The 114,203-nt window shown below is 59.6% G+C and carries 116 protein-coding genes and 1 pseudogene (2 of these 117 only partly in view); 26 read left to right on the forward strand and 91 right to left on the reverse strand.

Annotation, left to right across the window (positions count from 1 at the left end):
• Together AADH44_RS10610 and AADH44_RS10615 are read left to right on the forward strand one after the other, a co-directional pair.
• Positions 1–365: the final stretch of an FAD:protein FMN transferase gene (locus AADH44_RS10610; protein ID WP_341954989.1), read on the forward strand. It extends 481 nt beyond the left edge of the window; only the last 365 of its 846 coding nucleotides appear in the window; its start codon lies off the left edge, out of view; the stop codon is at positions 363–365.
• The gene (locus tag AADH44_RS10615) at positions 362–1,870 is read left to right on the forward strand and encodes an oxidoreductase (protein WP_341952775.1); all 1,509 of its coding nucleotides are present in this window, start codon (positions 362–364) and stop codon (positions 1,868–1,870) included. Before AADH44_RS10610 ends, AADH44_RS10615 begins: the two co-directional genes overlap by 4 nt.
• 3 nt (positions 1,871–1,873) lie before the next feature.
• Here AADH44_RS10615 and AADH44_RS10620 read toward each other — a convergent pair whose 3' ends face one another.
• The gene (locus tag AADH44_RS10620; protein WP_341952776.1) at positions 1,874–3,712 is read right to left on the reverse strand and encodes a heavy metal translocating P-type ATPase; all 1,839 of its coding nucleotides are present in this window, start codon (positions 3,710–3,712) and stop codon (positions 1,874–1,876) included.
• Positions 3,713–3,835: 123 nt separating this feature from the next.
• Here AADH44_RS10620 and AADH44_RS10625 point away from each other — a divergent pair, with 123 nt between their 5' ends.
• The 3 genes from AADH44_RS10625 (at position 3,836) to AADH44_RS10635 (ending at position 5,182) form a co-directional block, all read left to right on the forward strand.
• Positions 3,836–4,303, forward strand: a complete 468-nt coding sequence (locus AADH44_RS10625; protein ID WP_341952777.1) for a hypothetical protein — start codon at positions 3,836–3,838, stop codon at positions 4,301–4,303.
• Positions 4,296–4,610 (forward strand): transcriptional regulator, encoded by a 315-nt coding sequence (locus tag AADH44_RS10630; RefSeq protein WP_341952778.1) that lies wholly within the window; start codon positions 4,296–4,298, stop codon positions 4,608–4,610. The genes AADH44_RS10625 and AADH44_RS10630 overlap by 8 nt, the downstream gene beginning before the upstream one ends.
• Before the next feature lie 77 nt (positions 4,611–4,687).
• The gene (locus AADH44_RS10635; RefSeq protein ID WP_341954990.1) at positions 4,688–5,182 is read left to right on the forward strand and encodes a DUF805 domain-containing protein; all 495 of its coding nucleotides are present in this window, start codon (positions 4,688–4,690) and stop codon (positions 5,180–5,182) included.
• A 32-nt stretch (positions 5,183–5,214) separates the two neighbouring features.
• On the opposite strand, the gene AADH44_RS10640 is transcribed toward AADH44_RS10635, so the two are convergent.
• From AADH44_RS10640 to AADH44_RS10655, 4 genes are all read right to left on the reverse strand, one after another.
• The gene (locus AADH44_RS10640) at positions 5,215–5,865 is read right to left on the reverse strand and encodes a GNAT family N-acetyltransferase (RefSeq protein WP_341952779.1); all 651 of its coding nucleotides are present in this window, start codon (positions 5,863–5,865) and stop codon (positions 5,215–5,217) included.
• A 45-nt stretch (positions 5,866–5,910) separates the two neighbouring features.
• On the reverse strand, positions 5,911–7,395 hold the full coding sequence (locus AADH44_RS10645) for an ATP-binding protein (RefSeq protein ID WP_341952780.1): 1,485 nt from the start codon (positions 7,393–7,395) through the stop codon (positions 5,911–5,913).
• Between the two features lie 48 nt (positions 7,396–7,443).
• A complete protein-coding gene (locus AADH44_RS10650) occupies positions 7,444–8,295 on the reverse strand; it encodes an SDR family oxidoreductase (protein WP_341952781.1) in 852 nt (283 codons plus the stop codon).
• Between the two features lie 62 nt (positions 8,296–8,357).
• A complete protein-coding gene (locus tag AADH44_RS10655) occupies positions 8,358–9,572 on the reverse strand; it encodes an NADP-dependent isocitrate dehydrogenase (protein WP_341952782.1) in 1,215 nt (404 codons plus the stop codon).
• A gap of 105 nt (positions 9,573–9,677) precedes the next feature.
• On the opposite strand from AADH44_RS10655, the gene AADH44_RS10660 reads away from it, so the two are divergent.
• Together AADH44_RS10660 and AADH44_RS10665 are read left to right on the forward strand one after the other, a co-directional pair.
• A complete protein-coding gene (locus tag AADH44_RS10660; protein WP_341952783.1) occupies positions 9,678–10,130 on the forward strand; it encodes a GNAT family N-acetyltransferase in 453 nt (150 codons plus the stop codon).
• A gap of 48 nt (positions 10,131–10,178) precedes the next feature.
• Complete coding sequence (locus tag AADH44_RS10665) at positions 10,179–10,511, forward strand: MGMT family protein (protein WP_341952784.1); 333 nt, start codon at positions 10,179–10,181, stop codon at positions 10,509–10,511.
• Here the strand turns inward: AADH44_RS10665 and AADH44_RS10670 are convergent.
• Together AADH44_RS10670 and AADH44_RS10675 are read right to left on the reverse strand one after the other, a co-directional pair.
• Positions 10,508–12,313: an ABC transporter ATP-binding protein gene (locus tag AADH44_RS10670; RefSeq protein WP_341952785.1), complete on the reverse strand. Its 1,806-nt coding sequence runs from the start codon at positions 12,311–12,313 to the stop codon at positions 10,508–10,510. The two genes, AADH44_RS10665 and AADH44_RS10670, sit on opposite strands and share 4 nt — an antisense overlap.
• Positions 12,310–14,016 carry an ABC transporter ATP-binding protein gene (locus AADH44_RS10675; protein ID WP_341954992.1) on the reverse strand — a complete coding sequence of 569 codons (1,707 nt, stop codon included), beginning with the start codon at positions 14,014–14,016 and terminating at the stop codon, positions 12,310–12,312. Before AADH44_RS10675 ends, AADH44_RS10670 begins: the two co-directional genes overlap by 4 nt.
• Before the next feature lie 83 nt (positions 14,017–14,099).
• Between AADH44_RS10675 and AADH44_RS10680 the strand changes: the two genes are divergently transcribed.
• Positions 14,100–14,228, forward strand: coding sequence for a hypothetical protein (locus AADH44_RS10680; RefSeq protein WP_341952786.1), 129 nt, complete (start codon positions 14,100–14,102; stop codon positions 14,226–14,228).
• Positions 14,229–14,289: 61 nt separating this feature from the next.
• Here the strand turns inward: AADH44_RS10680 and ddaH are convergent, their stop codons facing one another.
• From ddaH to sucC, 7 genes are all read right to left on the reverse strand, one after another.
• Positions 14,290–15,489, reverse strand: a complete 1,200-nt coding sequence (gene ddaH, locus AADH44_RS10685) for a dimethylargininase (RefSeq protein WP_341952787.1) — start codon at positions 15,487–15,489, stop codon at positions 14,290–14,292.
• Positions 15,490–15,540: 51 nt separating this feature from the next.
• Positions 15,541–17,142, reverse strand: a complete 1,602-nt coding sequence (gene purH / locus AADH44_RS10690; protein WP_341952788.1) for a bifunctional phosphoribosylaminoimidazolecarboxamide formyltransferase/IMP cyclohydrolase — start codon at positions 17,140–17,142, stop codon at positions 15,541–15,543.
• A gap of 5 nt (positions 17,143–17,147) precedes the next feature.
• Positions 17,148–17,732: a phosphoribosylglycinamide formyltransferase gene (gene purN, locus AADH44_RS10695; protein ID WP_341952789.1), complete on the reverse strand. Its 585-nt coding sequence runs from the start codon at positions 17,730–17,732 to the stop codon at positions 17,148–17,150.
• A 9-nt stretch (positions 17,733–17,741) separates the two neighbouring features.
• Positions 17,742–18,956, reverse strand: a complete 1,215-nt coding sequence (locus AADH44_RS10700; protein WP_341952790.1) for a DUF6350 family protein — start codon at positions 18,954–18,956, stop codon at positions 17,742–17,744.
• A 98-nt stretch (positions 18,957–19,054) separates the two neighbouring features.
• On the reverse strand, positions 19,055–22,651 hold the full coding sequence (locus AADH44_RS10705; RefSeq protein WP_341952791.1) for a S8 family serine peptidase: 3,597 nt from the start codon (positions 22,649–22,651) through the stop codon (positions 19,055–19,057).
• A gap of 254 nt (positions 22,652–22,905) precedes the next feature.
• A complete protein-coding gene (sucD, locus tag AADH44_RS10710; protein ID WP_341952792.1) occupies positions 22,906–23,808 on the reverse strand; it encodes a succinate--CoA ligase subunit alpha in 903 nt (300 codons plus the stop codon).
• A 10-nt stretch (positions 23,809–23,818) separates the two neighbouring features.
• On the reverse strand, positions 23,819–24,988 hold the full coding sequence (sucC, locus tag AADH44_RS10715; RefSeq protein ID WP_341952793.1) for an ADP-forming succinate--CoA ligase subunit beta: 1,170 nt from the start codon (positions 24,986–24,988) through the stop codon (positions 23,819–23,821).
• A gap of 190 nt (positions 24,989–25,178) precedes the next feature.
• Between sucC and AADH44_RS10720 the strand changes: the two genes are divergently transcribed.
• Positions 25,179–25,958: an oxygenase MpaB family protein gene (locus tag AADH44_RS10720; RefSeq protein WP_341952794.1), complete on the forward strand. Its 780-nt coding sequence runs from the start codon at positions 25,179–25,181 to the stop codon at positions 25,956–25,958.
• On the opposite strand, the gene AADH44_RS10725 is transcribed toward AADH44_RS10720, so the two are convergent.
• From AADH44_RS10725 to AADH44_RS10735, 3 genes are read right to left on the reverse strand one after another with little or no spacing between them, the layout of a single operon-like run.
• A complete protein-coding gene (locus tag AADH44_RS10725) occupies positions 25,955–27,433 on the reverse strand; it encodes an RNB domain-containing ribonuclease (RefSeq protein WP_341952795.1) in 1,479 nt (492 codons plus the stop codon). The genes AADH44_RS10720 and AADH44_RS10725 overlap by 4 nt on opposite strands.
• Complete coding sequence (locus tag AADH44_RS10730) at positions 27,420–29,822, reverse strand: UvrD-helicase domain-containing protein (RefSeq protein WP_341952796.1); 2,403 nt, start codon at positions 29,820–29,822, stop codon at positions 27,420–27,422. The genes AADH44_RS10725 and AADH44_RS10730 overlap by 14 nt, the downstream gene beginning before the upstream one ends.
• A gap of 12 nt (positions 29,823–29,834) precedes the next feature.
• The gene (locus AADH44_RS10735; protein ID WP_341952797.1) at positions 29,835–30,836 is read right to left on the reverse strand and encodes a glycerophosphodiester phosphodiesterase family protein; all 1,002 of its coding nucleotides are present in this window, start codon (positions 30,834–30,836) and stop codon (positions 29,835–29,837) included.
• Positions 30,837–30,881: 45 nt separating this feature from the next.
• On the opposite strand from AADH44_RS10735, the gene AADH44_RS10740 reads away from it, so the two are divergent.
• From AADH44_RS10740 to AADH44_RS10750, 3 genes are read left to right on the forward strand one after another with little or no spacing between them, the layout of a single operon-like run.
• Complete coding sequence (locus AADH44_RS10740; RefSeq protein ID WP_341952798.1) at positions 30,882–31,202, forward strand: DUF4190 domain-containing protein; 321 nt, start codon at positions 30,882–30,884, stop codon at positions 31,200–31,202.
• Positions 31,192–31,731, forward strand: a complete 540-nt coding sequence (locus AADH44_RS10745) for a hypothetical protein (RefSeq protein WP_341952799.1) — start codon at positions 31,192–31,194, stop codon at positions 31,729–31,731. The genes AADH44_RS10740 and AADH44_RS10745 overlap by 11 nt, the downstream gene beginning before the upstream one ends.
• A gap of 48 nt (positions 31,732–31,779) precedes the next feature.
• A complete protein-coding gene (locus AADH44_RS10750; RefSeq protein ID WP_341952800.1) occupies positions 31,780–32,589 on the forward strand; it encodes a Bax inhibitor-1/YccA family protein in 810 nt (269 codons plus the stop codon).
• A 78-nt stretch (positions 32,590–32,667) separates the two neighbouring features.
• Here the strand turns inward: AADH44_RS10750 and guaA are convergent, their stop codons facing one another.
• From guaA to AADH44_RS10775, 5 genes are all read right to left on the reverse strand, one after another.
• Positions 32,668–34,275, reverse strand: a complete 1,608-nt coding sequence (guaA, locus tag AADH44_RS10755; RefSeq protein ID WP_341952801.1) for a glutamine-hydrolyzing GMP synthase — start codon at positions 34,273–34,275, stop codon at positions 32,668–32,670.
• Positions 34,272–34,730, reverse strand: a complete 459-nt coding sequence (locus AADH44_RS10760; RefSeq protein WP_341952802.1) for a DUF3817 domain-containing protein — start codon at positions 34,728–34,730, stop codon at positions 34,272–34,274. The genes guaA and AADH44_RS10760 overlap by 4 nt, the downstream gene beginning before the upstream one ends.
• 4 nt (positions 34,731–34,734) lie before the next feature.
• A complete protein-coding gene (locus AADH44_RS10765; protein ID WP_341952803.1) occupies positions 34,735–35,535 on the reverse strand; it encodes an SURF1 family cytochrome oxidase biogenesis protein in 801 nt (266 codons plus the stop codon).
• Positions 35,532–37,259, reverse strand: coding sequence for a glycerol-3-phosphate dehydrogenase/oxidase (locus AADH44_RS10770; RefSeq protein ID WP_341952804.1), 1,728 nt, complete (start codon positions 37,257–37,259; stop codon positions 35,532–35,534). The genes AADH44_RS10765 and AADH44_RS10770 overlap by 4 nt, the downstream gene beginning before the upstream one ends.
• 72 nt (positions 37,260–37,331) lie before the next feature.
• Positions 37,332–38,453: a GuaB3 family IMP dehydrogenase-related protein gene (locus tag AADH44_RS10775; RefSeq protein WP_341952805.1), complete on the reverse strand. Its 1,122-nt coding sequence runs from the start codon at positions 38,451–38,453 to the stop codon at positions 37,332–37,334.
• 125 nt (positions 38,454–38,578) lie between these two features.
• On the opposite strand from AADH44_RS10775, the gene AADH44_RS10780 reads away from it, so the two are divergent.
• Genes AADH44_RS10780 through AADH44_RS10790 form a run of 3 tightly spaced genes read left to right on the forward strand, consistent with a single transcriptional unit; the run spans position 38,579 to position 40,975 of the window.
• The gene (locus AADH44_RS10780) at positions 38,579–39,241 is read left to right on the forward strand and encodes a TetR family transcriptional regulator (RefSeq protein WP_341952806.1); all 663 of its coding nucleotides are present in this window, start codon (positions 38,579–38,581) and stop codon (positions 39,239–39,241) included.
• A 17-nt stretch (positions 39,242–39,258) separates the two neighbouring features.
• Positions 39,259–40,179 carry an ABC transporter ATP-binding protein gene (locus AADH44_RS10785; protein ID WP_341952807.1) on the forward strand — a complete coding sequence of 307 codons (921 nt, stop codon included), beginning with the start codon at positions 39,259–39,261 and terminating at the stop codon, positions 40,177–40,179.
• On the forward strand, positions 40,169–40,975 hold the full coding sequence (locus AADH44_RS10790) for an ABC transporter permease subunit (RefSeq protein ID WP_341952808.1): 807 nt from the start codon (positions 40,169–40,171) through the stop codon (positions 40,973–40,975). The genes AADH44_RS10785 and AADH44_RS10790 overlap by 11 nt, the downstream gene beginning before the upstream one ends.
• On the opposite strand, the gene guaB is transcribed toward AADH44_RS10790, so the two are convergent.
• Positions 40,972–42,474 (reverse strand): IMP dehydrogenase, encoded by a 1,503-nt coding sequence (guaB, locus tag AADH44_RS10795; RefSeq protein ID WP_341952809.1) that lies wholly within the window; start codon positions 42,472–42,474, stop codon positions 40,972–40,974. The genes AADH44_RS10790 and guaB overlap by 4 nt on opposite strands.
• 279 nt (positions 42,475–42,753) lie before the next feature.
• Between guaB and AADH44_RS10800 the strand changes: the two genes are divergently transcribed.
• Genes AADH44_RS10800 through AADH44_RS10815 form a run of 4 tightly spaced genes read left to right on the forward strand, consistent with a single transcriptional unit; the run spans position 42,754 to position 46,722 of the window.
• A complete protein-coding gene (locus tag AADH44_RS10800; RefSeq protein WP_341952810.1) occupies positions 42,754–44,034 on the forward strand; it encodes a branched-chain amino acid ABC transporter permease in 1,281 nt (426 codons plus the stop codon).
• Between the two features lie 9 nt (positions 44,035–44,043).
• On the forward strand, positions 44,044–45,024 hold the full coding sequence (locus AADH44_RS10805) for a branched-chain amino acid ABC transporter permease (protein WP_341952811.1): 981 nt from the start codon (positions 44,044–44,046) through the stop codon (positions 45,022–45,024).
• 58 nt (positions 45,025–45,082) lie between these two features.
• Complete coding sequence (locus AADH44_RS10810; RefSeq protein WP_341954994.1) at positions 45,083–45,988, forward strand: ABC transporter ATP-binding protein; 906 nt, start codon at positions 45,083–45,085, stop codon at positions 45,986–45,988.
• Positions 45,985–46,722 (forward strand): ABC transporter ATP-binding protein, encoded by a 738-nt coding sequence (locus AADH44_RS10815; RefSeq protein ID WP_341952812.1) that lies wholly within the window; start codon positions 45,985–45,987, stop codon positions 46,720–46,722. The genes AADH44_RS10810 and AADH44_RS10815 overlap by 4 nt, the downstream gene beginning before the upstream one ends.
• 382 nt (positions 46,723–47,104) lie before the next feature.
• On the opposite strand, the gene AADH44_RS10820 is transcribed toward AADH44_RS10815, so the two are convergent.
• From AADH44_RS10820 to groES, 5 genes are all read right to left on the reverse strand, one after another.
• Complete coding sequence (locus tag AADH44_RS10820) at positions 47,105–48,382, reverse strand: ABC transporter substrate-binding protein (RefSeq protein ID WP_341952813.1); 1,278 nt, start codon at positions 48,380–48,382, stop codon at positions 47,105–47,107.
• A gap of 171 nt (positions 48,383–48,553) precedes the next feature.
• On the reverse strand, positions 48,554–49,810 hold the full coding sequence (locus AADH44_RS10825; RefSeq protein WP_341952814.1) for an ABC transporter substrate-binding protein: 1,257 nt from the start codon (positions 49,808–49,810) through the stop codon (positions 48,554–48,556).
• 130 nt (positions 49,811–49,940) lie between these two features.
• The gene (locus AADH44_RS10830) at positions 49,941–51,227 is read right to left on the reverse strand and encodes an ABC transporter substrate-binding protein (protein ID WP_341952815.1); all 1,287 of its coding nucleotides are present in this window, start codon (positions 51,225–51,227) and stop codon (positions 49,941–49,943) included.
• A 56-nt stretch (positions 51,228–51,283) separates the two neighbouring features.
• Positions 51,284–52,228: an EamA family transporter RarD gene (rarD, locus tag AADH44_RS10835; RefSeq protein WP_341952816.1), complete on the reverse strand. Its 945-nt coding sequence runs from the start codon at positions 52,226–52,228 to the stop codon at positions 51,284–51,286.
• 124 nt (positions 52,229–52,352) lie between these two features.
• Positions 52,353–52,649, reverse strand: coding sequence for a co-chaperone GroES (gene groES / locus AADH44_RS10840; RefSeq protein ID WP_021809375.1), 297 nt, complete (start codon positions 52,647–52,649; stop codon positions 52,353–52,355).
• 124 nt (positions 52,650–52,773) lie between these two features.
• Between groES and AADH44_RS10845 the strand changes: the two genes are divergently transcribed.
• Positions 52,774–53,961 (forward strand): SAM-dependent methyltransferase, encoded by a 1,188-nt coding sequence (locus tag AADH44_RS10845; RefSeq protein WP_341952818.1) that lies wholly within the window; start codon positions 52,774–52,776, stop codon positions 53,959–53,961.
• A 15-nt stretch (positions 53,962–53,976) separates the two neighbouring features.
• On the opposite strand, the gene AADH44_RS10850 is transcribed toward AADH44_RS10845, so the two are convergent.
• From AADH44_RS10850 to glmS, 9 genes are all read right to left on the reverse strand, one after another.
• A complete protein-coding gene (locus tag AADH44_RS10850) occupies positions 53,977–54,654 on the reverse strand; it encodes a hypothetical protein (RefSeq protein ID WP_341952819.1) in 678 nt (225 codons plus the stop codon).
• 100 nt (positions 54,655–54,754) lie between these two features.
• Entirely contained in the window at positions 54,755–55,048 is a 294-nt protein-coding gene (locus AADH44_RS10855; protein WP_341952820.1) for a DUF4190 domain-containing protein, read from the reverse strand.
• Positions 55,049–55,148: 100 nt separating this feature from the next.
• Positions 55,149–56,258 (reverse strand): tRNA (adenosine(37)-N6)-threonylcarbamoyltransferase complex transferase subunit TsaD, encoded by a 1,110-nt coding sequence (gene tsaD, locus AADH44_RS10860; RefSeq protein ID WP_341952821.1) that lies wholly within the window; start codon positions 56,256–56,258, stop codon positions 55,149–55,151.
• Positions 56,255–56,746 carry a ribosomal protein S18-alanine N-acetyltransferase gene (gene rimI / locus AADH44_RS10865; protein WP_341952822.1) on the reverse strand — a complete coding sequence of 164 codons (492 nt, stop codon included), beginning with the start codon at positions 56,744–56,746 and terminating at the stop codon, positions 56,255–56,257. Before rimI ends, tsaD begins: the two co-directional genes overlap by 4 nt.
• A complete protein-coding gene (gene tsaB / locus AADH44_RS10870; protein WP_341952823.1) occupies positions 56,743–57,363 on the reverse strand; it encodes a tRNA (adenosine(37)-N6)-threonylcarbamoyltransferase complex dimerization subunit type 1 TsaB in 621 nt (206 codons plus the stop codon). The genes rimI and tsaB overlap by 4 nt, the downstream gene beginning before the upstream one ends.
• Positions 57,347–57,922, reverse strand: coding sequence for a tRNA (adenosine(37)-N6)-threonylcarbamoyltransferase complex ATPase subunit type 1 TsaE (locus AADH44_RS10875; protein WP_341952824.1), 576 nt, complete (start codon positions 57,920–57,922; stop codon positions 57,347–57,349). The genes tsaB and AADH44_RS10875 overlap by 17 nt, the downstream gene beginning before the upstream one ends.
• Positions 57,919–59,055, reverse strand: a complete 1,137-nt coding sequence (alr, locus tag AADH44_RS10880; RefSeq protein WP_341952825.1) for an alanine racemase — start codon at positions 59,053–59,055, stop codon at positions 57,919–57,921. The genes AADH44_RS10875 and alr overlap by 4 nt, the downstream gene beginning before the upstream one ends.
• Positions 59,048–59,422, reverse strand: a complete 375-nt coding sequence (locus tag AADH44_RS10885) for a holo-ACP synthase (RefSeq protein WP_341952826.1) — start codon at positions 59,420–59,422, stop codon at positions 59,048–59,050. The genes alr and AADH44_RS10885 overlap by 8 nt, the downstream gene beginning before the upstream one ends.
• A gap of 8 nt (positions 59,423–59,430) precedes the next feature.
• The gene (gene glmS / locus AADH44_RS10890) at positions 59,431–61,281 is read right to left on the reverse strand and encodes a glutamine--fructose-6-phosphate transaminase (isomerizing) (protein ID WP_341952827.1); all 1,851 of its coding nucleotides are present in this window, start codon (positions 61,279–61,281) and stop codon (positions 59,431–59,433) included.
• A gap of 55 nt (positions 61,282–61,336) precedes the next feature.
• Here glmS and coaA point away from each other — a divergent pair, with 55 nt between their 5' ends.
• On the forward strand, positions 61,337–62,284 hold the full coding sequence (gene coaA, locus AADH44_RS10895; RefSeq protein WP_341952828.1) for a type I pantothenate kinase: 948 nt from the start codon (positions 61,337–61,339) through the stop codon (positions 62,282–62,284).
• A 108-nt stretch (positions 62,285–62,392) separates the two neighbouring features.
• Here the strand turns inward: coaA and glmM are convergent, their stop codons facing one another.
• The 10 genes from glmM to infA all read right to left on the reverse strand — a co-directional run bounded on the left by glmM (position 62,393) and on the right by infA (position 69,125).
• Positions 62,393–63,754, reverse strand: a complete 1,362-nt coding sequence (gene glmM, locus AADH44_RS10900; RefSeq protein ID WP_341952829.1) for a phosphoglucosamine mutase — start codon at positions 63,752–63,754, stop codon at positions 62,393–62,395.
• 26 nt (positions 63,755–63,780) lie between these two features.
• Positions 63,781–64,269: a 30S ribosomal protein S9 gene (rpsI, locus tag AADH44_RS10905; RefSeq protein WP_341952830.1), complete on the reverse strand. Its 489-nt coding sequence runs from the start codon at positions 64,267–64,269 to the stop codon at positions 63,781–63,783.
• Positions 64,270–64,310: 41 nt separating this feature from the next.
• Positions 64,311–64,757 carry a 50S ribosomal protein L13 gene (gene rplM, locus AADH44_RS10910; protein ID WP_341952831.1) on the reverse strand — a complete coding sequence of 149 codons (447 nt, stop codon included), beginning with the start codon at positions 64,755–64,757 and terminating at the stop codon, positions 64,311–64,313.
• A 195-nt stretch (positions 64,758–64,952) separates the two neighbouring features.
• Positions 64,953–65,900: a tRNA pseudouridine synthase A gene (locus AADH44_RS10915; RefSeq protein ID WP_341952832.1), complete on the reverse strand. Its 948-nt coding sequence runs from the start codon at positions 65,898–65,900 to the stop codon at positions 64,953–64,955.
• A gap of 73 nt (positions 65,901–65,973) precedes the next feature.
• Positions 65,974–66,516 (reverse strand): 50S ribosomal protein L17, encoded by a 543-nt coding sequence (gene rplQ, locus AADH44_RS10920; protein WP_341952834.1) that lies wholly within the window; start codon positions 66,514–66,516, stop codon positions 65,974–65,976.
• A 38-nt stretch (positions 66,517–66,554) separates the two neighbouring features.
• Complete coding sequence (locus AADH44_RS10925; protein ID WP_009773099.1) at positions 66,555–67,550, reverse strand: DNA-directed RNA polymerase subunit alpha; 996 nt, start codon at positions 67,548–67,550, stop codon at positions 66,555–66,557.
• Positions 67,551–67,715: 165 nt separating this feature from the next.
• Positions 67,716–68,114, reverse strand: coding sequence for a 30S ribosomal protein S11 (rpsK, locus tag AADH44_RS10930; protein WP_100388216.1), 399 nt, complete (start codon positions 68,112–68,114; stop codon positions 67,716–67,718).
• A gap of 51 nt (positions 68,115–68,165) precedes the next feature.
• Positions 68,166–68,540, reverse strand: coding sequence for a 30S ribosomal protein S13 (gene rpsM / locus AADH44_RS10935; protein WP_341952839.1), 375 nt, complete (start codon positions 68,538–68,540; stop codon positions 68,166–68,168).
• A gap of 170 nt (positions 68,541–68,710) precedes the next feature.
• Positions 68,711–68,827 carry a 50S ribosomal protein L36 gene (gene rpmJ / locus AADH44_RS10940; protein WP_010203794.1) on the reverse strand — a complete coding sequence of 39 codons (117 nt, stop codon included), beginning with the start codon at positions 68,825–68,827 and terminating at the stop codon, positions 68,711–68,713.
• A gap of 76 nt (positions 68,828–68,903) precedes the next feature.
• A complete protein-coding gene (gene infA, locus AADH44_RS10945; protein WP_009773103.1) occupies positions 68,904–69,125 on the reverse strand; it encodes a translation initiation factor IF-1 in 222 nt (73 codons plus the stop codon).
• A gap of 362 nt (positions 69,126–69,487) precedes the next feature.
• Between infA and AADH44_RS10950 the strand changes: the two genes are divergently transcribed.
• Positions 69,488–70,120, forward strand: coding sequence for a PTS sugar transporter subunit IIA (locus AADH44_RS10950; RefSeq protein WP_341952844.1), 633 nt, complete (start codon positions 69,488–69,490; stop codon positions 70,118–70,120).
• On the opposite strand, the gene AADH44_RS10955 is transcribed toward AADH44_RS10950, so the two are convergent.
• The 26 genes and pseudogenes from AADH44_RS10955 to hutH form a co-directional block, all read right to left on the reverse strand.
• The gene (locus AADH44_RS10955) at positions 70,117–70,716 is read right to left on the reverse strand and encodes an adenylate kinase (protein ID WP_341952846.1); all 600 of its coding nucleotides are present in this window, start codon (positions 70,714–70,716) and stop codon (positions 70,117–70,119) included. The genes AADH44_RS10950 and AADH44_RS10955 overlap by 4 nt on opposite strands.
• Positions 70,713–72,035 (reverse strand): preprotein translocase subunit SecY, encoded by a 1,323-nt coding sequence (gene secY, locus AADH44_RS10960; protein ID WP_341952848.1) that lies wholly within the window; start codon positions 72,033–72,035, stop codon positions 70,713–70,715. The genes AADH44_RS10955 and secY overlap by 4 nt, the downstream gene beginning before the upstream one ends.
• Positions 72,036–72,161: 126 nt before the next feature.
• The gene (gene rplO, locus AADH44_RS10965) at positions 72,162–72,890 is read right to left on the reverse strand and encodes a 50S ribosomal protein L15 (protein ID WP_341952850.1); all 729 of its coding nucleotides are present in this window, start codon (positions 72,888–72,890) and stop codon (positions 72,162–72,164) included.
• Complete coding sequence (gene rpmD / locus AADH44_RS10970; protein WP_009773114.1) at positions 72,890–73,075, reverse strand: 50S ribosomal protein L30; 186 nt, start codon at positions 73,073–73,075, stop codon at positions 72,890–72,892. The genes rplO and rpmD overlap by 1 nt, the downstream gene beginning before the upstream one ends.
• A complete protein-coding gene (gene rpsE, locus AADH44_RS10975; protein ID WP_341952852.1) occupies positions 73,075–73,800 on the reverse strand; it encodes a 30S ribosomal protein S5 in 726 nt (241 codons plus the stop codon). Before rpsE ends, rpmD begins: the two co-directional genes overlap by 1 nt.
• Positions 73,797–74,168, reverse strand: coding sequence for a 50S ribosomal protein L18 (gene rplR / locus AADH44_RS10980; protein ID WP_341952855.1), 372 nt, complete (start codon positions 74,166–74,168; stop codon positions 73,797–73,799). The genes rpsE and rplR overlap by 4 nt, the downstream gene beginning before the upstream one ends.
• A gap of 2 nt (positions 74,169–74,170) precedes the next feature.
• Positions 74,171–74,707 carry a 50S ribosomal protein L6 gene (gene rplF, locus AADH44_RS10985; RefSeq protein ID WP_341952857.1) on the reverse strand — a complete coding sequence of 179 codons (537 nt, stop codon included), beginning with the start codon at positions 74,705–74,707 and terminating at the stop codon, positions 74,171–74,173.
• Positions 74,708–74,713: 6 nt separating this feature from the next.
• Positions 74,714–75,112: a 30S ribosomal protein S8 gene (rpsH, locus tag AADH44_RS10990; protein ID WP_341952858.1), complete on the reverse strand. Its 399-nt coding sequence runs from the start codon at positions 75,110–75,112 to the stop codon at positions 74,714–74,716.
• Positions 75,113–75,186: 74 nt separating this feature from the next.
• Positions 75,187–75,777: a 50S ribosomal protein L5 gene (gene rplE, locus AADH44_RS10995; protein ID WP_341952860.1), complete on the reverse strand. Its 591-nt coding sequence runs from the start codon at positions 75,775–75,777 to the stop codon at positions 75,187–75,189.
• 89 nt (positions 75,778–75,866) lie between these two features.
• A pseudogene (gene rplX / locus AADH44_RS11000) lies at positions 75,867–76,208 on the reverse strand (50S ribosomal protein L24); the annotation flags it as partial.
• Positions 76,209–76,210: 2 nt separating this feature from the next.
• On the reverse strand, positions 76,211–76,582 hold the full coding sequence (gene rplN, locus AADH44_RS11005) for a 50S ribosomal protein L14 (RefSeq protein ID WP_341952862.1): 372 nt from the start codon (positions 76,580–76,582) through the stop codon (positions 76,211–76,213).
• Positions 76,582–76,878 carry a 30S ribosomal protein S17 gene (gene rpsQ, locus AADH44_RS11010; RefSeq protein WP_009773122.1) on the reverse strand — a complete coding sequence of 99 codons (297 nt, stop codon included), beginning with the start codon at positions 76,876–76,878 and terminating at the stop codon, positions 76,582–76,584. The genes rplN and rpsQ overlap by 1 nt, the downstream gene beginning before the upstream one ends.
• A 2-nt stretch (positions 76,879–76,880) precedes the next feature.
• Positions 76,881–77,213 (reverse strand): 50S ribosomal protein L29, encoded by a 333-nt coding sequence (gene rpmC / locus AADH44_RS11015; RefSeq protein ID WP_341952865.1) that lies wholly within the window; start codon positions 77,211–77,213, stop codon positions 76,881–76,883.
• A complete protein-coding gene (gene rplP, locus AADH44_RS11020; protein ID WP_021809344.1) occupies positions 77,213–77,632 on the reverse strand; it encodes a 50S ribosomal protein L16 in 420 nt (139 codons plus the stop codon). Before rplP ends, rpmC begins: the two co-directional genes overlap by 1 nt.
• A 2-nt stretch (positions 77,633–77,634) precedes the next feature.
• Positions 77,635–78,477 carry a 30S ribosomal protein S3 gene (rpsC, locus tag AADH44_RS11025; RefSeq protein ID WP_341952866.1) on the reverse strand — a complete coding sequence of 281 codons (843 nt, stop codon included), beginning with the start codon at positions 78,475–78,477 and terminating at the stop codon, positions 77,635–77,637.
• Positions 78,477–78,869, reverse strand: a complete 393-nt coding sequence (gene rplV / locus AADH44_RS11030) for a 50S ribosomal protein L22 (protein ID WP_010203830.1) — start codon at positions 78,867–78,869, stop codon at positions 78,477–78,479. The genes rpsC and rplV overlap by 1 nt, the downstream gene beginning before the upstream one ends.
• A 24-nt stretch (positions 78,870–78,893) precedes the next feature.
• Positions 78,894–79,175, reverse strand: coding sequence for a 30S ribosomal protein S19 (gene rpsS, locus AADH44_RS11035; RefSeq protein ID WP_009773127.1), 282 nt, complete (start codon positions 79,173–79,175; stop codon positions 78,894–78,896).
• Positions 79,176–79,190: 15 nt separating this feature from the next.
• Positions 79,191–80,030: a 50S ribosomal protein L2 gene (gene rplB / locus AADH44_RS11040; RefSeq protein ID WP_341952869.1), complete on the reverse strand. Its 840-nt coding sequence runs from the start codon at positions 80,028–80,030 to the stop codon at positions 79,191–79,193.
• Between the two features lie 17 nt (positions 80,031–80,047).
• Complete coding sequence (gene rplW, locus AADH44_RS11045) at positions 80,048–80,347, reverse strand: 50S ribosomal protein L23 (protein ID WP_010203832.1); 300 nt, start codon at positions 80,345–80,347, stop codon at positions 80,048–80,050.
• On the reverse strand, positions 80,344–81,003 hold the full coding sequence (gene rplD / locus AADH44_RS11050) for a 50S ribosomal protein L4 (protein WP_341952872.1): 660 nt from the start codon (positions 81,001–81,003) through the stop codon (positions 80,344–80,346). The genes rplW and rplD overlap by 4 nt, the downstream gene beginning before the upstream one ends.
• A 5-nt stretch (positions 81,004–81,008) precedes the next feature.
• Complete coding sequence (rplC, locus tag AADH44_RS11055) at positions 81,009–81,659, reverse strand: 50S ribosomal protein L3 (RefSeq protein WP_341952874.1); 651 nt, start codon at positions 81,657–81,659, stop codon at positions 81,009–81,011.
• A 40-nt stretch (positions 81,660–81,699) separates the two neighbouring features.
• The gene (gene rpsJ / locus AADH44_RS11060) at positions 81,700–82,008 is read right to left on the reverse strand and encodes a 30S ribosomal protein S10 (protein WP_104242452.1); all 309 of its coding nucleotides are present in this window, start codon (positions 82,006–82,008) and stop codon (positions 81,700–81,702) included.
• A gap of 466 nt (positions 82,009–82,474) precedes the next feature.
• Complete coding sequence (hutI, locus tag AADH44_RS11065) at positions 82,475–83,644, reverse strand: imidazolonepropionase (protein WP_341952879.1); 1,170 nt, start codon at positions 83,642–83,644, stop codon at positions 82,475–82,477.
• 41 nt (positions 83,645–83,685) lie between these two features.
• Entirely contained in the window at positions 83,686–84,543 is an 858-nt protein-coding gene (locus tag AADH44_RS11070; protein WP_341952881.1) for an arginase family protein, read from the reverse strand.
• Positions 84,530–86,179: a urocanate hydratase gene (hutU, locus tag AADH44_RS11075; RefSeq protein ID WP_341952882.1), complete on the reverse strand. Its 1,650-nt coding sequence runs from the start codon at positions 86,177–86,179 to the stop codon at positions 84,530–84,532. Before hutU ends, AADH44_RS11070 begins: the two co-directional genes overlap by 14 nt.
• A gap of 25 nt (positions 86,180–86,204) precedes the next feature.
• Positions 86,205–87,749 carry a histidine ammonia-lyase gene (hutH, locus tag AADH44_RS11080; RefSeq protein WP_341952884.1) on the reverse strand — a complete coding sequence of 515 codons (1,545 nt, stop codon included), beginning with the start codon at positions 87,747–87,749 and terminating at the stop codon, positions 86,205–86,207.
• A gap of 79 nt (positions 87,750–87,828) precedes the next feature.
• Between hutH and AADH44_RS11085 the strand changes: the two genes are divergently transcribed.
• Positions 87,829–88,596: an IclR family transcriptional regulator gene (locus AADH44_RS11085; protein WP_341952886.1), complete on the forward strand. Its 768-nt coding sequence runs from the start codon at positions 87,829–87,831 to the stop codon at positions 88,594–88,596.
• Positions 88,597–88,715: 119 nt separating this feature from the next.
• Here the strand turns inward: AADH44_RS11085 and tuf are convergent, their stop codons facing one another.
• The 17 genes from tuf to AADH44_RS11170 all read right to left on the reverse strand — a co-directional run bounded on the left by tuf (position 88,716) and on the right by AADH44_RS11170 (position 107,857).
• Complete coding sequence (tuf, locus tag AADH44_RS11090; protein WP_341952887.1) at positions 88,716–89,909, reverse strand: elongation factor Tu; 1,194 nt, start codon at positions 89,907–89,909, stop codon at positions 88,716–88,718.
• A 109-nt stretch (positions 89,910–90,018) separates the two neighbouring features.
• Positions 90,019–92,133 (reverse strand): elongation factor G, encoded by a 2,115-nt coding sequence (gene fusA, locus AADH44_RS11095; protein WP_341952888.1) that lies wholly within the window; start codon positions 92,131–92,133, stop codon positions 90,019–90,021.
• A gap of 89 nt (positions 92,134–92,222) precedes the next feature.
• Positions 92,223–92,693 carry a 30S ribosomal protein S7 gene (gene rpsG / locus AADH44_RS11100; protein WP_010203848.1) on the reverse strand — a complete coding sequence of 157 codons (471 nt, stop codon included), beginning with the start codon at positions 92,691–92,693 and terminating at the stop codon, positions 92,223–92,225.
• Positions 92,693–93,067: a 30S ribosomal protein S12 gene (rpsL, locus tag AADH44_RS11105; protein ID WP_341952891.1), complete on the reverse strand. Its 375-nt coding sequence runs from the start codon at positions 93,065–93,067 to the stop codon at positions 92,693–92,695. The genes rpsG and rpsL overlap by 1 nt, the downstream gene beginning before the upstream one ends.
• A 307-nt stretch (positions 93,068–93,374) precedes the next feature.
• A complete protein-coding gene (locus tag AADH44_RS11110; RefSeq protein ID WP_341952892.1) occupies positions 93,375–94,229 on the reverse strand; it encodes a hypothetical protein in 855 nt (284 codons plus the stop codon).
• Positions 94,230–94,344: 115 nt separating this feature from the next.
• Positions 94,345–95,043, reverse strand: a complete 699-nt coding sequence (locus tag AADH44_RS11115; RefSeq protein ID WP_341952893.1) for a hypothetical protein — start codon at positions 95,041–95,043, stop codon at positions 94,345–94,347.
• A gap of 11 nt (positions 95,044–95,054) precedes the next feature.
• Positions 95,055–95,843 (reverse strand): fimbrial assembly protein, encoded by a 789-nt coding sequence (locus AADH44_RS11120; RefSeq protein WP_341952894.1) that lies wholly within the window; start codon positions 95,841–95,843, stop codon positions 95,055–95,057.
• The gene (pilM, locus tag AADH44_RS11125; protein WP_341952895.1) at positions 95,840–96,865 is read right to left on the reverse strand and encodes a type IV pilus assembly protein PilM; all 1,026 of its coding nucleotides are present in this window, start codon (positions 96,863–96,865) and stop codon (positions 95,840–95,842) included. Before pilM ends, AADH44_RS11120 begins: the two co-directional genes overlap by 4 nt.
• 33 nt (positions 96,866–96,898) lie before the next feature.
• On the reverse strand, positions 96,899–97,702 hold the full coding sequence (locus AADH44_RS11130; protein WP_341952896.1) for a prepilin peptidase: 804 nt from the start codon (positions 97,700–97,702) through the stop codon (positions 96,899–96,901).
• Positions 97,699–99,438: a hypothetical protein gene (locus tag AADH44_RS11135; RefSeq protein ID WP_341952897.1), complete on the reverse strand. Its 1,740-nt coding sequence runs from the start codon at positions 99,436–99,438 to the stop codon at positions 97,699–97,701. Before AADH44_RS11135 ends, AADH44_RS11130 begins: the two co-directional genes overlap by 4 nt.
• The gene (locus tag AADH44_RS11140; RefSeq protein ID WP_341952898.1) at positions 99,435–100,142 is read right to left on the reverse strand and encodes a prepilin-type N-terminal cleavage/methylation domain-containing protein; all 708 of its coding nucleotides are present in this window, start codon (positions 100,140–100,142) and stop codon (positions 99,435–99,437) included. Before AADH44_RS11140 ends, AADH44_RS11135 begins: the two co-directional genes overlap by 4 nt.
• Positions 100,142–101,527 carry a prepilin-type N-terminal cleavage/methylation domain-containing protein gene (locus AADH44_RS11145; protein WP_341952899.1) on the reverse strand — a complete coding sequence of 462 codons (1,386 nt, stop codon included), beginning with the start codon at positions 101,525–101,527 and terminating at the stop codon, positions 100,142–100,144. Before AADH44_RS11145 ends, AADH44_RS11140 begins: the two co-directional genes overlap by 1 nt.
• 139 nt (positions 101,528–101,666) lie before the next feature.
• Positions 101,667–102,071 (reverse strand): prepilin-type N-terminal cleavage/methylation domain-containing protein, encoded by a 405-nt coding sequence (locus tag AADH44_RS11150; RefSeq protein WP_341952900.1) that lies wholly within the window; start codon positions 102,069–102,071, stop codon positions 101,667–101,669.
• 303 nt (positions 102,072–102,374) lie between these two features.
• A complete protein-coding gene (locus tag AADH44_RS11155) occupies positions 102,375–103,616 on the reverse strand; it encodes a type II secretion system F family protein (protein WP_341952901.1) in 1,242 nt (413 codons plus the stop codon).
• Positions 103,616–105,625 (reverse strand): type IV pilus twitching motility protein PilT, encoded by a 2,010-nt coding sequence (locus tag AADH44_RS11160; protein ID WP_341952902.1) that lies wholly within the window; start codon positions 105,623–105,625, stop codon positions 103,616–103,618. Before AADH44_RS11160 ends, AADH44_RS11155 begins: the two co-directional genes overlap by 1 nt.
• 19 nt (positions 105,626–105,644) lie before the next feature.
• Positions 105,645–107,318, reverse strand: coding sequence for an ATPase, T2SS/T4P/T4SS family (locus AADH44_RS11165; protein WP_341952903.1), 1,674 nt, complete (start codon positions 107,316–107,318; stop codon positions 105,645–105,647).
• 92 nt (positions 107,319–107,410) lie between these two features.
• On the reverse strand, positions 107,411–107,857 hold the full coding sequence (locus AADH44_RS11170; protein WP_341952904.1) for a hypothetical protein: 447 nt from the start codon (positions 107,855–107,857) through the stop codon (positions 107,411–107,413).
• A gap of 182 nt (positions 107,858–108,039) precedes the next feature.
• Between AADH44_RS11170 and AADH44_RS11175 the strand changes: the two genes are divergently transcribed.
• Genes AADH44_RS11175 through AADH44_RS11185 form a run of 3 tightly spaced genes read left to right on the forward strand, consistent with a single transcriptional unit; the run spans position 108,040 to position 110,920 of the window.
• Positions 108,040–108,702 carry a response regulator transcription factor gene (locus AADH44_RS11175; RefSeq protein ID WP_341952905.1) on the forward strand — a complete coding sequence of 221 codons (663 nt, stop codon included), beginning with the start codon at positions 108,040–108,042 and terminating at the stop codon, positions 108,700–108,702.
• A gap of 59 nt (positions 108,703–108,761) precedes the next feature.
• Positions 108,762–109,898 (forward strand): ATP-binding protein, encoded by a 1,137-nt coding sequence (locus tag AADH44_RS11180; RefSeq protein WP_341952906.1) that lies wholly within the window; start codon positions 108,762–108,764, stop codon positions 109,896–109,898.
• On the forward strand, positions 109,895–110,920 hold the full coding sequence (locus AADH44_RS11185) for a hypothetical protein (RefSeq protein ID WP_341952907.1): 1,026 nt from the start codon (positions 109,895–109,897) through the stop codon (positions 110,918–110,920). The genes AADH44_RS11180 and AADH44_RS11185 overlap by 4 nt, the downstream gene beginning before the upstream one ends.
• Before the next feature lie 123 nt (positions 110,921–111,043).
• Here the strand turns inward: AADH44_RS11185 and AADH44_RS11190 are convergent, their stop codons facing one another.
• Positions 111,044–114,203 carry the 3' portion of a DNA-directed RNA polymerase subunit beta' gene (locus AADH44_RS11190; RefSeq protein WP_341952908.1) on the reverse strand. It continues 722 nt past the right edge of the window, so the window shows 3,160 of its 3,882 coding nt (coding positions 723–3,882); its start codon lies off the right edge, out of view; the stop codon is at positions 111,044–111,046.

Genomic DNA, 114,203 nt, shown 5'->3' on the forward strand with positions numbered 1-114,203 from the left:
ATCGCAGCAAAACGCCACTGCGGGTCGCGCTGGAACATCCACTCGATGTCAGCACAGCCATCGGGGTTGTGACTGTGCAGAACCAAGCAATTTGTGCGTCTGCGCCCAACCGACGGGCCTGGGCCGGTCTTCATCACATCCTTGACGCTCACACCGGCCTCCCGACCGATCGCATCATCGCCACCTGGGCAGTCGCCGCAACCGCGTTGGAGGCAGATGGGCTTGCCACCGCACTGTTCTTCGCCAAACCGGCAGAACTGGCCGCGGAGTTTGAGTTTCACTACGTCCGCATGTTTTCCAGCGGGCGAGTAGAGTACTCGCCAGACCTCAATGGGGAGCTGTTCACACAAGGAGCAGGCGTATGAAGCGCTGGCTAGACCGCACACTCGGCTCAATCGTGATGTACAAACTCGTGCTGATGTCGCTCATGCTAATCGCGATTATCGCTATCGTGCTCGCGTTCTTCGAGCTCATATCTCCCGACCCGCTCGCTCTGCTCGCAAGCCTTCCCGTTGCTCTCGCCTTCAGCTTTGTCACGAGCTGGCTTGGCGCCCGAATCGTGCGGCAGCGCGCCCACCTTGAGTCATCACTCATCACTGGACTGTTGGTGTTCTTCATCATGGCCCCCAGCCTCGAAATCATGGGGTTGCTGGGCATCGCGCTTGCCTCGACCATTGCCGGGGCATCCAAGTTTCTGATCGCATTCCGTGGACGCCATATTTTCAACCCGGCAGCGATCGGCGCCTACGTTTTCATCTTTGTGCCTCTAGGTTTCCCGACCTGGTGGGTGGGCACACCACTGCTGCAGCCGTTCATCGTCGTTGCCGCGTTTCTGATTCTGTATCGCACTCAACGCCTCGATCTGGGCGTGGTATTCGTCGTCGTCGCAGCCAGCATCCGTATCGCCCTCACAATCGCAGGAGGTGGGTCCCTCACCGACGCGCTCAGCTTCACCTTCGCATCCTCGCAACTCATCTTCTTCGTCGGCTTCATGCTCAGTGAACCCCTCACTCAGCCTCCGCGCCGCTGGCAACGACTCAGCATAGCGGTGGTGGTGGCGCTGCTCTTTGCCATCCCGTTCTCCATCGGCCCCCTCTACAGCGACCCGCTGCTCGCCCTGCTCATCGGCAACCTGATAGCCTTCTTCTTCACACAACGCCGAACGATTCGGATGACGCGGGTCGAAACAACCGAGATCACGCCCGGAATCTGGGAAGTTACCTTTGCCCCGCACCGCCCCATCACGTTCCGTGCGGGCCAATACATTGAGTTGTCACTGCCGCACGCGTCTGCCGATTTCCGTGGGGTTCGTCGCTACTTCACCATCTCCTCGGCACCGGATGCCGGGGCCACCCTCTCGGTGACGATTTCGGTCTCAGAAAAGTCGAGCAGCTTCAAGACGGCGCTGTTGGCACTCCCCCGTGGGTCCCAGGTCACCGCGACCGGAATTTGGGGAGACTTCGTTTTGCCGCGCGATACCGCAGAACCGCTTCTTCTTGTGGCCGGAGGAATCGGTATCACCCCATTCGCGAGTCAGCTTGCGCACGCCCACTGCCAAGCAGAGGGTCGGGATGTTGTCGTGGTTTATGCGAGCTCAAGCAGCGAACCGCTGCCGTTCAGTGACGTGCTCAGCGACGCCAGCGCACGCGTAATTGTGTTCGGGCCGCAGCCCGCCGAGGCATTGCCGGCCGGGTGGGAACTCGGTGGCGAGGGCCGGATGAGCGGCGACGCACTCTCCACGCTTGTGCCCGATCTGGCCAGCCGACGCGTCTACCTTTCGGGACCGCCAGCACTCGTCAACGATCTCAAGTCGGCTCTGCGCACTAACGGGGCTCGGCGCATCCATACTGACTACTTCTTGGGGTACTAGGCCCTAACGAGCCCGGCTGCCCAACTTCAGGGCGCGCAGCGAGTTGAGGATCGTCACAAGATCTACTACTTCTTGTAAACCGGCGCCCACAATTGCGGGGAGCGCTCCCGTCATCGCCACTAGCATGAGTGCAACGCTGATCCCGATCCCCATCCAGATGCTTTGGAGCGCGATGAATACGGTGCGCTTGCTGACAGACACCGCATCGACCACACGGTAGAGATCGTCCACAAGAATCACAATGTCGGCAGATTCGCTGGCCGCCGTTGAGCCTTTCGCTCCCATCGCGATTCCCACATTGGCGGCGGCAAGCACGGGTGCATCATTGACTCCATCTCCCACCATGACAACGGGCCCCGGGGTGATCGAATGCACGATCCGCACTTTGTCTTCCGGGAGGCATTCGGCATGAACTTCACTGAGGTTTAAGTCTTCGGCCACTTTCTGGGCCGTCTGCTCGATATCTCCGGTCACCATTAGGGTCTTCTGGACGCCCAACGCCCGCAGATCGCGCAGCATCTTGGGCGCTTCCTCACGCACAGCATCGCGCAGAATGATTGCGCCAGCGAACTGGTCACCGACGGCCACATACACGGCCGCTTCACCGCTCGACAACTCGAGCCGGACGAGATCGGACGCCTGTTGTGCGACGAACGCAGGCTTGCCTACGGTGACAACTTCGGAACCGATTCGTGCCTGAACTCCGTGAGTAGCAACTTCGCGAGCGTCGGCAACGGTGGGCAATGTGTAGCCGCGGTTTTGGGCTTCCGCAACGAGTGAGGCTGCGAGCACGTGTGAGGAGTATTGTTCTGCCGCAGCGACCAGTGTGAGTAAGGCTTCTTCGCTTCGTTCTCCTTCTGGCCGGATGGCGACCACTTCGGGGGTTCCGCTCGTCAGGGTGCCAGTCTTATCAAAGACGACAGTTTTCGCCCGTGCCAACACTTCAAGCGTGCCCGCGTTTTTGATGACCACCCCGTGCGCGGATGCGCTCGACATTCCGGCCATGAATGCGACCGGCGCGGCAATCAACAGCGGGCACGGGGTGGCAACGACCAATACTTCGGCGAACCGTGTGGGGTCTCCCGAGAGCCACCATGCAATCCCCGCCAACGCGACGGAAACGAACGTGAATGGTGCAGCGTAGCGGTCCGCGAGCCGCACCAGGGCGGGCTTGCTGGCGGCTGCTTCGCTGACCAATTGCACGATCCGCTGATATTGGCTTTCGGATGCGAGTGCTGCGGCCGTCACGGTGACCGCTTCCGGCCCGTTGACGGAACCGCTCAGCAGAAGATCGCCGGCCACCTTGTCAACCGGCATACTTTCGCCGGTGAGGGATGATTCATCTACCACGGTCGCCACAGAAACAAGCACCGCATCCACGGGAACAATTTCAGAGGGGCGCACGACGAGACGCTCGCCCACCGTCACGTCGGTAACTGGAACGTCGACGAGTTCGCCGCTGTCGTCAAAAATATGGGCAATCTGGGGAACGCGGCTCAACAGTGCTTTCAGTTCACGCTGCGCTCGGCCGGCGGCGAAGTCCTCGAGAGCCTCACCCCCGGTAAGCATCAGCACGATGACGATGCTCGCCCAGAATTCGCCGACGAGCACCGTCGCAATGATTGCGGTGACGGCAAGAACGTCGAGACCAAACTCTTTGCGGAACAGGCGTCGAATCATCGAGACTGCTTCGCGCGCTGCAACCACCAGGGAATACCCCGACAGCAACCACGGCACGACAGCGGATGCCGAAGTCCAGTTCAGTGCGAGGCCAACCACCCCAACAACCACCGTTAGCGCCACGAGCGGATACCGGCGCACAGCGGCCACGAGAGTTGTCATGCTCTTGTTGTACTCGCAATCGCAGCATCCGGCCAGCAAGTTCAGGCTGCCCTTACTATCGCAAGGATCAGCAGTGAATAAAGTTACTTGCCGTTACGGAAAGAAACCTATAGTCTTTCCGCTGTGGAAAGTAACTTTGATTCCCTGTCCCGCAGCGAAGCCATCAATAAACTGGGCGAGCTGACAGCCGACCGCAATCGGCTAGCGGACAGCATCCGCGTTCCTTGGCCTCTCCTGGCTGGCTTCGGAGCGGTTGCTGCCTGGTGGGTCGGCGCGGCTGCCACAACCTCGCCGGGTGAGAACTTTGAACCGCCCGCGACCAGCGGGTTAGCTTTTGCCATCCTTTTCGTGATCGCCTACCTGATCCAAAGAGAAACCGGCATCCGATTCAAACGGATGGGATCGCGCGCGGTGCTGGCTATGGTCGGGATCCTCTTCGGTTGCTTCACGCTATTCAGCGTTTCTCTCGGGTTGGTATCTTTGGGGATGCAGTGGGCGGTCTCTTTCACCAGCGTTGTCGCGTTCACCCTAACCACGTGGCTAACCGCAGTCGCGTACCGCTCTGCAGCAGAAACCCTCCGGCGTGGATAAGGTGCGCTTCGACGACGTCATCCATGCACCGCTGCGCCTGCGCATCAGCGGGCTGCTCCGCCCCGTCGACAAACTCGATTTCGCGGTTCTCAGGAATGCACTGGACGTCTCAGATGCCACACTCTCGAAGCATCTGAAAACCCTAATCGGGGCGGGATACGTCGTCTCAGACAAGGCATCGACGTCGGATCGTGGCGATGCTCGACGCGTCATGTGGTTGTCGCTGTCGCCCGCCGGAAGATACGCCTTCGATGCGCACGTTCGAGCGCTTCAGGAGATAGCCGGCGCAGTCACAACGGATATCTAACGCTCCGCCAATTAAGCCGCCGCCGTTCGCGGCAACCCCTTACGAAACGATATCCGCTCACCTATGCTGAGACGGTGATGACCATCCACGCTGCGCCCGTTACGTCGCCCCTTCCGGGTGTGTCGTTACGCGTCTCAATGCGACGGTTCTTCGACCGGGCGTTCAGCCTGCGTGGTCGCGCCAGCATCAGCGAATACTGGTGGTGGATGCTCGTGAATGTGCTTGCGCTCACCATCACGCAGCTCGTCATTCCCGCCATCATCTTGGGCCGCAACTTTCAGGCGACCATCACGGTTAGCCCCTTTGGCTCCTGGGCCCTCGCTCCCATTGAACTCTTCACTTGGAACAGCCAAGGAGCGGTCGACTCACCGGCCGTCGCGGTACTCTCGATCATTGGCGGCGGGTGGGTGTTGGCTACCGCAATCCCCGGTTTCACTGTCGCGGTGCGTCGCCTTCACGATTCAAACCTCTCCGGCTGGTGGGTGCTACTGGCTCTTACCCCGCCGGGTCCAATCATTCTGTTCTTCCTCGCGGCGCGCCGCCCGCGTATCGAGGGTGTCCGCTTCGATTAGCGATTGTTGCGCTCAGAAATAGCGGAGCGCAACTACACTCCTGAGCCCGCCGGATCTCGCCACATGGTGTTTACTGCTGGCCGACCCGGGGCAACCGGGATGCTGGCGTGCACGCGGAATCCCGCCGATTCGTACCGGTGGTCATTGGCCCCATTGCTCGACTCTAGATAGGTTCCGATTCCTTGAGCATCGGCCTCTTCCACAAGGTGGGCTAGCAACGCCATCCCAATTCCGTGACCGCGTGCCCGATTTCGAGTGCCCAGCATAGAAACATACAGGTGCGGAGTGTCGACGGGGCGAGCATGCTCGAATCGTTCAAAAAGTCCGTTGACCGCATCGGCGTGATCTCCGAGAAGATCACCAAGAATGCTCGGGAATCGTTCCGCATCCGCATCCGACATTTCGTTGATTCCGGGCCCAAAAGCGGTGACGACAGCACCGAAACCGGCGGTAAGCCAGACGGCGTCATTGGCGATGGCATGAGCGACGGTCATCCGGAAGATGACAGCGTGCTGGGCCGCGCGCGCCTCCGGGTCAGGAAAGGCCCAACTCCAGACCGGGTCCTCATCGAACGCCTCGACAAGGGTGCCCACCACATCCGGCAAATCTGCCGGGGTGGCTAGCCGCGTTGACCGCGCGGCGTCGACTCGCACCGGATCCGCGCCACCACTCATCGCCGTCATGTGTACAGCATACGATGGCGTTCCCGACGGCCTGACAGCGCAGATTTAGAGCCGCGATCCCGGAGTGTCACCCTCCGAATCCACCTCAAGGTCGTCGAGCTCCTCCAAGAACGCACTGTTCTCAAACTCGCCCGAGATCATGCGCGCGCTGAGCGTCTCACTCTCGTCCAGTAGAGCGGTCAGCGCATCCTCGAGGTCGCTGTCAATAGGCTCGCGCTCGTCGATAACAGCACGCAAGACTGCGCGACGCACGAGCTCACGCGCAAAAGAGCCCGTGACGCCCTCCGCCCGATCAGCAGCGGCCGTCACCGCCTGCGCACTGAACGGAGTTCCCGACGCAAAGTGCGCGAAAAGCCGTCGCCGTTCCTCGACGCCGGGGCGCGGAAGCTCAATCGCAAGGTCGACCCTGCCGGGCCGCTGCACGAGGGCCTCCTCAAGTACCGCTACGCGGTTAGTGGTCAGGATGAACGCGATGTCAGCATCGCCATCGAGCCCCTCCAAAGCGTCAAGCACCGCAAACAATAGTGGCTGAGACCCGTCATGTATGTCGCGATCCTCCGCAACGAGATCAACATCCTCGAGAACCACAATGCTCGGCTGAAGCGATCGCGCCAAACGTGCAGCCTCCGTGATGAACCGGATCGATTGCCCGGTCAGCACTATCGAGGTCACCCCGTGCGCTTCACTCAGCAGGTGGCTGACGGTCAGTGTCTTGCCCGTTCCGGGAGGCCCGTAGAGCAGCACCCCGCGTTTGAGGTGCGCGCCCAACTCGCGCAGTCGATCGGCGTGCTCACGCACCCCAAGAACGTGTTCGCGCACCCGGGCTAAGGTTCCCTCGGGCAGCACAATGGCATTCGCCGGAACGCTCGGACGTGGCAAGAACTTAGCGCTGGCCACACCATAATCCGCGTCGGCCACGGTGTACGCCAGCACCTGCCCACGAAGCACGCTATGGGCATCCATTTCGACGCGCAGTCGGTCGATGAACGCGGATGCCGCCGTGGGTTTCTCAGTGAGCACCTCAATACGACCAAGGTTCTGCCCGTTGACCGGGTCGGCGGCACGCTGCAGAACGGCAAACCGAACACCGTCAACGGTGATGAGTCGCAGCCCAAACGCCACGGCTGAGATTTGCCGCCCATAGGCAACATCGACCGCTTGGTAATCGACCGGACCCACATCAAAACGGATGTGCGAGCTCGTGATGATGTCAACGAAGTTCTCAAAATTCTTCTGCCGGCCGCCACCCACGCCCAACAGTCGGCTTGAGTCAGCGAGCGCCTCGAGCGCGGCGTCGAGGTCAGCGAGTCGGTGACTGGCGATAGACTCTTCGACCGCCGACAGCGTACTCGCGTCGACGTGGAGGTGTTCGCTCACGAGGAGCCCGAGCGGTGTCTGAACCGCACCGTCGTCACCGGCAAGGTTCACCATCCGGTCAACGAAACGGCGAAACAACCGTGCGAAATCGCGGTCATCAGCCGTCGCGTTGCCTGTCAAGTCGTCAGCCGACGGTGAAGTGTCAGAGTTCATGAGACTCATGATAGCTACGCTCGCATGCTGTCTGGTGATTCTCCCCCTCTAGGGGTGACGGACCCCGGCGCCCGCCAGAACAGCCACATACCCTTCTCGGTAGCTGGGGTAAGTGAACTCAAATCCTGATTCTCTCAGCCGAGTATTGCGGCAACGCTTGCCCTGACCTCTGCTGCCACCATCGGCATCTGCTGCAACCGGGGGCACCGGTCGGTCAAGGCTGCGCGCCAGAAACTCGACAATCTCGCGCTGGTCGGTCGGGCAGTCATCCACACCGATGTAGACGGTCGCTGGCTCAGCATTCATGGTGGTCAGGTGCACGATCGCTGCCGCCGCATCATCACGATGGATCAGATTAGTGAAGCGTGGTTCAGGCGACATCGTCTCAACCCCTTCGCGGACGCGGTCCACCTGTCGAGTGCGACCGGGGCCGTAGATTCCACCCAGACGCAGAATCGTCGCGGCGGGGATCAACTCAAGCAACAGATCTTCTGCTTCTCGCAACACGATCGCGGTGGGCGAGATGGGTTCAGCGGCGGTCGACTCATCGACCCAGCTGCCGTCAGTGACGCCGTACACGGCCGTGGATGATACGTATACGACACGCGGTGGCACAGCGCAGTCGCGATGGATGGCCGTTGCGAGGGTGCGCACACTGTCAACGTACGCCCTCCGATACCCATCGACGCTGCGTTCATCCGGACTCATCGCAATCATCACGATGCTGGTATCCACTGGAAGCGTGGGCACCCCGCCCGAGAGGTCAACCGACTGGCCTTCGATCTCGGACGGCAGCTTCTCTGTTGACCGTCGCAACCCAATCACGCGGTGCCCTCGCGCCGCGAAACGCAGCCCAGTTTCGGTACCCAGATCACCACAGCCGGCAATTACAACGGTCATTTCAGTCTCCTCGGATCACGCTGCACATCTCCCCCTCGGCCGAATCGAGGGGCGATACTCGCTTAGGCCAGACGCGCCGCGAGGTTCTTGTCGAGGGTGTCGAGGAACTCTTCGGTGGTTTCCCACTTCTGATCCGGCCCGACGAGCAGCGCCAGGTCCTTCGTCATATGGCCCGCTTCAACACTCGTGATGACAACATCTTCGAGGGTTGAAGCAAAGTCGATGAGTTCCTGGTTGCTGTCGAGCACGCCACGGTGGGCCAGTCCACGGGTCCACGCGTAGATCGAGGCGATCGGGTTTGTGGAGGTGGGCTTACCCTGCTGGTGCTGGCGGTAGTGACGCGTCACGGTGCCGTGAGCTGCCTCCGCTTCGACGACCTTTCCATCTGGTGTTGCCAGTACGGAGGTCATGAGGCCGAGTGAACCGAAGCCCTGAGCGACGGTGTCGGACTGCACATCGCCGTCATAGTTTTTGCAGGCCCAGACGTAGCCGCCCTCCCACTTCATGGCGGATGCGACCATGTCGTCAATGAGGCGGTGCTCATAGGTGAGCCCAGCAGCGTCGAACTTGTCTTTGAACTCGGCCTGGAAGATCTCTTCGAAAATGTCCTTAAAGCGTCCGTCGTAGGCCTTGAGGATCGTGTTCTTCGTCGAGAGGTACACGGGATAGTTGCGGGTGAGGCCATAGTTGAGGCTGGCGCGAGCGAAGTCGACGATTGAGTCATCGAGGTTGTACTGCACCTGGGCGATGCCGTCGCCGGGGGCGTCGTACACCTCAAACTTCATCGGCTCTGAACCATCTTCGGGTGCAAACTCTACTGTCAGCTTTCCCTTGCCCTTGAACCGGAAGTCGGTGGCACGGTACTGGTCACCGAAAGCGTGACGGCCGATGATGATCGGCTTATTCCAGCCCGGCACCAACCGCGGAATGTTGGAGATGATGATGGGCTCGCGGAAAATAACACCACCAAGAATGTTGCGGATCGTGCCGTTGGGACTGCGCCACATTTTCTTGAGACCGAACTCTTCAACGCGGGCCTCATCGGGCGTGATCGTTGCACACTTCACTCCAACACCGTGCTTTTGGATGGCGTGGGCTGCGTCGATGGTGATCTGGTCGTCGGTTGCGTCGCGGCTTTCGATGCCGAGGTCGTAGTACTCGAGGTTGACGTCGACGTAGGGGTGAATCAGGGTTTCCTTGATCCGGTGCCAAATAATGCGCGTCATTTCGTCGCCGTCGAGTTCGACGACGGTGCCTTCTACCTTGATCTTGGACAAGCTTTGCTCCTTAGTTAGTGGCCTCTACCAGCTTACTCTTTTTCTTAACTATCTCGACATCGAGATACCTTGGCGCATCTGTCTACCGCGGGTTAGCCTGTATTCATGGCTGAGCTACGACTTGAAGAATTATCGGCAAACACCATTGTTGCCGCGAACAACCTCTCGCTGCGGCGCGGCCAAGAGCAGTTCGTTACGCCACCGTCTTATGCGATCGCCGACGCGTTCATCGACCCTCTAACGTCGTGGCCACGTGTCGTACTCGACGGCGACAAGGTTGTTGGTTTCATCCGCGGCAATTTTGATCCCAACGCTTCGCAAGAAGAATTCCGCAGCTGCATCTGGCGTGTGAGCGTCTCCGGTGACGCTCAGGGTGAGGGCGTTGGCCGCTTTGCTGTGAAGGCTCTCGCCGAAGAGGCCCGCAGTCGCGGCTTCGACCGAATTACCGCGATCTGGGAAGAGGGCGACGACGGCCCCGGAAAATTCTTCCTGAGAGTCGGTTTCACGGTTGTTGGGGAGACCCAGTACGGCGAGAAGCTCGGCGAATACACCCTCTAGGCCTCTCGCTACGCCATCGCAACCTCGACCGTTCATGCTCAGCGACACGTGAGTGCAAGCACCACCTTCGTGAACGCAGCTAACGACGACTTCGTCAGCCGCGTGCTTGCCGTGGTCGAAGCGATTCCGCCCGGTCACGTGATGACCTACGGCGATGTCGCCGCAACCATCGGCTTACGCGCAGCACGAGCCGTCGGGACTGTCATGGCCCGCTACGGCTCAGACGTGACGTGGTGGCGCGTGATTCGCTCGGGCGGGCATCCACCCATCGCTCACGAAGACCGCGCCCTCAAACACTACGAAACAGAATCAACACCCCTGAAATGGATGCCCGACGGCAGCTATCGCGTGAACCTCCGTCTCGCGCGCTTTCGCCCCTAGACGAGCGAGTCGCGCCAGGCTGCGTGCAATTGCGCGAACTTTCCCGTGCCCGAGATGAGCTCCTGCGGGGTGCCGTCTTCGATCACGCGCCCATGTTCCATAACGAGAACGCGGTCAGCAATCGCGACCGTCGACAAGCGGTGCGCGATGATGATGGCGGTGCGATCGGAGAGCAGCGTTTGAAGGCCAGCCTGCACAAGACGTTCACTCGGAATATCGAGCGAAGCGGTTGCCTCATCCAGAATCAGCACCACGGGATCAGCAATGAATGCCCGCGCAAACGACAGCAGTTGCCGCTGTCCAGCACTCACTCGCCCACCGCGCTTGTTCACATCGGTGTCGTAGCCGTTGGGCAACGCTTCGATGAACTCGTGCGCCCCGACCGCTTTCGCGGCCTTGATGATCTCCTCGCGAGTCGCATCCGGCTTTCCGAGCGCGATGTTGTCTGCCACGTTGCCCGAAAAGAGATAGGCCTCCTGAGTGACCATGACAATCGCACGGCGTAGATCCTTGGGATGCAGCTTGCGCAGGTCGACGCCGTCAAGCGAGACCGTGCCCTGGCTGGGATCGTAGAACCGCGAAATGAGCTTGGCAAGCGTTGACTTTCCGGCACCCGTCGTGCCGACCATCGCCACCGTTTGCCCGGCAGGCAACTCAAGGTCGAACTTCGGCAGAATCACTTTGTCGGAGTTGTAGGCAAACTCAACGCCGTCGAACTTCACGGTTCCGCTAGCCTTGCGCAGGTCGATCGGAGTCGTGGGGTCGGCAACACTCGGCCGCTCTTCCAGCACGCCAGAAATCTTCTCAAGCGCAGCAGCAGCCGACTGGTACGAGTTATAAAACATCGCCATCTCTTGCGCGGGCGCGAAGAACTGTCGCGCATAGAGCAGTGCCCCCAAGAGTGCGCCAATCGCGAGCTCGCCAGTAGAGACGCGCAGGCCACCCACGAGCAAAATCATTGCCAAAGCAACGTTTCCGATGAGAACGAGGCCAGGGTCAAAGATTCCGAACAGCCGGATGACGCGTGCGTTGGCATCCCGATAGTTCTCAACCAGCCCACCAAAGTGTTCGCGGTTGCGCTCCTCTTTGCGGAACGCCTTCACCGCACGAATACCGGTCATGGTCTCCACAAATTGCACGATCAGCTTGGCCGAGGCCGTGCGCGTTTCGCGGAAGTGCAGTTGCGAACGCAGTTGGAACCAGCGGGTCAGGAATGCCAGCGGAACAAGCGAGCAGAACAGCACAAGACCGCTCACCCAGTCGAGGGAGAACATCGCGATGGCGATAAACACCATGTAAAGCGCGCCCTGAACGAGCTGGTTGATGCCCGAGTCGAGCAGTTCACGGATGGCATCGAGGTCGCTGGTTTGACGCGCGATGATGCGCCCTGAGGTGTAGCTCTCGTGGAACTCGAGGCTCAACCGTTGAGTGTGCAAGAACACACGCTTGCGCAGGTCAAAGAGAATTGCTTGACTCACGCGCGCGCTCAGCACGGTATACCAGGCGATCATCGTTGCGCCGGCAATACCGGTGAGCAGGTAGGCGGCAACAGTGAGGATCAACGGCAGGCCATCACCATCCACAAGAGCCGGAAGTGCCCGGTCGATGCCAAACGCAATCAGGGCGGGACCCGCGACCTGCGCTGCGGTACTGACGACTACGACGACCATCGTGAGAATCACACGGGCGCGTAGCGGCGCGATAAGCGATCCGAGCAAGCGCAGCGAGCGCTGCCGAATCTGGCGGCTCTCATCCTTCGTGTAGTCGCTGCGTTCCTCGCCAGAGGTTCCCATTACGCTCATGAGCTGACCCCCTGTTCTTCCTCTTCGAGACTGGATATGACGTAGCGATAGTGGCTGCTGCTTGCGAGCAGATCGGAATGCGGTCCGACCGCGGTGACCTTGCCATCTTCGAGAAGAGCAACCCGGTCAGCAAGCATCACGGTCGAGGGACGGTGAGCCACGATGAGTCCCGTGGTTGAGCTCAGAATTTTGCGTAGTGCTGCTTCAACGAGTGCTTCGGTATCAACGTCGAGCGCCGACAGAGGGTCATCGAGCACCAGCACCGCGGGCTGTGCAGCCACAGCCCGAGCTAGCGCCAAACGTTGGCGCTGACCACCGGAAAGGCTTAATCCTTCTTCCCCAACGAGAGTGTCGAGGCCTGCGGGTAGGTCGTACACAAAGTCGGCCTGGGCGATACTGAGCGCTTCACGCAGTTCATCTTCTGTCGAATCGGGGCGACCCATGAGTACGTTTTCGCGCACACTCGACGAGAACAGCGTCGCATCCTCGAATGCCATCGCTAAATGTCGCCGAAGCTCTAGCAGAGTGAGATCCCGGATGTCGACTCCGTCGACGCTGATCGACCCCTCGGTGACGTCGTAGAGGCGAGTCGTCAGCGCAGTGAGCGTCGATTTTCCTGAACCTGTCAGCCCGACCAGTGCCATCGTCTCCCCCGGCTCAATGCGCAGGTTGACGCCATTGATGAGGTCGGGAACATTCGCCGGAGAATCGGGGTAGCGGAAGTGCACGTTGGTGAACTCAAGGCGACCCTCGCTCTCCGTGATCGTCTTCGGGTTCTCTGGGTCAGTAATGGGGTTCTCGGAATCCATCACTTCAAAGAAACGGTCGGCCGCAGTGCGGGTGTCGAAGGTCATCGACAACAAGAAGCCGATCGATTCAACTGGGAAACGCAGCACCGTTGCTGTCGCGAAGAACGCCACCAGATCTCCAGCAGAAATGTTGCCTTCAACGACAAGCCAGACTCCACCAAGCAGACCGAGCGCAAACGTGACATCGGGCACCAACAGCAGCCACAGCCAGATTCCAGCAACGGCTTGAGCTTTCTCGATCTCTGTTCCCCGGAGGCCCTCTGCCCGTACCGAGAATCCGGCGAGCGCGTGCTTTCCCCGACCAAACGCCTTCAAAACGCGGATGCCGTGAACGGCTTCTTCAACCGCGGTTGCGAGGTCACCGGTCTGGTCTTGACTTCGGCGGGCCACGACCGAGTACTTCTTTTCGAATACGTAGCCGTAGATCCACAGCGGAATGGAGCTGAGGATGAAAATGATCCCGAGAACCCAGGAGATGTTCACGAGGAATATGAGTCCAATGACGATCGTGAGCACGTTGACGACGAGCAACACGAGACCGAATGACAACCACCGGCGAATCAGGTTCAGATCACTGACAGCACGCGAGAGTAGTTGGCCACTCGGCCACCGGTCGTGGAAACTGACCGGCAGGTGCTGCAGGGTCATGTACAGGGTGTTGCGCATTCGGGCTTCAACGTGAGTTCCGGGGGTGAGCACAAAGTAGCGTCGCAACGCGATCATGATCGCCTCGACAATTCCCAGCCCCAACACGATGAAGAAGGCCGGCCAGATCTGGCTCGAGTCACCCGACTGCAGAGGTCCATCAACGAGGGAACGCAGCACCTGGGGAATCAAGAGCGCCACAATACCCGCCGCAAGCGCCGCAGTCATGCCCAGGTAAATATGCGGCATCGCCGGCTTTACGTAGGGGTAAAGACGGCGGATCGCCGCAAAAGTACCGACCGCTTTGGTGCTCTCAGGCTTGACAGACTGTTGTGACAACGTGGTTCCTTGACGAGAAGGGATCACCGCGAACGGGGATCGTGATTATTGCGGGTCGCTTCTTTCGCGGCCGTGAACTGCTGCAGCTCGTCGAGAGCGACGTCGGGCAGCCAGCCTTTTAGGATATGCCTGCTGTTACGCAATCACAATCGATATTCCTAAATTTTTTGACAGAGTCTCAACTCAGCGAATGCGCACCGAAAGGCACGTGACGCAGCCTTCCATCTTCTCAAACTCAGACACGTCAACCGTGACAACGCGATACCCGAGGTTTTCGATGAGTGCCGCAGTCTTCGGTGCAGACGATGACATGAGCACAGCATCATCCGACAACACCACGACAGCGGCGCCTTCGGCTTCGGGCACGGCCAAGAATCGGTCGTAAAGGTCAACGTTGTCGACTAGCTCGGCGAAACCAATAACAGTTCCGTCGGGCAGCGCGGTCACGCCACTTTTAAGATGCAAAACCTTCTCGACGGGAACCGCGATCAGTGAATAACCAAGCGGAGAAACGATGGCACGCAGTTGACGGATACCCTCAGCATTCGTGCGCCCGCCACGGCCGACGTACACGGTAGAACCAACCTTGAGCACATCACCGCCGTCGAGCGTGCCTGGCTGAGTGATTTCGTGAAGTTCAAGCCCGAGAGATGACACGCTCGCGCGAACAGCCTCGACTTCAGCCCTGCGGCTCTCGGCGCCGGGGCTCGTCAGCACGGCAACGTCACCAAAAATGACTACGGTGTCTTCGATGAACACCGAATCAGCAAGCTCGTCGGCTGCAGCAACCTCGATGGTCTCAAAACCGTTATCACGCAGTGCTGCGACGTAGCCGTCCCACTGCGCGTCGGCGAGGCCAGCATCCACGGCAACACGGTCAAGGTGAGTGAGCTCACCCTCACCCAAACGAGACGACGGTGGGCGAACTAGGGCGACTAGTCGCGTGGGCTGGACCGCACCAGCGACGACCGCATTCCACACTCGGCGACCCACAGTGATCGCTGCAATGGTGGTAACGACAACAAAGATCAGGTTGGTACCCAGAAGTGTCGCGAGGATGAACGTAAACGCTTCAGCATTTAGTTCAGCGCCCGTCGCAACAATTCCCAACGCTGTGCCCGCCACGGCCGAAACAACGCCGAGCACAAGGCCGACAACCGTTGCCGTGAACCAGTAGCGGTGAATCTCCAACGCAGCCACAAGCGAATACAGCACGAAAAGCACTGCGGCCATCGGCAAGAAGTACTCAGCAATCGCCGGCAGATTCTCTGCTGCTGCGCCATTTGCCGTAAAGAACGCCAAACCTGTTGCCAGATAGACGGTTCCTGCGACGGCAATTCCAGAACTAAACGCTGCGGCTAAACGCCGACCCACACTAATCATGGTCCCTAACTTATCGGTCAAAATATATACGTTTGCTCTACGCCCGAGGGCTTAGTGGAAGAAGTGACGCTCACCCGTGAAATACATCGTGACTCCCGCTTCAATAGCCGCAGCGATCACTTCTTCGTCGCGAATGGATCCCCCCGGCTGAACGACCGCGCGAACACCAGCATCGAGCAACAACTGCAAGCCATCGGCGAACGGGAAGAAGGCGTCACTCGCCGCAACCGAGCCGGCCGCACGGTCACCAGCACGCGAAATCGCCAACTGGCAGGAGTCGACCCGATTGACCTGCCCCATACCAACACCGACGGATGCTCCGCCGTGAGCCAGCAAAATAGCATTCGACTTCACCGCGCGCACTGCTCGCCACGCAAACTCGAGGTCCGCAAGAGTCTCAGCATCTGCGGCGTCGCCCGCCGCTAGCGTCCAGGTGGAAGCCGGCGCAAAGTGATTATCGAGCTGCTGTACGAGCATGCCGCCCGAAATCTGGCGAAGCTCACTACCCTCACGCGCATAACCGTCTGGCAACTGCAGCAGACGCAAATTCTTCTTGGCCTGCAAAATCTCGAGCGCTTCTGGCTCAAAGCCGGGGGCAACAACAACCTCGGTAAAGATTGGCGAAATGGACTCAGCGGCAGCCTTAGTGATGATGCCGTTGGCAGCAATCACTCCGCCATACGCCGAGATCGGGTCGCACGCGTGCGCCGCACCATGAGCTTCGGCGATCGTGGCCGCGGTGGCGATTCCGCACGGATTAGCGTGCTTGATGACCGCAACGGCGGGAGTCTCATGGTCGTAGGCGGCGCGCAGGGCGGCATCGGCATCCACGTAGTTGTTGTAAGACATCTCTTTGCCACCGAGCTGGGTGGCTTGAGCGATCCCGGCCGAGCCGGCTACTCCGTAGAGCCCTGCCTGCTGGTGCGAGTTTTCGCCATAGCGCAACACCGCGAGCTGGTCAGCCGCGACGTCAATGTGCGGGGGGGAGGCGGGGGCGGATGCCGCGGCATCCGAATCGCCCAGAAGGGCCCCGGTCATGAACCACTGCGAAACGGCGGTGTCGTAGGCGGCGGTATGGGCGAACGCCTGCGATGCCAGGGCATAACGCTGTGCGAACGTCGTTCCGTCTCCGGTAGCCGCAACGATGATGTCTGCATAACTCTCTGGGCTGGTGACGATCGCAACATTGGCATGGTTTTTGGCTGACGCGCGAACCATCGCCGGACCACCAATGTCGATCTGCTCAACGATGTCGGCGGGGGCAGCACCCGAGGCAACGGTCTCAACAAAGGGGTACAGGTTTACGACAACAAGGTCGAAGGCTTCGATACCGAGCTCGGCCAACTGCGTTTCATGCGACTCAAGGCGAAGGTCGGCCAGGATTCCCGCGTGCACCGCAGGGTGCAGAGTTTTAACGCGACCGTCAAGGGACTCGGGGAAGCCAGTGACACTCGACACCTCGGTAACGTCGTAACCTGCAGCCGCAATCGTCTTTGCGGTCGAACCGGTCGAAACTAGCTCGACTCCGGCTGCGACGAGCGCGCCAGCAAGTTCGAGGAGCCCTGACTTGTCGCTTACCGAAATGAGGGCTCGCGAGATAGGCACAATATCGCGTTCGCGAAAGTCAGCAGGGTTATGGCTTGGGCCGCTCATAAAGTTCAGAGTTCCTTTAGATTGATGCGATTGGTGGCGATGTCTTCGATCGTTTGCACAAGCAGCCGACGCTCGACCGGCTTGATGCGTGCGTGCAAATGTTCTTCGGTATCTCCGGGTTTGATCGCTACGCGCTCCTGCACGATGATCGGCCCGCTATCGACACCATTGTCGACCTTGATAACGCTCGCACCTGTCTCGGCTACGCCAGCGGCGAGAGCATCCCGCACCGCGTGCGCACCGGGAAACTCTGGAAGGTACGCCGGATGCGTGTTGATGATGTTCGGCGACAGCGCTTCGACCACGCGCGGCGGCAGCAACTTCATGAAACCGCTCAGCACCACAAGGTCGGCATTCCACACGTGAATCTGCTCAAGCAGTTCATCGCCCCACTCCTCACGACTAGCGAAGTTAGACATAGCAACCGAAAACGTGGGGATGCCGTAATGCTCGGCATGATCAAGCCCGTCAGCAACGCGGTCGGCACCGACCGCGAGAACGCGCGCAGGGAAGTCGGCGCTCTCTGCCGCTTCGAGTAGGGCGGCGAGGTTAGACCCGCCCCCTGAAATCAAGACAACGAGTGTGAGCACCCACCCAGCCTAGCGCTGCATGAACCCGTCATCTGCCCGCTCAGGGCGTGCTGAGGTCAACAGACCGAGGCCGGCAGCGACACTGAACTCAACGAAAGCCCACAGGGTGACCACCCAGGGCTGCGGACCAACATCATTGAGCCGACCAGGGCCCGCAGACCCTGCCGATGCCCACACGAGCAAGCCGATAATGGTTGCCGCCGTCAGGCCGATCCCCACAGCCACAATCGCGAGTTCGCGGCGACGCAACTCGCCCGCAATTCGCGGCCCCAATACTGCCGCAACCAAGAATCCGACAAGCACAGGGGCAAGCAATCCGGCAAAGCCAAATGCAAAGTCGCCCGTGGGCAGAGCACCAAGCACGGGGATCGCCGGAATTGGCCCCAGCGACGTAGCCAACGGTGACACTGTCGAACCAGTGCCGATGGCGAAGCCGGGCCCCACCAGCCACGACGCAGCCCACACAATAATGTTCGGCAAGAGCGCAATTTGGCCGAGCGTTACCGCGATTCCCCCCAGCACTTCGGTATGCAATGCCTCATAGAGCCTGATAATTTCGGCATACGAAGTGATTATCGCCAGCATTGTGGCAATTGAGGCGACCGTCAACAACCCGGCAGCCGCGATTGCGCCGCCCCGCAGCGACGTGGCAACAATTGTGCGCACCTGAGCCGGCCATCCAAGAACCCAACGACGCACCGGCCCAACAGCTCGACTCCTCGTGTTCACCACCTGGCTGCCAATGAGGAGGCCGACCGCAAAAACGACTGTCGGCAACAGCGTGCCCTGCCAGAGTGAGGGATGCGCGACCGGATGCAACGCCGAAAGAGTGACCACCAGCGACGCAGCCCCGAAAGTGGCCAGTGACGCGAACGTGCCCAGCAGCGCGTGCGACGTCTCCGCAACACGGCGGCCCGCCCGAACACCCAACAGCACCGTCAGCAATGCAAAGCCAAGCAGTGCCATGGTGATCGTCACCGGGGTGCTCGCCGCAGCAAATCCCAACGACTTCGAAACAGTCGGATCCAGAACCACCGTGATATCGACGCCATGGCCGACCAACCAAATGTCGACAGCCGCACGCCAGAACACAGTCCAATCGATCGCAAGACCGTAGTGGATGCCCCACAAGAGCGTGAGCGGAACCAGCGGTATTGCGATACCGATAGCGACCACCAAGAGAGCCTCAAAGGCGGCGAAGAGGAGGGTGAGCTGGCGATTCATGTCGATCGTGAGCGTACCCTCACTTTCCCGACAAAGTGCAGCGGCTGGCCGCCTGTGGGGGCGACCAGCCGCTGCTCTAGTTGTTCAGCGCGTTTCGCCTAGAAGACGATCCACACCCAATCGGTACGACTGGTTGACCCCGTCACGTTGTCTCCGGCTGGGGTGAACTCCGCACCGACTCGATGCACACCGCGGTCGAGTTTCGGCAGCTTCACCGTCACCTTTCCGTTGTCTGACTCTTCGAGTGTGATGGTGTCGACCGTTGTGCCATCGACAGTGATCATGACGGTTCCGGTAGCAGCCGCATCCGCACTTGTGGCAACGCGGACTGTCGCGTTGATGGTGTTCCACGAGAATGCGATGTGCTTGCTCACCGAGACGCTCACGCTTGAGCTGTACTTCACCATCACCGATTCTGAGGTGGCTGTGCCGTCCGGCAGGTTGCGCTTGCTTGCGGTGACCACAACTGTGATCGCCTTTCCCTCATCGCCCTGGGCAACCTTGTACTTCTTCTTGTCGGCACCCGGAATAGCGGTGCCGTCGGCCTGCCACTGGTAGCTGAATTTCAGCCCGTCGATATCCCACTCCCCCGGGTTGGCGGTGAGCTTCTTGCCAACGATCGGTTTGCCGCTGATCGACGGCAGCACGGTGTTTACCGGAGTTCCCGGCAGAACATCTTCTTGAGTAATTACCTCAAGCGCGGTGACGGCACCGGTGTCGCCATAGCTGATGAGGCCAAGGTAACTCGTGAAGGGTGCGAGACCCGCCCACGATGCGGTGTACGTCACTGCTTCGCCCTGCACGCCCGACAGCACCGCGGGGCTCAGCCCAATGGGCTCACCACCCGGCACAACCGCGTAGGTGCGGAGATCGAACGCTGTCGAAGGATTAGCAGCATAGACCGAGGCGATAACGAGGTAGTCACCGGGGGTCGGATCAGCAAGGTTCACTCGCTCATCGGCGTCGCCCGTGGCTGACTGCCAGCCTGCGATCGGCGTTCCAGCGTCATCGAGCAGGTACACGATCAGGTCGAGGTCGGCGGTGTCATCAATCGAGTCGAGATCGAAGCGCGCATAGGTTGTGCCCTCCGGCACGGTCATTGCGTACTCGAATTCGTCACCGCTGGCTCCTGAACCAGAGTGCTCCGTTTCGGTTCCCGTGGGGTCTTCGTGGAAGATTCCCGCGCTGAGCCCGGTCGTCGCGAGGGGGATGTCGCCGCTACCGCCCGGAGTCACCGTCACGTCAACAGCACCATAGGTTCCGGTGCCGCTGGCAGAGTCCGGAGCAACGATGGTTACGGGTCGCACCGCGATGGGGCTGTGCGCGACTGTGTCTCCGCTGGTCCAGACGAGCGTTCCGGTGGTGAACTGGTCGAGCGGAGCATCCGTTCGACTGAAGGTCACCTCGAAGCTTTGCGTCTCCCCCGCAGCGCCAAACGTGAGCGTTGAGGGCGACACCGTCGCGTTGATTCCGGGGATCGAGATTGATGCTTCGAAGGTTCCCGCCTGAGTGGAGGTAACCGTGCGAGTGATCGTCTCTGGGGCGGTCAACGAACCGATACCGATGGAAGCCAAGTTGAGATTGCTGGGATCGATTGCGACGACTGCGGGGTCGAGCACGTCGTAGCCTGCGCCCTCAATGTAGGACAGCCAATCGCCGATGCCGTTCAGGTAGAGCAGTCCAGGTTCGAAGAACTTGGTCGGATCAATGTGGCCAGCGCCCTGAGTGAACGGATCGGTTACGGGGTTGCCGTCACCATCTACCGTGTCGTAGGCGGTGGTCATGAACGCGGATTTGATTTCGGCTGGTGTCGCGTTGGGGCGTTCGCCAAGGTAGAGCGCGGCGAGTCCAGCAACGTGGGGCGATGACATCGAGGTTCCTGACAGCAGCTGGAAGGTCGGTTCTGCTCCTTCAGCGTTGGCGCCGGCGGCGAGGATTCCCACGCCGGGTGCCGATACGTCTGGCTTGATGATGTCGCTGCCGTCAGCTTCAACCGGGCCGCGCGACGAGAAGCCGGCAACCTGCGGTGTCGGCGGTTGGTAGTCGGTCTCGTTACCCGTCGTGAACGTTGCCGTTGCACCCTCAGTTGCCGCATACGCGAGCACTTGGTCGTGGTAGCGGGCATCCAAGTGCACGGTAGGAATCACGTGGGTGTCGAGGTCTGTCGAGCTCGGCGTGACGTTCACGAGAACAACACCAATACCGCCAGCGCGAGCAACCTCAGCCGACTTGTCGACGCGAGCAACTACGCCGCGCTCACAGACCACGATCTTGCCTTCGACGAGAGCGGGATCGAGAGTATCTGCCAAGCACAGGTTGGGGTCAACCGCAGCGGTGAGCGCGACATCCGCGGCGTTCACGAGCGCGCCAGTCAGCGGCTCAGCAGCAGGGTCGAGGTCAACGGTGATGGAGGCACCAGCGAATGCTTGACCGTTGCCGAGGGTGACGGTGGCTTCATAGTTGGGGATGGTGCTTGCAGCAACAGTGGTGATCCACGGTGCTGCGTTGTCGAGCGTTGTTGCACCGGGGCCGTCGTTACCGGCCGAAGCAGCAACGAAAATGCCGGCAGCTGCAGCACCCAAGAATGCCTGATCGGTCGGTGAGACGGTGCTGCTGGCAGCTCCTCCACCGATCGAGTAGTTGATCACGTCAACGCCATCAGCAACAGCCTGGTCGATTGCGGCCAGAAGGTCAGTGGATGCACAGCCGTCGTCCGTGGTATCGACAGGGTCGGGTCCGCTCCAGCAGACCTTGTAGGCGGCAATCTTGGCGGCGGGGGCAATACCGGAGAAGTATCCGAGGGGGTTTCCGCCAACGGTGGCGTCGACCTCGAGGTTTCCGGCTGCCGTGCTCGCGGTGTGCGAACCGTGTCCGTCGCCATCTCGCGGGGAAACATATTCACCAACGCTAGCGTCGCCAAGGTTTCCGGCACCGAAGCCGTCAACGAAGTAGCGAGCGCTAATGACCTTTGTGGTGCAGTCGTCGGCGGCGAATTGCTCGCCCACAACACACGCTCCGCTAAAGGTTTGCCCGTCCGCTTTCTGGAACATGATCGAGTCACCGTCACGGTAAGGCGCAGCGCCCGGCGCAGTGCCGAGTGGGTTACCAGAGAAGGCGGGGTTCTCGGGAGCGAAGCCGGTGTCGAGCACACCGACAACGATGCCTTCGCCGGCGGTTTCTGCACCACCAATGGATGCCCACAGTCCGTCGGCCCCTTCGAGGCCGAGGAACTCTGTTGACCGCTGTGCTGCTGTGATCTTCTTCAGCTCATCGGGCACGATCGACGCAACCAACTTGTTTGCAGAAAGCTCTACCGCCTGCGCAGCCGTGAGGTCTGCGGCGAAGCCGTTGGTGGCCAACGTGTAGGAGTACTCGATGTCAGCGCCGACGGATGCCGCGGCATCCTCTTGCTTCTCGGTTAAGTACTCGGTGTAGTCCTGCACTACTTGGCGGCGAGGGTTGAGTTGCTCCCCGTCGGGTGGCGTCGTGGCGTCAAAGCCGCGAACTCCTCCGTCGTAGGTTGCTGCAGCCTGATCCACCATGGTGACGATGTAACGCCCAGGGGTGAATTCAGTTTGGCCGCCGCCACCAATGGATGCTGGTGCAGCTGTTGCGCCGAGTGCGGCGCCGGTAACCAGAGAGGTTGCAACGAGCGTTGTCGCCGCCACAACCGAGATAAATCTTCGAATGCTCACGAATGTTCCTATTCTTCGTTGAATGGGACCTGCTAATGGAAATCGGTACTGCTGATCGGCGGTCGGGCACTCACCACGTGCAAATATATGCGCTGTCTACCCCCCTACGGGGGTCTCTCAAATGCCATCGTTACCGAAACGTGACACATTGTCCGCTCTTTGGGGGACGTCGTTAAACGACACAAGCGCCACGCGTCTCAATGACGGGCGGCGCTTGTGTTTAGCGAGCTGAACGAGCCAGCAGCGTGTGATTGTTACAGCGTTGCGAGAATTTCGCGCATGAGCTTGGCTGCTTCAGACGGTGTCTTGCCGACCTTCACACCGGCAGCTTCAAGTGCTTCCTTCTTGGCTTGAGCGGTTCCGGCAGAACCGGAAACGATCGCGCCGGCGTGACCCATGGTCTTACCCTCGGGAGCCGTAAAGCCAGCAACATATCCCACCACGGGCTTCGTGACGTGAGCCTTGATGTAGTCAGCGGCACGCTCTTCAGCGTCTCCACCGATTTCACCGATCATGACAATTGCCTTGGTCTCGGGGTCAGCCTCGAACGCTTCAAGTGCGTCGATGTGGGTGGTGCCGATGATGGGGTCGCCACCGATGCCAATTGCGGTCGAGAATCCGAGATCCCGCAGTTCGTACATCATTTGGTACGTGAGCGTTCCCGACTTGGAGACGAGACCGATCGGACCCTTGCCGGTGATGTTCGCGGGTGTGATGCCGACGAGTGCTTCACCGGGCGTGATGATTCCGGGACAGTTCGGACCAATGATGCGAGTCTTGTTGCCCTTGTCCTGAGCGTAAGCCCAGAACTCGGCAGAGTCGCCGACGGGAACACCCTCGGTGATGATGACCAGCAGCGGCATCTCAGCGTCAATAGCTTCGATAACGGCATCCTTGGTGAACGCTGGCGGCACGAAAGCAATCGAAACATCCGCCCCCGTCTTTTCCATTGCTTCAGCAACAGTGCCGAACACGGGCAGCTCAACTTCGCCGCCGTCTTTGTCGCGGTGCAGCACGGTCGTGCCAGCTTTGCGCGCGTTGACGCCGCCGACGACCTGGGTGCCAGCAGCGAGCATGAGCGCGGTGTGCTTGGTGCCCTCACCGCCGGTGATGCCCTGAACGATGACCTTTGAGTCCTTGTTGAGGAAAATTGACATGCTCGATTCCTTACTTCGCGGCGTTGGCGAGTTCGGCAGCCTTGGCGGCGCCCTCGTCCATAGAGGCGGCTAGCGTCACGAGGGGGTGGTTCGCTTCTGCGAGAATCGCGCGACCCTCCTCGACCTTGTTGCCGTCGAGACGAACAACGAGGGGCTTGTTGGCGGCGCTGCCGAGTTCTGCGAGCGCACCCACAATTCCCTTAGCGACAGCGTCACACGCGGTGATTCCGCCGAAGACATTCACGAACACGCTCTTGACCTGGGGGTCATTGAGAATGACGTCGAGACCGGCAGCCATGATCTCTGCGGATGCTCCGCCACCGATGTCGAGGAAGTTGGCGGGCTTCACGTTGCCGTGATCCTCACCAGCATAGGCAACAACATCCAGCGTTGACATGACGAGGCCGGCACCGTTACCGATGACACCAACCTCACCGTCGAGTTTGACGTAGTTGAGGCCATTGGCCTTAGCCTTCGCCTCGAGCGGGTTAGCCGCAGCCGCATCTTCGAGCGCCGCGTGCTTCGGGTGACGGAAGTCAGCGTTCTCATCGAGCGATACCTTGCCGTCGAGGGCCAGAATCTGTCCGTCTTCGGTGAGCACGAGAGGGTTGACCTCAACGAGGGTTGCATCTTCGCCCTTGTACACCTCATAGAGCTTCACGAAGACAGGAGCAACCTTGTCAACGAGCTCTGCCGGGAACTTAGCAGCCTTTGCGATCTCGGTGGCCTTCGCGAGATCGATACCCGTCATCGGGTTGATCTCAATCTTGGCGAGAGCTTCGGGGCGCTCAACAGCAAGCACCTCAATCTCGACTCCACCTTCAACACTGCACAGCGAAAGGTAGGAGCGGTTGGCTCGGTCGAGCAGTACAGAGAAGTAGAACTCCTGCGCGATGCGAGCACCGGCAGCAACCATTACTCGCTTGACCGTGTGGCCATTGATGTCGAGGCCGAGGATCTGCTCGGCAGCAGCGAACGCGTCGTCAGCGTTGTGAACAACCTTGACACCACCTGCTTTGCCACGACCGCCGGTCTTAACTTGAGCCTTAACCACAACGGTTCCACCGATTTTCTCGGCCGCTGCTTTGGCTTCTTCTGGTGTGTCGGCAATCAGGCCGGCAAGTACTGGTACGCCATAGGACTCAAATACGTCCCTGGCCTGGTACTCAAATAGATCCACGCTGCTCATTCCAATCCGCGCGTAATGGTGAGTGGGGAAGGCGGCGAAACGGTACCAAATTGGTCGGCCCCTAGAGACGCACGCCAATGGAAAAGCTTACCGTGCCTAACGTTGAGTGTTTTCCGATAGGGGGGCTGCAGGCGACGAAAGATCGGCGAATCTTGCCTCTGGGCACTCCTAAACTGGGGCTGTGACCGATGCCAGCCCCCTCAGAATCGCGGATGTCTCTGCCGACGTCGCTCTGTTGGCTGGCGGTGGTGCGGCCATCCTGCTGCAGATCGCGCACCCGGCGGTTGGGCAGGCAGTGGCCGAGCACAGTGACTTCGCGCGGCGCCCCTTGGATCGTCTCAACGGCACCCTCACCTACTTGTATGTGACGGTGTATGGCACAACCGAAGAGGCGGCAGAGGTCGCGCGGCGGGTGGGGGCCGCGCATCGGCCGGTGCGGTCCGACAGTTATGACGCGCACGATCCGCAGTTGCAGTTGTGGGTTGCCGCAACCCTCTATGACACCGCCATTCGGGTGCGCGAGCTCGTCTTCGGACCGCTGCGCGAGGTCGACGCCGAGATGTTGCTCTCCGATTACGCAGTGATCGCGACAGCGCTGGGCGTTCCCCGCGCGTTGTGGCCAGCGGATCGGGCGGCGTTTGGCCGCTACTGGAACGAGAGCGTGGCGGGGTTGAGCGTCACTGGCGCGAGCCGACGGGTTGCCCATCAGCTGCTGCATCCGACCGGCGGGCCTTGGTGGTTACTGCCACTGATGCCACTCGTGCGCCTGCTGACTGCGGGGTTGCTCAGCGAAGATCTGCGCAACGCCTACGGGCTCCCCCATCACCAAAAACGCTTCGACCGGATCATGCGGGTCACGCGTGCGATCTACCCGCGACTGCCACGGTGGGTGCGGTTCGCCGCACAGCGCCGGTATCTCACGGCGTTTCGCAAACCGCGCAGACACCTCGCGAATAACTAAACGAGAACGAACTCCACGGTTCCGGTAGCAATCTCGGCGGTCACGAGTCGCGCACGCACGGTCGAGCCGGCCGTGACCGTGCCGCTAATGCGGGCGGTGATTACCGGATCAGCGATCTGGATGATGCCCCCATCGCCACGCACCGAAACGACCGTTGCGTCGAACTCGTCTCCCACTCGCCCGCTCAACAGTGCGGCCTCAATCGCATTGACCGAGGCACTCTCCAGCCGCGACGCGAGTGAGCTGGTGCGTGCCATTATTTTCGGCAACTCTGGGAGTCCCTTGCGTACCCACTTGGGCACCTTGCGGTCCGCAACGATTGCTTCGCAAGCAACGAGCACGAAACGATCGACGAGGCGACGCAGCGGTGCGGTGGCGTGGGCGTAGGGCGCCGCCACCGCAGCCTGAATGACGTCTTCGGGATGCTCGCCATCGAAGACGGTGTACCCGGCTCCTCGAAACAGTGTCGTGGCGGCGTGAATCGCGGCGAGAGCACGGGGGTCACTGTGGTCGAGGGCACGCAGATACTCGCCATAGTTCTGGTTCTCGGGCCACGGGCATCCAAGACTCGCAACTTGGCGACGGAACTGGGCAAGCGTCTCGGGGTTGGGTGCAGGCATCGTGCGCAGAATGCCCACATTGCCCTCAAGCATGATGCGCGCCGCCTCCATGCCCGTCATGAGCGACACGTGCGCGTTGTACTGCTCAACCGGCAGCGGGCTACGGCGCTCGAGCACGTAGGTGCCGTCGACGAGAACCACTTCGTCGTCGGGGCGATTGAGGCTCGCCCCTCCCCGCTGGCGCTCCAACTCGGCACGCAGGCGACCGAATTCGGGCAACAGAGACAGCGACTCATCCGCCAACTCGTTATCGAGTAAATCTTGCACCTCGGCATAGTTGTACTGGCGGCGGTTGCGCACCTGGGCACGCACGAGAGTTGTCGCGGTGACCGCACCCGTGGCATCCAAGTCGAAAGTCCACACGAAGGCTGGTCGCGTAACTCCCGCCAGCAACGATGCAGCATCTTCACTGATCACTGTGGGGTGCAGCGGAACCCGACTATCGGGCGCATAAAGCGTCTGCCCGCGTTTGCGAGCCTCAGCATCAACAGCCGAGCCTGGCCACACAAAGGCGGGAACTTCGGCAATCGCGTACATCACCCGCAGGGTCTCCCCAGTGCGCTCCAAATAGAGCGCCTGATCGAGGTCAATTGCGCCATCAGGATCGATAGTCGAGAACGGGATATGGGTGAGATCATGCTCGGGCGGCTCGAACGCCGCTACAGCAGCTTCAGCGGCTTCCTCAACTTCCGGGCTGAACTCGGTGGGCAACTTGAGATCTAGGCGAACCTGAACGAGCGCAGCAGCGAGCGCATCACCGGTGTCGAGCGGTCGAACACGCGGAACGACGAGCCGCACTTCCTCCAACGAGTAAGAGTCCGACCAGTCGTGACTTTCAGAGTCAAAGTTTCTCAATAGGAGCAATCTTGATGAGCAGACGCTTCCGTCCGGCGGTATCAAATTGAACATCGGCGATGCTCTTGGGCCCGTTGCCGGTCACCTGATTTACCGAGCCATCACCAAAGTCAGTGTGACGGATGCGGTCGCCCGCCGCCAGAGTGAGATCTCCGTTGTCGCGAACCGTGGCTGTGATCGCATTAGCCCACTCAGTTTTGGCACGCGGAGGAGCAGGAGGCAGTCCGCCGGCCGCAGCTTCGCGCAAGGAACCAGCCCACGAACCGCCTCCTGCGCTGCCTCGACGAGCGTTGAGAGCGCGAGACTGCGTTCCGCCCCGCGAGTTCGCCATCCCCGGCGACTGCTTCCACTCAATAAGCTCAACCGGAATCTCTTGCAGATAGCGGCTCGGCATCGCCACATTCACCTCGCCGAACTGTGCGCGAGTCATCGCCAAAGAGAGGAAAAGGCGTTTTCGCGCACGCGTGATGCCCACATAAAACAGTCGGCGTTCTTCAGCCGGGCCACCGGGTTCATTCGCTGACATGCGGTGCGGAAGCAAATCTTCTTCGACACCGGTCACAAACACCGAATCGTATTCGAGACCCTTCGCCGTGTGCAGCGTCATAAGCGACACGGTACCGCTCGAGTCATCCAGATCGTCGGCGGCCGCCACAAGCGAAACCTCGGTGAGGAAGTCGAGCAGGGTGCCATCGGGGTTGTTCTTGCCAAACTCCTTAGTCACCGCAACAAGCTCATCCACGTTTTCGGCACGAGCTTCATCCTGCGGATCCTGGGAGGCACGGAGCGCACGCACATAGCCCGACCGCTCCAACAGTTCACTCAGAATGTCGGCGGGCTTGGCGGTCTCCACCTTCGACATCACCTCATCAAGCAACCGAGCAAGATCAACAATCGCCTTCGTGACCTTGGGGCCGAGACCCAGTTCGGTGGCGTTACGCATCGCGTCGCGCAGGGTCATGCCACGGGCATCCGCCCACGCCTGCAGCGCAGACTCTGTCGCCGGCCCGATACCGCGCTTAGGGGTGTTCATGATGCGACGCAGCGCCAGCGGATCCGCCGGGTTCGCCACCGCAATCAGATACCCGAACGCATCCTTGATTTCGGCACGCTCATAAAACTTTGTGCCGCCCAACACCCGATAAGGGAGGGCTGCCCGAATGAAAATCTCTTCAAGCGCACGCGTCTGCGAGTTCGTGCGATAGAAGACCGCAACGTCTTTATAGGCGACGCCGCCGTCGTGAAGTTTCTGAATCTCATCCGCCACAAACTGCGCTTCATCATGGCCCGAATAGCCGGTGAAGCCGACGATCTTGTCACCGGCACCAATCGTCGTGAACAGCTTTTTGTCTTTGCGATCAAAGTTGTTCGAGATCACCGCGTTCGCGGCATCCAGAATCGTCTGCGTTGAGCGGTAGTTCTGCTCAAGCAGAATCACCGTCGAACGGGGAAAGTCTCGCTCGAATTCAACAATATTGCGGATGTCGGCTCCGCGGAACGCATAAATGGACTGGTCGCTGTCACCAACAACAGTCAGCGACGCGGCTTCTGCCTCGGCACTGCTGCCCTGCACGAGCATGCCCTGCGACGAGGCGAACTGCTCGGGAGCCGGTGGTCTCGTCAGCTCACGAATAAGTGAATACTGAGCGTGGTTGGTGTCCTGGTATTCGTCAACCAGGATGTGCTTGAACCGACGCTGGTAGGTGGCCGCGATCTGCGGGAACGCTCGGAACAAGTACACCGTTTGGCCGATGAGGTCATCAAAGTCGAACGCGTTGGCATCGCTGAGTCCGCGCGTGTAGCGACGAAAGACTTCAAGAAATTTCTTCTCCGCCGGATCGCTGAGGTTGGCATCCCGCGCAAAACCGTCTACGTCGGTTAGCTCATTCTTGAGCTGGGAAATGCGGTTTGCTGCCTTGCTGACGGTCAACCCATACATGTCAGCGTCGAGCTCTTTGAGGATGCGCTTCAGCAGCGCTTTGCTGTCTGCCGAGTCATAGATGGTGAAGTTTTTGGAGAAGCCGAACGCTTCTGCTTCTCGACGAAGAATTCGCACGCACGCGGAGTGGAACGTGGAGATCCACATGCCTTGGGCAGTTTCGCCCACAATCGCCCCCACACGTTCGCGCATCTCGGCTGCCGCTTTATTAGTGAAAGTGATGGCCAGAATCTGGCTCGGCCAGGCCTCCCGTGAACGCAGCAGGCCGGCGATACGACGAGTCAGTACACTTGTCTTGCCCGAACCTGCACCGGCCACAATCAGCAGCGAAGGCCCCCGATATTCCACTGCCTCACGCTGGCGAGGGTTCAGCCCGTCGAGCAGGGGGTCGCGAACGGAATCACCGTCGGCAGAGCGGCCAGGGTCAGAAGGGTCAAAAACTGTGGTCATCGCCTCTCGACTCTACCCGCGCGCGGTGACGGCGAGGTCGGGGTGGTCGGTGAATACCCCGTCGAGCCCCGAATCCATGAGCGTGCGAAACTCGCTACGCCAATTGCCGAACTGCTCTGGCTGTTTGCTGGAGCGCAGATTCTTGGGCAAGAAGCGGTTCTCTGCCCGAAGCGTCCAACAGAAAACCAGCAGTCCTGCCGCGTGTGCCCGGGACACCAGATCGTTGGTGCCGGTGAGATTTCCCAGAAGGTCTTTCACCATAAGCATCTTCTTGTCGACGCTGATTCCGTCGACCTCGTGGGCAAGTCGAGCGAGCCCCTCGTCGCTTAAATGCTCCGCATAGTTGCGGGCCCGCGCCCCAAACTGGGCAACCAGATCGGCAGGTGCTCCGCTAGATTCCAGCAAGAACACCAACTTGCCCGGAATACCACGATCCCGGATGCGATGCAGAACACTCTGTTCAAAGGATTCGATGATGAGGTTGTCGGCCGTCGCCCACCCCCTCACCTCTCGGGCAAAGAGCTCGTCGAGCGGCAAGCCGATCGACTCAAAGTGGCTCGCGTGTTTGATCTCAGCCACCACCCGCAGGGGGCGTCGCCGCGCCTCGGGGTGCTGGTGCACAATCTCAAGAAGATCGCTCAGCCGCAGTATCGGTTCGCTGTCGTTGAAAGCGACGTTGGCTGGCCGCACCTTCGGCAGTCGTTCGCGGGCGCGCAAAGTGGAAAGCTCCGCCCACGTGAAGTCCTCGGTGAACCACCCCGTCATCGCCGTTCCATCGATCGTCTTCGAGGTATGGCGATCCGCAAATTCGGGATGATCGGCGATGTTTGTCGTGCCCGAGATCTCGTTCTCGTGACGGAGCACCAGCACACCGTCCCTGGTGGCAACGATGTCGGGTTCCACGGCATCCGCCCCCAGCATGAAAGCTAGATCGTAGGCAGCCCTGGTGTGTTCTGGGCGGTAGCCGCTGGCGCCGCGGTGCCCGATCACAAGCGGGCTAATGGTGGTGCTCATCGAGTCAAGAATATGCCGAAGTAGTGCGGCGACTAACATTTGGGTATGCCCGAATGCGCGTCGTGCTCTGCACCAGTGCAGCCGGAGTGGAACTTCTGCATCTATTGCGGTGAACCCACCTCGGCCGATACCTCGCGCCCCGCACCCCTCGTGGCAGCTCGCACGAACCCGCTAGCTATCCTCGCCCTCGTACTGGCAGCGATTGGTGGGGCTCCCGCGCTGATCTTCGGCCACGTAGCAATCCGACAGATTTCAGAGACCGGCGAGCGCGGGATGCTCATGGCCCGCATCGCGACCATTCTCGGCTATGTGTGGCTCGTTCTGTGGGGAATCCTGCTGTACTCCCTGCTCACCAATGGCCGCTAACACCGCCGCGCTCGCGCGCCGTTGGGAGCCAACGCGGCGACTCCCACTCAAGTGGGGCCACTACAGCGACCGCTACTTCATCGGCCTAGTGCTCATTATTGCTGGGGCGATTCATCTTCAAGGCGCCAACAACTACACCCTGATCATTCTGCTCATCGGCACCACTGCGACAGCGGTGGGGTGGTCGATCATGCCGGCGAGAGGGTGGCGTCGGATGATCGTCATTCTCCCCACAATCACCCAAATTTGGATCATGCTCACGGGGCCTATGTCGATGTGGACGCTCACCATTCCTCTGCTGTGCTGGTTGCTCGTGCGACACCGACCACTCGTCTCCTATGTGGTGCTTGCGTTGCCGATCGCCAACGGCATCATTCTCCCGCGCTTCTTTCAGGAGTACTCCGCGATGCCTCAAGCGCTCGCCATCTCAACGGTCGTCGTGGTCGCCGCCGCCTGGCTTGCACGGGCGATCGCTCACAGCGCAGCATCTCGGCGTCAGAATCCGGAATTTCTCAGGGAAATCCGATAGTTTTATGAGGCGCCACTAACGTGTGGCACCACACCAAACAGAGGAATCATGGCACTCAATAACCCCGCTTTCTCCCGCGATGCTGCCTTCAGCTCGCGCGGCGGAATCGCCGTAGCGAACCAGGTCTCCAACCAGCAGCTCAACGACATGTACAGCCGTGAGTCGGCGCCCAAAACGGGCGACGTCATGACGGTTGAAGACACCATCGCCAAGACCGTTGGAGCGTTCGCACTCCTGCTTGTCGGCGCTGGGCTCAGTTGGGTACTCGCCCCCGCTATGCCGTTCTTGTGGATCGGCGCTGGAATCATCGGCTTCGTACTCGCACTCGTCAACATCTTCAAAAAGCAGCCCTCGGGCGCACTCGTCTTGGCGTACTCCGCCGTTGAGGGTGTCTTCGTCGGTGGTATCTCGCGCTTCTTTGAGAATGCCTATGGCGGAGTCGTAACACAGGCCGTCATCGCGACAATCGTTGTCGTCGGTGTCACCCTCGCGCTCTTCGCGAGCGGCAAGATCCGCGCGTCCAAGAAAGCCACCAAGGTCTTCATGATTGCGATGATCGGCTACGTGGTCTTCTCGCTCGTCAACCTAGTCATGATGCTTACTGGCGCCACTGACAACGCCTTCGGCCTCCGCAGCGCCGAGATTCCGTTCCTCGGAATCCCCTTCGGCGTTGTGCTGGGTGTGCTCGTCGTCATCATGGCCGCATACTCACTCGTGCTCGACTTCGACTTCATCCAGAAGGGTGCCGCCAATGGCGCACCTCGCGCCTTCGGCTGGAAGGGCACCTTCGGCATCATGGTCACCGTCATCTGGCTGTACCTCGAGCTACTACGCATGTTCGCGATCATTCGCGACTAAGTAGTTCAGTCTCACAAACGCAGAAAGCCCGCGTCGCTCCGGCAGTAGCCAAGTGACGCGGGCTTTCTCGTTAACGAGCTATTCCCATTCGATTGTTCCTGGGGGCTTCGACGTGACATCGAGCACAACGCGGTTCACGCCATCCACCTCATTGGTGATGCGGTTCGAGATCTTCGCGAGCACGTCGTAGGGCAAACGAGTCCAGTCGGCGGTCATCGCATCCTCCGAGGACACCGGGCGCAATACGATCGGGTGACCATAGGTGCGGCCATCGCCCTGCACTCCCACTGAGCGCACGTCGGCGAGGAGCACAACGGGGCACTGCCAGATGGTGTCATCGAGGCCCGCAGCGGTCAGTTCGGCGCGAGCAATCGCATCCGCCTTACGCAGCAGTTCGAGACGGTCATGCGTGACCTCACCGATGATGCGGATGCCAAGGCCGGGCCCGGGGAACGGCTGGCGGCCGACAATAACTTCTGGCAATCCCAGCTCGCGACCAATCGCCCGCACTTCGTCCTTGAACAGGGTGCGCAGTGGCTCAACGAGGTCGAACTGCAAGTCGTCGGGGAGCCCACCAACGTTGTGGTGGCTCTTGATGTTGGCGGTGCCGGCCCCTCCGCCACTCTCCACAACATCCGGGTAGAGGGTGCCCTGCACCAGAAACTTGACCTTCTCGCCGTCGCCCTGAGCTTCGAGCACGAGTGACTCGGCCGCATTCTCGAAGCTGCGGATGAACTCGCGGCCGATGATTTTGCGCTTCGTTTCGGGGTCAGTGACTCCGGCGAGAGCATCCATGAACTGGTCAACAGCATCGACAGTGACAAGACGAACACCCGTCGAGGCTACATAGTCCTCTTCAACTTGACGGCGCTCATCCTGACGCAACAGCCCATGGTCAACGAAGATGCAGACCAGTTGATCGCCAACAGCCTCGTGCACGATCGCGGCAGCAACAGCGGAGTCGACTCCGCCCGAAAGGCCACAGATCACCCGAGCAGAACCAACCTGTTCACGGATGCGGGCGACCTGTTCGGCAATCACGTTCCCGCTGTTCCAGTCGGCAGGGATGCCCGCTGCGTCGTGCAGGAAGTTCTCAAGCAACCCTTGGCCAAACTCAGAGTGCTTCACCTCGGGGTGCCATTGCACACCATAGAGACCGCGTGCCTTACTGGCGAAGGCGGCAACCGGGGTGGCGTCTGTGCTGGCGAGCACCTCAAACCCTTCAGGGGCTTCTGTTACAGCGTCGCCGTGACTCATCCACACCGTCTGCTTGTCAGCCTGGTCTCCCAGAAGGGAACCACCACCACCCTGCACGGTCATGGCAGTGGACCCATACTCGCGCAGGCCAGTCTTGGCGACGGTGCCGCCGAGTTGACGTGCCATCACCTGGAAGCCGTAACAAATGCCAAAAACGGGAACACCCAACTGAAGGATGCCGGGGTCGAGGTCGGGCGAACCAGGCTCGTACACGCTCGACGGGCCACCACTCAGCACGATGCCGACCGGGTTCATAGCCGCGATCGCCTCGGCAGTAATGGTGTGAGGAACAATCTCGCTATACACGTTGGCTTCGCGCACGCGACGGGCAATCAACTGTGCGTACTGAGCACCAAAGTCGACGACAAGAACGGGGCGAGCGCTCGTGTCTGCAGACGTGGCGGTGGCCGTGGCCGAAGATTGGGTCATACGGAAGCCTTTGCGGAGTCGGCGCCGGCCGCTTGGGCAGCTGCAGCGGATTCAATACGGGCAAGTTTTGCTTCAACGAAACGAGGAACTTGACGCTCAAGGAAGAACGACAACAACGGGATGACACCGCCGAGCGCGATGTACAAGAACCGCAAGAATGAGAAACGCGTCAGACGCCAGAGGATGAAATCTGCTGCAACGTAGAAGACGTAGAGCCAGCCGTGCACAATCAGGATGATCGTCGACACGTTGATGCCCTGAACAAGCTCCTTCGGCGTCAGCGTGACAAACCCGGCGGGGCCGTTCAGCTCGATGTCGCCACCGAGGCCGTAACGGAAAAACATCATGAGGCACAGCACAAGCAGGAAGCTGCCGGTGATGATTGATGACACCTTGTAGAACGAGAGGGTGCGACGAATGCGGGGGAGATCAGAAAGCCGGGGACCGAGAGCCATGACTCTAGTCTACGGCCGCATCGGGCACCAGATCTTCGCGCTCCTCTTCCCACACGTCTCGCACGAGGCGGTACCAGAGGAAGACGGCGAAGCCTGCAAACACAACCCACTCAACGGCGTAAAACACGTTGAGCAAATTGAGCGAAACCTCCGTCGATGGTGGCGGGGAATCGATCGCGTCAAGGCCTGCTGGCGGGTCAAAGCTCACGACGTAGCCGCCATAGGTTCCCGCAGGCACGTCGTTCCACAGGTTTACGAGCTCAGCGACCGCGAGGGCGCTGCGCACTCCCGACTCGAAATCGGACTGTTGGGCTGACTCGGTCGGCAGGAGACGACCCGTGAAGGTCGACGCCGGTGGCGAGGCTTCAAGCTGAGCAATGACGGATGCTGCGGCATCCGTCGTCGCTGCCCATCCGAGGGCAATTGCCACGCTTGCCCCGCTGGGTTCACGCCCATGGCCGACAACCCAGTAGCCCATCCCTGCGGTGTTGCGCCGCTCGGAGAGCACAACATAGTCGCCAGAAACAAGCTCTGCGGTGAAGCTGACGGATTGGCCGGTTGTCGCAGAGGCGAGTGGTTCTTGTGCGATAGCGACCGAATCGAGCGGCACAACCGTTTCGCTTTGCTGTTCGGTGATTTCGCCACCCTCAAGGCTTCGGCTCAGCTGCCACTGCCCGAGAGCCGCGAAACTGCCGGCGATGGCCAGGGCCAGGATGAGGGCACCGATCCAGCGTGGTCGACGCGCAATCTGCCACATCGTTGCCGGCGCCGCTGGCGCAACTGGCGAAGAAACCGTCGTACTCACTCGCTAACGATATCTGGTGCTTCGAGCCTCACTCGATCAGCTGACTCATCATCGGGCTGTTTTTGGCTAGCGAGCTCTGCGTCAACTCGCTGCAGGTAGCGCTCGATCTCGATGGTGGTGTGCGCGTCGTCCCAGCCCAAAACTCCCGCCATAAGCTCTGCCGCTACAGGTGCTGCCGAGACACCCCGATCCCATGCCTCAATCGATATACGAGTGCGACGAGCCAAAACATCATCAAGGTGCATGGCTCCTTCATGGCTGGCAGCGTAGACAACTTCGGCAGCAATGTAGTCATCGGCGCCGGGAAGTGCTTCCGCAAGTGTGGGGTTACGGCGAACAAGTTCGAGCACTTCAGAGGCGAGCACGCCGTAGCGGTTCAGCAGGTGTTCGACGCGAGTCCGGTGGAGGCCAAAGGTGTGCGCGAGAGCAGTGCGCTTGTTCCACGCGGCACCGTATCCTTCCGCACCGAGCAGTGCGACATCTTCAGTAATGCTCGGTGAGATCTTGCCGTCTAGAGCGTCGACTGCGGCATCCACAGCATCTTTTGCCATGATGCGGTAGGTCGTCCACTTGCCGCCAGCCACCACAACGAGCCCGGGAACACTGTGGGTCACAATGTGTTCGCGGCTGAGCTTTGAGGTGAGGTCAGACTCCCCAGCGAGCAATGGACGCAGCCCGGCGTAGACCCCTTCAACATCGTCACGTGTCAGCGGAACCGCTAGAACTTTATTGACATGCTTGAGCAGGTAGTCGATGTCGGCGGCCGTGGCAGCCGGGTGGGCTTTGTCGAGATCCCAGTCAGTGTCGGTCGTTCCGATCAGCCAGTGGCGCCCCCAAGGGATTACAAATAGCACACTCTTTTCAGTGCGAAGCAGCAGGCCTAGCTTCGACTGGAAACGGTCGCGAGGCACAACCAGGTGCACGCCCTTCGATGCCCGCACTCTGAACTGACCACGTTCGCCCACCATCGCTTGAGTGTCGTCGGTCCACACACCGGTCGCATTCACGACCTGCTTGGCGCGAATCTCAAATCGTTCGCCCGTTTCGAGATCGTGCGCCATCACACCGACGACCCGCTCACCAACCTTGACGAAATCTTCGACGCGAACGCGGCTCGCCACCTGCGCGCCATAGAAACTCGCGGTGCGAGCAAGCGTCGACACGTAACGTGCATCATCCACTTGCGCGTCGTAGTAGGTCAGGCCACCGCGGAACGCATCAGCGCGCAAACTCGGCGCCGCTCGCAACATTTGAGCGCGCGTGAGGTGCCTGTGGTGGGGCACTCCTGGAGGTCTCCCTCCCGTATAGCTAAGAAGGTCGTAGAGCAACATTCCCGCACCGATATATAGCCGTTCGAAGATCGGTTTCGTCACCGGGTAGAGGAACCGCACTGGCCGCACCAGATGGGGTGCGATGCGCTGCAACAGCAGTCCACGTTCCTTGAGAGCTTCGCGCACGAGGCGAAAATCCAGTTGCTCCAAATAGCGGATGCCGCCGTGCACCAACTTGGATGACCGGCTCGAGGTGCCGGAGGCCCAGTCACGCGCCTCAACCATTCCGACGGTGAGGCCACGCGTTGCGGCATCCAATGCACTACCGGCGCCCACGATGCCACCACCGATCACGAGGATGTCGAGTTCGGTATCGCGCATGGCCGCGATCGCTGCCGCGCGCTGTTCAACGCTGAGCGCGGTTGACTGGGGGATCGATCGGGACTTAGCCATTGATAAATCCTCCAACGTGTGGCTGATCTCTGCCTGTGAACGGCTCGGCGCGTGAGCTGCTCTGTCTCTGAACTACAGCGTGTTGTAGGGGGCGACGACAACATCGACCCGCTGGAACTCCTTCAGGTCGGAGTAGCCGGTTGTCGCCATCGATCGACGCAGTGCGCCGATGAGATTCGACTGACCGTTCGCGTGCGACGACGGTCCATTGAGAATTTCAGCGAGCGGCGCAAGCTGCCCAACCTCGACGCGATTGCCGCGGGGCAGCTCCGGGTGGTGAGCCTCTTGGCCCCAGTGCCAGCCGCCGCCGGGGGCTTCTGTTGCGCGAGCAAGGGTGCTGCCGAGCATGACAGCATCTGCTCCCACGGAGATTGCCTTCACAATGTCACCGCTCGTGCCGAGACCACCGTCAGCGATCACGTGAACGTAGCGGCCACCAGATTCGTCCATGTAGTCGCGGCGAGCGCCGGCGACGTCTGCGACAGCGGTTGCCATCGGGGCGTGGATGCCCAGGGCGGTGCGCGTGGTGCTTGCGGCGCCACCGCCAAAGCCGACGAGCACGCCTGCGGCACCGGTGCGCATGAGGTGCAGTGCAGCGGTGTAGGTTGCGGCTCCTCCGACGATCACGGGCACATCGAGTTCGTAGATGAACTCTTTGAGGTTGAGTGGTTCACTGGCTTTGGAGACATGCTCCGCGCTTACGGTGGTGCCACGGATGACGAAGAGGTCGACACCGGCATCAACGACGGTCTGGTGGAGTTCTTTCGTACGCTGCGGGCTGAGCGCTCCGGCGACGGGCACTCCGGCTTCGCGAATCTCGGCAAGGCGCTGAGTGACGAGCTCGGGTTTGATGGGCTCCGAGTACAACTGCTGCATGCGCGCGGTTGCCTGATCGGCGGGCAGGCTGCGGATCTCCGCGAGGACGGGCTCGGGGTGCTCGTAACGAGTCCAGAGACCTTCGAGGTCGAGCACGCCGAGTCCGCCGAGCTTTCCCATCGCGATTGCGGTCGCTGGCGAAACCACCGAGTCCATGGGTGCTGCGATGACGGGGATGTCAAAGGTGTAGGCGTCTATCGTCCAGCTCACTGACACGTCGCGTGGGTCTCGCGTGCGGCGCGAGGGCACGATCGCAATGTCATCAAAGGAATAGACGCGGCGAGCGCGCTTGGCTCGGCCAATCTCGAAATCATTCACTGCTCTAGCCTACCCGGCTGCGGATTGGGTGGTCTTGTCGGCGAGGGGTATGCAAGCGCATGGTGCGGCCTCGAAGCAACGGAATACTCTTGACAGCTACTAAACGATCGTTTAGTTTATTGAACATGCGTTCAATAAGTGATGATTCAACCACACGGGCTCGCATCCGCGATGCCGCGATCCTGCTCATCGGGCAGAAGGGTTTTGCCGCAACGAGCGCACGAGCTGTGGCACGTCACGCCGGTGTTAGCGCCGGCCTCGTCATCCACCACTTCGGCAGTATGCGCGAACTCAAGAAAACTTGCGATGACTTCATCATCACCGAGATCACCCGCCGCAAAACGGGAATAGGTGAGAGCGAAGTCACTGCCGCCCTGAAGGAGTGGTACTCAGACCTCGAAACCTACCAACCCTGGCTCGACTACCTGAGCCGTCTATTCACCGACGATTCCGAAGCCGGTGCCGAACTCTTCGATCGCATCGTCAGCCTGACAGCGGAGATCCTTGAGGATGGCGTAGCCAAACAGCAGGTGCACCCGAGCGCCGATTCTCATGCACGAGCTGTGCTCATTGTCACCCACAGTCTCGGCACCCTCATCCTGCAAAGCCACATCGCCCGCACCCTCGGTAGCGGGCACTTCAGCTTCGAAAGCCTCAGCCGCATGGGTAACGCAGCACTCGAGATCTATACCGAGGGTCTCTACGTCGACAGCAGCGTGCTCAACGCCACTCGCGAAGCGACCGACAACGCCCGCAACGACCGCAACGATCGCTCAGAGAAAGGATGAGGCCCCGACCTCCTCTCATGACCTACGCAATAGAAACCAGAGCGCTGACCAAGCGTTACGGCCGCCACACGGCACTCGACGGCATGGATCTCGCCGTCGAGACCGGCAGTGTCTTCGGCGTGATCGGCCCCAACGGGGCCGGCAAAACCACAGCAATGCGACTCCTCCTCGACATCATCCGGCCAACCTCAGGTCACGCCACCGTGCTGGGAGAATCCCCTCGAACCGGTGGCGCCGCACTGCGCCGCCGAATCGGCTTCCTTCCCGGTGAACTGCTGCTCGAAGGGCGAGTCACCGGCCGCGCACTACTAGCCCATTACGCAGACATCAGTGGCCTCGTGGTGAAAGGCCGCGTCGATGAACTTGCCGAACGACTCGGACTCGACCTCAGCCGTCACGTTCGTCAGCTCTCCAAAGGCAACAAGCAAAAGCTCGGACTCGTCCAAGCGTTCATGCACGAACCGCCGCTCCTCGTGCTCGACGAGCCGACAAGCGGACTCGACCCTCTCGTTCAACAAGTGTTCCTGGGCATGGTTCGCGAAGCCCAAAACAAGGGCCAAACCGTGTTCCTCAGTTCACACGTGCTCAGTGAAATTCAGAGCGCAGCCGACCAAGTCGCGGTCCTGCGCAACGGCAAAATAGTGAAAGTCGGTGACGTTGCAACACTGCGCACGAGTGCTGTGCGGCGCGTCGTCGTTGACTTCACGGATGTCGCAGCAGACCGCATCCGCACCGCTCTCGAAGCACTGCCACAACTCGCCGAGCTCAGGGTCGTCGATGGGGACATCGTTCAGGTCACCGGCACCGTGGAGGGACACATCGATGCTCTCGTCAAGGCGATCGCCCCGTTCCACGTTGTCGATCTCCGGGTTGAAGAACAGGATCTCGAATCGTCGGTAATCAACCTCTATTCCTCGGAGGCCCCCAATGAAAACTAACGCTCTGCCCCTACTACGCCGCAACCTTGCCGACACCTGGCGAGGCACCCTCGGCTGGACCATCGGATTCGTCGCGGCGGTCATGCTCTACGTCCCGCTGTACTCCTCGTTCTCAGGACCGGATGCCGGGTTCCAAGACGTCATCGATTCCTTGCCAGCAGGGTTCTCAACGACCCTCGGGTTCGACGACCTCTCCAGCGGTGGCGGCTACGTTCAGGCAACGTTCCTTGGCCTCATTGGGTTCGCGCTCATGACCATTGCGGCGACACTCTGGAGCTCGGCCGCGATCGCGGGCGACGAAGAATCGGGCTCCCTTGAGCTCACTCTCGCCCACGGTGTCTCACGTGTGCAGGTGATCATTGAGCGCAGCCTGGCTGTCATCCTGAGACTGACCTGGCTCGCCACAATTTCTGCGCTGCTCATTATTGCGCTGAATCAGTCTTCCGGGATCGATCTCGAACCTGCGAGTATTGTCGGCGGATGCCTGTCCCTGCTCGGGTTAGGTTTGCTGGCCGCGAGCTGTGGACTAGCTGTGGGCGCGATCACCGGCCGCCGCTCATATGCCAGTGCGGCGGCGGCGGGAATCGCATTGTTCGGGTACGTGCTCAACTCGCTGGGCAACCAAAGTCCCGACGTTGAGTGGCTGCACGCCATCTCGCCGTATCACTGGGCCTTTGGCAACTCCCCGCTGCTCGACGGTGCCGACTGGAGAGCCCTTGGCCTCATCTACGGTGTTGCGGCGGTCGTGCTCGTAATCGGCGGCATCGTGTTCAACCGCCGAGATGTGGCCGCTTAGCGGCGATAGTTCGGTGCCTCCACGACCATTTGGATGTCGTGGGGGTGCGATTCTTTCAGCCCGGCGGCGGTGATCCGCACAAACTTGCCCTTCACGTGCAGCTCATCAATTGTGCGAGCGCCCGTGTAGAACATTGACTGCCGGAGGCCGCCGAGCAGCTGGTACATCACGGTGGAGACAGGGCCGCGATAGGGAACCTGGCCTTCGATGCCTTCAGGGATCAGTTGATCGTCGGAAGGAACATCCGCCTGGAAGTAGCGGTCACGTGAATACGACGTCTTCTTTCCACGGGTCTGCATCGCACCGAGCGAACCCATTCCGCGGTAGCCCTTGAACTGCTTGCCGTTCAGGAAAATAAGATCGCCGGGGCTTTCGTCGGTTCCGGCGAGCAGTGAACCGAGCATCACGGTGTCTGCACCCGCCACAAGTGCCTTGGCGATATCGCCGGAGTACTGAAGGCCGCCGTCTGCAATAACGGGGATGTCTGCCGCACGAGCGGCAAGTGATGCCTCGTAGACGGCGGTCACCTGGGGGACTCCGACACCAGCGACGACGCGAGTGGTGCAAATCGAACCTGGTCCGACTCCGACCTTGACGGCGTCCACACCGGCGTCAATGAGCGCTTGCGCACCCGATCGGGTGGCGACGTTTCCGCCGATGATGTCGATCGCGTCGAACGAGGAATCCGCCTTGAGCCGTCGAACGATGTCGATTACGCCCGAAGAGTCACCATTGGCGGTGTCAACGACAATGACGTCGACGGCCGCATCGCGCAGCCGCTCAGCGCGTTCCCACGCATCGCCAAAGAATCCGATTGCTGCACCAACGCGGAGTCGGCCTTCGTCATCTTTCGTGGCGTTCGGGTACTGATCGGTCTTCTCAAAGTCTTTGACCGTAATAAGGCCTATGAGCTTGCCGTGCTCGTCAACAAGAGGCAGTTTCTCAATCTTGTGCTGGTTGAGGAGAGCGATTGCCCCCTCACGCTCAATCCCGACGGGCGCAGTAACGAGCGGCATTCTGGTCATCACATCGCGCACCAGGGTCGAGTCCATGTCTTGTGGCTCGATGAACCGCATATCGCGGTTGGTGACGATCCCGACGAGCGTTCCGTCGTCTTCGATAACCGGCACACCGGAAATTCGGAACTGGCCACAGAGTGCGTCAACCTCGGCCAAAGTGGCCCGTTGCGTAGTTGTTACCGGATTGGTAATCATGCCGGATTCACTGCGCTTGACCTTGTCGACGAAGGCCGCCTGATCGTCGATTGAGAGGTTGCGGTGCAGCACCCCGAGGCCACCATTTCGAGCCATCGCGATCGCCATTCGCGCTTCAGTGACGGTGTCCATCGCCGACGAAATAAGGGGCGAAGATAGCCGGATTCTGCGGGTTAGACGTGAACTGGTGTCAGCATCGCTCGGAATCACATCAGTGTGACCGGGCAAAAGCATCACATCGTCGTAGGTGAGTCCGACGACGCCGAAAGGGTCAGGCTGTTCCATGTTAAATCTTCCTTGCACCAGGAGCGTGAAACCGGCGATCTTGTGTTAAATCTGCGGCCAATCAATATTAACGGGTTTCGTGGTCGAACATTCCCCCGCATAATGGCTTCACCGCTTTGTACCCGACAAGCAGTTGTATGTCGGGCGCAATCGGCCGGTGTCGTCAATGCCGTCGACACATCAGAACCCGCGGGATTCTTGATTCCGGCTGGGTCCCTTTCTGGAGGTCCTGTGAACACAGCGGAATATCGCCGCACGCGACGGAAAAATAGACGAGGAGTGCTTGTAGCGCTCATCGTCGCCCTCTCCGCCGCTTTTTCTCTTATGTCTATGCCTGCGATGGCCGACGAAGTTAACGTCGATGAGTACGACAACAGCGTCATTGGCAACGTCAAGCTCGAAAGCGTGCCACTAGAAGGTGTACTTCTCACCATTTCTGGCGGCGGCTACGACGTTGAAGTGTCAACGGATGCTGACGGCCAATGGAAAGTCGGCGTACCCGACGGTGACGAGTTCAGCGTCACGCTCGACGAAACAACACTGCCCGACGGCATCGCAGTGATCGACGAGACCGGCACAGACGACACCCCCAACGTCAAAGAAGCGATGATCGGTCCCAGCGGATCGACAGTGGTGAACTTCTTCATCGGACGCGGTGAACGAAACGTTGTCAGCTTCTTCGACCAACTCGTCGAACGCCTCGTCAACGGCCTCAACTTCGGGCTCATGCTGGGACTTGCCGCTATCGGCATCTCCCTCGTCTACGGCACCACGGGGCTTTCCAACTTCGCTCACGCCGAAATGGTGACCTTTGGCGCGGTGATGGCGCTCATTGTGTCGGTCGACCTCGGCTGGCCGATCTTTCTTGCGATACCGATTGCTGTACTCCTCAGTGCCGGCTTCGGGTGGGCACTCGATGCCGGGTTGTGGAAACCGCTGCGCAAAAAAGGCGTGGGCATCGTTCAGCTCATGATCGTATCGATCGGTCTGTCTCTGGCGCTTCGCTACACCTTCCAGTACTTCCGCGGTGGAGGAACTGAACAGCTGCCTGGCTCCAACTCCCCCGACATCGCACTCTTCGGATCGGTGTCGCTCAGTCAAACCAACATGATCAGCATGGTTGTGAGCATCGTTGTTATCGTGATCTTCGCGTGGTGGCTTGTGAAGACCAAGATTGGTAAAGCAACTCGCGCAGTCTCCGACAACCCGTCGTTGGCGGCCGCATCCGGCATCGATGTCGACCAGGTTGTTCGGGTTGTTTGGATTCTGGCTGCCGCAATGGCCGGCCTCGCGGGTGTGCTGTGGGCCTACTTCCGCCCCGGCATTCGCTGGGACATGGGTGCTCAGATCCTGCTGCTCGTGTTCGCCGCGGTTACCCTGGGTGGCCTCGGAACCGCGTTCGGTGCCCTAGTTGGCTCGATCATCGTCGGAGTTCTCGTTGAGACGTCGAGCCTCTTCATTCCTTCCGACTTGAAGTATGTGGGTGCGCTCGTCGTACTCATCGTCATCTTGTTGTTCAGACCGCAGGGCATCCTCGGTCGCAAAGAGAGAATAGGTTAGGGGCCGCTCATGGATATACTGCAAATTCTCTCCAACACCGCGTCATCGCTGATTGCACCCGCAACGATCGGATACGCCCTCGCGGCGCTCGGACTTGCGTTGCACTTCGGTTTCACCGGTTTGCTCAACATGGGTATTGCCGCCTTCATGGCAATCGGCGCCTATGGCTATGCGATCTCAATCCTCACCTTCGGTTTTCCATGGTGGGGCGGCATGCTCGTCGGTGTCGGTGGCTCGCTCATCTTCGCGCTCATCCTCGGTATTCCTACTCTGCGACTACGCGGTGACTACTTGGCAATCGTGACGATCGCGGCCGCTGAGGTTGTGCGCCTCTTGTTCCTGACGACAACGTTCGACAAGTACACCGGCTCTGCCGATGGACTGAGCGGTTACCACGACAGCTTCCGCGCGTTCAACCCAATCCCCGATGGCACCTACGGCTTCGGTCCTTGGGTGTACAACGAGAACGGATGGTGGGTTCGCATCTTCGGCATCACCATTCTCGCAATTGCGATGCTCATCCTGTGGTCTGTCATGCGCAGTCCCTGGGGTCGCGTCATCAAGGGAATCCGTGAAGACGAGGATGCCGTTCGTGCCCTCGGTAAAAACGTGTTCTCGTACAAGTTGCAGTCGCTCATGCTCGGTGGTGTATTCGGTGCCCTTGGAGGAATCGTCTATGCGCTTCCCGCCTCGGTGAACCCCGGGGTGTACGTGACGTCGCTGACGTTCTTCGTGTACACCGCGCTGCTTCTCGGTGGTGCCGCGACAATCTTCGGGCCCGTCATCGGTTCGGTTATTTTCTGGGGCGTTCAAGTGTTGCTGAGCAACCTGCTTCCCGCCCTAGTGAACATCGGTGTACTGCCGTTCATGACTACGACACAGTCGCAGACTGTGCGTTTCATCCTCGTAGGTGTGGCGCTGATGTTGCTCGTGATCTATCGACCACAGGGCATCCTCGGCAATAAGAAGGAGCTGACCTTTGTCAAATAAAGACACACCGGCTGCGCCGGTGCAACGCGCAAAGACGACGGGGCTCCACAAGGGCGATATCGCCCCCGGAGTTGCCAAGGTCGACCCGATCATCATCGCTGACGGAGTTCGTCGCACGTTCGGTGGTCTCACCGCGGTTAACGTTGACCACATTGAGATCCCGCGCAACGCAATCACCGCTCTGATTGGTCCGAACGGTGCCGGCAAGACGACCCTGTTCAACCTTCTGACCGGATTCGACAAACCAGACGAAGGCAAGTGGACGTTCGATGGCCACGCACTTGCGGGAATGGGCGCGCACAAAGTGGCCAGACTCGGTCAAGTGCGCACGTTCCAGCTGACCAAGGCTCTCGGGCTGTTGACCGTTCTTGAGAACATGAAGCTCGGCGCACAGGATCAGATTGGGGAGAACATTTTCCGCGGCATGATCCCGAGGCTCTGGCGCAAGCAAGAGGCCGAGATCGAGGCACGTGCCGAGGTTCTGCTCAAGAAGTTCAAGCTCGATGCCAAATCGTCTGACTTCGCTGCCAGCCTCTCTGGCGGACAGCGCAAGCTGCTCGAAATGGCGCGAGCACTCATGAGCGAGCCAACGCTCGTCATGCTCGATGAGCCGATGGCAGGCGTCAACCCTGCGCTCACAGAGTCGCTGCTCGACCACATCCTCGACTTGAAGGAAGAGGGCATGACGGTGCTGTTCGTCGAGCACGACATGCACATGGTTCGCCACATCGCCGACTGGGTAATTGTGATGGCCGAAGGTGAAGTGGTTGCCGAAGGTCCGCCCGACGAAGTAATGAACAACCAGGCCGTGATCGACGCCTACCTTGGCTCGCACCAAGATGTGGACCTTGGTGTTGTCACCGGCCGCATCGAGGGCGAACTGAACACTGGCGCTATCGATTTAGCCGCCGAGGTCAAAGAACTCGACGCCAATATCGCTAAGCGCAAGGAGCCCCGCAAGTGAACGCAATTCCCACCGAAAATGCGGTTGTCCATGTCAAGGACCTCACCGCAGGCTACCTTCCCGGAGTCAACATTCTGAATGACTGCAACCTGGTCGCAAACCCGGGTGAGCTCATCGGAATCATCGGGCCCAACGGTGCGGGCAAGTCCACACTGCTCAAGGCAATCTTTGGCCAAGTGCAGGTGCGCGGCGGTTCGATCACGCTAAACGGCGATGACATCACGGGGCTCAAAGCCAACAAGCTCGTCGCGCGCGGTGTTGGCTTTGTTCCTCAGAACAACAACGTGTTCCCGAGCCTGACGATCGAAGAGAACCTGCAGATGGGGCTCTACCAGAACCCCAAAATCTATGATGAGCGCCTCGACTTCGTTGTCGGCATTTTCAGCGAGCTCAAGGCGCGACTCAAGCAGCGCGCCGGATCGTTATCGGGCGGCGAACGTCAAATGGTTGCGATGTCTCGCGCACTCATGATGGACCCGCAAGTGCTGTTGCTCGACGAACCTTCCGCTGGGTTGTCTCCGGTCAAGCAGGACGAAGCATTCATTCGTGTCTCGGAGATCAACAAGGCTGGCGTGACCACGATCATGGTTGAGCAGAACGCGCGACGCTGCCTGCAGATCTGTGACCGCGGCTACGTGCTCGATCAGGGTAAGGATGCCTACGAAGGCACTGGACGCGAGCTCCTGAACGACCCCAAGGTCATCGGGCTATACCTCGGCACGCTCGGTACCTAGTCAATCGCCTACACGTGCCCCGCTCGGATTCGTCTGGCGGGGCATTTGTAGATTAACGGGCCGTTAGGCGCTGGGGAATCGGTCGGGTGATGGAGCAGCTCACGTCGATCGAATCGCGTTGGCTACCCACGCCCGGCGGAAGTCCGGCGTCGCTCCGGTGCTGCGTGCCACTGTGAGCGCCCTAAGCGTCTCTCATGGATGTCAGGCCTCACTAGCGCCACCATCGACCGCTGAGGCGGGCACCTGACGCTGTTTCAGGTTTTGCCACACGGTCCAGTATTCCGTGAAACACCCTCAGCACCCGGCAACGGGTCGTAGGCGCACGAAAAAGGCCCCAACCTCGACGGGTTAGGGCCTTTCTCTTAGCGAGTCTTAGCTATTTCTAGCCCTTGTACGCGCTGTAGGTGTTGTCGTCACCGTACTGGTAGATTCCGATCTGCGCCTCGGTGGGGTCACCGAGTTCGTTGAAGGTAATCGGGCCAGAGATGCCGTCGTAGTCAGCTACGCCGCCACCGTTGATGATGTCTGCACAGTCGGCGAAGGTGGTGCACTTCTCACCGTTGCCCGAACCACCCGATACTTCTTGCAGCTTCTCTGCGATCGCTGCGGGATCGGTTGAACCGGCCGCGAGCGATGCGAGAGCGAGCAAGACTACCGAGTCGAAGGACTCTGCTGCGTAGCTGAACTCTTCGAGCTCAGGCTGTCCAGAACCAACATAGAAGTCGTTGAGTGCGGTCGTGAAGTCCGCAATCGTGTCTACGCTGAGGCCGGGCAGGGTTCCCTTGGCGCCCGCGAGGGTTCCGGGAGCGAACTCGTCACCGAAGTTGGCAAGGTTGCCATCGACGAAGTAGAGCTTGTCTGCCGGGAAGCTGCTGACAATGCTCGGAAGCATGGTCGAAACTTCTTCGAAGGTGATCAGTGCGATCGCGTCAGGGTCAGAAGCAAGAACTTCAGAGATCTGAGCGTCGAACGTGGTGTCACCGGTGTTGTAAGTGGGCTGTGAAACAACTTCACCACCGGCTGCTTCGAACGCTTCCTGGGTGAACTTGGCAAGGCCGGTTCCGTAGGAGTCGTTGAGAACGATCATGCCGAGAGTTTCGTTACCGTCAGCAGCGATCAGGTTTCCCAGAACTTCACCCTGGAGCACGTCGGAAGGAGCAGTACGGAAGTACAGTCCCTTGTCGTCGTAGTCCGTGAAGGCAGCCGAGGTGTTTGCCGGCGAGAACTGGATTACTCCAGCGCCAACAACCTGGTCGATGAACTGAAGCGAAACACCCGAGGATGCTGCACCAAGAATTGCGGAAACATCTTCGTTGAGCAGACGAGGAATCTCAGTCTCGTATGCCTTGTTGTCGGTGTCTCCGGAGTCACCCTGGATCAGCTCGATCTGGATGCCTGCATCGGCTTCGTTGATCTGCGATGCGGCGTACTCAGTGCCTGCGATCTCGGGCGGGCCGAGGAATGCGAGGTTACCGGTTACGGGCAGCGCTGTTCCCAACTTCAGTGAGAGCGGGCCACCACCGTCGCCAGAGGGAGTGTCCCCTCCATCAGTTGCACAGCCTGCCAGTACCAGTGCACTTGCACCGAGAATTGCGAGACCGCTCAACAGTGTCCGCTTGGACCGTGTTGGGGAGGCCGTAGCCTTCGCGAATACGCTCATGTTGCTCCTTGCGTTTCGAATGTGTTCAGGAATCAGATGTGGCACTGCTTTGTCGCCACACTGTCAAGCTATGCCCACCCGGGACGTCCGCACAATACGTCAGTACTACAGCCTTGTAACACTCTTAGGAATCGTTACCATACCTAGACTCTTTAGAAACGCAGATGCTACTCAGTTAATACGGGTGTACACGTTGTCGCTACCGTACTGGTAAATACCGATGATGGCGCCTTGAGGATCGCCATTGTCGCTGAGGGTTATCGCGCCCGAAACACCGTCGTAATCTACCGTGCCGCCCGCAAGGATGATCTTGGCTGCATCCGCAAAAGTGGTTGCGACTTCGCCATCGCCTGCACCACCAGAGACTTCTTGGAGCTTGCTTGCGATCGCTTCGCCCGTGATCTTCTGCGAGGCGAGCGCAGCGAGGCTCGCCAAGATTACAGCGTCATAGCTTTCTGCGGCGTAGCTGAAGTCTTTGAGGCCCGGGTTGATTTCCAGAAGTCGATCGGTAAAGTCTGAAATCGTCGAGACATCGAGGCCTGGATGTGTGACGATTGACCCGGTTAAAGCCCCCGCCGCAAATCCCGACCCGCGTTCACCCAACGACAAGCCACTGAAGAACAACTGATCGCCCGAGTATCCAGCGGCAATGAAAGCTTGGGCAATCTTCTCTGCCTGAGTGGTGCCGAGAATGGCAACGGCATCCGGCTTCGCAGCAATCGCGTCAGCGATCTGGTCATCAATGCCCGTCGCCTTCTCGTTGATACTCTCCTCAACGATGACTTCGCCACCGCCTCGTTGGAAAGTCTCGCCCACTGCGCGAGGAAGAAGCGGGCCGCACAGTACGTCCTCCGAAAGAATCGCAATTGAGCCGTCGCCCCGGTCGGCCATCTCAGCTCCCAGTGCGGATCCTTCGAGCGCGCACGACGGCGACGTGCGCCAATACAGCATGCTGTCGTCATAGTCTGAAAAGTCGGGCGAATCGTTTGCCGGTGAAATTTCGACAACACCGGCGCCCGTGATCTTGTCGACCACTTTCTTCGAAACGCCGTTTGAAAGGCCACCAATAATTACAGTGGTTCTGGCGGCAAGCAACTCTGCTACAGCGTCCTCTGCTGTAGTGCCGGTGGAGTCCCCAGAGTCACGCGTCTCCACGTTAACCGTGAGGTTGGCTTTGGCATCGTTGACGTCCTGGGCTGCGAGCGCGATGGCTGCAGAGACGGCCGGGCCAAACTTTTCGAGTGAACCTGATTCGGGCACGAGTGCCCCAATTGTGAGGGTCAAGTCTTTGGGGGCGGGCGCTACTTTGGGGGTCTCCTCTGCCGAGCATCCGCTCAACACAAGAACCGCAGCGAGCACACCCGCAACTACCGTGAACCCACGACGGGTTCGCAGCGAAACGCGTGATCCAACGGGTATGGATGTCATCGCAGTCGCTCCTATCTACTGCTCAAAACAGAAAGCAGCATTTTTACGGTAGTGGCCAAACCGCAAAACACGAACTCAGTGAGAACAACTCGTCGCTCAAACAGTGCCCCCAGTCCGGGCAGCACCCCTCTTAGCCGAAGATGGCACCACTGTTAAACACGAACTTGTTTTCGCCGTCGTAGGTGTAGTAGCCCCAATATCCGGGCTCAATGTCGCCATCAGGGGTGAAGTTCACGGGCCCAGAAACACCGTCGTAATCGATGTCGTTGCTGGTCTTCAGGACATCAATACATTCAGCGAAACTCAGGCATTTCACGCCACCCTTGGAGACGTCGTAGAGCAACCCCGCAATCGCCTCCCCCGCATCATCCTTCGCAACGATCGCAGCAAGCGCGGCCAGCATCGTGGCGTCATAGGCCTCCATCGCGTAGCGATAGCTGGTCAATTTCGCGTTAGAGGCCTTGAGAGTCTTGATAAAGGTCTTCGACGGTTGCGCGCCCTCGATCACGCCACGTACACCCTTCAGCGTGCCGTTCTTGAATGACTGCGAATAGTCACCAGTGTTGAGCGAGGTGAGCCACAACTTCGACCCCTTGTAGCCCGCCGCCACGATCTTGCCGATCGCCGCCTTTGTCGCCGTGACCGAGTCATACGTTGATCCAACAACTACGACATCGGGTTGAGCCTTCTTGACGTTCGCGATCATCGAATCAAAGTTCGTCGTTGAACTAGCGAAGACCTCATCAGCGACAAGCTCAGTGTCGTACTCAGCGAGCGCCGCAACGAAGGTGTCGTGAAGCGCGGTGCCCTGAGCGTCAGCGACGTAAACGTAGGCGATGCGTTTCTTCGTCGCCCCACCCGCTAGTGCTTCCGCCAGTGCGTAGCCCTGCTGATCGTAGGCAGGGATTGTGCGGAAAAAATAGCCATCATCAAAAACGTCGGCGAGTGTCGAGAAGGTTGCTGCGGGAGATATGACGGGAATCTTGGCGTCAATTGCCAGCGGGATGGCCCGCTGAGCGAGAACTGACGACGACGGCCCGATCACCACATCGACCTTCTTTGACACCAACGCGGTGAACGACTTCTCGAGCGTGGTGGTTTTTGCTTCGCCAGAATCAACCGCGACAACGACTACCGGCTCGCCGTTCACACCACCAGAAGCATTGATCTCTTTAATCGCTGCAGCAACCCCAGCCGTTTGAGCAGCAGCGAGGAAGGAAAATGCTCCGCTCGTCGGAAAAATGGTGCCAACGCGCAGCACTCCATCACCGGACGGATCCACCGTGGGAGTAGGACTTGGCGACACTGCGGAAGGAGAAGAAGCTGTCACTGTCGGGCCAGGCGAAGTGCACGCCGCAAGAACGACGACAACTGATGCTGCACCGACCAGACGGAGAGTCGCGCTAAACCTCGTCATGATTTGCCTCTCTCGGCACGGCGATCTTCGGGCGACCACGTACCTCCACAGGAATACTACGGTGCGCCGGGCGCTTCAGCGGGTGAACCAAGCCGGGTGCGAGAAGAGTGGCGGAACAGATCAAACGTGAGGATAGCCAGCGCCACCCACACAATGGCAAACCCCAACCAGCGCTCTGGAGGCATCGCCTCGTGAAAAATGAAGACACCAACGACCAACTGTAAGATCGGCGCCAAATACTGCGCAAGGCCCATATATGTGAGCGGTAGACGACGAGCAGCGGCGGCAAACAAGATCAGCGGAATCGCGGTAATCGCCCCCAAACACAGAGTCAACACCGTGTGACCGGTGCCAACTGTTCCCACCGTGAGAGTGCCATTAGCGCTCAACATGAGCAGAACAACAATCGCGATGGGCGTCAAAAAAGCTGTCTCGACGGCCAAGCCACCGAGGGCATCCGCTTTCCGCCCGACGCTCTTCTTGACGAGTCCATACAGGCCAAAACTGAAGGCGAGCCCCAGAGCGATCCACGGAAAACTGCCGTAACCGATGGCAAGCACAAGAACGGCAAGCGCACTGATACCGAGGGCAAGCCACTGCAGAGGACGCAGGCGCTCACGCAAAATAAGCACGCCAAGCAACACCGTGACGATCGGGTTAGTGAAGTAGCCAAGCGCCGCTTCAACAATGTGGCCGTTGACGCTCGCATACACGTAGATCAGCCAGTTGACGACAACAAGCGCGCCCGCGAGGCCGAGGCTCCAGAAAGTTCTGCGATCGCGGATGATCGCCAGCACCCGCGCGTAGCCTCGAGTAACGAGCAGAAGCGCCGCACAGAACACGAGCGACAAGACGATGCGCCAGGCTACGATCTCGATCGCGCCAGACTCCTTGAGCGAAAAGAACACGATAGGCATCGCGCCCCACAAAACGTAGGCGGACACCGCAAAACCGAGGCCGCTAGGTGATACGCGGTCAGTCGCGTGAGAAGTCGTGGACACCTCTAAAGCTTAGGGCTGCGGCGCTGCCTGACACGACATCCACAAATCACAAAAGCCCAAGGCGCGAGCCTCGGGCTTTCATGATGCCGAACAGCGAGGTTCGGCGAGGATTTAGGTATTCGCGTTAGCGAACGACCACAGCGAGCACGTCGCGAGCCGACAGCACGAGCAGGTCGTCTCCGCCGTACTTCACTTCGGTTCCGCCATACTTGGAATAGATGACCTTGTCGCCTACTGCGATATCGAGCGGCACGCGGTTTCCGTTGTCGTCGATGCGACCGGGACCTACGGCGACTACTTCGCCCTCCTGGGGCTTCTCTTTCGCAGTGTCAGGAATGACGAGCCCAGACGCGGTGGTCTGTTCTGCATCGACCTGCTTGATAACAATGCGATCCTCGAGCGGCTTGATAGACACCGACACGTTTGACCTCTTTCTAAAAGTTCTTGGGTTGGCACACTCCGTGTGAGAGTGCCAGATCAACTATACGGCTTGGTTGGCACTCGATCAACGTGAGTGCCAATACAGATGCGGATACGGTTAGACAATGAATCAGAGCGAATTGCGTGAGCTGCTTTCAGCTGAAGGCCTTCGCCTGCTGGACTCCCTTCCCGTCTGGCAACCCAGCAATGAGATCGTGCGAACCGTCTCCGAACTCCGAAAAGCCGGCCACAGCCCCGGACTCGTCGCCGCCGTACTCAGCCAATCAAAACTACGCGCAAAAGCGATAAGCAAGTTTGGTGCATTCGCCGAACGGATGCTCTTCACCGAGGCCGGGCTCGAACAAGCCACTCGGCTCTCCGTTGGCTCACTACACGCCGGCCGCTTTAGCAAGGCTGGCGTGAAATGGGTGGCTGATCTCGGTTGTGGAATCGGTGCCGATGCCCTCGCGATCGCGGGTCTTGACCTCAATGTCACCGCGGTAGAGCGGGACGAAACCACCGCAGCCATCGCAAGCTACAACCTCGCCCCTTGGGCCAACGCCCAAGTACTCCACGGCGATGCCGAAACAACAGACCTCACCGGAATCGACGGAATCTACCTCGACCCAGCACGTCGTGACGCCCGCGTGCGTCTCACCAACCCTGCCGACTGGACCCCCTCACTCGACTTCGCGTTCGGACTGGCTGAGCGCTATCCCACCGGAATCAAGCTCGGCCCCGGCATCGATCGCGATGTGATCCCCGACAATGCTGAAGCCCAGTGGGTGTCGGTCGGTCGCGAAGTCGTCGAGCTCGGACTCTGGTTCGGGGCTGTTGCTCGCGACGGCATCCGCCGCTCGGCGCTCGTGATCGGCGATCACGGCACCGCCGAGATGAGTGCACCCGCCGACAGCGTGGACGAAGCCCCGGGAGAATTGGGACAGTTTCTATTTGAGCCAGACGGTGCCGTCATCCGTGCACGACTCATTGGAGATCTTGCCCGACGGTTAAATGGCCGGATGCTCGACACATCGATCGCCTACTTCAGCGCGGATGCCGCAGCATCGTCGCCATTCGCGACGTGTTTCGAGATTGTGGCCGACTTCCCTCTCGATAAGCGGTCGCTGAAGAGGGAACTAGCAACGCGCAAGATTGGCACCCTAGAAATCAAAAAGCGCGGGGTCGATATTGACCCCGCGACTTTTCGAACTTCGCTTTCGCTAACCGGCGAGAACAGTGCCACATTGATTCTGACGCGTGTAGCTGGCAAACGCCGGGCGCTACTGGCGCAGCGCGTGCCGCCCTCGGTTTAGCGAGTTGTGGACTAGTTAGAAGTTTCCGCGAAAGCCGGTCCCGAACTCACTAACGCCAGCAAACAGCAACGCAAAACCTGCGATGACGATAACCCCGGTGATCAGACCAATCACGACGCTGATATACCCGGTAATGAGGCCGGTGAGCCAGTAGGGACGGGCATACGGCTGCTTCTTCTGCGCCATGTGACCCATGACCACCGCGGCCACGCCGGGTAAGAACCCGAACACGACGAATGACAAAAGGATGCCGGAAATTCCGGTAACCATCGAAGCGATCGACAAGCCCTGCGCCGGACCAGCCGGAACCGGCGCGAACGGCGCTTGGCCTGGCGTCGACGCACCCTCGTAGCCGGGGATCGGGGTGCCGCTAGGGGCGGAGTATGGGTCAGCCGATGCAGCCGGAGTCGCTGAGGGCGCAACCGGCGGCACCGGAGGGGCTGACGGGGTCGCAGGAGTCGAGGGGGTCGCAGGAGTCGAGGGGGTCACGGGTGTTGTCTTCACTGGAGGTGTCTTGGCTGCGGTGGTCGTCACGGCAGGCGTCGACTTCGCTGCGACCTGTGCAGCAGCCGGCTTCTTAGCCGCAGGCTTCTTGGCTGACGGAGTCGCCTTTGCCTTGGGCGCGCGTGAAGCGACAGGTGTAGCGGGAGTGGGGATCGACGGGGTTGCGCCGTCTGAGTTGTTGGTAGCCATCCGCACACTTTAGCAAGCACAACTCAACAGCTGCCCAGCAACGACTTCGGGGCCCGCGCTACTGTGCGGGCCCCGAAGAGTAAGAAACTGAGGTGCGGGCTTAGTAGGTGTCGAATCCGCCCGCTGCACCCAAGAAGAAGAGGGGAATGAATATTGCAAACAGCGCGATGAAAAACCCGACGAGTCCGAGGTACCCGAGCACGAGACCGATGATGGCGAGCACGTTGCCCTGTTCGCCGGTCTTCTTGATCTGGCTGAGCGCAATGTGGCCCGTGACAATGCCGATGAGGCTAAGCCACAGGATCGATGTCACCAGGGAGACGATCGAGAGTACGTTCCACTTGGCAACCGGCGCGCCTGTTGGCGTCGAGGCGTAAGGCGTGGGTTCTGACATGACGGAATGCTCCTTAGTAGATGAAACCGAAAGCGGCGCCACCATATTCTCAGCCTGAGAGAACGCTGTCAATGCGTCTCGACTAGAGCATAACGTGTTTTTAGGACTGAATTTGGGTGACCGGGAGGGTCGAGTCCGCGCTAAAGCCGAGCGTAGAGGGCTGTTTGCCCGCCATTACCAATTGGGCACCCAGAGCGGCGATCATCGCACCATTATCTGTGCACAGTGACAGCGGCGGGATTCTCAATTGGATGCCCGCAGCATCGCACCGCTCCTGCGCGAGTTCTCGCACACGGGCGTTAGCCACGACTCCGCCGCCGAGCAGTAGGCGCGGCACACCACGATCTACACACGCCGCGACCGCCTTAATCAGCAGGATGTCAACGACTGCCTCACGAAAACTGGCCGCGACATCCGCAATCGAAAACTCTGTTCCGGCATCGTGTTCACGCTCGACCCAGCGCGCGACGGCAGTCTTCAGTCCCGAGAATGAAAAATCGTACCGGTGCTTCTCCATGTCTTTAGCCTGACTCAGACCGCGGGGAAATCGGATGGCCTGAGGATTGCCCTCTGCGGCAACCCGATCAATCTGAGGCCCACCCGGATAAGGAAGCCCGAGCAATCGGGCCACCTTGTCGAAGGCTTCCCCGGCAGCGTCGTCAATTGTTTCGCCGAGAAGTTCGACATCGGAAACCAGATCGCGAACGTGCAGCAACGATGTATGACCACCAGACACGAGCAGCGCGATCGTCGGAAGGTCAATTTCTGTTCCGTCGTCGCGCAACACATCAGCTCCGACGTGCCCCACAAGATGATTGACGGCATACAGCGGTTTGTCCGTTGCAACGGCGAGCGCCTTCGCTGCGGCAACACCCACCATGAGTGCGCCAGCAAGTCCGGGGCCGCTCGTTACAGCAATCGCATCAATCTCGTGAAGCTCTATCCCAGCTTCTCGGAGCGCCTGCTCGAGCGCTGGCTGCATCGCCTCAAGGTGTGCGCGTGCCGCAACCTCAGGGACGACCCCGCCGTAGCGCGCATGCTCGTCCATGGATGATGAAATGACGTTGGCGAGCAAGCGGTTACCACACACAATGCCAATTCCTGTCTCATCACAACTGGTTTCGATTCCCAGCACAAGAGGCTCAGTGGTGTTGTTCGGCAGGCTTCGGTTCGCTGGTGCTGTCCGAGTAACGGTCGCAGGCTGGCTCATACCCCCACCGCCGGAGACAGTTTGGCTTCGGGAATGGTGAGGCGCATCACGATCGCATCGACGCCATCGGGTTGGTAGTAGTTCGGGCGCACCGCGATGCGTTCAAAGCCCAACGAATCATAGAGTCGTTGCGCGGCAGGATTGTCGTCGCGTACCTCCAAGAAGAGTTCACCTGCCCCGCGATCACGAGCCTCCACCATGAGCGCGTACATCAGCGCACGCCCAATGCCGTGGCGTCGAGCATCCGGAGCAACAGCAATAGTTTGGATGTCGGCCTGCCCAGAACGGAATGGAGCGCGCAAGCCTGCATACGCTTTCACCTGCGTCGGCTCCCCCACAGGATGCGCGACCAGATAGTACCCGTAATTATCAGCGAGCTCAGCGCTCATCATGTCGCGGGACCAAGCGTCGTTGGCGAATTCGCTCACCTCAATCACCATGATGGCGTCGAGGTCGTCGGGGGTAGCGCGACGCAATTGCCAGCTCATGCGGTTACTCGTTTCGGTCCTGCGGAGAGGGTGACGTCTGGTGAGCGCAAGTAAAGGGCCTCTTCGCCGGCAAATTCGCGCCCGTTGACTTTCATGAGCTGGGCCAGGGTTGCCAGGTTTGCGGCGCGCACCGTTGCGGCTTTCCGCAGCGCATAGTGGTCGAAGTGTGGCACGTGAGTGGCGAGCTCTGCGGCGGGAGCGAGCGCGGGTCCGGCCTCGCGAATGGGCAACCCCGCGTCATCCATTCCCGCGTAGGTTGACCAATACAGCTCTTTGCGTCTCGCATCTGTGGCGATCAGGACTGGCGCGGTTTCGCCGAGTGCGATGGCATCATGAGTGACAACCCGATACAGCGGCAGGCCGGCACCGAAAGCAAAAGTGCGCGCGGCAACGATGCCCACCCGCAGCCCAGTGAAGGGCCCCGGCCCCATTCCCGCCACGACACCGGTCAGGTCGGTTACAGCGAGTTTGGTGTCTGCGAGACAGCTGTAGATGAAGTCGCCAACGACTTCGGCATGCTTTCGGGTGTCTGCAGAGTCGCACTCCGCGTGCACAACGCCCTGCGCATCAACAATCGCGACGCTCGTTCCTGCCGACGTATCAATCGCTAAAAACATCAAGCCACCTCAAATCTGCCCACTTGGGGCCGAAACCGGTCACCGTCACGGCGCGCGGTTCAACTGCCTCTTCGGCGAAATCATCGTCAGAGTGGTTCTCGTCACCCGCGCCGGTGGGTCGCGCAATATCGACGTTCAGCCATGACTTACTAACTCCATCGAGCAAACCTGCACCCCATTCGACCACAACAATGGATGCCTCAAAATCGATGTCGAGATCGTCGAGTTCTACAGCGCTGCCCAAGCGGTAAGCGTCGACATGCACGAGGGGCGCCTGAGCTGGCGATGATGACGATGCCGACTCCGGTTCCGGTTGCTGTGTCGCTGTCGGTATCGATATCGATTGCCCCAGTCGCGGATGCGTGCGCGCGAGCACAAAGGTCGGGCTCGTCACGGTGCCGCGGATGCCGAGAGTCTCACCAATCGCTCGCGTGAGGGTGGTTTTTCCTGCACCGAGTTCGCCATTGAGCAAAACGAGGTCGCCGGCGTCGAGCTGCCCGGCGATTAGTGACCCGAGATCAGCCATCCGCTGGGGGGAATCGACCACGAGTCTGGTCATGGTTCGTACCTGCGCACCACGCGCGGTCCGATGCGAGTCACGATCTCATAGTTGATGGTTCCCGCGGCCGTCGCCCACTCGTCGGCGCTGGGCACAGGCATCGCAGAGCCAGACGCAAGCGAAGAGTCCACAGAGTTCGAAGGGTCGCCAAATAGTACTGCACGATCGCCCACGGCAACCGGGGCATCACCCATGTCGACGACGATCTGATCCATGGCAACCCGGCCAGCAACCCGGCCTCGATAACCGTTGATCGTGACGGGGCCGCGGTTGGAGGCATGGCGCGGAATACCATCGCCGTACCCCACGGGCACGAGCGCGAGAGTGGTGTCGGTCTCGCAGTGAAAGTCGAAGCCGTACGACACTCCCGCACCGGCCGAAGCGCGTTTCACAGAAACGACGGGGGCACTCAAGGTCATCGCCGGCACCAGACCTAGAGCCGAAGCATCCACATCATCGGACGGGGCAAGGCCATAGGTGCTGATTCCTAGTCGGACCATGGTGAAGCGGGCATCGGGGTGTTTGATCGCGCCTTCCGAGGCCGCCAAGTGACGGAATTCTGGCCGAAGCCCCACAGACTCCGCCATCACGATGGCTGCGGAGAATTGTTGGATCTGCTGTGCGTCATTCTCCGCGCCAGCATTGGCCAGGTGACTCCAGATTCCCCGTACACGGATCCGCCCGGCAAGTTCGTGCGCCGCGGCAGCGTCGAAGAACTCGTGCCAGTCGCTAAGAGCAGCCCCGTTGCGGTGCAGACCCGTATCGACCTTGAGGTGAACGAACGCAGTTCCGGATGCCGCAGCGACTTCGGCCAGTTGTGCAATGTTGCTGACACCGAGGTCTACATTCGCGCGCACTGCTTCACCGAATATTGCCCCCGGCTGGTGCAACCACGCTAAGAGTGGAGCGTCGATGCCCGCGGTTCGCAGCGCAAGCGCTTCGGTCAGGTCAGCAATGCCGAGCCAGTTCGCACCACCAGAAATGGCGGCGCGGGCACTTTCGATGGCTCCGTGGCCGTAGCCGTCGGCTTTCACGACCGCCATTACCAGCGCAGGGGCGACCAGAGCGCGCAAAGTTTCTACGTTGTGCGTTATCGCGCCGGTGTTGATCGTTGCGAGTCGAAGGTCAGTCATGGTGGGCCTCCGCAATAACGTAAGCGATTGCGATGCCCGCGTCATGGCTCATCGACAGGTGAACGGAGGTGATCCCGCGACGTTCAGCAATTGCTTTTGTGGCGTTCTGCAGTTCAAACGACGGATTTCCGAGCGCGTCAGAGACGACCTTCATGTCGTGCCAGGTAACGCCACTAGAGTCGCCCAGGGCCTTGATGAGCGCTTCTTTAGCGGCAAAGCGGCCGGCAAGTGAGCGCAGCGGTCGCGTCGCACCATCCTTCAATTGTTCGCTCTGAGAGAACAGGCGCGAGGTGAGGGTCGGCGTGCGCTGCAAAGCACGTTCGAAGCGGGCGATGTCGACGACATCTACACCGATCCCCACAATCACGGTGAGACCTATTCGACGGTGACAGACTTCGCGAGGTTGCGCGGCTGGTCTACGTCGAGTCCCTTCGCTGCCGAAAGTTCCATACCGAAAATGTGCAACGGAATCACTGCAAGGAGCGGCTCAAAGAACGAACCGGCAAGAGGAATGGGGATGACCTCATCGGCGAACGGCAGCACCGCTGCGTCACCTTTCTCAGCGATGGCAATGACGCGAGCGCCACGCGCACGGATCTCCTGAATATTGGAGACAACCTTCTTGTGGAGCGAGTTGGGATCGCGCGGGCTGGGAACGACCACGAAAACAACCTGACCGGGCTCAATGAGAGCGATCGGACCGTGCTTGAGCTCACCAGCGGCAAATCCCTCAGCGTGAATGTACGCCAATTCCTTGAGCTTCAGTGCGCCCTCAAGAGCGATCGGGTAACCCACGTGACGGCCCAAGAAGAGCACCGACTGGGTGTCCGTCATCCAATGAGCCAACTGCTTAATCGACTGAGAGGTAACCAAGACTTCAGAGATCTTGTCCGGGATCGCCTGCAATTCGGCAACGTTCTCACGAATTGCCTCATCGCTGAGCGTGCCCCGCACACCCGCAATGTGCAGCCCAATCAAGTACAGCGCAGTCACCTGAGCCACGAAGGCCTTCGTGGATGCCACAGCAACTTCAGGACCAGCGTGCGTGTAGACCACAGCGTGTGACTCGCGCGGAATCGTTGCGCCGTGCGTGTTGCACACGGAAACAACCTTTGCGCCGGATTCCATAGCGAACTTGACCGCCATGAGTGTGTCCATGGTCTCGCCAGACTGGCTGATCGAGATCACGAGGGTGCGCTCCGTGAGAATCGGGTTGCGGTAGCGGAACTCGTGAGCCAGCTCAACATCCACCGGAACACGGGCCCACGCCTCGATAGCGTACTTGCCAAGCATCCCCGCGTAGGCCGCAGTTCCGCACGCAATGACAACGATGCGGTCGATGTTCGCGATGATCTCGTCACCGAGCGGCTCGAACTCGGTGAGCTTGACGAGCCCATCCTGAACGCGACCAAGAATTGTGTTGGCTACGGCATCCGGCTCTTCACTGATCTCCTTCGCCATGAAGCTCGACCAACCGCCTTTTTCGGAGGCCGAAGCATCCCAGGCGATATCAAACTCGTCAACCTCAACAGGGTTGCCATCGAAGTCGATGACCTCAACAGAGTCGGGGCGGATCGTGACGATCTGGTCTTGGCCGATAGCGACGGCGCGACGAGTGAACTCGACGAAAGCAGCGACATCTGAGCCCAAGAAGTTTTCTCCGTCACCCAAACCGATCACCAAGGGTGAGTTGCGGCGAGCACCAACAACAACACCGGGCTGGTCTTCGTGAACCGCGAGCAGAGTGAATGCCCCCTCAAGGCGGGCAACAACACCGCGCAAGGCTGCCGTAAGGTCGCCAGTCTTTTCGTATTCGCGACCGACGAGAATTGCCGCTACCTCGGTATCGGTCTCGCTGGCAAAAGTTTCTCCCTCGGCCAGCAGCTCGTTCTTTAGCTCAGAGAAGTTCTCGATGATGCCGTTGTGAATGAGAGCAAGCTTCGAGTCGCGACTCAAATGCGGGTGCGCATTCACATCGGTGGGGCCACCGTGGGTAGCCCACCGCGTGTGACCGATGCCCGTAGAACCGTTACCGAGAGGTGTTTCGGCAAGGTCATCCAGCAGCATCTGAAGTTTGCCAGCACGCTTGCGTGTTCTGAGCACCCCAGCCTCGTCGATAATAGCGACCCCAGCGGAGTCGTAACCCCGGTATTCGAGACGTTTGAGACCACCGAGGAGAACCTCAAGGCTTTTGTTGTCACCGACGTAACCCACAATTCCACACATAGAAACGAGTTTAGTTCCCCAAGCTGGGTATCGGTGCGCCGTTAGGATGAAGGCGATGCACGAAAACGGCTCCGCACACGCTCAAATCTCTCCCTTTCTCGAAATCGATCGGAGCGATTGGAGCGGACTTGCGCCAAAAATGGAAGTTCCGCTCACCCAAGCAGAGCTAATCGAACTCCGCGGACTCGGCGACGAACTCGACCTCACCGAAGTCTCAGAGGTCTATCTTCCGCTGAGTCGACTACTCAACCTGTATGCAGAAAACGCTCAGCGACTTCATGCCGCCACCACGCAGTTTCTCGGCGCCACAACCACAAGCACACCATTCGTCATTGGCGTTGCCGGCTCGGTAGCCGTCGGAAAGTCCACCATCGCGCGACTGCTGCGCGAACTTCTCTCGCGCTGGGACGGCACCCCCCACGTCGAACTCATCACCACCGACGGGTTTTTGCACCCCAATGCCGAGCTAGAACGCCGCGGCATCCTCGAACGAAAAGGGTTTCCCGAAAGCTACGACCGTCGGGCACTATTGCGGTTCGTCAGCAAGATTAAAGCTGGCGTCGCTGAAGTGCGCGCTCCGTTCTATTCGCACCTGGCCTACGACATCATCCCGGATGCCGCTATAACAGTGCGCAAACCCGACGTGCTCATCGTCGAAGGGCTCAACGTTTTGCAACCGCCGACGCCCGGCAACAGGCTCGCCGTCAGCGACCTCTTCGACTTCACAATCTATGTGGATGCCCGCACAAGTGACATCGCTCGCTGGTACGAGGAGCGCTTCCTTCGCCTCCAGCGCGGGGCGTTCAGTAACCCGCGTTCATACTTCCACCGCTTTGCCGATCTCAGCGAGAGCGCCGCCCGCGCACGCGCCCAACAGGTCTGGAAGCTCACCAACGAACCCAACCTCGTCCAGAACGTATTGCCGACGCGACCTCGCGCATCACTGATCCTGCGTAAAGATGCCAACCATGCGGTCTCGAAAGTGTTGTTGCGTAAGACCTAGCGTGGCGCGCTGCCACTATTCACGGGGATCGGCCGGTGTCTAGTTGGCCATTGTCGAATCGGGCAGTGTCGCGTTGGCCGGTATCGGATCGGCGAGCTCGGGGCGGAATTAGTTGCCGAGCTGAGCACGGACGACTGCGGCAAGGCGATCGGCCATCTGTTGTGCAACCTCTTGGCGCTCCGCCTCAACCATCACGCGAACCATTGGCTCCGTTCCCGATGCGCGCAGCAGCACCCGGCCCGTTTCGCCCAGTTCTGCCTCCACAGCGGCAACCGCATCCGCGATTACGCTGTCGGAGCCCAGCGAGTGATGGTCGACGCCCCGCACGTTCACGAGAACTTGCGGGTACACCGTCATTACTGAAGCCAACTCGGCAAGCGTCTTGCCCGTTCGCTCCATTTCGGCAACAAGATGAAGGCCGGTGAGGATGCCGTCGCCGGTGGTCGCGAACTTGGTCATGATGACGTGACCAGACTGCTCCCCGCCGAGGGAAAGGCCGTGCTCACCGAGTGCTTCGAGCACGTAACGATCGCCGACCTTGGTTTCGAGCATCTTAATGTTGTTCTCGGCCATGGCGCGGCGAAGCCCCAGATTGCTCATGACGGTCGCAACCAGGGTGCGGTCTTGAAGAACACCGCGCTCGGCCATCGATACCGCCAGAATCGCCATGATCTGGTCACCATCAACGACCTTGCCGTCTTTGTCGACGGCGAGACAGCGATCAGCGTCACCATCATGGGCGATACCAATATCTGCGCCGTGCGCGAGCACTGCCACAGCGAGGTTGTCGAGATGGGTCGATCCGACACCGTCGTTGATGTTGATGCCATCGGGGTCTGCACCGATGACCGTGACCTTGGCCCCGGCATCCGTAAACACCTGTGGCGATACTCCGGAGGCCGCGCCGTGAGCGCAGTCGAGCACAACGTGGATGCCGCCGAGCTGGTTAGGTAGTGTCGACAACAGGTGCACGACGTAGCGGTCTTCAGCGTCGGCGAATCGTCGAATGCGGCCAACCTCAACGCCCGTCGGAGCGAGGCTGGGGGCTGCGAGTGCTGCTTCGATGCGGTCTTCGACCTCATCGGGAAGTTTGGTGCCGCCCTGACCGAAGAACTTAATTCCGTTGTCGGGGGCGGGATTGTGCGACGCGGAGATCATGACTCCGAGGTCGGCTTTGAAGTCAGCGACGAGGAATGCTGCTGCGGGGGTGGGGATTACTCCGGCGTCGAAGACATCGACGCCAGAGCTCGCGAGCCCCGCGGATACCGCGGCTGAGATGAACTCACCGGATACCCGCGGGTCGCGTGCGACTACGGCAACGGGTCGACGGCCGGAAGCTCGACGACCATCGGCGACTCGGCCCTGACCCAGTACGACAGCTGCCGACTGAGCCAGGCCAAGTGCGAGCTCTACAGTAAGATCGCTGTTCGCGAGTCCGCGAACGCCATCCGTACCAAAAAGACGTGCCATGCGTTGCCGCTAGCGCGTGAAGCGCGTTAGCGCTTCGAGAACTGCGGAGCCTTACGCGCCTTCTTGAGTCCAGCCTTCTTACGCTCCTTGACGCGAGCGTCACGGGTAAGGAAGCCAGCCTTCTTGAGGATCGCGCGGTTGTTCTCTTCATCGATCTGGTTGAGCGAACGAGAGATGCCTAGACGCAGCGCGCCAGCCTGACCCGAAGGGCCGCCGCCGGTGATGCGTGCGATTACGTCGTAACCACCGAGCAGGTCAAGAACCTTGAAGGGGTCATTGATGAGCTGCTGGTGAAGCTTGTTGGGGAAGTACTCGGCGAACTCACGGCCGTTGACCGTGATGGTGCCCGAACCAGGAACGAGGCGAACGCGGGCAATTGCCTGCTTGCGACGTCCGACGGCTGCGCCGGGAACGGTGAGAACGGGGCGAGGCGCTGCGGGCGCCTCGGTTGCTGCCGATTCCGTCGTGTACGACTCGGGAGCACCCTCGGTGATTGAATCTTCGATCTTGGCCACTGTTTTAAGTCCTTAAGTCTTGGCTACGTAAAGCGCGGGCGCTACTGAGCGACCTGGGTGAGGGTATACGGGGTTGGCTGCTGAGCAGCGTGAGGGTGCTCAGTACCCGCGTATACCTTCAGCTTGGTGAGCTGAGCGCGACCGAGTGAGTTCTTGGGGAGCATTCCACGGATTGCCTTTTCAACGGCACGCGTGGGGTGCTTCTCCAACATCTCGGAGTACGTGGTGGCCGTGAGCCCGCCCGGGTAACCGGAGTGACGGTAGGCCTTCTTCTGCGCGAGCTTGGAGCCCGTGAGGGCAACCTTCTCAGCGTTGATGATAATGACGAAGTCACCCATGTCCATGTGGGGAGCAAAGGTGGCCTTGTGCTTTCCACGGAGCAAAACTGCTGCGTGGCTGGCGAGGCGGCCGAGAACGATGTCGGTTGCGTCGATGATGACCCATTCCCGCTTGACGTCGTCGGGCTTGGGCGAATATGTGCGCGTCACAATAGTGCTGCTTTCATTGATCGAGTGAGGTGTTCGTGAATCCCGCTCCGATGGTTGTTTCAGAAGAAACAATTCCGGTTGGAGGGCTCATGATCGGATGTTGCACCCTATAGTGCAGACACCAAGGGTCAACAGTAGCCCAACTTCCGCCACGCAGCAAACGCTCCGCGGTGACCGGTCGAGGCTCCCTCGTGGCTAGTCGAGCGGATCGCGATGAGATCGCGTGAGTTCTGCACGCGCGGCGAGCCCGTCAGCTGGCGGATAGCCCACTTCGACGAGCGTGAGACCTTTAGCGGGCATGACCTTGTACTCACTCCCCTTCGAACGCTCATCGCGAATGTCGACCGGACGCGAGATATCCAGCTTGCCCTGCCCCACAAATACGCCAGCACCCACGAGCGACCGCACCATGCTGTGACAGAAAGCGTCTGCCCGAACTTCGGCAACGATGATGCCCTCCTCGTTGCGTCTCCAACTGAAATGCTCAAGCCATCTCACTGTCGAGGCACCCTCCCGAGGTTTGCAGTATGCGGCCCAGTCATGGAGCCCTAGCAATTCCTTTGCGGCCACATTCATCGCGTCAACATCGAGCGTCGCCGGATACCAGACCGTGTGATTTCGGTACCGAGGATCCCGAGGCGACTCGTTGTCGGCAATCCGGTACTCATACCGGCGCCACAGCGGCGAAAAGCGGGCATCGAAACCGTCGGCCGCTATCACTGACTGCGACACATGAATGTCAGCCTCAAGCCCCGCGATGCCATTAATCCTTCGAGCCAAAGATGCGGGCCCATCGTAGCGCCTGCCGCCAAGGTTCCCCCGACGCGGACGATCGAGGCTGTGCAACTGGGCGTCAGTAAGGTCAAGGTGCGCCACCTGGCCGCTCGCGTGCACACCGGCATCCGTACGGCCGGCAACAACAAGCGACGGGATCACGCCGAAGCGCCGGAAGATCACGCCGAGTGCGTCTTCAATCGTGCCCTGAACGGTGCGGAGGACCGGCTGCTTTCCCCATCCGAAGAAGTTGGTGCCGTCGTAGGAAATGTCGAGTCGCAGACGAGTCGAGTGGGGATCACGGGTCTCGCCACCATCGCGGTCGACATTCGGCTCATTCGCCGGGTTTGCGGCTGCCGTCTGATCCATAGTGCAATCCTATTTCACCAAGAAAACCCCGGCCCGCTCGAGGCGGAACCGGGGTTTTCTCAAACGAAGAAAGTTACTTCTCTTCTGCAGTCTCCGCAGCAGCGTCCTCAGCAGGAGCCTCAACGGCTACATCTTCGGTTGCAACGTCGCTGGCAGCAGTGTCGTCTGCGGCAGGAGCTTCTTGGGCGGCGGGCTCTTCTGCAGCGGCCTTTGGCTCTGCCTTAGCAGCGGCCTTAGGTGACTTCTTCTTAGGCGTTACGGGCTCAAGAACGAGCTCCATCTGAACCATCGACGCGTTGTCACCCTTGCGGAAACCAAGCTTCGTGATGCGGGTGTAGCCGCCATCACGGTGCTCGACCTGCGGAGCGATGACAGTGAAGAGTTCGTGGATGACGGTCTTGTCGCCAATGATTCCCATTGCGCGGCGACGGTTGTGCAGGTCACCCTTCTTCGCAAAGGTGATCAGACGCTCGGCCACGGGACGCAGGCGCTTTGCCCGAGTTTCGGTGGTCTTGATGCTTTTGTGTGTGAACAGGGCTGCTGCCAGGTTGGCGAGCATGAGGCGCTCGTGCGCTGGTCCACCGCCGAGACGCGGGCCCTTAGTAGGTGTAGGCATTTTCTAGTTCTCCAGTGTCAAAGGTTCGAGCCAGCGGCTCAAGCGTTGGTCTCGTCGTCGGCGTATCCGCCGTAGAAGTGCGCGCCGTCAAATCCGGGAACGCTGTCTTTCAACGACAATCCCATTTCGACGAGCTTGTCGCGTACTTCATCAACCGACTTCTGACCAAAGTTGCGGATGTTCATGAGCTGGGTCTCCGAAAGAGCCACCAGTTCACTTACAGTGTTGATTCCTTCGCGCTTGAGGCAGTTGTAGCTGCGCACCGAAAGATCAAGGTCTTCGATCGGCATGCTGAGTTCAGTCGACAGCACGGCGTCAACCGGTGCAGGACCAATCTCAATACCCTCGGCTGCCGTGTTGAGCTCGCGAGCGAGTCCGAACAGTTCGGTTAGCGTGCGACCGGCTGAAGCAATGGCGTCACGCGGGGTGATTGCCGACTTGGTTTCGACATCCACAACCAGACGGTCAAAGTCGGTACGCTCACCCGCACGAGTTGCCTCGACGCGGTAGGTGACCTTGAGCACGGGCGAGTAGATCGAGTCAACCGGAATCTGGCCGGCTTCGCTGAATTCGCTGCGGTTCTGGGTTGCAGTGACGTAACCGCGGCCACGCTCGATCGTCAGCTCAAGTTCGAACTTGGCCTTGTCGTTGAGGGTCGCGATAACGAGCTCGGGGTTGTGGATCTCTACACCAGCAGGTGCAGAGATGTCAGCGGCGGTGACCTCACCAGCGCCCTGCTTGCGCAGGTAAGCGGTGATTGGTTCGTCGTGCTCGCTCGAGACAACGAGGTTCTTGATGTTGAGGATGACCTCGGTGACGTCTTCTTTTACACCGGCGACGGTGCTGAACTCGTGGAGCACGCCGTCGATACGGATGCTGGTGACAGCTGCTCCGGGGATCGACGAAAGAAGGGTACGACGGATTGAGTTTCCGAGGGTGTAACCGAAACCGGGTTCAAGCGGCTCGATAACGAACCGTGAACGGAATTCGGAGATGTTCTCCTCAGCAAGGGTGGGACGCTGTGCAATGAGCACTGGTGATTCCTTTCGGCAAAGTGTCCGCTATATGACACTTGTGGGCGACGGGTGGCTGGCCCGACGTTTTTATTGAATTGTGCGCTGGAACTGTGAGCGAGGGCCGCAAGCGACCCTCGCCACGACGCCAGCACTAGCGAGTTGCCTCGCTAGTACGGCGTAAAACTAAACGCGACGACGCTTGGGCGGACGGCAACCATTGTGCGTCTGCGGGGTTACGTCGTTGATCGAACCCACTTCGAGGCCAGCGGCCTGCAGCGAACGAATCGCAGTTTCGCGACCCGAACCCGGTCCCTTGACGAAAACGTCTACCTTCTTGACACCGTGCTCTTGAGCCTGGCGTGCAGCCGACTCAGCAGACATCTGTGCGGCGTAAGGGGTCGACTTGCGCGAACCCTTGAAGCCGACGACACCTGACGAGGACCAGCTCAGTACTGCGCCGGTGGGGTCGGTGATGGTAACGATGGTGTTGTTGAACGTTGACTTGATGTGAGCCTGGCCCACTGCAACATTCTTCTTTTCTTTACGACGCGGCTTACGAGCGGCCGATTTTGGTGCTGCCATTGTTTTCTCCTAAAACTGTGATGGCGACGACACGGGGAGTGAACCCAGGGTCTATCGGGCCTTCTTCTTGCCGGCTACGGTGCGCTTCGGGCCCTTGCGGGTACGAGCGTTGGTCTTCGTGCGCTGTCCATGAACGGGCAGCCCCTTGCGGTGACGGATGCCCTGGTAGCTGCCGATTTCAACCTTGCGGCGAATGTCTGCTGCAACCTCACGACGAAGGTCACCTTCTACCTGGAAGTTTGCCTCGATGTAGTCACGAAGCGCGATGAGCTGGTCATCGGTCAGATCGTGAACGCGAATTTCTCCGCTGATTTGGGTGTCGGCGAGGGTTTTGAGTGCCCTCGTGCGGCCAACACCATAAATGTAAGTCAGTGCGACCTCTACACGCTTGTCGCGTGGGATGTCGACGCCGGCTAGACGTGCCATAGTGGCTTCTCCTGTTAGTGAGTGGAGGTCTGTAGCAACGCCGGTGCACCGGCCTCCAACCGGTGGTGTCCCCGCACCTCGCTTGCGCGAGTTGTGGATCTGGTGCTGCTAGTTCTGTGTATTGAGTTATGTGGCGATTGCTCGCCGGCTGCGATCTGCTCGCGGAAGCTTTAGCCCTGGCGTTGCTTGTGGCGCGGGTTCGACTTGCAGATGATCATGACGCGTCCGTTGCGGCGAATAACGCGGCAGTGGTCGCACATGGGCTTGACGCTGGGGTTAACCTTCATTACTTTTCCTTGTGAATCGCTGTCTTCGTTCCACTTATCCCGCAAAGGAAGAGTGGACGTTACTTTCCAGCGCTCGCTACTTGTAGCGGTAGGTGATCCGGCCGCGAGTCAGGTCATACGGGCTCAGCTCTACAACCACACGGTCCTCCGGAAGGATTCGAATGTAGTTCTGTCGCATTTTGCCGGAGATGTGCGCGAGCACTACGTGGCCGTTACTCAACTCAACACGAAACATCGCGTTGGGCAGAGCTTCAACTACTGCTCCTTCGATCTCAATGACACCGTCTTTTTTGGCCATAGCCTCTTCGTCGCTATAAGTGGAGTTCGCTGGTCTGCGTGGATTGCGGTGAGTGGATTTCGAGAAACCCAAGGCACGAAAAAATCGGCCTGAAACACCAAGGATCAAGCCTACGCTAATCCCGGGCATTTCGCCAAGCTGGGGCTAAGATTGCGCCTTCACGGTTTCGATGGCGTCTGCAGGCAGCGGATCGCCGACACACAAACCCATTACCTGAGCCGCGAAATCTTCTGCAGTCAGCGACGAAGGCAGACGAACCGATCCTTCACAACGACTTCGTCATGCGGTTATCACTTCACGTCAGAAATCTTATCGTGCCGGCGCAAGACCTTTCGTAGCTACGTGAGGGGGTCGGAGCGATATTGGGCGACGAGATACAACTCCGTATCGTGATCACGCGCACCGATGTTGATCTCGCTGAGCTTTCGACCGACCTGATACTCACTACTATCGATCTGCATTCCTTCGCTGACAACGGGGTGCTCATTCAGCCGCTCCTTACGGAAACAGACATTGACAGCATTCGAAAGGTCATCGGCAGAGTACGCAGGCAACGCCACCGCCGTGCGCTCACTAACGAGCTACTATGGTTCTTTGCCCCTGCTCTTTTCCTTCGCAACTTCACAGCCCCGAGCGAAGAAGGAATGATCGCTGCGCTTAGAGACCGGATGATTGAAGCTGGCGCTATCGAGCGAGAGCGGATGTCGTCGACAGCATTTACCGACACGCTAGCCGTGCCGCACACGATGACGATGAATTACCACCGCACCGCGATCTGCATTGTCGTTAATGAGACGCCAATGCGATGGGGTGAGAACCGGGTCAACGTCATCGCACTCATCGCTTTCAGCGCGGCAGGAAGAACTACGTTTCACGCAGTCTTCGACCAGTTTGTTGGCGTTTTTTCTGGCCGCGACCACGTGCAGCAACCTGTACGAAAAGCGGTCGACTTCCCGACTTTCATCGACGAACTAGTGCGCGGAATCGAAAATTAGCGAGATCTAGCGTCAGCCGCAACAATGTCGCGCTCAACAAGAGCCTCGGTGATGCGAGCGGTCACAGCATCGATCTCGCCAATCGCATCGATCGTGACCAACACGTCGCGGGAGGCATAGACGTTGATGAGCGGAGCAGTCTGCTGACTGTAAACCTCAAGACGGTGACGAACGACCGCCTCGGTGTCATCGCTGCGCTCCTGCTCAAGCGCCCGCTTCCGTAGGCGGGCAACGACGACCTCGGGATCTGCCACAAGTTCAACAACAGCGTCTAAGGCCGCACCATGGCCCGCGAGGAACGCATCGAGCTCGCGCACCTGGTCTGTCGTGCGCGGGTACCCATCAAGCAGAAAACCGTCTTGCGCATCGTCTTCTTCGAGACGGTCGCGGATGAGTGCGTTCGTCAAAGAATCTGGAACGTTGTCGCCGGCATCCATAAATGCTTTCGCCTTCGTTCCCAATTCGGTGCCGTTCTTCACATTGCTGCGAAAAATGTCACCAGTCGAGATCGCGGCGATTCCGTAGATTTCTGCAAGGCGCACTGCTTGAGTGCCCTTGCCTGCGCCGGGTGGGCCAATAAGTAGGAGTCGAGTCAACGCAACAAACCTTCGTAATGGCGCTGCTGCAACTGCGAATCGATCTGCTTGACGGTCTCAAGACCGACACCAACGATAATCAGGATGCTTGCTCCGCCGAATGGGAAATTCTGGTTGGCCCCAATAACGACAAACGCGATCAGCGGAATCATTGCCACAAGGCCAAGGTAGAGGGAGCCAGGCAAGGTCACGCGAGTCAAAACGTAGTCGAGGTATTCCGCGGTGGGTCGACCAGCGCGAATACCGGGAATGAAGCCGCCGTACTTTTTCATGTTGTCGGCAACTTCTTCGGGGTTGAAGGTAATTGCGACATAGAAGTACGTGAAGCCAACGATCAGCAGGAAGTATCCGATCATGTAGATCGGGCTATCGCCAGAAACTAGGTTGTTCTGAATCCAGACAACCCACGCTGAAGGGGTCTCACCAGCTTGTGGCTGGTTGAAGTTTGCGATCAAGGCGGGCAGATACAACAGAGACGAGGCGAAGATCACAGGGATCACGCCAGCCATGTTGACCTTGATGGGGATGTAGGTGTTGTTGCCGCCGTAGGTGCGTCGGCCGACCATCCGCTTGGCGTACTGAACGGGGATGCGTCGCTGCGACTGCTCAACGAAGACGACGGCGCTCATGATGAGAATGCCCATGAGTAACACGAGAACAAAGATCTCGATACCGCTGCTGAGGTAGATGCCCCAGAGTGCGCTCGGGAACGTTGCGGAGATCGACGTGAAAATCAGCAGCGACATTCCGTTGCCGATTCCGCGCTCGGTTACGAGCTCACCCATCCACATGATGAGGCCGGTACCCGCGGTCATTGTGATGACCATCAGAAGAATCGCGTACCAGGCATCGTTCGTGATGAGCTGGCTGCATTCGGGAACGCCAGCCGACTGGAACAAAGCGCCACTGCGGGCCACCGTGATCAGTGTCGTCGACTGAAGAATAGCCAGCGCGATGGTGAGGTAACGCGTGTACTGCGTCAGCGTCGACTGGCCTGACTGGCCCTCTTTGTGAAGAGTTTCGAAGTGTGGAATGACCACACGAAGTAGTTGCACGATGATCGACGCCGTGATGTACGGCATGATTCCGAGTGCAAATACGGAAAGTTGAAGGAGCGCCCCACCACTGAAGAGGTTGATGAGGTCGTACAGCCCGCCGCTGGATGAGTTAGCTGCAAGACACAGCTGAACGTTTCCAAAGTCGACGAACGGCGCCGGGATGAAGGAGCCCAGTCTAAACAGCGCAATGATGCCTAGCGTGAACCCGATCTTCCTGCGAAGGTCAGGCGTGCGGATTATCCGCGCGACAGCTTTGAACACAAGGCCTCCGATTTATCTATGTACTGCGGGCGAATGGGGAACCCCTTATGCGGGATTCCCCACCCATCCTGTCTGCTTTGGCCACTGGTGTGACCAGCGCGACACTAACGTCTCGCGCAGTGACAGTTACTGAACCGAACCGCCGGCCGCAACGATCTTCTGCTCAGCGGAGCCGGAGACCTTGTCAACTACTACGTTCAGCTTAACCGCAATATCGCCCTGCCCAAGAACCTTGACCTTTTCGTTCTTGCGAACGGCGCCCTTTGACACGAGATCAGCGATGGTTACATCGCCACCCTTGGGGTAAAGTTCTGCGAGCTTCTCGAGGTTTACGACCTGGTACTCAACGCGGAATGGATTCTTGAATCCACGCAACTTAGGTGCACGCATGACGAAGTTGATGTTTCCCGCTTCGAAGCCAAGACGCATGTTGTAACGCGCCTTGGTTCCCTTGGTTCCACGACCCGCAGTCTTACCCTTGGAGCCTTCACCACGACCGACGCGCATTCTGTCTTTCTTTGCGCCAGCAGCGGGACGGAGGTGGTGCATCTTCAGAACCTGCGGGCGACTTTCGACAACGTCACTCGAGGACTTCTTCGCGGTCGGCGCCTTTGCGGCGGTCGACTGTGCAGGAGCCTTCGTAGACGTTGCCTTAGCCGCAGGAGCCTTGTCAGCTGCAGCCTTTGCAGGAGCAGCCTTCTTAGCAGCAGGTGCTTTAGCAGCGGGAGCCTTTGCAGGAGCAGCCTTCTTAGCAGCGGGAGCCTTTGCCGGAGCAGCCTTCTTAGCAGCAGGTGCTTTAGCAGCTGCAGCCTTAGGAGCTGCAGCCTTCTTTGGAGTTTCTTTCTCGTCAGCCATTAGTCAATCTCCTCGACCTTGACAAGGTGAGCGACCGTGTTGACGTAACCACGGTTCTGCGAGTTGTCCTCGCGCACAACAACGGAACCGATGCGCTTGAGCCCGAGGCTGCGCAGCGTGTCGCGTTGGTTCTGCTTCTCACTAATTTTGGACTTGATCTGGGTTACCTTCAGGCGACCAGCCATCAGACACCTGCCTTAGCTTCAGCCTCGGCGCGCAGCAAGCGTGCCGGGATAACGTGTTCTGCATCGAGACCACGACGAGCAGCAACCGAGCGAGGCTCTTCGAGCTGCTTGAGTGCTGCGACTGTCGCGTGAACGATGTTGATCGTGTTCGAAGAACCGAGCGACTTGCTGAGAACGTCGTGAATTCCGGCGCACTCGAGTACGGCGCGAACAGGACCACCGGCGATTACACCGGTACCGGCGGATGCGGGACGCAGCAGAACTACGCCTGCAGCAGCCTCGCCCTGGACCGAGTGAGGGATCGATGCGGCGACGCGAGGAACGCGGAAGAAGTTCTTCTTCGCCTCTTCAACGCCCTTAGAGATCGCGAGGGGAACCTCACGAGCCTTGCCGTAGCCGACACCAACCATGCCGTTACCGTCACCAACGACCACGAGAGCGGTGAAGCTAAAGCGACGACCACCCTTGACGACCTTCGATACACGGTTGATGGTGACGACGCGCTCCAAGAACTGGTTCTTATCGTTGTCGCGGCTGTTGTTTCCGCCACGGCCACCACGGTCGGGGCCACGCTCACGGCCGCCACGACGAGCCTCGCGAGGCTCGCTCGTCACGTCGGTTGCTGGGGCGTCTACGACTACCTCAGGTACGGAGATGGCGCTAGTCGCCTCAGCGGCCACGGCCTGCTCCTTGTTAGTTGTCTTGTTTTCCACGTTGTCGCTCACAGGTTCAATCCACCCTCTCGCGCTCCGTCGGCGATAGCTGCGACGCGTCCGGCGTAACGGCTTCCACCACGATCAAATACGACGGCTTCAACACCGGCGTCCTTGGCGCGCTCGGCAACCATTTCGCCGATCTTGCGTGCCTTAGCGGTCTTGTCGCCATCAAACGTGCGCATGCTCGACTCCATGGTCGAAGCTGAGGCTACGGTGACACCCTTGGAGTCATCGACAACCTGAACGAATACGTGACGCGCTGAACGCGTAACCACGAGACGGGGGCGCACCTCGGTGCCCACGACCTTCTTGCGGAGACGTGCGTGCCTGCGGCCCTTAGCGGCCGACTTGCTCTTACCTCTGGTTCCGAGAGCCATGTCTACTTACCACTCTTTCCGGCCTTGCGACGAACAACTTCGCCGGCGTAGCGCACACCCTTGCCCTTGTAGGGCTCTGGCTTGCGCAATTTACGAATGTTGGCTGCTGCTTCGCCAACCGCCTGCTTGTCGATGCCGCTGACAACTAGTTTGTTGTTGCCCTCGACCGCGAAGCTAATGCCTGCGGGCGGGTCAACGGTGATCGAGTGTGAGTACCCGAGAGCAAACTCAACTGAGCTGCCCTTTGCAGTAACGCGGTAACCAGTACCGACGACCTCAAGGCCCTTGGTGTAACCGTCGGTGACACCCACGATCTGGTTGGCGATCAGCGTACGGGTCAGGCCGTGAAGCGAACGCGATTCACGCTCGTCGTTCGGACGGGTTACGAGAACCTGGCCCTCTTCGAGCGCTACAGCGATAGGAGCCTTGACGGTGAGCGCGAGCTCACCCTTCGGTCCCTTTACCGCGACGTTTCGTCCATCGATGGTGACCGTTACACCAGCGGGGACATCAATAGGAAGTCTTCCGATTCGTGACATCTTGAGTTACCACACGTAAGCGAGGACTTCCCCACCTACGCCCTTCTTAGTCGCCTCTTTGTCGGTCAGTAGACCAGAGGAGGTGGACAAAATGGCCACGCCGAGTCCGCCAAGAACCTTGGGGATTTCGGTTGAGCGAGCGTATACACGAAGGCCAGGCTTCGAAACGCGCTTGATCCCCTTGATGGAACGCTCGCGAGTGGGGCCGTACTTGAGTTCGATCGTGAGGGTCTGGCCCACGCGAGCGTCCACAGTGCTCCAGCTGAGGATGTATCCCTCGGCCTTGAGCATTTCGGCCAAGCGCGACTTCAGCTTGCTGTTAGGCATTGAAACGCTGTCGTGGTGCGCCGAATTGGCGTTGCGCAGTCTGGTCAGCATGTCAGCGACCGGATCTGTCATTGTCATTATGTTGTTTCCTGTCTCGGCTGGTTTCGGCATCCGTTACACGAAGGCCGACCTGGTCGATTGGTGTTGCTTGGTTAGTTAGATGCGTTCTCTGCGGAACGGAAAGGGAAGCCGAGTGCCTTCAACAGCGCGCGACCCTCTTCGTTGCTTTTTGCAGTGGTAACAATCGTGATGTCGAAACCACGAACGCGGTCAATCTTGTCCTGATCGATCTCGTGGAACATTGACTGCTCCGTGAGGCCGAACGTGTAGTTGCCGTTGCCATCGAACTGCTTGTCCGAAAGGCCGCGGAAGTCACGGATGCGAGGAAGTGCCAACGAGATCAGGCGGTCAAGGAACTCCCAAGCGCGGTCACCACGGAGGGTGACGTGTGCACCAATGGGCTGTCCTTCACGGAGCTTGAACTGAGCAATCGACTTGCGAGCGCTCGTAACATACGGCTTCTGGCCGGTGATCGCGGTGAGGTCCTTGACGGCCCCATCGATGATCTTTCCGTCACGAGCTGCTTCACCAACACCAGTGTTCACGACGACCTTGACGATCCCCGGAACCTGGTGCACGTTGGTGAGGCCAAGATCCTTCTTGAGCTGCGCCGCAATTTCGGTGCGGTACTTCTGCTTCAGGCGCGGCTGGATTTTGCCAGCTGCAGGTGCAGTCGTCGTCATTAGTCTGCGTCCTTCTCGGTTGCCTTCTCGGCATCCTTCGTCGAAGCCTTGGGCTCAGCCTTGGCTGCCTTCGACTTCTTGGTCTCTACGCGGCGCGACTTCTTGAAGAAGCGCTCGCGCGTGGTCTTTCCGCGGTCGTCCGTGCCGACGGTGAAGCCAACACGTGCCGGGAGCTTGGTCTCGGGGTCAACGAGAGCAATGTTGGACACGTGAATCGGTGCCTCCATCGTCTCGATGCCACCGGTCTTGGTTCCACGCTGGGTCTGACCGACCTTGACGTGCTTGGTGACAAAGTTGACACCCTCCACGACGACGCGGTCCTTTCCAGCGATAACCCGGATAACTCGACCCTGCTTACCGCGGCTTCCGCCGCGCTCTTGGGTCGGGCCGCTGATGACCTGCACGAGGTCACCCTTGCGAATCTTTGCCATAACTACAGCACCTCCGGTGCGAGCGAGATGATCTTCATGAACTTCTTGTCGCGAAGTTCGCGGCCGACCGGTCCGAAGATGCGAGTACCACGGGGGTCTCCACCATCGGCCTTAAGGATTACGGCTGCGTTCTCATCAAACTTGATGTATGAACCGTCGGAACGACGAGTCTGCTTGATGACGCGAACGATGACGGCCTTGACGACCTCACCCTTCTTGACGTTTCCGCCAGGAATCGCGTCTTTTACGGTTGCCACAATGACATCGCCGAGACCTGCGTAGCGACGGCCTGAGCCGCCGAGTACGCGAATCGTGAGGAGCTCCTTGGCGCCGGTGTTGTCGGCGACCTTTACTCGGGATTCCTGCTGAAGCATTACTTAGCCTTTTCGAGGATCTCGACCAGACGCCAGCGCTTCGTGGCGCTGAGCGGACGGGTCTCGCTGATTAGAACGGAGTCACCGACGCCGGCCGTGTTGGCCTCGTCATGAACCTTCACCTTGGAGTTACGGCGGATAACCTTGCCGTACAACGGGTGCTTCACGCGGTCTTCAACTATGACGACGATGGTCTTATCCATCTTGTCGCTAGTCACCAACCCGCGACGGGTCTTACGGTACCCACGAGCGACCTCGGCGGTCTCCGCGGTCTTCTTGTCTTCAACCTTGGCCATGACTACGCCTCCTTCGTCTCGTCAGTGGCGTCTGCTGCGGTTTCATCCGCTGCAGCTGCCTTCTTGGTGCTGCGCTTCTTGGTCTCTTTTGCAGGGGCCTCGATAACAGCAGGGGTTGCACGGATGCCCAGCTCGCGCTCACGGATAACCGTGTAGATGCGAGCGATGTCGCGCTTAACAGCGCGAATACGTCCGTGGCTTTCTAGTTGACCCGTTGCGGCCTGAAAACGAAGGTTGAAAAGTTCTTCCTTCGCCTTTTTCAGCTCGTCCATGAGTCGTTCGTCTTCAAAAGTGTCTAGCTCGACAGGGGCTAGCTCCTTGGATCCGATCGCCATTATGCGTCGCCCTCCTCGCGCTTGATGATGCGTGCCTTGAGGGGCAGCTTGTGAATAGCACGAGTGAGTGCTTCCCGCGCAACAGTCTCGTCTACGCCGCTGAGCTCAAAGAGCACGCGACCTGGCTTGACGTTGGCGACCCACCACTCGGGCGAACCCTTACCGGAACCCATGCGGGTTTCGGCGGGTTTTTTGGTTAGCGGGCGGTCCGGGTAGATGTTGATCCACACCTTCCCACCACGCTTGATGTGACGCGTCATTGCGATACGAGCTGCCTCAATTTGGCGGTTCGTTACGTATGCCGGCGTCAGAGCTTGAATGCCATACTCACCAAACGACACCGTGGTGCCACCGGTAGCGTGGCCGCTGCGGCTGGGGTGGTGCTGCTTGCGGAATTTGACTTTACGCGGAATCAACATTGTTATGCCTCAACTCCTGCTGCAGCCGTAGCATCTGCCTTGGGGGCTTCTGCCTTGGATGCGTCAGCCTTAGGTGCGTCAGCCTTGGGGGCTTCAGCCTTTGGTGCGGACGAAGGGCCACCGGCACGACGACCGCCACGGTCGCCGCCATCGCGACGCTCTGGGCGTGACGACTTCTGGTTGGCCTGCTCGCGAGCGAGCTCCTTGTTGGTGATGTCGCCCTTGTAGACCCACACCTTGACACCGATGCGACCGAAAGTGGTCTTGGCCTCATAGAAGCCGTAGTCGATGTTTGCACGTAGCGTGTGCAGCGGCACTCGACCTTCACGGTAGTACTCCGAGCGGCTCATTTCTGCGCCACCCAAACGACCAGAAACCTGGATGCGAACACCCTTGGCTCCGGCGCGCTGAGCGCCCTGAAGGCCCTTACGCATTGCACGACGGAACGCGACACGAGCAGCGAGCTGCTCTGCGATTCCCTGTGCAACGAGCTGAGCTTCAGCCTCGGGGTTCTTGACCTCGAGGATGTTGAGCTGGATCTGCTTACCGGAAAGCTTTTCAAGCTCTCCACGAATACGCTCTGCTTCGGCGCCGCGGCGACCAATCACGATACCCGGACGGGCAGTGTGAATGTCTACGCGAACGCGGTCACGGGTGCGCTCGATTTCAATGCGAGCAACACCTGCGCGGTCGAGGTTCGACTTGAGCAGGTTGCGGATTTTTACATCCTCTGCAACATAATCGCTGTAACGCTGACCCGGCTTGGTGCTGTCAGAGAACCAACGCGACACGTGGTCGGTGGTGATTCCCAGACGGAAACCGTAGGGGTTTACCTTCTGTCCCATTACTTCTTCCCTGCCTTGTCGGCCTTGGCTTCAACGACGTGGTCTGGCGTGGCCAGAACAATCGTGATGTGGCTAGTGCGCTTCAGAATCTGGAACGCACGGCCCTGGGCACGCGGCTGGAAACGCTTCAACGTGGCTCCATCATCGACAAACGCCTTCGAGATGATCAGATCCTGTTCGTCCAAGAAGCTGTTCGAAGCATCTGCTTTGACTCGCGCGTTGGCGATTGCAGACGCAACCAGCTTGTACACCGGCTCGCTCGCGCCCTGGGGTGCGAACTTCAAAATTGCCAATGCTTCTTGTGCTTGCTTGCCGCGGATCATGTTGACAACGCGACGAGCCTTCATGGGGGTCACGCGGATGTGACGCACGCGTGCGATCGACTCCACCATTTCTCTACCTCCTCCACCACCGCGTTAGCGGCGGCGACCCTTCTTGTCGTCCTTCACGTGTCCACGGAAGGTACGGGTGGGCGAAAACTCGCCGAGCTTGTGCCCAACCATGGTTTCGGTGATGAACACCGGAATGTGCTTGCGACCATCGTGCACCGCGATCGTGTGGCCCAGCATTGCTGGAACGATCATTGAGCGGCGCGACCAGGTCTTGATTACGTTCTTGCTCTTGGCTTCGTTCGCCTTGACAACCTTTTGTAGGAGGTGGTCGTCGACGAAGGGGCCCTTCTTCAGACTGCGTGGCATCTTCTGACTCTCCTACTACTTGCGCTTCTTGCCGGCATTGCGGCGGCGAACGATGAGCTGGTCACTAGGCAGTTTGCGCTTACGAGTGCGCCCCTCTGCCTGGCCCCAAGGGGAAACGGGGTGACGTCCACCGGACGTCTTACCCTCACCACCACCGTGGGGGTGGTCGACGGGGTTCATAGCGACACCACGCACGGTCGGGCGGACACCCTTCCAGCGCATGCGGCCGGCCTTACCCCAGTTGATGTTCGACTGCTCGGCATTGCCGACCTCGCCGATTGTTGCGCGGCAACGAACGTCTACGTTGCGGATTTCGCCGGAAGGCAAACGCAGCTGCGCGTAAGGGCCTTCTTTTGCAACGAGTCGAACGGATGCTCCAGCGGAACGGGCCATCTTGGCTCCGCCACCGGGTCGCAGCTCGATCATGTGAATGACCGTACCGACGGGGATGTTCTTCATCGGCAGGTTGTTGCCTGGCTTGATGTCAGCACCGGCACCCGACTCGATGACGTCGCCCTGCTTGAGCTTGTTCGGCGCAATGATGTAGCGCTTGCTGCCATCAACAAAGTGAAGCAGAGCGATACGTGCGGTGCGGTTGGGATCGTACTCGATCTCGGCAACGCGGGCATTTACGCCATCTTTGTCGTTGCGCTTGAAGTCGATGACGCGGTACTGGCGCTTGTGGCCACCACCAACGTGACGGCTCGTGATGCGACCTGCGTTGTTACGGCCACCAGTCTTCGGCAGAGGGCGCAGTAGCGACTTCTCTGGGGTCGAACGGGTGATCTCAGCAAAGTCTGCAACCGAGGAGCCACGACGACCAGGCGTCGTGGGCTTGTACTTGCGAATAGCCATTAGTTTCTCCTTGGTCCTTAGCCGACAGCGGTGAAGATGTCGATAGAACCGGACTTGAGCGTGACGATGGCGCGCTTGGTGTCCTTGCGCTTGCCCATACCGAACCGCGTGCGACGGGTCTTGCCCGTGCGGTTCAACGTGTTGACTGAGTCGACCTTGACGCTGAAGATCTTCTCAATTGCGAGCTTGATCTCGGTCTTGTTCGCACGGGGGTCTACCTCGAAGGTGTACTTTCCCATATCAATGAGGTTGTAGCTCTTCTCGGAAACCACGGGAGCGATGATGATGTCGCGTGGGTCCTTGTACGTGACGGTCATGCGCCGACCTCTTCCTTATTCGAAGACTTGGTGTTGAACGCAACGAACGCGTCGAATGCGCCCTTGCTGAACACGATGTCGTCGCTGACGACAACGTCGTAGGCGTTGAGCTGGTCGTAGGACAGAACGTGAACCGTGTCGAGGTTACGAATGCTCTTGAGGCTGTTCGCGTCGTCGCGCTGAAGCACAACGAGAACGTTCTTGCTCGGCGCAATGCTCGTAAGCAGAGCCGAGACAGTCCTCGTCGAAGGCTTGTTGTCGACAGACAGCGCGTCGATTACGTGAATGCGCTCACCGCGAGCCCGGTCGGACAATGCGCCGCGAAGGGCAGCAGCAATCATCTTCTTGGGGGTGCGCTGTGCGTAGTCACGGGGGTGTGGACCGTGAACGATGCCACCACCCTTCATCTGAGGAGCGCGGATCGAGCCCTGACGAGCGCGACCGGTTCCCTTCTGCTTGAACGGCTTGCGACCTGAACCCGAAACTTCACCACGACGCAGGGTGTTGTGCGTACCCTGACGTGCTGCTGCACGCTGAGCGACAACAACCTGGTGGATGAGCGGAACGTTGGTCTGCACGTCGAAGATCTCAGCAGGCAGTTCGACACTGTCGACCTTCTTGCCCTTGGCGTCGATGACGTCGATGGAGGTAGCCATGTGTACTACGCCCCCTTCACTGCGTTGCGGACGAAGACGATGCGGCCGCGAGCTCCGGGAACGGCGCCCTTGATGAGCACGAGTCCCTTCTCAAGGTCGATCGCGTGGACGGCGAGGTTCATGACCGTTACACGGTCACCACCCATACGACCGGCCATGCGCATGCCCTTGAAGACACGGCTGGGGGTCGACGAGGCACCAATGGAACCAGGCTTGCGGTGGTTACGGTGCGAACCGTGGCTCGCAGAAACACCCTTGAAGTTGTGTCGCTTCATAACACCAGCGAACCCTTTACCCTTGCTCGTGCCGACAACGTCGACCTTCGAGCCGGGGGTGAAGATGTCGACCGTAAGCTCCTGGCCGACTGCGTACTCTGCGGCGTCAGGGGTGCGAATCTCGGTGATGTGACGGCGAGGCGTTACGCCTGCCTTGTCGAAGTGACCGGTGAGCGGCTTGTTGACCTTACGAGGGTCAATCTGGCCGTACGCGATCTGGACTGCGCTGTATCCATCAACCTCGGGGCTACGCAGCTGCGTAACCACGTTCGGGGTGATCTCGACAACGGTCACGGGAACGAGCTTGTTGTTCTCGTCCCAAACCTGAGTCATGCCGAGCTTCTTGCCCAGCAGACCCTTAGTCGTCTTAGTTATAGACATTATTTTCCTTATCGGCTCTGTCGCTCAATAACTGCGCGAGCTAAAGCTTGATCTCGATGTTGACGTCGGCCGGCAAGTCGAGACGCATAAGCGAATCCACAGCCTTGGGCGTCGGGTCGATGATGTCGATGAGCCGCTTGTGGGTGCGCTTCTCGAAGTGCTCGAAGCTGTCCTTGTACTTGTGGGGAGAGCGGATAACCGCAATCACATTCTTCTCTGTGGGCAGCGGCACTGGGCCTACTACCGTGGCACCCGCGCGGGTAACCGTGTCAACGATTTTGCGTGCCGACGAGTCGATGACCTCGTGGTCGTACGACTTAAGTCGAATGCGGATCTTCTGTCCCGCCATGACTGGCTCTCTTCCCTTAGTACTTTTGGCTGCATTGCTGTTTGGTTGCACTGCGTGCACCTGGGCTGCTCGCCACGGAGTGTTGCCACCCGGAGACGCTCAGCACTTTTGCTTTCGCACCACTATTTATCTGTCAAGTTCTTGCTGTCACTGCTTGTGATACCAACTCACGTGACCGCGAGGAGATTGTGCAGGCGAACCGACACAATCTATTCCCGCACCACCGTCACTTTCACGGCGATGTTCTTTTTCAAGAAGCTGTGGGGAGTTGGTTAAGCTTGGTTCTGCTCCCCGCGGCCTAGCTACTACACCTGCATGAAACACGCTTTGCGTGAGACACACGTTGTGGAACTATGCACTGCCTGGGAGTGATCCGCACGCACGAGGCGGCGAAGTGTTGAACTAGAAGAGTCTGTCACATCCCGCCATTTGCTGCAACCCGGGCGTGTCGGAATTTCGCCGCCGTTTAGTGAGGGTGCTTCACGACGTCGAGTACGCCATCCTGAAACACGCTCGTGACCAAGGGAACACCGGGCCGGTAGGCCAGATGACGATAGTGTGGGGCATCCAAGATCTGGGCGTTTGCGCGGGCGCCAACTCGCAAATGGCCGACGTCGTTCAGGCGCAATGAACGAGCTCCTCCCAGAGTTGCCGCGGTGACCGCCTCGAGGGTTGTCATCCCCATGTCACGCACCGCAAGGGCGATACAGAACGGGATGGATGACGTGAAGCTCGAGCCTGGATTGCAATCGCTGGCCAGCGCTACCGTTACGCCCGCATCGAGGAGTCGCCGTGCATCCACGAACGGGTGTTTCGTGGAGAACTCCACCCCTGGCAGTAGGCCAGCGACCGTGCTGCTGGCGGCGAGGGCATCCACGTCGGAATCGCTGAGATAAGTGCAGTGGTCGACGCTTGCCGCACCCAGCTCAACAGCGAGTTGAACCGCGCCAGACTCACGCAATTGGGCTCCATGCAGGCGAGCTCCCAGACCTCGGGCCTGCCCTGCACCGATTATCGCGCGCGTCTCCTCCTCGGTGAATGCACCGTCATCACAAAAAACATCAATCCAACGGGAGTGGGGCGCACACGCGTCGAGCATCTCCCCCATGACAAGGCGAACATACGCTGCCCTGTCTTCGACAAACTCCTCGGGAACAACGTGCGCACCCAAGAACGTTGTCTCCGACGTGAGAGTGGAGGCCAACCGCAGCATCCGTGCTTCGTCGTGAACGCTCAACCCATAGCCACTTTTAATCTCCACCGTTGTCGTGCCCTGGTGGTGCATCTCCTCGACCAACGCTGCAGCATTGTCCACAAGTTGTTCATCGCTGGCCTCGCGCGAGAGCGCAACGGTGCGGCGGATCCCGCCAGCCTCATACCGGCGGCCCGCCATGCGCGCCTCAAACTCATCTGAGCGATCGCCCGCAAACAGCACATGACTGTGGCTATCGACAAAACCCGGCAGTACACAACCCCCGTTGGCATCTACCCGAACATCCGCGCTCGGTGCATCTGCCGATGCGCCCCACCATGCGACGCGACCATTCTCGAAAACGACCGCCGCGTTAGCCAACTCCGGCTGCTCAGGATCGTGCGTGAGCAAGACGCCAATGTTGTCGACAACAGTGCTCGTCATGGCTGCACTTGGTATCGCGGTGCCCGATGTCGCCGTAGTGCTCATCGCAACGCAGCGCCCGAGATGGCCTCGAGAACGCACAGCGCAACCAAGCGAACGGTACGTTCATCTGCGGAGTCAGCTGCGGCATCCACCTCAACGATGTCGATCGATGACACTGCCGGATGTGCTCCGGCGACCCGAGCCGCAATGCGCAACTCTAGAGCCGAGATGCCACCAGGAAGCGATGCCGGACACCCTGGGGCAACCGAGCGGTCGCACACATCCACATCAAGGTCCACATGGATCGGGCCGTCGCCGGCGCCAGCAATCTCTAAGGCTTGCGCCATCACGTCTTCCATTGAACGCACCCGAAGCTCATCGCGCGTAATGACGGTGATTCCGGCATCCCGCGCACGCTCCGCATACGCCAGAGAGTTGGCGAGGGGTTCGATCCCGATCTGCACCACCCGGCGGCCATCGAGACCTGCTTCCAGAAGGCGCCGGACCGGAGAACCGTTTGTGACTCCGTCGCGCAAATCATGGTGAGCATCGAGCGTAATGAGCCCCGCGGTGCCGATCGCCGTCCCCCAGCGTCCCAACGCTGTCGAAACAGTTGCCGCATTGTCGCCACCCAACGCAATTACTAGCTCAGCACGCAGCGCAGCGACCGAGTCGATCGCACCCTGCTCATTCAGATCGGGTTCACGCACATTGCCCGCGTCGACGATCCGAAGATCGGTCAGTGCGGCATAGCGACGAATTATCTCGCGAACAGCGCTGGGGGTAGTGTGCGCCTGCGTTGGCGAGAGAGACGTGCGCGACGTCGGCATGCCAATGAGCGCGACATCCGCCCACTCCTCAGCAACCGGAGACGGCCAATCCCCCGCACGCGGCCACAGTGGATCAGAGTTGAGCATTGTCACCTTCCGTCATCGGGATGCGCACGCCAAGATTTTCGGCAACGGCGATGGCCTCATCGTAGCCAGCATCGACGTGACGAATCACCCCCATGCCCGGATCATTCGTGAGCACTCGCTCAAGTTTCTGCGCCGCCAGGTCGGTTCCATCAGCAACCGTCACCTGTCCAGCATGGATCGAGCGACCAATACCGACACCACCACCGTGGTGAATTGACACCCAGGTTGCACCCGACGACGTGTTGACGAGTGCATTCAGCAGCGGCCAGTCAGCGATTGCATCAGAGCCATCTTTCATGGCCTCAGTCTCGCGATAGGGTGACGCCACCGAACCACTATCGAGGTGGTCGCGACCAATAGCCAACGGTGCGGCCAGCTCCCCCGAGGACACCATCTCATTGAACAGCAGACCGGCCTTGTCGCGTTCGCCATAGCCGAGCCAGCAAATGCGCGCAGGAAGCCCCTGAAAGTGCACGCGCTCCCCGGCAAGTTTGATCCACCGTGCGAGCGACTCGTTTTCGGGAAACAGCTCGAGAATCGCTGTGTCAGTCTTGTGGATGTCGCTCGCCTCGCCACTCAGAGCCGCCCAACGGAATGGCCCCTTGCCCTCAGCAAACAGTGGACGGATGTAGGCCGGAACAAAACCCGGAAACGCAAACGCGTTAGCAAAGCCCGCCGCGAGTGCTTCGGTGCGGATGTTGTTGCCGTAGTCGAAAACCTCGGCCCCCAGCTGCTGAAATCCCACCATTCCCTCAACGTGAATGGCCATCGATTCCCGCGCGCGCTGAGCAAAACCGGGATCGCGCCGAGCGCTCTCCCAGTCGTCGAAATCCACGCCGAGCGGCAGGTACGCCAGCGGGTCATGGGCGCTGGTCTGATCGGTGACGATATCAATGGGTGCCCCCATCGCCAGCAACTCGGGAACGGCGGCAGCAGCGTTTGCCAGTACACCGATCGAGAGCGGCTTCTTGGCGTCTCGTGCGGCAACTGCCAGTTCGACCGCGTGCGCAAGCGACTTCGCTTCAACATCGAGGTAGCCGAGGTCGATGCGGCGAGTGATGCGGCTCTGATCCACGTCGATGCAAATCGCTACACCGTCGTTCATGGTTACGGCGAGCGGCTGAGCGCCACCCATGCCTCCAAGACCAGCCGTGAGAGTGATGGTGCCCGCGAGTGTTCCTCCGAAGCGTTTCGCCGCGACTGCAGAGAAGGTTTCGTAGGTGCCCTGCAAGATTCCCTGGGTGCCGATATAGATCCATGAGCCGGCAGTCATTTGGCCATACATCGTGAGGCCGAGCTGTTCGAGCCGGCGGAACTCATCCCAGTTTGCCCAGTCGCCAACTAGGTTCGAGTTGGCGAGCAACACACGGGGCGCCCACTCGTGGGTCTGCATCACGCCGACCGGTTTGCCCGACTGAACCAGCAGGGTTTCATCACCCTTGAGCGTTGTCAGCGACCGCACAATGGCGTGATAGCTCGGCCAATCTCGCGCAGCTTTACCCGTGCCGCCATAAACAACGAGGTCCTCTGGATGCTCGGCAACCTCAGGATCGAGGTTATTTTGCAGCATGCGCAGAGCGCCTTCCTGCCCCCAGCCCAAAGTATTGAGAGTGCTTCCACGGTGTGCGGTAATCATGATGGCTCCTAGTGAAGGTCGGTGGCTAGTGAAGATCGGTAACGGATCGGGCTGCGGCCAGTAGGGCACCCGACTGAACAAGGTCGACGCTCGCGGCGATGTCTGGCGCCAAGTAGCGGTCGGGGCCCACGCCGGGCACCCGCTCCCGAATGGAACTGATGACGGCGGCAGATACGGGCGACGGTGCCTCTCCCCGCATTTCGATGCCTCGCGCGGCGGTGAGTAACTCGATTGCGAGCACACGAGAGAGTCCATCGATGCTGCGGCGAAGTTTGAGCCCGGCACTCCACCCCATCGACACGTGATCTTCTTGCATTGCACTCGTCGGTATTGAATCGACGGATGCCGGAGCCGCCAGCCGCTTGAGCTCAGTGACAATCCCCGCCTGCGTGTACTGCGCGATCATGTGTCCAGAGTCGACCCCGGGGTCGCCAGCGAGGAACGCATTGAGCCCGCCGTTTCGGTTGCTATCAAGAAAACGGTCGGTGCGGCGTTCGCTCATGCTGGCGACATCGGCGGTGACGATAGCGAGAAAGTCGAGGGCGTAGCCAACCGGGGCCCCGTGAAAGTTTCCATTGGACTCGAGGCGGCCGTCGAGCGTGACGACCGGATTGTCGATCGCACTCGCCAGTTCGCGCGTAGCAACCATGGTGGTGTGCTCGACGGTGTCGCGAGCAGCCCCGTGCACTTGGGGCGCGCACCGCAGCGAGTACGCATCTTGCACTCTCGTGAAACCGTTGCTTACGTGTGCTGCGATCGTTCCCGAACCCCTGAGGACCGCGCGCATGTTTGCTGCCGAGTGGGCCTGGCCGGGGTGGGGTCGAAGCTGTTGCAGATCCTCGGCGAATACGCGGTCTGTGCCGGCAAGGCCTTCAACACTGAGCGCTGCGGCAAGGTCTGCCGTCGTGAGCAGCGCCTGAAGATCGGTGATCGCGAGTGACAGCATTCCGAGCATCCCGTCAGTGCCATTGATCAGCGCGAGGCCTTCTTTTTCGTGCAGCACAACGGGCTCGATGCCCGCTGCCCGGAGCGCTGCGGATGCCGGGAGCAGTTCGCCTGCGACCCGCACGTCTCCTTCACCCATTGTTGCTAGCGCACAGTGCGCGAGTGGCGCGAGATCGCCGGAGCAGCCGAGACTGCCATACTCGCCGACGATCGGGGTGATTCCGGCGTTGAGCAGCGCAGCATAGGTTTCGGCAACGACGGGCCGGACTCCGGTGCGCCCTGTCGCCATTGTCGACAGTCGAAGAAGCATGGCTGCGCGAACCACCTCAGTGTTGATTTCTGCGCCCGAGCTGGCCGCATGGCTGCGCACGAGCGACCGCTGAAGTTGCGCACGTTGTTCGGGGGCGATGTGTTTGGTCGCGAGGGCCCCGAAACCGGTGGAGACACCGTAGTGAGGTCGCACGTCGTGGGCTAGTGCTTCAATCACTGCCCGGGATGCGGAGATCGCGTCGTAGGCGGCGGGGTCGAGTTGGACTGGCGCACCGTGTCGGGCCACTGCAACAACGTCGTGGATGCTCAAGGGACCTACGCCGATGGTGACGGCTGTATCTGCGGCAGGATTCATGATCCCAGTGAACGCCCCAGAGCGCTTCACCGCGAGGGGCTTTCGGGATAAGGTGTCTGAAATACCAGACAGGAGCATTTTGTCCGACATACCAGCGGCACGCAACACCATGTCAGTGCTGCGGCACCTTGCCTCTCGACCGGGACCGGTGAGGGCCTCGAGCCTCGCACGCGAACTAGAACTGCCCCGGTCATCCATCTATCAACTGCTTGCCGTCATGATCGACGAAGGTTTCGTCGTGCACTATCCCGAAGATCGAACCTATGGCCTCAGCGCACTCGTCTCAGAAATCGGCACTTCAGCTTTGCGCAGCGAACGACTTTCTCGCCTCGCCACATCGCTCATGCATAATCTCGCGAGCGCAGCGCCGATTCCTGTTGTGGCGCACCTCGCGGTTCTCAGCGGCCCCGAAGTCAGTTATGCGGCACGGGTACAAGGCTCACGCGCCCCCACCACCGTGTCTGCGGTTGGCGTGCGCCTACCAGCACACCTCACAGCAACCGGACGTGCGATGCTCGCTCAACTCACGGCGGCGCAAGTTCGGGCCATCTACCCTTCGCGCAGCGCCCTCACGCGTCGCCAATCCGCCGGGCCACAGACTTTGCCAGAACTCACCCAACTGCTCGCCACCACACGGGAACGTGGCTGGGCTATCGAGATTGGTGACGTTACCGCAGATTATGCCTCCGTCGGTGCGGCAGCCTTTGATCGCAATGGCTACCCCTCCGCCGCAATCGGACTCACCTTTCGAACGGATGCCGTAGCCAACAACTGGGATGAGCTGGGCGCCGCCACAGTGGCCGCTGCCCGCGCGCTCACCGCTCGCCTCACGGGCCGGGCTAGTTAGTCGCCAAACGAAGGGCGCTTAACCGCACGCGAGCATCATTTCTCCGCAGCGGTCGCACAGCTTAAACGACAGAAGGCCGAGCCTTTCGGCTCGACCCTCTGTCGTAATTAGTACTGGAGTTACGCCAGAACCTTGGTTACCTTACCGGCACCTACGGTGCGGCCACCCTCACGGATAGCGAAGCCGAGGCCCTCTTCCATGGCGATGGGCTGAATGAGCTCAACGGTCATGTCGGTGGTGTCGCCAGGCATAACCATCTCGGTGCCCTCAGGCAACGTGATGACGCCGGTGACGTCGGTGGTGCGGAAGTAGAACTGCGGACGGTAGTTCGCGTAGAACGGGTTGTGACGCCCACCCTCATCCTTTGACAGGATGTATGCGGTTCCCTCGAAGTTCGTGTGAGGAGTAACGGAACCAGGCTTAACAACAACCTGACCACGCTCTACATCTTCACGCTTCGTTCCACGAAGGAGCAGACCACAGTTCTCGCCGGCCCATGCCTCGTCGAGCTGCTTGTGGAACATCTCGATACCAGTGACCGTGGTCTTCTGGGTCGGACGGATTCCCACAATCTCGATGTCGGAGTTGATCTTGAGAGTTCCACGCTCAGCGCGGCCCGTAACGACGGTTCCACGACCAGTGATCGTGAAGACGTCTTCAACCGGCATCAAGAACGGCTTGTCCTTGTCGCGGATGGGGTCAGGAACACTCTCGTCGACAGCCTCCATGAGGTCGAGGATGGACTGGGTCCACTTCTCGTCGCCCTCAAGAGCCTTGAGGCCTGATACGCGAACAACAGGAACGTTGTCGCCATCGAAGCCCTGGCTTGAGAGGAGTTCACGAACCTCAAGCTCAACGAGCTCAAGGATCTCTTCGTCGTCAACCATGTCGGACTTGTTGAGTGCTACGAGCAGGTAAGGAACACCAACCTGCTTTGCGAGCAGAACGTGCTCGCGAGTCTGAGCCATCGGTCCGTCAGTCGCTGCAACCACGAGGATTGCACCGTCCATCTGAGCTGCACCGGTGATCATGTTCTTGATGTAGTCAGCGTGGCCCGGAGCATCTACGTGAGCGTAGTGGCGCTTGGGGGTCTCGTACTCAACGTGCGAGATGTTGATGGTGATGCCGCGTTGACGCTCTTCCGGAGCCGAGTCAATCGACGAGAAGTCACGCTGCACGTTAGTTGCCGAAGGGTACTTGTCTGCAAGTACCTTCGAGATGGCTGCGGTGAGCGTGGTCTTTCCGTGGTCAACGTGACCGATGGTTCCGATGTTTACGTGCGGCTTGGTCCGCTCGAACTTGGCCTTAGCCACTGTGGGTCCTCCTCAGGACTTGGTTGCTTCACACCCGACGACTTTTCTCGGCCGAATGCTTCGCAAGTTGGTGTGTATCTATGTTAGTTGCGCGCTGGTAGTGCGGCGATTACTCGCCCTTGTTCTTTTGAATAATCTCGTCAGCTACCGCACGGGGAACCTCAGAGTAACTGTCGAACGTCATCGAGTACACCGCGCGACCCGAGGTCTTCGACCTCAAGTCACCGACGTAGCCGAACATTTCCGACAGCGGTACGTGGGCACGAACGACCTTTACGCCGGTCGCGTCCTCCATGGACTGGATCTGCCCGCGGCGACTGTTAAGGTCACCGATGACATCTCCCATGTACTCCTCTGGAGTACGAACCTCGACCGCCATGAGCGGCTCGAGGAGAACTGGGTCAGCCTTGCGCGCGGCCTCTTTGAATGCCATCGTGCCCGCAATCTTGAACGCCATTTCTGACGAGTCAACATCGTGAGCGGCACCATCGAGAATGATTCCCTTGACGCCAACCATGGGGAATCCTGCCAGTACTCCAACACCCATCGAAGCCTGGAAACCCTGGTCAATCGAGCCGATGTACTCGCGAGGAATACGCCCACCGGTGACCTTGTTTACGAATTCATAAATAGCGTCGCCAACCACTTCCATTGGCTCAAGCGAGATCTGGACCTTAGCGAACTGACCCGATCCACCCGTCTGCTTCTTGTGGGTGTAGTCGTGCTTGTCCACAATGCGACGAATCGTTTCGCGGTAAGCAACCTGCGGCTTACCCACGTTGGCTTCAACGTTGAATTCGCGCTTCATGCGGTCTACGAGGATGTCGAGGTGAAGTTCACCCATTCCCTTGATAACCGTCTGGCCAGTTTCTTGGTTCTGTTCGGTACGGAACGTGGGGTCTTCTTCAGCGAGCTTCTGAATAGCAATACCCAGCTTCTCTTGGTCAGCCTTCGTCTTCGGCTCGATCGCTACCTCGATCACGGGCTCCGGGAACGTCATTGACTCAAGTACCACCTGATCGTTGAGGTCACACAGCGTGTCACCGGTCGTGGTGTCCTTGAGGCCGATGACGGCGTAGATGTGCCCAGCGGTGACGCTGTCAACAGGAATTTCTTTGTTGGCCGCCATCTGGAAGATCTTACCGATGCGCTCCTTCTTGCCCTTGGTGGAGTTGGCTACAGCCCCACCGGAGTCGAGTCGTCCCGAGTACACGCGAATGTACGTGAGGCGACCAAAGAAGGGGTGAACCGCAACCTTGAAGGCGAGAGCTGCGAACGGCTCCGTCGACTCTGGCTTGCGGATGATGATCTTCTCTTCGTCGCGAGGCGAGTGTGCTTCCAGAGGGGGCACGTCGACCGGCGAGGGAAGGTAATCGATAACAGCATCAAGCATCGGCTGAACGCCACGGTTCTTGAACGCAGAACCGCAGAGAACCGGGTAGATCTCGCTATTGACCGTCAGCTTGCGGATTGCAGCCTTGATCTCAGGAACGGTGATCTCTTCGCCGGCGAAGTAACGCTCCATGATGGCATCGTCGGTTTCCGCGACAACTTCGAGCAGAGCGGTGCGGTATTCCGCAGCCTTCTCCTTGAGGTCTTCGGGGATCTCTTCGATGGCATACTTTGCACCCATCTCAACGTCACCCTTGGAGTCTCCACGCCACGTCAGTGCGCGCATTTCGACGAGGTCAACAACGCCCTCAAATGCGGACTCGAGTCCGATCGGGAGCTGGATGACCAGCGGGCGTGCGCCGAGGCGCTTCACGATGGTGTCAACGGTGTAGTAGAAATCTGCACCCATCTTGTCCATCTTGTTGACGAAGCAGATGCGGGGAACGTCGTACTTGTCGGCCTGACGCCACACAGTCTCCGACTGCGGCTCCACACCCTCTTTACCGTCGAACACAGCAACTGCACCGTCGAGTACGCGCAGAGAACGCTCCACCTCAACGGTGAAGTCAACGTGGCCGGGAGTGTCAATGATGTTGATCTGGTTCTTGTTCCAGAAACAGGTCACAGCAGCAGACGTGATTGTGATGCCACGCTCTTGCTCCTGCTCCATCCAGTCAGTGGTCGACGCGCCGTCGTGAGTTTCACCGATTTTGTGGTTTACACCCGTGTAAAACAGGATGCGCTCAGTCGTGGTGGTCTTGCCAGCATCGATGTGAGCCATGATGCCAATATTGCGGACCTTTTTTAGGTCCGTGAGCACGTCCTGTGCCACAGGTTCCTCCGAAAGTTTGTTGTTGAAGTACGAAACTCAGCAGTGAGGCGAGTCAGACAGTGCCTGACTCGCCTCACAACGAGTAGCTACTACCAGCGGTAGTGAGCGAATGCCTTGTTGGATTCGGCCATCTTGTGGGTGTCTTCACGACGCTTTACAGCGGCGCCAAGCCCATTCGATGCATCCAAGATTTCGTTGGTGAGACGCTCAGTCATCGTCTTTTCACGACGACCCTTGGCGTAGCTCGTGAGCCAGCGCAGTGCCAGCGTGTTTGCACGGTGCGACTTGACCTCAACAGGAACCTGGTAGGTCGAGCCACCGACACGACGAGACTTGACCTCGAGGGTCGGACGCACGTTGTCGAGTGCCTTCTTGAGCGTGACGACGGCGTCTTGGCCGGTCTTCTCGGTTACGCCTGCGAGTGCGCCGTAAACGATGCGCTCTGCCAGACCCTTCTTGCCATCAAGAAGAATCTTGTTGACGAGCTGGCTGACAATGGGTGCGCCGTATACCGGATCCGCGACTACGGGACGCTTGGGTGCTGGTCCTTTACGAGGCATTACTTCTTATCCTTCTTCGCGCCGTAGCGGCTACGAGCCTGCTTACGGTTCTTAACGGCCTGGGTGTCGAGCGCTCCGCGAACGATCTTGTAGCGGACACCAGGAAGGTCCTTTACACGACCACCACGGATGAGCACCATCGAGTGCTCTTGAAGGTTGTGACCTTCTCCGGGAATGTACGCGGTGACCTCGGTACCGTTGGAAAGCTTGACACGAGCAACCTTGCGAAGCGCCGAGTTCGGCTTCTTCGGGGTGGTCGTATAAACACGCGTGCAAACGCCGCGCTGCTGCGGGTTGGACTTAAGGGCGGGGGCCTTGGTCTTGACGGCCTTTGGCGTGCGTCCCTTACGCACCAACTGCTGAATGGTGGGCACTCAATAACTCCTTGTTTTTGCTGCACGGTGACAGCGTCGTGATGGTTAGCATTCATCTAGACCCACGTGCCACCAGAATTGTTCGGATGGTTTGTGGATATGCCGTGGGGGCCAACCGGAAGGTTGAACCCTGTGGTGTGGAGTGACTGACGCGAAAACCCCGCAATTGCGGTTTGGGCCGAAGGGCACGGTTCACGCGCACGACAAAGCGCACACCTCAGAAAGAATAGCCCCCGGACCGGCCGGGGTCAAATGGTCACAGCGCACATGCAGCAAGCAAAACTGCCTGATGGGCGCGCGATCATGACTAGTGCTGAGCCGCAGATTTCTCCGCGACCTCGGCTTCCCACTGTGCACGGGATTCGCGGTTGCGCTCGGTGACCTTGCGGCCTCGCCTAGCGACGAGCGCGCCGGTCCACAAGGAGACTTCACGGGCCACGAGGCCAGCGGCGATAACCCGTGGATCAATGAGGGCCAAGGCGAACAGCAGCTGCGCTTGCTCCGGCGTGTTTTGGACGATGCCGTTGGTGAGCAACAGCACACCGACCGTGCCGAAGTACACGATTAGCCCGACAATGATGCTGGAAAAGACGTGTGCTGCCCAACCCGCGCGGTTAACGATGAGGGCAATCACGATCGCCCCGAGGGCGAAGAACGCAATGGGCACGTAGAACGATGGCGCCTGCACGAAGGCAATACCGACCCGGCCAGACTGGGCAGCGTTAATAATCACTACCGCAATCGCGAAGATGATCGCGAAGAGGAGCGTGGAGGCGAGCGCAATGAACACGCCGAATCCGCGGTTGCCCGCGACCTTGGGGGGTGTCGGAGCCGTCAGATAGACAACGCGAGGTTCGCCGGATGCCGCTGCGCTTGTCGTGCCAGTAGCGTTCGCTTCGGGCTCAGTGACAATTTCAGGCTCATACTCAACCACGGGTTCCGGGAGCGGCTCCGCTTCGGCCTCTATCGTCGCGTTGTCGTGGTCAGGGTTGTTATAGACGGGGTCGGTGGCGGATGCCGATGGCTCGACATCGGGCTCTACGAGGGGCGTGGCCGTGGTGGCGGCGCCGCTATCGGTGGCCGTCTCGTCGACGACTACGGCATCCTCAATGTTGTCGTGATTCTGATCGGAAGAACCACGCTCTGCAGATGGATCGGTCATGACTGATGCCTCCTTGTGCCAGCGACTGATGAGCCTAGTCTACTGAAGCACGTCTCAGAAATGAGAAAAACGCCACGACAGTGTTCATCGTGGCGTTTTTCCATCAGCTCAGAAACTAGTTAACCTCGTTGCCGCCGCCCGTGGTCGCAGTCGTCGTCGCGCCATCAGCGAGCACATAGACCGCGCCGCTCAGACTCATCTCATACTCAGCGTCGGTAGTGCCCTGCTGCACCGAGACCGTAGCTACCGAAAAGGATCTGGCATTCATCTGAACGCTCTGCATAAACGCATTAACGGCCGCGTAGGAACCGACGACGCTGACATCAACGCCCATTGCTACGAGCCCTGGCACCGAGGGAACCGACTGGGCCGATGGCTCCGCCGGAGCAGGTGTTTGGGCTTCGGCCTCCGCCGGAGCTTGCTCGTCGCCCTCAGCCGGAGCAACGGGCGCCGCGGCCTCTTCGGGTGCAACAGCATCCATGGCGCTGATGAAGGTCACGTCAGTGAGCTTGACGCCCGCCGCCGCAGCTAACACCGCTAGTTGCTGAGAAAACACCGACGTTTCGTGAGTCGACGGAATCGACTTCTCGAGTTCGGCCACATCCGCAAACAACTTTTCAGAATTCTCGTCGAGCTTTTTTAGTTCAGCCAGCTCATTGGCTTTCACCCGGTTCTGTAGTTCGACCGTCTCTATTTCTTCGTCAGCGCTGGAGGCTGCTGCGAGCGCAGGAGCAACACCAGCGGCGTAGCCCGCAAACAAGATGAGTAGCACCGCGATGGCGCCGATCAGAGTCCACATCCGTGTCAATGTCATGATCGGTGCTCCTAGTCTGTCGTGCCGTCAGCCGGAGCTGGCGTGTCAGTGGGTGTTGGGGTCTGCGAAGGATCCGCCGTCGGGGTCGGGCTCGGAGCGGGCTCTGCCTCTTCTTCCACCGCTTCACCCTCGGGAACGAAGCCATCGAAGCGGTGCAAGAGCGCATCGCTGCTGACGAAGACTGAAACGGAAGCTACGTAGAGGCCATCGTCTTCTTCTACAGAAACGACGGATGCGCCGATAACGCCAGCAACGTCGGGCGCTTTACGAACCCAAGCATCGATTTCTGCAATCGTGTTTGCGCCGACCTCGATTGTGAATTGCGCCATGCGCTGGGGATCGAGCGGCGAGACCGGTTCGCCATATCCCAGCAGCGGGGTCGCTGTTTCGAAATCGTAGGAACGGATCAGCATGCCAGCGGAAAGCTTGGAGCCCAAACCGTCAAGAAGTGCCTTGACCGAGATCTCAGTAGACGTGGCAAAAATGCGTGCCGACGTGCTCGATTGAAGGCGGTGGCTTGCTTGACGCACCTCGCTGTATTCCCCTTGCTGCTGCGTAAGCGACAGGGTTGTGGCGCGGGCGCTATCCAGCGCAAGTACGCGCTGGAAGGAGACGAGGTTAGCCCCGACTGCCGCCAGAATCGCAACGCCCGCGGCAATGATTGCAACAAAAATTGCGCGCCCTCTGGCGCGGTTTGCCGCCTTACGCTGCCCAACCTCAGGAGGGAGCAGTGTGACGTGGGGCGGGTACGCGACGGCAACCTTAATCTCACGTCGCGCTGCTGGTTTTTTCTCACTCATGCTGAGACCCCCGTAACCAATCCAAGTGCGAGCGACATGTCTTGGGCATCCCCCGTGCCCCGCAGACCGCGAGCCACAGTCACCAGTGAGAACGGGTCGGGCTGGGTAGCCGGCACCTTAGTGAATTCGGAGACCGTCTCGACGAGTCCGAGCAGTCGCGAACCACCGCCGCTCATGACAATCCGATCGATTGCCCGATTTCCGCGCGCATTCTGGAAGTACTGCATCGTTGCTCGGATCGCCAAGAGGGTCTCATTGACCAGTTCGAACGACACTTCGAGCGCGGGGCGTTGCTCCGGCGTAGCGCGAGCTGCGACGACACCAACCGAACGTTTGATGGCTTCGGCATCACGCATTGAGATGTCCATGCGCTGAGAAATTCCCTTGGTGATGTCCGCTCCGCCATTGGGCAGGAGCCGCACAAAGTGGGGTACGTGACCGTCGAGGGCAACCAGCGTCGTCGTGGCGGCACCAATGTGCACCAACAGCGTCGTGAGGTTTGCTGACTCGGGTCCAGAGAACAGTCGTGTCAGCGCAAAGGGCGACAAATCTACGTTTACCGGCTGAACGCCCGCAGCAATCGCTGCATTCACGTTCACCAGAACCGGTGCCTTGATCGCCGCGACGAGCATTCCCGAGAGCATCGGGCCATTCTCGCCTTCAGCCTCAGCTGCGGGGTAGAAGTCGAGTAGGGCATCTGTTGCCGGCACAGGAAGAAGATCCTGCACCTGGAACGGAAGCGACTCGCGCACCTGGTTCAGCGGAAGCCGCGGAACCTTGATGTCACGAGCCAGCACTTTAGAATTGCCGACACCCATCACGACATCCTTAGTTCGGATGCCGGTCTGTGTCCACAGTTTGCGAATGGATGCCGTTACGGTAGCCGCATCCACCACCTCACCAGCGCGCACAGCACCTTCTGGCAGCGGCACTTCGCCAAAGCGAAGAATTGTTGGTCGTGGCAGGTGTGGATTCTCGACCTCGACAGCGCGTATAGCGCTCGAGCCGATATCCAGCCCCACTAGTTTCTTTCCCATATATCCCCCCGGTGACGATCAGCTAAGACCGGTCGCCACCATATATCCGTTCCAAATTTGTGAGCCGAAAGCAATACCCAACCACGCTCCCGCTATCATCCACGGTCCGAACGGGATTGCGGTGCGACGACGCGCCCGTCCGATCAGCAGTAGGGCGATAGCGAAGACTCCGCCGAGCAGGAATGCGGCGAAAGCGCCAACCGCAAGAACGCCCCATCCGAGCCATCCCAGGTACAGTCCGAGAACGGCCGCCAGTTTCACATCACCCATTCCCATCCCGCGAGGCGAGATCAGGGCAACGATGAAGTAGAAGAGGAAAAGAGCCGCGCCACCAGCCAGCGCTCCCAGGAGAGCGGCCCAATTGCCGGTGCCGACGCTAGCGAGAGCCAACAGCGCTACTCCGACCAGAATTGACGGCAGCACGATCTTGTTGGGCAGTGTTTTGGTGTCAAGGTCGATGAGGGTCAAGGCAATCGAGATTGCCGCTAGGTAAAGGAACGCCGGCACCGTCCACACCAGAGCAGTTTCGGCTCCCACCGCTGCCGCAATGAGCCCGAAAACGATGGCGGTCGTAGCTTCAACGAGTGGATAGCGTGGCGAAATTGGTTCACCACAGTCACGGCATTTTCCCCTCAGCAACAACCAGCCAAAGACGGGGATGTTGTCGTAGGAGCGGATGGCGTGCTCGCATTTGGGGCACGCGCTCGGCGGTGAGGAGATCTTCTCTCCGCGCGGCACCCGCCACACCACGACGTTCAGGAACGAGCCAACGGCTAATCCCAGAAGCACCGCGAAGATGACGAGAAGAACTGTCGCGGTCATGAGATCGTGGCGCCTGCTGAGTCGAAGGCGGGCGAGACTTCAATCCACACGTTCACTCCATAACTTGTCGTCACTGGCGACAAGAATTTGGGTGGCGCTGTATACCGAAGACGCGTGTCATAGACGTAGTTCTTCGTGTAGCCGCCACTACCTTGACGCACGATGCCTCGGAATTTCTGCGCGATTGCCCCATTCACGGTGAGGGTGCCGCGCCCGCCGCCGGCGTTGGGGTTCTGGACCGCGAACGTGTGACCAACCGAGAGAATAGCAGCGTCAATCCGACGACCGGAGTCAGAGAGCAGGGGGTTGTTGGAGGAGTTCGTAGGGTTCCAGACCCACACCGCGTCGTTTCCGACGAGACCAAGAACATCTTCGTCGGCATTGTCATACTTGATATCTCCCGTGACATATACGTAGTGCTCGGCCGACAGGGTGGCCTGCCCGCTCAGCGTGCCCTTGACGAAGAGGTCACCAACGCGGCACTCGTAGGCGCTGCTCGGTGCCGTTTCGTAGTAGGTCGGGTAGCCGATTCCGTTACCGACCCTGTTTCCCGAGGCGCTCTCGCAGTCCAGACCAGACGGCTCACTGCTGCTGCTCCAGTAGTTGGGGTCGGAGGAGACGGCCGGTACGTTCTGAACATAGATGACGTTGCTTGGCGGCAGATTGAACGTCGCCCCGGAGTTGCTATTGAGCTGCGAGACACTGCCACACTCGGCCGGTGTACTCCCACCGGTCGCCGGTGATCCAGTGATCCGCGTCTTCTTGGTCCACGGCGAGTGAACCGTGATCGTTCCGTTCGAGTTCAGCTGAATCTCGGTCGGTCCGGTGTACAGGCAACCGGGTCGCGGCACACCGTTGGTGATCAGGTCAGAGCGCGTTTCCCGCAAGTGCTGCGAATTGGTCGCCGGCATTCCGATTACGGGGCTGAAGGCGGGTGATGTGGGAATGGAAAAACTCTGGCCGCTGCAGTAGTTGCTGTTCGAGTCGCGAGGGTTGTACCGCACCCCGCTGCTTGGCGCATAGCTTGTGGTTACGGCACCCAAGAAGGTTGCGCTGCAAATGCGTATGGTGTCGTTGGAGTGCACCGGCCCATCTACCGTGTCACCGCCGGAGAACGCGATCTCTCCACAGTTGCCGGAAATGCCGCTGCGCCCATCCCACCAGTACTTCACGCACGATGCTGGTTTGCCCGAGAATGCGGGATCTTGGATCTCATAGTCAGTGAAGTAGAGAAAATCGATGAACCCTGACTGTCGCAAGTCAGCGACGATCGTGCGAGTCTCGCTGCCGACTTTTCCGGTAGACCGAACTCGGATTACTCCGCTGCCGGCATACTCGGAATTGTCGACCTCATAGCGAAAGAATGAAGAGTTTTCGACGCCGCTAGGAACGGGAACGGCAACCCAGGCTTCCCCTGCAGCCACGTTGAACGCTGGATTGACGTTCACTCCGGTAGGCAGCCGCACATCACTCGTGGAGGAGAATGCTGCGGCAGGGTTTCCGTACTGCACGTACGACGTGTCCTCCGAGAGTCTGCTCTGATAATCCTCAACGCCGGCATAGGCCGCAGCGAGAGATGCTGACCACTCTTGAGTGGCAGCAGCTTGACGGAATCCACCAGTGGCGAAAGCTACCGCGCTGGTGACGAGGAGCCCCAAAACTACGGTGATACCAATCACCATGGGGAGAGCTGCGCCCTTCTCTCCGGCTAGGCGCGCACACACGAGTCGAATCATCGGTCGATTCCAATCCTAGAGAGGCCCAGGTTCGGTATCCCTACGGTGTTTTCCAGACTTGCTGTCTTGGCACGTCCGGTCGGGTCGGTCTGTATGGTCATCGACACTTTGACTGCAGCAACCTCACGTCGCTGGCTGAGCGTTAGGCTTCCATTAGCTGGCGGTGTCAGTTCTGTGTTGGCGTCATCGAAGAACCGAAATACGGGCGTGGTTCCCGTAGAGATTTGACGAACCACGGTGCGCTCGGAAGCCATCGCGGCTTGAAACGCAAAATATCCCGATGGCAGCAAGCGAGCATCCCATCGGCGTTCAACGAGAGTGCGATCTCCAGTGATAACGAACTCCACCTTGACAGGCTGAGGGTTGGCCGCATCCGTGTCCAAATAGGCTTGCAGCACGACGTGCTCAGTGCCGGCATAGCTGAATACAGGATCGTTCAGTGTCGATGCGGCTACCGGATTCTCGGTGCCGGATCGAATGACTCGAGTGAGTTCGTTCATAGCGATAGTGGCCCCCGCGGTGTTAGACGTGGCTGAGCGTTCATCGGCAAAGGTGCGGGTGAAGGTGACGAAAATGGTCATGACCATGGCCAGCAGCATGCTCATCAAGGCGATGGTAACAATCAGCTCGCTGAGGGTTACGCCCGCTTCATTGCGGTGAATTCGCCTCACGCGTGCGAACAGGGCGGCACGAAATTTACCCATTACGGTGCCACTCTCGGGTCGACTGTAACAAAGCCGGGCACAGTAGCCGTTCCTCCAACGATGGGCGCCGCCACCGAACCTGCACCGAGTAAGACCCAGCTGCCGCCACTCTTGCGCTCGAGCTTCCAGGTTCCGTAGGGAAGCGCGATATGTGTGACCGCACTATTCAATCTATCGAAGTTAAGTGCGTAGTCGGTCGTACATCCTGGATCACCACTGCCGGCAACGGGAGCAACCGCCGTGGCACGGAGAGTTCGATTGTCTAGACCATTGACCTCCACGAGCCCCATGGGAACGGTCATGTCTACGGAACCACCAGGGGTAGCAGCAACCGCCAGCGACTCGGGCGAGCGATATATCACGCCGGCAACGTCAGCCTCTAGCCACGATGCCGGGTTCGGCGACTCGCAGTAGGGAGCGGTGCTAGTCGTGTCTTCAGGTTTAGCAGCATAATTACCCGCGTAGCCTACGTAACCAGAGCTCCACGGGAACAGGTTTATATTGAGGGTCAAATTCCTGTTGCTCGCGGTGCTCAAGTGAACGCCGCGCGAACTGCTGAACGATGTCGGCAGGTCTTTGGGGATCCACACCTCATTACTATCGGGCGTGGGGTCAGAGACATAGTTGACGCGAAAAGTGGCGGCTTCGTCGAAGTTGAACGACACGGAACTTGCGGTTCCCGCTACAACCTGGGTGAGTTTGGTTGGAGCAGTCGACTGACCAGCGTCGGTGATGTAGCCGGTGCGAGAAACTGTGACGTTGTAATTGCCCGGCGCGACCTTGAGGATGTAGCTGCAGCCCTGAGCATCGGTCGCCGGCGGCGCTACAGAAAGATTTTGTGCACCATTCGCTGGTGAGGCGGGGTTAGCGGTAACCCGAACTCCGGCTGACCCTTCGCCGGAACCGCCAGTGACCGAGACCAGGATCGTGCCGAGTCCTGGGTCGTTGATTCTGTCGTTCGGTGCAAGAAGACTGTCGAAGCGCACAGGTTCGGTACCAGCACGCATGTTCGGCCAGGCGACCGCGATATTGATTCGTTTGTATTGAAGCGTTCCGCCGCCCGTTCCACACGATGCGGCGGTGTTGGTCGAATCGATCCACGCCGTGGAGCGAGTTACCGTGAAAACGTCACCGTTAAGAGTCTTCGTGTAGGTGGAATCCCCCAGGGTGAACACGTCGCCGGCATCTCGAGCCAAGTCAATTTCTTGAGAGGCGAGGTTCGCAGCGACGACGCGAGCGCGATTGTCGCGAGTAACGCTAAGGACCGTAGTGAGCGTTTGAAGGACTCCAAGGGAAACGACCGCGAAGATCATCATCGCGACGAGAACCTCAAGAAGGCTCAACCCTGCGTCGGAGCTACGAAGTCGCTGTAGAACCTTGTGCATGATGAGCCCTTTCGTGCGGGTAGTCAGGGTTTCGGGTGCTGCTGGAGAGTTGGGTTCTCTCGGGAGAGCGCGAACTCTCGTGGTGTGAAAACGGGGCGCCGCCGCTTGGCGACGCCCCGTTCCTCAGTACTGGATCAGACTATCCAGTTCGTTCGGTCGTACCGTCGGAGCTCGTGTAGGTCCACGTCGGGCCGGTGAACTCAGAGTGAGTAACGACGAAAATGTACGTGGTCGCAGTCGCTGTTGGTTCTGCAATAGTCACCGATGGAGTCGCCTTGTAGCCGTTAAGGCCGAGCTCGGCAACGGTGAGTCCGGTGAAAGAGCCGTTGTTGCCGACGGCGTAGGTCTCAGCCGCGATAACCGCGTTAGCGATGTCGGACTTTACCTGTGATTCCCAGGCGCCCTGGCGCTGGTTGAGGAAGAACGGGATGGCGATCGCGGCAAGGATGCCGATGATCAGAACAACAACGAGGAGCTCAACGAGAGTGAAGCCCTTCTGGTCGTTCTCGAGGTCGTTGCGCTTGGTGCGCAGTGCTTCATGCATGCGAGTAATCAATGGTTTTCCTGTCTGTGTAGCGAATCTTGGACAGGAGGCCCCCAGAAAAACAGCTTCTCAGCCCCCCCACAGAAATACTCTCAACATGTGCGCTTGCTGAGAATCCCACAAACGGGGGTGAATGGCCCCAATAACGCCCCCAGTGCGAGGGGTGACACGCGAGTCGTGGCGTCCATTGGGCCAACGACGCGTGATAAAACGCGCGCCGGGCGCGCGGCATCAACGCGCTAAAAGGCCAGACGGGGGCGAAGCGACTCGGGCCGCCGCGCCCCCGCCTGGGGCTGCTAGGTGTTACTTGATCTGATCGAAGATGGCAAAGATCGGCATATACAACGCAATCACCATGACACCCACGATCGAACCAATGACGCCAATCATGAGGGGCTCGATGAGCGCCGTGAGCTGTTCGGTAGTCTTCAACACCTCGTCATCGTAGAAGTCAGCAATTTTGGAGAGCATGACCTCCATCGAGCCGGCATCCTCACCGACAGCGACCATCTGGGTCACCATCGAAGGAAATACGCTCTCGCGGGCTAGCGGGGCAGACACTGACTGCCCAGAACGCACCGAATCGGCGACGCGACGCAGCGCCTCCTCGATGACATAATTCCCGGAAGTTTCACCAACGATCGAGAGCGCCTGAAGAATTGGCACACCAGCCCCCAACATGGTTCCGAAGTTACGGGTAAACCGTGAGATCGACACCTTGCGGAACAGCGGACCAAACACGGGCATCCGCAACTTCCACGGGTCAACAACCTTGCGAACACGCTCCGTGTGCTTGTTCTTGCGCCACCACGTGGCGAACACGATACCGGCAACGATGAGAACCGGAGCGAGGAATTTCATTGCGGCCGACGCCCACACCAGCATCTGGGTCAACAGGGGCAGCTCTCCGCCCAAGTCGGCGAACATCTGCTCGAATACCGGAACGATAAAGATCAGCATGCCAACTACAGCTGCTACCGCCATGATCAGCACGACAACGGGGTAGGTGAGCGCCGACTTGATCGTTCCACGGAGCTTCACCTCACTCTCGAAGTTGTTTGCGATCGACTCGAGCGCATCGTCAAGGAATCCACCCGTCTCACCGGCACGAACCAGATGAATCATGATCGGCGGGAAAACGGTGCCGTGCTTGGCGAAAGCATCAGACAGCGTTCCACCGGTCTCGACATCTTGACGAATCTCGCTGAGAGCCTTTGCCAGCGTTTTATTCTCGGTCTGCTCCGAGAGGATGACAAGAGCGCGGATAAGCGAGAGTCCAGCCGAAATCATGGTCGACATCTGTCGGCTCATCACCGCTAGATCGTCGAGGCCCACCCCCTTCTGGAAGAACGCAATGTTGATCTCCATGTTGAGACCGGTTCCGGCGCCCGCCTCGGTCACCGAGATCGGGCTGATCTCCATCGCCCGAAGGCGAACAAGAACCTGATTCTCATTAGACGCATCAATGCGCCCCTTAACGACCTTGCCCGAGTGATCACGGGCCTTGTACTCGAACGACTTAGTCGTCGAGGCCACTGCGGCCATTAGTGTGCTCCCGCCACTGAACTATCGCCCATCAATCGGTGCATACCTTCAGGGTCGTGGGCCTTCGCCATAGCCGCCTCTTCCGTAATCGCACCCGACTTGGCGAGACCGGCAAGGTGCTGATCCATCGTGTGCATACCGCCGCCGCGACCAGCCTGCATCGCCGACGGAATCTGGTAGATCTTGCCCTCACGGATGAGGTTACCGATGGCAGGGGTCATCGTGAGCACCTCAGTGGCCACCACACGCCCCTTACCGCTCGCGCGACGCACGAGCGTCTGACAGATAATGCCCTGCAGCACAGCAGCAAGCTGGGTGCGAACCTGGCCCTGCTGGTGCGGTGGGAAGACGTCAATGATGCGGTCAACGGTTTGCGCGGCATCCTGAGTGTGCAGGGTTGCAAACACGAGGTGGCCGGTCTCTGCTGCCGTCAGGGCGATCGAGATTGTCTCCAGGTCTCGAAGCTCACCAATCAGGATGACATCGGGGTCTTGACGCAGAACGTGCTTGAGCGCCGCCGTGAACGAGTGGGTGTCGCGGCCAACCTCGCGCTGGTTCACCAGTGATTTCTGGTTGCCGTGCAAGAACTCGATCGGATCCTCGACGGTCACGATGTGGTCGGCACGGGTGCGGTTCACGAGGTCGATGAGAGCCGCAAGCGTCGTTGACTTGCCGGAACCCGTTGGGCCCGTCACGAGCACGAGGCCACGAGGCAGCGTCGCGAACTGCGAAACCGACTCCTGAATTCCCAGATCTTTCAACTGCTTGATCTCAGTAGGAATGATTCGGAAGGCGGCACCCATGTTGCCGCGATCCATATAAAAGTTCACCCGAAAACGAGACGACTCAGAAAGTTCAAAAGCGAAGTCGAGCTCAAGAGCTTCGAGAAACTGAGCTTCCTGCTTCTCATCAAGAATGCTGAAGAGTGCGGCGCGGGTGCGGTCTTTATCCCACTCCCCAGCGCCCTTGAGCTGCTGGAGCCCACCATCAACACGAATCATCGGCACAGCGCCCGAAGAAATGTGGAGGTCAGAAGCGCCTGTGTAGACAACCTCCTTGAGAGCATCAAGAAGTTCAGGGCTAGACCCTTCCTTTGCCGTCAGGTCCATGTCGGGCCGCTGTTCGCGCTCCTGCTCAACGATCTCGGGAACCGACAGAAGTTGTGATTCGCGCGGCGCTGTAGCCTGCTCGGCCCCAAATCCGCTCGTGAAGGTGAGAAGGCCCTCGGTCACGCCGGGAGGTGGGAAGCTAGCGAGATCCTGAGCGGATGTTCCCGACTCAGGAACATCGAACAGTCGGGTCGCGGCATCCGAGGCATCCGTCGGCGGCGCGACGGGTGTGTCTGCTCCGCCCGGTGCGTCAATGGTGAAGGCAGCGGCCGGTGCGGGTGCACCCGCTTCTGAATCTGATGCGTCAGAGAAATACGGAACCTCGGCAGCTGTCGAAGACGGAGTTGGTGCTGGTGCGGGTGCCGGCATTGAGGCTCCAGCTGCCTTCGTAGCAGCAGACGTCTGCGACATTGCGCCAGCTGCCGCCTGACGGAAAAGTTCATCGAGCGAATCGATCGAGGTCACCGGCTCAGTTGCCATGCGACGTGCGCGGCGCCCTCCCTCGGCAGCGGCATCCGCTGGAGGGGTGGATGGGGTGGGCTCAGCCGCAGCTGACGCTGCAGGAGGCGAGCTCGGCGCTGGTGCAGCGGTCGGGGCTGCCGGCGCGGGAACACCCGAAGTGTCATTGCTCTTAATCGAGCCCGATGGCGGCGGGATCGTGGGCAGCGGCGACGCTGGCACCGTTGCGGCCGACGCCGACGGAGCAGCACCAGTCTGTGCCCATTCCGGGAACGGAGTCGACGATGCCTGCGGATTGCTCGGTCCGGGAACGCCTGTTCCCGCAGCCGGTGGCGGTGTGTTCGAAGGAACGCCCTGCCCTGACGGCGCACTTTGCCCCTTCGGTGTGAACAAACTTTCGTCTACCGATTGCGACGGGATGTCATAAATTCGCTTTGCCATAATTCCCCCAGTAACTCGTCTATGCGACGACGCGCAAAATCTCTTCGATTGACGTCAAGCCGAGTTGAGCTTTTGCCCAACCGTCCATGCGCAGCGTGCGCATTCCCTGCTCGATCGCGACGCGGCTGATCTCAGCGCTAGAGGAACGAGCAACAGCGAGACGTTCAATCTCTTCGGACACTGCCATAACTTCGTGCAGTGCAATTCGGCCGCGATATCCCGTCTTGGAACACACGGTGCACCCGACGGGTGCATACAACGTCGGCATGGGACCTTCTGGGTTGAAGCCGACCTTCAAATTCACGAGGTCCTGCGGATTGTGCGTTGCAGGCTGCTTGCAGCGGTCGCACAAGCGCCGCGCCAGTCGTTGTGCCACAACGCAGTCGATTGCTGAACCCACCAAGAATGGCTCAATGTCCATCTCGATCAGTCGAGTAATGGCCGCTGGCGCGCCGTTCGTGTGAAGGGTGCTCAACACGAGGTGGCCGGTGAGCGCGGCTTCGATCGCAATCTGTGCCGTCTCCTGGTCTCGGATCTCACCAATCAGCACAACATCCGGGTCAGAACGCAGAATCGAGCGCAGAGCACTCGCGAAAGTGAGACCCGCCTTCGGGTTAACCTGAACCTGGTTGATGCCCGCCATGCGGTACTCAACCGGGTCTTCGACCGTGATGACATTGATCTCGGGGCGGGCAACAGCATTAAGGGTCGTGTACAGCGTGGTCGACTTACCGGAACCTGTCGGGCCGGTAACCAGAATCATGCCGTAGGGCTTGGAATACGCCTCTTTGTAAATCTTTGCGTTGTGCTCAAGCAGGTAAAGCTGGCTCAAGTCAAGAGTCGTGTTGGAGTTGTCGAGAATACGCATAACGACTTTTTCGCCGTAGACGGTCGGCAGGGTCGCAACACGGAGGTCGATCTTCTTTTGCCCATGGATCACCGAAATGCGGCCATCCTGAGGCTTGCGACGCTCAGCAATGTCCATTTCGGCCATGATCTTCAAGCGCGAGATCACGCCGTTCTGAATCTGGCGAGGTGCACGCTGCATCTCATGCAAAACACCATCAATGCGGTACCGAACGCCAAGGTCGTACTCGCCGGGTTCGATATGAATATCGGATGCCTTGTCTTGGATGCCTTGGCTGATCAGCAGGTTCACGAAGCGAACAATAGGGGCGTCGTCTTCGGTCGGCTCATTATTGTTCGACGAAAGGGCAACATCCGTGGATACCGCTTCTTGCTCGAGTTCACTGCTGAGGCTGGAGAGTTCGCCATCGGCACGGTGGAACCGGTCAAGAGCAGCCTGAAGGTCGCCACGTTCGGCAACAACGGTGCGCACCTGGCGGCCTGTCGCTGAGCGAATGTCGTCGAGGGCAAAGATATTGCCCGGATCAACCATGGCCAGCACGAGGTAACCCTCGGAGAACGCGATGGGAAGCACTTCGTGGCGGCGGCAAATTGCGGCTGGGGCGAGCGCGACTGCTTGGTGATCGACAGCGAAGTCGACCAGCTCGACGAACGGTACGCCCGCTTGTGCAGCACGAGCTGACGCTAACTGTGCCGGCGAAATGGTGCCGCTGTCGAGTAGGTTTCTGACGAGTGCTTCCTCATCAGAATGTGATGTTCCCACGGAATCGATGCTCTCAATCGGCATCATTCCACGAAGAATCAATACTTCAGCAAGTGTTGTCACGCGTGCCTCCCCCCAAGGTCCTAGCGGAGTCCAACGCTAATCGACTCACATCAGCACCACTAGTCCCACATGCGAGGGGTACTCGGCACGTTTCAGGAAGCCCATTCGCCGCGAGTCGCAGCATTGAGTGCCAAATTGGTGTTCATTTCGACGTAAACGGCCAATCGGGGCATCGCGCATTCGTTGACAACATCGGCGATGTCCTGCGCATGGCGTTGAGCGCACGAATTCGCGGTCGACTGCGCCTGAGCAATGCAGGCGTTGCATGGCGCTGTAGCGCGGCCATTTTCATTCGCGCAGTGACGTTCTTCATGAAGTGCTACCGCGAGCTGCATCGACACGAGGTCGAGGGTTTCGACGAGCGAGTGAATGAGATCGTGCGGCCAGTGACCCAGTCGGTCGAAGACCGCGAAGTCGGATGAGCGACAGGCGACGCATCCCGTTGGCGTTCCCCCCACAGGGCGGCGCCATTGCGAAACTGTGCGGTACCAACGCTGAAGGGAACACTCAACGAGGTCGTTAACGGAGTGACGATTCACAAGCCCTCCGCTCCCTCGTTTGTTGTGGCCCATCCGATGGTGGCACCGCTGGGGAGTTCGCGGCAGTCGTTACTATCAATGACACCCGTTTGGGGGGCAGACTAATTGTTCCGGTACGGTTGTCGTAGGCATGGGGGAATCTCTGTCGTGACCGAATTAACCCTGATCCGAACGGGGCACCTATGACAACGCACGATGTAGTAAAGCGCACGTATCGCATTGGTCATGTCGACGACCACGAGACGGTTCAGCTGGGCTTCGGCTCCCTCCTCTCGCAGTGCTCCGACCTGAGCCTCGTGGCATCCGTCCCCCGCGTGCGCGACCTGAGCGCAGTGATCGACAGCCTCGATGTGGTGGTTCTTGACGTGCGCCTCTCAGACCGCAGCACCGTCGAAAACAATGTTGCGTGGCTGCGCGAGCACGGCGTCCATGTGCTCGTCTTCACGGCGGCAGACAATGCCAGCGAGGTACGCGCAGCCTCCCGCGCCGGAGTTCTGGGGATCGTGCGCAAATCTGAGTCCCGCGACGTCATCGTGGATGCGGTGCGCGAGGCTGCGCGCGGCAACCCGGTCGTGACAACTGATTGGGCAGCAGCACTCGACTCTGATCCGGAGCTCGACGCTGCCGGCTTAAGCCCTAAAGAGCAAGAAGTGCTCGCCCATTACGCTTCTGGCGACAAATCAATTGCTGTTGCTCACCGCGCCGGGCTATCGTCCAGCACGGTAGCGGAGTACGTTCGCCGCATCCGACACAAGTACGCAATGGTGGGTCGCCCAGCACACACCAAAGTCGACCTCTATAAGCGGGCCGTTGAAGACGGCATCCTTCCCCCTCCCACTTCGTGAACAACTTCTCGACCCGGTTGCCATCGACGGCCAGCGCCGAGCTCGGTGTGGTTCGAGTCATGAGCGCGGTGCTAGCGGCGACAACGATGCTCTTTTTGGCGCTCACCATCGGTTCACTCATAGAACAGAAAAGTTATGTCATGCCGCACTGGCAAAGCGTGGCGGTAACAGCAATTTTTGGATTGCCCCTTATCTTGGCTGCCGCCGCACCGTGGAGTTCCTTGCGCGAACTGCGCTTGATGCACGGTGCCTACGCAATAATTTTCGCGATAGTGGTGGTGAGTTGGATCCCCGCGTTCATCAATGGCCCCCTGCCCAGCGGTATGGCACCGTGGACGGTCGGGATGACCGCACTCAGCACAGTTCCCGCTGCGATCGCATGGCGGCCGGCGGTCGCCTGGGGCTTTCTTATAGCCAGCTCCCTTGTCATTGCCCCGATCCGCATCATCGCTGACGGTGGCACAGATATATCGCTCGCAGTACAGTTCGCGATTTTCACCATTACCGTGTGCGCTGTATTCACCGCCGTCGCTATCGTCGCTATCGGCGCAGGTCGAGAAGTGGATGTCGCGACCGCTGCAGCGCGGGTTTCGTCAACGCGGGCTGCAGCGTTGACCGCGCGCGCTGAAGAACAAGCACACCTCGATGCACTTGTGCACGACGAAGTCATCGCAACAATCTTTGCGGCAGCCGGGGCCGGACGCAGCGATTCAGAGGCAACACGAGTGCAGGCTGCGCGCACCATCGCCCGCCTCCAGAAGCTTCACGAGGCTACCGCTGGTGTTCCTGAGCTTATCCACTCCGACTACCTCATCCGGGGCCTCTCCACGTCGATCGATGAAGCAACAGATTCGGGAGAGTTCAACGTCACCGGCGAACGGAACGCACCGATCCCCTCGTCGATCGCTAGCGCGCTGATCGAGGCAACAGTCGAAGCACTGCGCAACAGCGTCGTGCATGCCTCTCGAGACTCCACTCCCGTGCGCCGCGTCGTTGACCTTCGCTTGAGCCCGGAACGTGTCGACATCACCATCACCGACAATGGGCGGGGCTTTGATGCGGCTAACGTTCCTAAGAATCGCCTAGGCATCGTGGTGAGCATCCTCGGTCGCATCAATGCCCTCCCTGGAGCACACGCTGCAGTCAGTTCACGACCTGGTGAAGGCACGCAGGTGAGCGTCGGATGGCAGGAATGAGCCGCCGCACGGCCGCGCCACGACGGCTAGAGCTACCTGAGATCACGGGGCGTGGAGCCCACACACTGATCTGGATCTACTACGCCACCATGTCGGCACTCGCACTGCTCTCCCTCGAAGACGTGCACTCCCCCGCGATTGTCTACCTTTCGATCGCGAACTTCGGTGCCATCTGGTTCGTCCTCACCCGTGATACCGCACAGCGAGTTCGAATAGGCGTGTGCATTTTCGTCATCTCCGCGAGCGTTCTCGCGACTCTGCTGTCATCGTGGAACGCGATCGCGGGCGGTTTTTCGCAATGGTATGTCGGGGCAGGTGCGCTCGCCATGTTCTACCTCAGTTTGCGCGGCCGCGACCTGTACGCATGGCTCGGTTTCTCGGCGATTGGCCTCGCTGTAATCGCCTGGGGCATCACCACCGACGACCGCCTGCTGGAGGCCATCGTCTTAGTTGCACGGCAGGCACCTATAGTGCTGGTCGGCTCGCTGTTTTCCTTCGGCATGAAGCGCACGGGCAGAAAGCTTGAGAACGTGCACGAGGCCGACACTGCGCGAGTTGCTGCCGAAGCTGCGGCCCTTGCGCGCACTGCCGAGCGTTCGCGACGTCTTGCGGCACTCGACTCAGCGGTCGGCCGCCAACTTCAGCGCATTGCAGAAGGTGACGATCTCAGCGACGATGACCGCCGTGAACTTCTGATCGCAGAAGCGCGCCTTCGAGACACTCTGCGTGCGCGCCAGCTTGATCTGCCCGAGATCGTGGCTGCCGTGCAACGTGCCCGACGACGTGGCGTCGCTGTGCTGCTGCTCGATGACCGCTACCCCCTAGCCCTGCCCTCGGGAGCACTCCCCCGTGTGAGCGATGCAGCGGTTCGGATGCTGGACTCCGCCGTCACCGGCACGGTCACGATTCGACTGCTCCCGGCGGGGCGTGCGTTGCTCGCCACCATGGTCGCGGACGGCAAGGAGTACTCCCGGGTAGAACTCCCATCGCTGACCAGTGCGATGCCGCCCTCAAACATTTAGGCAAACAGCATGCGGGGCAAGCACGGAGCCAAGCTTTGGCTGCCCCGTTAACGACGAAGGGCCCCTCGTCGCACTGACGAGGGGCCCTTCGGTGGCATCACCCGAAGGCGACTCCGAGACTACTTAGTTGTAGGTTCCCGGTGTTGAATCATTCGAGCTGAAGCTGTCGAAGTCGACAAAACTCAAGTCGCTCTCACTGAGGCTTGCATCATCAGCGAAAATGCGGTTGGGGTAACGTTCGGCTTTCGCCTCTTCCGTTGCCTCGACCGATACATCGCGGTAGCGCGGCAAACCCGTACCCGCCGGGATGAGCTTACCGATGATGACGTTCTCCTTGAGTCCCATGAGTGGGTCAGACTTGCCCTCCATGGCCGCCTGCGTAAGAACGCGGGTGGTCTCTTGGAACGACGCGGCTGACAACCACGACTCGGTTGCCAGCGAAGCCTTGGTAATTCCCAAGATTTCCTGACGCGCGGATGCCGTTGCCTTGCCCTCGGTGAGTACCGAACGGTTGAGGTCGTTGTACTTCGAACGATCAACGAGCTCACCCGGGAGCAGACCGGTGTCACCGTGGTCGACAACAGTCACCTTGCGGAGCATCTGACGGACGATGACCTCAATGTGCTTGTCGTGAATCGGGACACCCTGCGATCGGTAAACGCCTTGAACACCATCAACGAGGTGCTGCTGCACGGCACGGACACCGCGGACTCGAAGAACTTCCTTCGGGTCAACGTTTCCGACGTGCAGCTGCGTGCCGAGTTCAACGTGCTCGCCATCCTCAATCAGGAGGGTTGCGCGACGCAGGATCGGGTAAGCGATGGGCTCGTCGCCATTGTCTGGCGTGAGGATCAGCTTGCGACTGCGGTCGGTGTCTTCGATCGTGACGCGACCAGCGGCCTCTGCAATGGGGCTAGCACCCTTAGGGGTACGAGCTTCGAAGAGTTCCGTTACGCGAGGCAGACCCTGCGTAATGTCATCCGCCGAAGCAACACCACCAGTGTGGAAGGTACGCATGGTCAGCTGGGTACCGGGCTCACCGATCGACTGTGCGGCGATAATTCCGACAGCCTCACCAATGTCAACGAGCAGCCCCGTTGCGAGTGAGCGGCCGTAACAGACAGCACACACACCGACAGCGGACTCGCAGGTCAGAACCGAACGAACCTTGATGCTGTGAACTCCAGCAGCAACCAGCTTCTCGAGCAGAACGTCTCCGACGTCAGCACCGGCAGACGCAATGACGTCACCCTTGTCGTTGCTGGCGTCCGCAGCGAGGCTGCGGGCATAGACCGAGTTCTCGACGTTGTCGTCAAGAATCCACTTGCCATCGGCATTCTGTGCTGCGATCGGCATGTCGAGCCCCTTGCCGGTGCCACAGTCGCTTTCACGAATGATGACATCCTGCGACACGTCAACGAGTCGACGCGTGAGGTATCCCGAGTCTGCGGTGCGCAGTGCGGTGTCAGCCAGTCCCTTACGAGCACCGTGAGTCGAGATGAAGTACTCGGCTACGGTCAGGCCCTCCTTGTAGGAGTGCACGATCGGGCGAGGAATGATCTCACCCTTCGGGTTCGATACCAGACCACGCATACCGGCGATCTGACGGACCTGCATCCAGTTACCACGAGCACCAGACGACACCATGCGGTTGATGTTGTTGTCAGTGCGGAAGTTTGACTGCATAGCAGTTGCCACTTCTGCGGTTGCCTTGTTCCAGATCTCGATGAGCTCCTGACGACGCTCGGCGTCGGTCGTGAGTCCCTTCTCGAACTGACCCTGAACCTTGGCAGCCAACTTCTCGTAGCGGCCAATGATCTCTGGCTTGTTCGGCGGGGTCACAATGTCAGACAGCGCAACCGTCACACCCGAGCGAGTAGCCCAGTGGAAACCAGCGTCCTTGATCGCGTCAAGAGCTGCCGCAACATCCACCTTCACGTACCGCTCAGCAAGGTCGTTGACGATGGCCGAAATCTGGCCCTTGTCAGCGAGCGACTCCATGTAGGGGTAGTCCTTGGGGAGAGCCTCGTTGAAGAGGGCGCGACCGAGGGTCGTCTCCATGAGCTTGGACTGGCCCTGAACGAAGCCCTCAGGAGCATCTTCTTCGGAGAGGTACACGTTGTCGAGGCGGATACGCACCTTGGCGTTGAGGTCGAGCGAGTGCTGGTCGAACGCGAGAATCGCTTCAGCAACCGACGAGAACGCACGGCCTTCGCCAGCAACGTCTTCCTTCAGCGTCGTCAAGTGGTGCAGACCGATGATCATGTCCTGTGTTGGCAGGGTCACCGGGCGACCGTCAGACGGCTTGAGGATGTTGTTGCTTGCGAGCATCAGAATGCGAGCTTCAGCCTGCGCTTCGACCGACAACGGAAGGTGAACAGCCATCTGGTCACCATCGAAGTCGGCGTTGAAGGCAGCACACACGAGGGGGTGAAGCTGAATGGCCTTACCCTCAACGAGCTGAGGTTCGAATGCCTGGATGCCCAAACGGTGCAGTGTAGGCGCACGGTTCAGCAGCACGGGGCGCTCACGAATGATTTCCTCGAGCACATCCCACACCTGCGGCCGTGCACGCTCAACCATGCGCTTGGCGCTCTTGATGTTCTGGGCGTGGCTCAGATCGATTAGTCGCTTGATAACAAACGGCTTGAAGAGTTCAAGAGCCATCTGCTTGGGCAGACCACACTGGTGCAGCTTGAGCTGCGGACCAACGATGATCACTGAACGACCGGAGTAGTCAACGCGCTTTCCGAGCAGGTTCTGACGGAAACGACCCTGCTTACCCTTGAGCATGTCGCTCAAGGACTTGAGGGCACGGTTGCCAGTACCGGTAACGGGGCGACCACGACGACCGTTGTCGAACAGTGCGTCAACGGCTTCCTGAAGCATGCGCTTCTCGTTGTTGACGATGATCTCGGGAGCACCGAGGTCAAGGAGACGACGTAGACGGTTGTTGCGGTTGATCACACGACGGTAGAGGTCGTTGAGGTCGGAGGTCGCAAAGCGACCACCATCCAACTGAACCATCGGGCGAAGCTCCGGAGGAATAACCGGAACAACATCCAGAACCATCGCGGCCGGCGAGTTGCCAGTCTGCAGGAAGGAGTTGACTACGCGCAGTCGCTTGATTGCACGGATCTTCTTCTGACCCTTGCCGTTAGCGATCTGGTCGTGCAGATCAACGCTCTCGAGCGCGAGGTCGAATGCCTGCAGGCGCTTCTGAATTGCTTCAGCGCCCATGTAGGCCTCGAAGTAGCTACCGAAACGGTCTTGCAGTTCCTGG

Source organism: Salinibacterium sp. TMP30 (genome assembly GCF_038397785.1).
Taxonomy (GTDB): Bacteria; Actinomycetota; Actinomycetes; order Actinomycetales; family Microbacteriaceae; genus Rhodoglobus.

Coding starts and splice junctions, on each gene's coding strand:
- AADH44_RS10615 (WP_341952775.1), top strand. CDS start 362: ATGAAGCGCTGGCTAGACCGCACACTCGGCTCAATCGTGATGTACAAA.
- AADH44_RS10620 (WP_341952776.1), bottom strand. CDS start 3,712: ATGACAACTCTCGTGGCCGCTGTGCGCCGGTATCCGCTCGTGGCGCTA.
- AADH44_RS10635 (WP_341954990.1), top strand. CDS start 4,688: ATGACCATCCACGCTGCGCCCGTTACGTCGCCCCTTCCGGGTGTGTCG.
- AADH44_RS10640 (WP_341952779.1), bottom strand. CDS start 5,865: ATGACGGCGATGAGTGGTGGCGCGGATCCGGTGCGAGTCGACGCCGCG.
- AADH44_RS10645 (WP_341952780.1), bottom strand. CDS start 7,395: ATGAACTCTGACACTTCACCGTCGGCTGACGACTTGACAGGCAACGCG.
- AADH44_RS10650 (WP_341952781.1), bottom strand. CDS start 8,295: ATGACCGTTGTAATTGCCGGCTGTGGTGATCTGGGTACCGAAACTGGG.
- AADH44_RS10660 (WP_341952783.1), top strand. CDS start 9,678: ATGGCTGAGCTACGACTTGAAGAATTATCGGCAAACACCATTGTTGCC.
- AADH44_RS10670 (WP_341952785.1), bottom strand. CDS start 12,313: ATGAGCGTAATGGGAACCTCTGGCGAGGAACGCAGCGACTACACGAAG.
- AADH44_RS10675 (WP_341954992.1), bottom strand. CDS start 14,016: ATGCCGCATATTTACCTGGGCATGACTGCGGCGCTTGCGGCGGGTATT.
- ddaH (WP_341952787.1), bottom strand. CDS start 15,489: ATGATTAGTGTGGGTCGGCGTTTAGCCGCAGCGTTTAGTTCTGGAATT.
- purH (WP_341952788.1), bottom strand. CDS start 17,142: ATGAGCGGCCCAAGCCATAACCCTGCTGACTTTCGCGAACGCGATATT.
- AADH44_RS10700 (WP_341952790.1), bottom strand. CDS start 18,956: ATGAATCGCCAGCTCACCCTCCTCTTCGCCGCCTTTGAGGCTCTCTTG.
- sucD (WP_341952792.1), bottom strand. CDS start 23,808: ATGTCAATTTTCCTCAACAAGGACTCAAAGGTCATCGTTCAGGGCATC.
- AADH44_RS10730 (WP_341952796.1), bottom strand. CDS start 29,822: ATGACCACAGTTTTTGACCCTTCTGACCCTGGCCGCTCTGCCGACGGT.
- AADH44_RS10735 (WP_341952797.1), bottom strand. CDS start 30,836: ATGAGCACCACCATTAGCCCGCTTGTGATCGGGCACCGCGGCGCCAGC.
- AADH44_RS10740 (WP_341952798.1), top strand. CDS start 30,882: ATGCCCGAATGCGCGTCGTGCTCTGCACCAGTGCAGCCGGAGTGGAAC.
- AADH44_RS10745 (WP_341952799.1), top strand. CDS start 31,192: ATGGCCGCTAACACCGCCGCGCTCGCGCGCCGTTGGGAGCCAACGCGG.
- AADH44_RS10750 (WP_341952800.1), top strand. CDS start 31,780: ATGGCACTCAATAACCCCGCTTTCTCCCGCGATGCTGCCTTCAGCTCG.
- guaA (WP_341952801.1), bottom strand. CDS start 34,275: ATGACCCAATCTTCGGCCACGGCCACCGCCACGTCTGCAGACACGAGC.
- AADH44_RS10760 (WP_341952802.1), bottom strand. CDS start 34,730: ATGGCTCTCGGTCCCCGGCTTTCTGATCTCCCCCGCATTCGTCGCACC.
- AADH44_RS10770 (WP_341952804.1), bottom strand. CDS start 37,259: ATGGCTAAGTCCCGATCGATCCCCCAGTCAACCGCGCTCAGCGTTGAA.
- AADH44_RS10780 (WP_341952806.1), top strand. CDS start 38,579: ATGCGTTCAATAAGTGATGATTCAACCACACGGGCTCGCATCCGCGAT.
- AADH44_RS10785 (WP_341952807.1), top strand. CDS start 39,259: ATGACCTACGCAATAGAAACCAGAGCGCTGACCAAGCGTTACGGCCGC.
- AADH44_RS10790 (WP_341952808.1), top strand. CDS start 40,169: ATGAAAACTAACGCTCTGCCCCTACTACGCCGCAACCTTGCCGACACC.
- guaB (WP_341952809.1), bottom strand. CDS start 42,474: ATGGAACAGCCTGACCCTTTCGGCGTCGTCGGACTCACCTACGACGAT.
- AADH44_RS10805 (WP_341952811.1), top strand. CDS start 44,044: ATGGATATACTGCAAATTCTCTCCAACACCGCGTCATCGCTGATTGCA.
- AADH44_RS10820 (WP_341952813.1), bottom strand. CDS start 48,382: ATGAGCGTATTCGCGAAGGCTACGGCCTCCCCAACACGGTCCAAGCGG.
- AADH44_RS10825 (WP_341952814.1), bottom strand. CDS start 49,810: ATGACATCCATACCCGTTGGATCACGCGTTTCGCTGCGAACCCGTCGT.
- AADH44_RS10830 (WP_341952815.1), bottom strand. CDS start 51,227: ATGACGAGGTTTAGCGCGACTCTCCGTCTGGTCGGTGCAGCATCAGTT.
- AADH44_RS10845 (WP_341952818.1), top strand. CDS start 52,774: ATGAATCAGAGCGAATTGCGTGAGCTGCTTTCAGCTGAAGGCCTTCGC.
- AADH44_RS10850 (WP_341952819.1), bottom strand. CDS start 54,654: ATGGCTACCAACAACTCAGACGGCGCAACCCCGTCGATCCCCACTCCC.
- AADH44_RS10855 (WP_341952820.1), bottom strand. CDS start 55,048: ATGTCAGAACCCACGCCTTACGCCTCGACGCCAACAGGCGCGCCGGTT.
- tsaD (WP_341952821.1), bottom strand. CDS start 56,258: ATGAGCCAGCCTGCGACCGTTACTCGGACAGCACCAGCGAACCGAAGC.
- rimI (WP_341952822.1), bottom strand. CDS start 56,746: ATGAGCTGGCAATTGCGTCGCGCTACCCCCGACGACCTCGACGCCATC.
- tsaB (WP_341952823.1), bottom strand. CDS start 57,363: ATGTTTTTAGCGATTGATACGTCGGCAGGAACGAGCGTCGCGATTGTT.
- AADH44_RS10875 (WP_341952824.1), bottom strand. CDS start 57,922: ATGACCAGACTCGTGGTCGATTCCCCCCAGCGGATGGCTGATCTCGGG.
- alr (WP_341952825.1), bottom strand. CDS start 59,055: ATGACTGACCTTCGACTCGCAACGATCAACACCGGCGCGATAACGCAC.
- glmS (WP_341952827.1), bottom strand. CDS start 61,281: ATGTGTGGAATTGTGGGTTACGTCGGTGACAACAAAAGCCTTGAGGTT.
- coaA (WP_341952828.1), top strand. CDS start 61,337: ATGCACGAAAACGGCTCCGCACACGCTCAAATCTCTCCCTTTCTCGAA.
- glmM (WP_341952829.1), bottom strand. CDS start 63,754: ATGGCACGTCTTTTTGGTACGGATGGCGTTCGCGGACTCGCGAACAGC.
- AADH44_RS10915 (WP_341952832.1), bottom strand. CDS start 65,900: ATGGATCAGACGGCAGCCGCAAACCCGGCGAATGAGCCGAATGTCGAC.
- rplQ (WP_341952834.1), bottom strand. CDS start 66,516: ATGCCTACACCTACTAAGGGCCCGCGTCTCGGCGGTGGACCAGCGCAC.
- rpsK (WP_100388216.1), bottom strand. CDS start 68,114: ATGGCAGCACCAAAATCGGCCGCTCGTAAGCCGCGTCGTAAAGAAAAG.
- rpsM (WP_341952839.1), bottom strand. CDS start 68,540: ATGGCACGTCTAGCCGGCGTCGACATCCCACGCGACAAGCGTGTAGAG.
- rpmJ (WP_010203794.1), bottom strand. CDS start 68,827: ATGAAGGTTAACCCCAGCGTCAAGCCCATGTGCGACCACTGCCGCGTT.
- infA (WP_009773103.1), bottom strand. CDS start 69,125: ATGGCCAAAAAAGACGGTGTCATTGAGATCGAAGGAGCAGTAGTTGAA.
- rplO (WP_341952850.1), bottom strand. CDS start 72,890: ATGGCTGACGAGAAAGAAACTCCAAAGAAGGCTGCAGCTCCTAAGGCT.
- rpmD (WP_009773114.1), bottom strand. CDS start 73,075: ATGGCTGGTCGCCTGAAGGTAACCCAGATCAAGTCCAAAATTAGTGAG.
- rplR (WP_341952855.1), bottom strand. CDS start 74,168: ATGGCTCTCGGAACCAGAGGTAAGAGCAAGTCGGCCGCTAAGGGCCGC.
- rplF (WP_341952857.1), bottom strand. CDS start 74,707: ATGTCACGAATCGGAAGACTTCCTATTGATGTCCCCGCTGGTGTAACG.
- rpsH (WP_341952858.1), bottom strand. CDS start 75,112: ATGACAATGACAGATCCGGTCGCTGACATGCTGACCAGACTGCGCAAC.
- rplE (WP_341952860.1), bottom strand. CDS start 75,777: ATGACGACGACTGCACCTGCAGCTGGCAAAATCCAGCCGCGCCTGAAG.
- rplN (WP_341952862.1), bottom strand. CDS start 76,582: ATGCTTCAGCAGGAATCCCGAGTAAAGGTCGCCGACAACACCGGCGCC.
- rpsQ (WP_009773122.1), bottom strand. CDS start 76,878: ATGGCCAAGGTTGAAGACAAGAAGACCGCGGAGACCGCCGAGGTCGCT.
- rpmC (WP_341952865.1), bottom strand. CDS start 77,213: ATGGCGATCGGATCCAAGGAGCTAGCCCCTGTCGAGCTAGACACTTTT.
- rplP (WP_021809344.1), bottom strand. CDS start 77,632: ATGTTGATTCCGCGTAAAGTCAAATTCCGCAAGCAGCACCACCCCAGC.
- rpsC (WP_341952866.1), bottom strand. CDS start 78,477: ATGGGACAGAAGGTAAACCCCTACGGTTTCCGTCTGGGAATCACCACC.
- rplV (WP_010203830.1), bottom strand. CDS start 78,869: ATGGTGGAGTCGATCGCACGCGTGCGTCACATCCGCGTGACCCCCATG.
- rpsS (WP_009773127.1), bottom strand. CDS start 79,175: ATGCCACGCAGTCTGAAGAAGGGCCCCTTCGTCGACGACCACCTCCTA.
- rplB (WP_341952869.1), bottom strand. CDS start 80,030: ATGGCTATTCGCAAGTACAAGCCCACGACGCCTGGTCGTCGTGGCTCC.
- rplW (WP_010203832.1), bottom strand. CDS start 80,347: ATGACCGTCACGTACAAGGACCCACGCGACATCATCATCGCTCCCGTG.
- rplD (WP_341952872.1), bottom strand. CDS start 81,003: ATGGCTACCTCCATCGACGTCATCGACGCCAAGGGCAAGAAGGTCGAC.
- rplC (WP_341952874.1), bottom strand. CDS start 81,659: ATGTCTATAACTAAGACGACTAAGGGTCTGCTGGGCAAGAAGCTCGGC.
- rpsJ (WP_104242452.1), bottom strand. CDS start 82,008: ATGGCGGGACAGAAGATCCGCATTCGACTTAAGTCGTACGACCACGAG.
- hutI (WP_341952879.1), bottom strand. CDS start 83,644: ATGACGAGCACTGTTGTCGACAACATTGGCGTCTTGCTCACGCACGAT.
- AADH44_RS11070 (WP_341952881.1), bottom strand. CDS start 84,543: ATGCTCAACTCTGATCCACTGTGGCCGCGTGCGGGGGATTGGCCGTCT.
- hutU (WP_341952882.1), bottom strand. CDS start 86,179: ATGATTACCGCACACCGTGGAAGCACTCTCAATACTTTGGGCTGGGGG.
- hutH (WP_341952884.1), bottom strand. CDS start 87,749: ATGAATCCTGCCGCAGATACAGCCGTCACCATCGGCGTAGGTCCCTTG.
- rpsG (WP_010203848.1), bottom strand. CDS start 92,693: ATGCCTCGTAAAGGACCAGCACCCAAGCGTCCCGTAGTCGCGGATCCG.
- AADH44_RS11110 (WP_341952892.1), bottom strand. CDS start 94,229: ATGACCGATCCATCTGCAGAGCGTGGTTCTTCCGATCAGAATCACGAC.
- AADH44_RS11115 (WP_341952893.1), bottom strand. CDS start 95,043: ATGACATTGACACGGATGTGGACTCTGATCGGCGCCATCGCGGTGCTA.
- AADH44_RS11120 (WP_341952894.1), bottom strand. CDS start 95,843: ATGAGTGAGAAAAAACCAGCAGCGCGACGTGAGATTAAGGTTGCCGTC.
- AADH44_RS11130 (WP_341952896.1), bottom strand. CDS start 97,702: ATGACCGCGACAGTTCTTCTCGTCATCTTCGCGGTGCTTCTGGGATTA.
- AADH44_RS11135 (WP_341952897.1), bottom strand. CDS start 99,438: ATGATTCGACTCGTGTGTGCGCGCCTAGCCGGAGAGAAGGGCGCAGCT.
- AADH44_RS11140 (WP_341952898.1), bottom strand. CDS start 100,142: ATGGGTAAATTTCGTGCCGCCCTGTTCGCACGCGTGAGGCGAATTCAC.
- AADH44_RS11145 (WP_341952899.1), bottom strand. CDS start 101,527: ATGCACAAGGTTCTACAGCGACTTCGTAGCTCCGACGCAGGGTTGAGC.
- AADH44_RS11150 (WP_341952900.1), bottom strand. CDS start 102,071: ATGCATGAAGCACTGCGCACCAAGCGCAACGACCTCGAGAACGACCAG.
- AADH44_RS11155 (WP_341952901.1), bottom strand. CDS start 103,616: ATGGCCGCAGTGGCCTCGACGACTAAGTCGTTCGAGTACAAGGCCCGT.
- AADH44_RS11160 (WP_341952902.1), bottom strand. CDS start 105,625: ATGGCAAAGCGAATTTATGACATCCCGTCGCAATCGGTAGACGAAAGT.
- AADH44_RS11175 (WP_341952905.1), top strand. CDS start 108,040: ATGACAACGCACGATGTAGTAAAGCGCACGTATCGCATTGGTCATGTC.
- AADH44_RS11180 (WP_341952906.1), top strand. CDS start 108,762: ATGAGCGCGGTGCTAGCGGCGACAACGATGCTCTTTTTGGCGCTCACC.
- AADH44_RS11185 (WP_341952907.1), top strand. CDS start 109,895: ATGAGCCGCCGCACGGCCGCGCCACGACGGCTAGAGCTACCTGAGATC.